The sequence below is a fragment of the uncultured Caldilinea sp. genome (assembly GCF_937128415.1).
Taxonomy (GTDB): domain Bacteria; phylum Chloroflexota; class Anaerolineae; order Caldilineales; family Caldilineaceae; genus Caldilinea.
Genome location: NZ_CAKZMJ010000054.1, coordinates 57672 through 139598 on the forward strand (window position 1 = coordinate 57672; position 81927 = coordinate 139598).

Consider the following 81927-nt stretch of genomic DNA (forward strand, 5'->3'; position numbering starts at 1 on the left):
CAGCGCTTCGCCACCTATGAAGAGGCGTTCAGCCATCCGTGCGCTGTGATGGCGGAAAGTCTGTGCGCACGGATGGCCGACGTCGAAATGTACGCTTTTTTGATCGAAGACGCGCGCAAGCGCCACACCGTCGACCCGAAAGCCGAAGAGAAGGCGGCGCTGTTGACGCGTTCATTTTGGGTGGGCTATCTCGGCGCCGGCCGGGCGCTGCTGGACGTCGGCGCAGCTATCCTGGCGGGCCTGTATGATCTGGCGCTGCCCGTCGCCGCCATCTCCTTTGGCCACGGCGACTTCTGGCGTCAACTCGTAACTGCGGCGCCGAACGTGCATCGTCGCTATCACCCGCTGCGGCTCTTTCTGACCGAGTTTTTGCGTTGGTGCAACGAGAGCGCGCACCGCATCCCGCCCATCCTGGTTGTGGAAGCGCAGTTCGGCAGGTACGCCCCCCGCGACGACCGCCTGCGTTTTTTCGATGAACCTAACTTCACGCTCGCCGAGATGCATCGCGCCACCGTGCATGCACGCTGGGTCGATCCGCTTGCGCTGCACATTCGGTGGAAGCCGCAGTTTCTGTCGCTCTGCGAAAAACTGACCGTCGATCTCAGCAAGGCTCTTGAGCGTCCCGCCTAGCCTGACGCCGTCTCAGGGGTTCGCCTGCTGCTCATTTTTCGGCGTCCGCAGGGCAAGCTTTTCGGGCGGCTCGGCGTAAATGGTCACCTCGATCGGCCCGCGCATCCCCCAACGTTTGGCCGTCTCGTAGTCGACGTCCACAACCCAGTTGCGCCGCAACAGATCGGGGATGTGATGGCGCGCGGCGACGTCGAGCACCTGGAACGGTCCTTCTATCTTTCCCTTGCCCACCTGAATCCACACCAGTCGCCCCAGGTCGCCGGCGCGCAGCAACGCAACGCGACCGATGCACTCCTCGCAGGCTTCGATTTTGTTCACCCGCTCACGATACCTCTCCACTCTATCCATCACCTGAGGAGCGTAATACATAGCCAGTCCGGTGACCGGCAGCGGCGTCGGTTCGCTGTACGGCGGGGAGAGCTGCAGCCAGTGCGTCGCTGGTTGAGAAGCAACGGACGCCTGGCCGTTTATGGCCTGCGCTTGAGCGCCGGCGAGGTTGGGCGTTGTCACCAAGGATTCCGGCGAATTGGGCTCTTCTGAGTCACCGGCATCTAGGGCCTCGTTTCCGGAGTCGATCGAAGCAGTCGGAGATGGCGCTGCGCTCTCGGTTTCGCTCATGGGGACGGTCGGCTCGACCGTCACGACTTCGGTCACGACCACGGTCTCGGTGACGGGAACAATCTGCTCAATCGTCACCACCTCGGTCACCAGCACGGTTTGGGTGACAGGAACAATCTGCTCAATTGGCACCACTTCGGTCACGAACACGGTCTCGGTGACGGGAACGATCTGTTCAAGCGTCACGACTTCGGTCACGAGCACAGTTTGGGTGACGGGAACAATCTGCTCAATCGTCTCGGTCACAAATACGGTCTCAGTGACGAATACGGTCTCGGTGACGGGGACGATCTGCTCGATCGTCACCACCTCGGTAAGCAGGACTGTCTGTGTAAGGGTGACGACTTCGGTCAAGATATGTGTTTCTGAGAGGGCCTGCGCATTACACGCAGGGCTTATTTCCTGAGATCGGAGGGTTTGCCCCGCCGTTTCCACGGCGGGGTAAGTACAGGCAGGTTCGTCTTCTGTCTCCGCCGCCCCTTGTTGCACTGCGGATGTGGTCGAACTATCGGCGGCGAAAACTGACAGCGGCGCTATCGCCAGCGTAACAATGATGAGCATTCGACAAATTTGAGTAAACATAACGCTTCTCCTTTTGAATTTTATTTTGAATCGGCTGCGTTTTCATCGTTGGGAGGCTGTCTTTGGGCAAAAAGAATGCGTTTTCACGGACAGAAATCCATCCGCAAAAACGCCGACTCTGCTTGCCGTATGAAGCTTACCGGAAGACTCGGCTCAAACCTCGAGCGCAGCCTTCATCCCAACGACAAAACGCGGCGTGACCTGATCGAAATTGCGAGGGCGCGCGCCGCCATCAAGTGGCGGCGCCTCGCTCTGCGCGCTAAAAGAATTCGATCTTGCGGTGACGCATGGCCACGCTTTCCGCCAATCCAATTGCAAACATCATCGATATCAAAGAGCTGCCCCCGTAACTGATAAACGGCAGCGTCAGTCCGGTCACGGGCATGATTTTGAGATTCATGCCCACGTTGACAACGATTTGAAAGAATATCAACGCCGCCACCCCTGTCGCCAGCAGCTTTCCGAATTGATCGGGCGCCCGCTCTGCAATGCGCAGGACGCGCCACACGACAAAGAGCAGCAACAGCAAGATCAACGACGCGCCGATCATTCCGAGTTCCTCAGCAATGACGCTGAAGATAAAATCGGTGTGTCGCACGCGCAGGAAAAGGAGCTGATTTTGCGTTCCCTGCGTCCAACCGAGGCCGGTCAGCCCACCGTTGCCGATGGCGATCAACGCCTGATCGACGTTATAGGAAGCGGCGGTGTTCGCCTCGGGCTGGATGCATTCGGTGGGCAACGTATCGAAAGCCGCGCGCAACAGATTGAGAATGGGGGGAAGGATGTGTCCTTCTTCGTCGGTCGGCAAAAAGATGCAAAGGCGCGCCAACATGTATCCCTGGAGAGTGGCGGCGAACAGAGGAAGCGCCAGCAACGCGCCGCCGCCGAGCAATGCCAGATGACGGTAGCGCACGCCCGCCGCCAGGATCAACACGCCGCCCATAAATGCGTAGGTGATTGTCATCCCAAAGTCGGGTTGCACATAAACCAACGCCAACGGCGCCAACAGAAACAACAGCGCCATAAGTAGATAGGGAAGTCGGTGCAAGCTGTCGCGGAACCAGCTCAGATACCAGGAAAGAAAAATGATGAGCAGGAATTTCCCCGCTTCGGTGGGCTGCACCAGGGTGCCGCCGAGATTGATCCAACTGCGAGACCCACCCTGCGCCTCTCCAAAAAAATAGACGGCCACCAACGAGGCAACGAAGATGAGAAACGCCGGAATCGCCAGCAGCGACAACTGGCGATAGTCGACCATCGCGACGAAAAAGAGCACAACCAGCCCGATGAGGATGAAATTAACCTGGCGTTGCCAGTAGTCGACAAGGTCCGGCGAGTTGCGCGTGGCGCTGTAGATGAGCGCCACGCCGATGCTCGAGAGAAGCAAAACGACCAAAAATAATGGCCAATCAAAATAACGCCAGTTGATTCGTGCAAACATTTATCTTCCAAACAATCTGGCCAGCCAGCCCCAAAAGCCCGGACGATAGTAATCCGTCAAAGGCACATTGGCGCCCATGATGCGCCGGGCGATATTTTCATAGGCGCGCCGCACATACATGCGACGGTCGAAGGCGGCGGGCGTCCCCCGATCTGTGGAGAGCATCAACCGTTCGTCTTCCGGCACAACGCCGAGCAGATCGATGGCGAGGATGTCGAGCACGTCGTCGATGCCGCGCATTTCACCGCTGTTGACCAGCCTGGGATTGTAACGGTTGATCACCAGGCCCGGCTGTCGGCGCCAGTCCCGTTCAAGCAAATAGATCACCTTGTCGGCGTCTCGCAGCGCGCTCACGTCGGAGGTGGTGACGATCAACACGCGATCGGCCGGCGCCACCGCCGTGTGAAATCCGTGTTCGATGCCGGCGGGCGAATCGATCAACACATAGTCGGCCATTGTGACAAGTTGGCGACAAATTGCGCACATCTGCTCGATGGCGACGTCCCGCTTGTCACGCGTTTGAGCGGCCGGCAATAGATAGAGAAATTCGGCGCGCGGATCGCGCACCAACGCCTGCTGCAAGGTGCAGCGTCCTTCGGCGACATCCACCAAATCGAAGACAATGCGGTTTTCCAGCCCCATGACCAGGTCGAGATTGCGCAGTCCCATGTCGGCGTCCACGGCGATCACGCGCTGACCGAGCTGCGTCAACGCTGCGCTGAGATTCGCCGTCGTCGTCGTCTTGCCAACTCCTCCTTTGCCGGAGGTGATCGTGATGACCGTGCCTGTCATATGTAGATCAACCGTCCCCTCGCCGCAAGGTGACCAGGCCCCCGGGTCGGGCTATGTCCCATTCCTCTATCATAATTTCATCTTGCACCACGCGGGCGATTTCCGGCCGTTTGTGTTGAGAGCGCCGCCAGAAAAAACGACCGGGCTGCCCCGGTTTGGGATCCGGCGCGATTTTGATCACATCGGCGATGCGCAGCTGCGTCGGCTCCAGGTCAAGCGCAGCCACCAATGCGCGGCGATTTCCGCCGGCGCCGGCATGGACTACGCCGCGCAGCCTGCCCCAAACCAGCACGTCGCCGTCGCTGATCACCTCTGCGCCCGGGTTGATGTCGCCGATCACCAGGACATGTTCTCGACGATGAAGGCGATGACCAGAGCGCAGATATCCTCTGTAGACGAAGTAGCCCTCTGCGTCCGCCCCTCGTTCCTGGCTGTTGAAGGTCGCCGACATGGCGGTTGCGCTCTGGGCGCCTTCAGCCGCTTCCAACATGACGGCCAGGCCAACCGCCAGCGCCGCCTGAAACGTGCGTTCAGAGCGGGTGCGCACGACGCCCACCGTCATTTCTTGCGCAGCGAGCACCTGCGCAAGCTCCTGCAGTTCTCCTTCCGTGACAGGTCGCGCGCCCAGGTCGAGCGCCACGCTGCTCTTGCGGAAGAACCCGGCGGCGCTCTCCAGCCGCTCCGCCAGCGCCGCCATCACTTGACTCCACGCGCCCACGCCGATCTCAATAGCAACGCCGTCGCTTCGTCCACGAATGTAGACGATCTGCGCGCCCGTAGGGGCGGGCGGCACCTCTTTCGCTTCGGGGGTTTCCATGGCTGGCGGTGCAGACGTCGCCGCCGGAGCCGCAGCCATGGCCGGCCGAGTGTTCTCCGGCGCAAGGGCGCCTGAAGGTTCGGCCTCTCTGGCTGCGCTTGCTTGCGCCAAGAAAGGAGGCAGGCTGTCCACCGCATCGTACGCAGGGCGTGCATGGCTCTTGACCAGCGGCTCTCCTGGCAAGGCGCCCGGTTCCGCCGTTCTCTCCTGTGGCGCCTTAGGCTCACCGGCCCCTCTTTTTGATGCGCCTTGCACCGTTACGTCGTCCAACAGATCGGCGATGCGCAGCTCCAAAGCAAAGACGCCGTTCGGCGATGATGGGCTGCTTGAATCTTCGGGTCTGGCAACGTCGCTCATACGGCTTCCTCAAGGTTGTGCAATGGCGCCCTGGGTGCGTGGCGAAATCTCGGTGAAGTACGCCTCTAAAATTTTCTGGGTGACGGGCGCAGCCACAGCCGACCCTTCACCGCCATCGTAGACGAAGGTGACGATGGCGATCTCCGGATTGTCGTATGGTGCGAACGCACTGAACCAGGCATGGAAAGGCAGGAAGCCCTTCTCGTCGCGGCGACAGTCCCGCTTCTCTGGAATGTATTCGCAGAACTCGGCGGTGCCTGTTTTGCCGGCCACCTCGACGCCCGGCACGCGCGCCACGCGGCCGGTGCCGTAGTCCGTGTTCACCACTTCCCACATGCCGCGACGAACGACTTCCATATCCTCCGCCGAGATCGGCAATGTGCGCTTGATCTCCGGCTCGAAATCTTTCTGAACGCCGCCTTCAGCGTCGGTCATGTGATGCACGATTTTGGGGACGTAGATGGTTCCGCCGTTGGCGATCGCCGCCGTTTCGACCAACACCTGCATCGGTGTAGACAGAACATACCCTTGACCGATCGCCATGTTGTAGCTGTCGCCCGTCGTCCAGGGTTCGGCGAACAACCGCCGTTTCCATTGATCGGTCGGCACAATCGACGTGACCTCGCCGGGAAGGTCTACGCCGGTGATTTCGCCAAAGCCGAAAAGCTCCGTCCATTTGCTGAGCAATTGCGGCCCCAATCCCTGGAATTGGTTGGGGAAGCCGCCGCCCAAAATATAAAAGTAAATGTCATTGGAGAGCGCCAGCGCTCTCACTACGTTCATCGGCCCATGGACGATGCCGTACTTGTGATTCCAGCTCACAAACTCCTGGGCCTGCGACATGTCGTCGGGGAAATAGCGATTGGGCAGGTAGATAGGGCCGGAGTCAACGATGGTCGTGTTCGGCGTAATAATGCCTTCGGCCAGCCCCGCCGCTGCCGTCACCATCTTGAAGACGGAGCCGGGTGGATATAGCCCTCCAATTGCATAGTTGATCAAGGGGCGCCGTTCATCTTGCTCTAACTTGAGGTAATCTTCGCCGATGCGTTCAGCAAAGATATTGTTGTCATATGAAGGTAGGCTGACCATGCCCAATACTGCGCCATTTTGCGGGTTCATCGCCACGGTGACGCCCCAGGGAGCGTCCACTTCGTCCATCATTTCCTGGAGCGCATCGCGCATGACCTGCTGCAGGCGCAAGTCAATGTTCAGGTGGAGATTCCAGCCGGGCACCGGTTCGACCACCGGCCCGATCGTGCGTACGTCGACGCCAAGGATGTTGCGTTCGGAATAGCGAACGCCCGGGGAGCCGCGCAGCTCAGTTTGATAGGTGTATTCGAGGCCGTTCAACCCCACTTTTTCGTTGAGATTGGTGTATCCCGCCTCGCGGTACGTGTCTGCGGCGAGGGCGGGGATCGGTCCCATGAACCCCAACACGTGGCTGAGGAGATCGCCGTAGATATATTCGCGCACCGGCACCTGAATGACCCGCACAGCCGGGATGCGGAAGCTGTCCTCCGAAATCTCAAATGCGCGAATGCGATCGACGCCGTCCAGGATCGGCACCGGGTCGGAGGCGCTGCCCATGCTCTGGATGGCGACAACGCGTTTCACCAGCGCGACCAACCCTTCCAGCGGGAGCGGTTGGTCAAGGTCAGGCAGATAGACCTTGCGCGGCTCCACCATGGCAAGCCGGCCATCTTCGGTCACGGGTGTGACGAACGCCGGCTCACTCAAGAAAGAAATAGGCACGTTGGCGCGCTGCACGGTGCGAATGAAGTCGTCGTAGCCGAGCTTATTGAAGAGAATGGCCGCCATGCGCAGCGCCACTTCCGGATCGCTATCGGCGCGCAGAATGCGCAACACTTTCTCGATCTCGACCGCCTCCTCGTCGACGTCGGGCGTATCAAGGTCGTCGAAGGGAAGGTCTTCGGGCACCAGCGCCACCTCAAAGCTCGGACGATTGCGCACCAAAATGGTCCCGTTGCTGTCGTAAATGATCCCACGCGGGGCGGGCGTCTCGATGCGCAGCAGCCGGTTACGGTTCGCCAGCGCCTGATACCGTTCATTTTCTACGACCTGCAATTGAAACATCCTGACGACCATGATCAGAAACACAATCACGATCCCCGCTCGAAAGAGGGTCATCGTCAGGTTTGCAGTGTCACGGACGGTGCGTTCCTCGAACATGTCTCCCTATAGACGCTCGCCCTGAATATGGACAAGCAAAAACCAGACCTACAGGTCCTGACTTTCCGGCAGCCGGTTCAAGAGCGGCAGCAGCAGCAACATAATTGCGGTGTTGTACAACGTGACCGGCAGCACAATGTCGCGAATTGCGTCGTCGATCGGCACCCGCAGCGTAGGCGCCCCGGCCACTTCCAGCACGGTGAGGATGGTGAGATAGACGCCGGCGTAGGCCAGCGTGCCGAGCGCCGTCGCCGCAAGAGGAACGAATATGTTGAAGCGAGAGAAGGGGCGGTGACCCAATCCTGCCACCAAAGCGCTGGCCATGAGCGCCAGGCTCGACGCTCCGAAGGGGCCGCCGCTGAAAATATCCATGCCGACGCCTGCCACAAACGCCCATACAACGCCGGGTCTTGCTCCGTACACCAGCGCTCCGATGACCACCATCAACAACACCAGCTCCGGTTTGACGCCTGCAATTTTCATGCGCGCCGCCGCAGTCGATTGCAGCAAACAGAGCAGCAGCAGCAACGGAACCATCAGATAATACAGGGCGCCGCGGTTCATGGCGTCGCCTCCGGCGTAGTCTCCTCGGCTTCAGATGCGGGGGTTTCTTCCGCCGGCTGAAGCAGGAATTCCGGCAGCGCCTCGCTGGGTTCAAAGTTTGTGATGACCATCACCAGCTCCAGGCTGCCGAAGTCCACGGCGGGGCGAATGAGGGCGGTCTGAAACACGGCATTGGGCTGGGATTCAATCGACTCAATCACGCCGATGGTCAACCCTTTCGGGAATCTGCCGCCCAGACCGGAGCTGAGCACCGTTTCGCCAAGGTTGAAGGTCGGCCCTTGAGGGATGAAATCCATGATCAGCTTGCCGCCGGTGCCGCCGCGCACAATGCCGTTCAATCGGCTTTCCGCCATCAGCGCGCTGGCGGAGCTGCTCGGGTCGGTCAGCAGCAGCACTTTGGCGTTATTTTCCGTGACTTCGCTGATGCGCCCCACCAGCCCTTGATCGGTCACGACAGGCATGCCCGTACGGATGCCGTGCACAGCGCCCAGATCGATCAAGATTGTGTCGCTGAAGTTTGTGCTCTCTTCGCCGACGACGCGGGCAACAATTTGCGCGCCGCGCAGCTCGAGCCGCGGCCTCGTTTGGGCGAATTTAAGCAAGGAGCGAAGCTGCTCGTTTTCCTTTTCCACCTCGCGCAGCGTCTCAATCTCAGCTTCCAGCTGTTTGGCGCGCGCCTCCAGAGCAAAATACTCCTGCTCCAGGGTGCGGACTCGCCCCAGAAATGCAAAGAAACGATTGACGGTGGAGGTGACGCCTGTGGCGCTCAGTTGGGCGGGCGCGGTGAGCTGAGTGATCAAATTCTGGGCGGGGCGCAGGTTGCCGGAAATTTGCAGCGTGATCAACAGGATTGCAGCCAGCGTCAACAGTGCAATCCGCACACCCAAATCGCTGAAGTTTCGAGCTCGTCGTTCGGTGCTACGCATAGGGAGCGAATCGGTCCGTCAACGAAGAACCACGGGTAGACCTATCGAATCGTCGCCTTGCGCTGCATGCTCGTCAATGTCTCGCGATAGAATTCTGGTTTCTCCAAAATCATCCCGGCGCCCATTGCCACCGCCGTCAACGGATTGTCGGCGACGTAGACATGCATACGCGTCTCGTCTTGCAGGCGCTGCGCCAGCCCTTGCAGCAAAGCGCCGCCGCCGGCCAACACAATTCCATACTCCATCAGATCGGCTACCAGCTCTGGAGGCGTCTCATCCAGCGTCGCCTTGACCGCATCCACGATCACCTGCACCGAACCGGAGAGCGCCTCGCGGATCTCCACCGAGCTGACCTCCACCGCTTCCGGCAGGCCGGTGATCAGGTTGCGCCCACGCAAAATCATCGTGCGCTCGCGCTCCAGAGGATAGGCGGAGCCGATCTCGATTTTGGCGCGTTCGGCCATGCGTTCACCGATCAACAGATTATACTTCTGGCGGGCGTAGTTGATGATGTCTTCGTTCATCTCGTCGCCCGCCACCCGAATGGAGCGCGAGACGACAATGCCGCCCAACGAGATCACGGCGACTTCGGTGGTGCCGCCGCCGATATCGACGATCATGGAGCCAACCGACTCCGTCACCGGCAGGCCGGCGCCGATGGCGGCCGCCATCGGCTCTTCCACCAGACCGGCCTCGCGCGCGCCGGCGCTGATCGCAGCGTCGCGCACCGCGCGTTTCTCCACTTCGGTCACGCCGGAGGGAATGCCGATCACAACGCGAGGACGCGCCGCGCCGAAGCGTCCACCGTGCACCTTGCCGATGAAGTGGTGGATCATCTGCTCCGTCACATCGAAGTCGGAAATCACGCCGTCTTGCAAAGGGCGGACGGCGACGATGTGGGCCGGCGTCCGCCCAACCATTTCCTTGGCCTCGCTGCCAACCGCCTTGACGCGGTTGCGTCGCCGTGAAGAGATGTCGATGGCGACCACCGAAGGCTCGTTGATCACGATGCCCCGGTTTTTCACATGGACGAGCGTGTTCGCCGTGCCCAGATCGATCCCAATATCGAGTGAAAAAAGTCCTAACAGCCAGTCGATCGGGTTATTCACACGCGATCTTTCTCCTGAAACTCACACGACGCGTCCAGGTTCATGATATAACGATCTGCTTCAATCCTTGCAGACCTGCACAGTCCGCGCCTTTCTGTGCACCCTAGGTTCACGCGTTCAATCCTATCACGTCGAATGCATCTGCGCACGCATTTCACAAAACCTGCTCGCATGCACCCTGCTTCGCTCTCATCCCCTTGCAACCGCGACTCGGCGCTGCACAAACCGCGCCTTTCAGGATGAGAAAATTACACTTAAGTATATCACAGGCGAAGACTCGCCAAAAAGCACTGCATGTTGACGTTTGCATTCTTTTGCGAAAATCCTCCATCGCCCGCCCATTCCGCCTTTCGTCATGGCAGAGTATAATAATCGTTGTGGAAATGAAGGTTGAAAACGAACTGTCTTTCAACGATCCTTTGCTCAGCCTGATGGCGCAGACTGAGCGTCGCTACACCCTCTTCCCTCCACCGGCGGACTCCGATCAGCCGGTGATCGTCGGCGTGAGCGGCGGGGTCGACAGCGTCGTTCTCTTGCATGCGCTGGCGCAACTGTCTCCTCTATGGCGCCTCCAATTGCACGTCGTCCACGTCGATCACGCACTGCGAGCTTCCTCTGCGGAAGACGCCGCCTTCGTTCGCGAGCTGGCCCGGCGCATGGGAACGCCGTTTCACACCATTCGCCTCGATGCAGCTGCATTGCGCAATGACGCAAGCGGCCTCGAGGCGGCAGCGAGACGGGCGCGCTACCGTTTCCTGTGCGCCATCGCCCATGACGTCACACCGGACGATATGGTTCCCATCGTTGCAGTGGCGCACCATGCGAACGACCAGGCGGAGACGGTGCTGCTCCGGCTCATCCAGGGGAGTGGAGTCGAGGGATTGGCAGGCATGCGCCCTGTGACGATCCTCGATGACCCAACCCTGACGATGAGGCCGGTTCGCCTGGTGCGTCCGTTGCTGCAGGCTTCTCGCACCCAGATCGTCGAGTACGCCCAACGCCATCTGCTCTCCTGGCGCGAAGATGAAAGCAATCTCGATCTGCGGCGAACGCGCAACTTGATTCGCCATCATGTCCTGCCGGTGCTGGCGCGCCTCAACCCACGCGCGGTCGACGCCATTGCACGCGCAGCGGACCGTGTCGCCGAGGCCTGCGAGCGGTTGCGAGCATACGACGAACAGACCCTGGAGGAGCTTACGCTCGAGCAATGCGCACAGCGCATTGTGCTACGCCTGGACGCCCTGCAAAAGATGGACGCCGCCAGCGTGCGCAGCCTTTTACACCGGTCCATGGCGCGGATGCGCGTCGATCTGCGAACAATCGGGGCGGCGAAACTCGAACGGCTCGCCGACGCCATCCTGCACGCGACGCGTCGTTCTGGCCCCCACCCCCTGGGAAGCGGCCTGGCCTGGAGCGTGGTTGCGCTTGAAAGCGGCGTTCTGGCGCTTTCCCTGCATCGCAGCGACGCGCTGCCTTGTGCGCCCCCAGGCCCCTGGCTGGACGCAGATCGGCGTCGGCGGGGTGAAATTCCTCTTCCGCTGGAAGGGGAGCTCGCACTGGACGGTTGGCGCCTGCAATGCACGCTGCTCGCACCCCAAGACGTCGCAGCGGAGTGGCGCTGCAATCAGGATCGCTGGCGCGCTTTTTTCGACGCCGAAAGCGTTCAGACGCCCGTTCTCACGACGCCGCAAGCGGGGCTGAAAATCGAACCGTTGGGAATGGCAGGAAAGCATCGCGCCCTGGGCGATCTTTTCACCGACGCCAAAATTGCGCCGGCGCTGCGCGCCGGTTGGCCGTTGCTGGTGGATCGCAGCGGCGATCGCGTGCTTTGGGTCTGTGGATTGATGCAAGCGCACGCCGCTCGCGTTACAGACGCAACGCGTCGAGTTTGGATGGTGCGATGGGTGAAAGATTCCGTAGTTGTCTGATCGAAATTGATTGGAGTTCTTCATGGAGTTCGTTTTGCGCACACCGGATGATCTGCAGCGATTTCTCGTCGAACGTGAGATTCGCGCCGAGCTGCTTCGCGATATCGGTCACACGCCGACGGTGCCTGCGGCCGCGCGCACCCTCGGCGTCGAGCCAGAGCAGATCATCAAGACCTTGCTCTTTCTGGTGGAGCGCCCGGGGCAGATGGAGCCGGCGCCTGTGGTGGTGATCAGCCATGGCGAGCGACGCGTCGACAAGGCGAAGCTGGCGGAGCGCTTCGGCGTCGGCAAGAAACGCGTGACGCTGGCGCCCGCCGAAACGGTGGCGATGCTCCTCGGCTATCCGGCCGGCGGCGTGCCGCCCTTCGGCCATGCCAACGCCCTGCCGGTGATCGTGGACGCCAGCATACAAGAGGCGGTGGAGCGCCACGGCGGCGTGATCTTCGGCGGCGGCGGCGATGACCGCACGATGATGCGCTTGACCTTGGCGGAGCTACTACGGGTGACGAACGCTGAAGTGCTTGCGGTGAGTTGAACGTAACAAGCAATAGAGGGGGATTTCTATCCCCGCCCTCTCACGAGTCGATGGGCGGCGTGCGCGCAGGACGATACGGATCGTCTTCAACGTCGTCCTGGAAGGGTGCAGCGGAAGGAGGCGCAGCGCTGCGCCGGAATGGATTGCGCAAAGACGAAGCTACAGAAGCGAGCGGGGTCGGAGACGCTGCGGGTTGCAACTGAGGGGTCGGCTGAACGCCTTGCAGCTGCGGCCTGAGCGCAGCGCGCGGTTGCGGCGCGCCGCAATAGACGCAAATCTCCCACTCGTTTCGCACCAGTTTGCCACAGCCAGGACAGGAATGTTGCAGTTGGCTGTGGCAGTTGGGACAATAGACCCAGCCTTCTTTCACAGGGACGCCGCAGTGGTGGCAGGTCATCGTCTCCTCAAGCTCGCGCAGCAACGCCTCTTCCTCCAGCGCGCGGTCATAAATCTCCGCCAACGTGGCCTTGGGGCGAATCATCAGATAGAGGATGAAGCCGATCAATGGGAAAATCAACACGAGCGCCACGGCCAGCGTAATCACGAGCCAGTCGTGCGTGCGCGAACGAATGTCGTTGAACGTCCAGATGCCCATGGCGATCCAGAAAGCGAACAGAAAGGCGCCCAACGCTGCAACCAGCACACCGACAATGGTGCCGATCGTATTAATCAATTCTGGTGACATTGTTCAGTTCACTCCAAGCCTACGGCTTGCGCCGTGTAAAGTTTTGAAGGATTATAACGCACAGGTTCACGAACCCCAAACGAGGCCGCCCCTTCCGAAGTTCCAGCGCCGGCGACGCATCTTGCAGGCGGCGCAGGCTTGCACCACCCAAATGATTTGACAGAAGATCGGTCGCATGCTATATTCGTCGCACCCGAAGACCGTCCAGAGAAGACAATCATCCGTAGCAAGCGAATGTTTGAACGCCTGCTCGCCGATTCTGCCTAGTTTTCAGCGGACTCAGCGTCGTTTTGCGGACCCTAACCAGATTTCTCTGCTTTCTCTGCCAGATTCATCTTGAATGTTTCAACCACACAAGCAAACAAAAGGAGAACGCCATGAACAAACGACTGACTCTGTTAGGTGTCTCGCTGTTGATCATCGCCGTCATCTATTCGGCGTGCGCGGCGCCGGCGCCGGCGCCCGCCGCAGCGCCCGCCCCGGCGGAGGTTGCAGCGACTGAACCGGCGGCGCAGGCTGGCAGCCTTCTCGATATCGTCAAAGGTCGGGGCCGACTGATCTGCGGCGTCAACAATCAAGTGCCCGGCTTCGGCAACGTCGATGCAAACGGCAACTACAGCGGCTTCGACGTCGACTTCTGCAAGGCTGTGGCTGCAGCAGTCCTGGGCGACGCCAATGCCGTCGAGTATCGCTACGCCAGCGGCACCGATCGCTTCACGCTGGTGAAGTCCGGAGAGGTGGACGTCCTTTTCCGCAACACCACCTGGACGTTGACGCGCGATAGCGCCGAGGTCGGCATGGAGTTCATGCCGGTGAACTTCTATGATGGCCAGGGCATGATGGTGCGCAAGAACAGCGGCATCACCAGCCTGGAAGACATGGACGGCGCCACCGTCTGTGTGCAGAGCGGAACGACCACCGAGCTGAACTTGGCCGACGTTTTCCGGGCCAAAGGGTTGGATTTCACCCCCGTCGTCTTTGAGGACAACGACAAGACGGCCGGCGCCTACGACGAAGGGCGCTGCGACGGCTTCACCACCGATAAATCCGGCCTGGTGGCCACGCTGACCAAGCTCACCAACCCTGATGAACACATGATCCTGGAAGAGACGATGTCCAAAGAGCCGCTGGCAGGCGCAGTCTTCCAGGGCGACCCGGTGTGGGCGGACGCCGTGCGTTGGGTGGTCTTTGGGCTGATCCAGGCGGAGGAGAGCGGCGTCACCAGCCAGAACGTCGACCAAATGATGAGCAGCGACGACCCGACGATCAAGCGCCTCCTTGGCGTCGAGGGCGAGATGGGCGCCAAGCTCGGCCTGCCCAACGATTTCATGGTGCAGGTGATCAAACAGGTCGGCAACTACGGTGAAATCTACGACCGCAATCTCGGTCCGAATACGCCGTTCAATCTGCCGCGCGGCCTCAATGCGCTGTGGACGGAGGGCGGCCTCCTGTACGCCCCGCCGTTCCGGTAAATCGAACGATTGTCGTGGAAACCTTCCAGGGGCGCCCCTGGAAGGTTTCTTCGTAAAAGGACGTACGCCTTCGAGCTATCAGAATCTCAAGCGCTTATGGCAAGCTCGACTTTTCCAACTTCGCGGCCTCCATTCTTTCGAGACACGCGCGTCATCGCCGTTGTCCTTCAGTTGATTTTTCTGATTGCTCTGGCTTTGACCGGCTGGTTTCTCTATAGCAACATGGTGGCGCGTCTCGCCGCCAGCAACACCGCCGCCGGCGGTGCGCTCTCCTGGGCGTTCTTAAATCAGACGGCGGGGTTCGGCATCTCCGAGGGGCCGGCTTTTCGTCCCGACGAGAGCTATGGTCGCGCCTTTCTGGTCGGCGTCGCCAACACTTTGCGCGTCGGCGTCGTGGGCATCGTCCTGGCCACGCTGCTGGGGCTGTTCGCAGGCATTGCGCGCGTCTCCACGAACTGGCTGCTGAGCCGTCTGGCCGCCGTCTACGTCGAGATTTTTCGGAGCACGCCGCTTCTCGTTCAGTTGTTGTTCTGGTACGTCGGCGTGATCGCGGCCCTGCCCGGCATTCAAGAGGCCACCGAGCTGGGGAATTTGGGCTATCTCACCAACCGAGGCATCCACCTGACCTGGATTTTTGTCACAGAAACCGGGCGCATATGGCTGGCCTGGCTTCTGGCGGGTTTTGTCCTCGGCATTGCGGCGAGTTGGTTGCGTCGCAGACATCTGGAGCGGAATGGCCTGACAGGAAGCGCCGCCCTGCCGGGCATTCTCGTCTTTCTCGCATTGGCTGTCATCGGATACTTCGCCGCAGACATGACTGCATCCATGCCTGAGGCCACCGCGTATGAGCTGCGACGCGGAGACCGCGGCACGCTGTTTGAGGACGTGAATCGCAACGGCGTCTATGAGCCGGGCGTCGACCGCACGCTGGCCTACGTTCCGATCAAACTCTTCGATCGCGAAGGTCGCGTCGTCGCCACCGGCCTCACAGAGGGGGATGGAACGTTTCGCTTCATCAACCTGCCGGCCGAGGCGGTGCGCCTCGAGTGGGAGACGCCTGCCCCGCTGGCGGTCAGCGAGCCGCAGCTTCAGGGCTTCAACTTTCGCGGCGGGCTGAGCCTGACGCCGGAGTTCGCTGCGCTGTTGATTGCGCTGGTCGTCTACACCGGCGCCTTTATCGCCGAAATTGTGCGCGCAGGCATCAGCGCCGTCAACAAGGGACAATGGGAGGCGAGTCGGGCGCTCGGGCTCAACACCGGCCAGACGCTGCGCCTGATCGTGTTGCCGCAGGCCCTGCGCGTGATCATCCCGCCTCTCACCAGCCAGTATCTGAATCTGGTCAAAAACTCCAGCCTGGCAATCGCCGTGGGATACCCCGACCTCTTCAACGTCTCGCGCACCATCGTCAACCAGACCGGCGCCGAGGTGCAGGTGATTCTGATGGTGATGGGGACCTACCTTTCTTTCAGCCTGATCACCTCACTCTTTATGAACTGGTACAACAAGCGCATTGCACTGGTGGAGCGGTAGCGGGTCAAAAAGGCAAGGGCAAGGCGGAGGAATGCACCGATGACGACGGAAATTCGCTCAACCACTTGGGTCAACACCAATCACCCTGCGCCGGCGCAAAAGCCGCCCGTCACCGAGGTCGGCCCAATCGGCTGGCTGCGCGCCAATCTGTTCAGCAGCGTCGGCAACACGATTCTGACGCTGGTCACGGCGGTGGCGCTCTATTTTATCGTCACCGGCCTGGTGCGCTGGGTGTCCGGCGCGTTTTGGCAGCCGGTGTGGGAAAATCGCAAGCTCTTCGCCGTCGGCCTCTATCCGGTTGCACAGATGTGGCAGCCGGCGGCGGTGCTGCTGATGGTCAGTGCGCTCTTCGGCTTGAGCGCCGGCCGGTGGGGCAGCATCATGCGCAATTTGGGCGTCGGTCTCGCAGCGTTGCTCCTGCTGTTCGCCATCATTCCGATCGGCGCGCAGGCGCAACTGGTGATGGCGGCCGGCCTCGGGCTGCTGTTGATCGGCTACGGCGTCGGCGCACGCGTCCCCATTCCCAGCCGATGGCTGGCGCTGGGATGGGTCGTCAGCTTGCCGCTCACTTTCATTTTGTTAGGCGGAGGCGTCAACCTGCCGGCGCTGGGCGTTCGCTGGCAGTTTGCGCCGTTCGTCGAAGTCAACCTGTGGGGCGGCCTGATGTTGACGATGTTGCTGGCGGTCGTCGGCATCGCCCTGAGCTTTCCGATCGGCGTGTTGCTTGCGCTGGGAAGGCGCAGCAAATTGCCGGTCATCAAATGGTTCTGCATCGGTTACATCGAGCTGATCCGCGGCGTGCCGCTGATCACGCTGCTGTTCATGGGCATGACCATGCTGCCGCTCTTTTTGCCAAGCGGCTGGGGCAATCCTTCCCTGCTCGTGCGGGCGATGACGGCCATCACGCTCTTCAGCGCCGCCTATCTGGCGGAAAATGTGCGCGGCGGCTTGCAGGCCATTCCCAAAGGCCAGTACGAGGCCGCGGATGCACTCGGCTTGAGCGCGTTCGACAGTCTGCGTTTTATAATCTTGCCACAGGCGTTGACCAAGGTGATTCCGGCCATCGTCGGTCAGTTCATCGGCCTTTTCAAAGACACCTCCCTGGCCTCGCTGGTCGGCTTGCTGGAGCTGGTCGCGGTCGGCAAAGCGGTCATCCAACAGCCGGAATGGTTGGGCACGCCCGGCGGGATCGCAAGAGAAGTGTACGTGTTCATTGCGGTGGTTTTCTTCGTCTTCAGCTATGGCATGAGCTTCGCCAGCCGCAAGCTGGAGAGCAAGCTCGGCTTTGGAAAACGGCAGTAAAAAAGAAAATTTCGAGATGCGTCTCGAGAGCCGCATCTTCTGAACGTAAATTTATTTTAGACTGGGAAACGACGCATATGGCAGGTCATGCAGAAGACACCGATATCATTATCGTCCGAAATGTCAACAAATGGTACGGCGACTTTCATGCGCTGAAGAACGTCAGCCTGACGGTGAAGCGCAAAGAGGTGGTGGTGATCATCGGGCCGTCCGGCTCAGGCAAATCGACCTTTATCCGCACCATCAACCGCCTGGAGGAGCATCAGAGCGGCGAGATCATCGTCGACGGCATCCCGCTGACGCACGACGTGCGCAACATTGAGGCCATCCGCATGGAGACCGGCATGGTCTTTCAACAGTTCAACCTCTTCCCCCACCTGACGGTGTTGCAGAACATCACGCTGGCGCCGATCCATGTGCGCAAGATGAAAAAAAAGGACGCCGAAGAGCGCGCCATGCAACTGTTGGAGCGCGTCGGCATCCCAGAGCAGGCGCATAAATATCCAGGGCAACTCTCCGGCGGCCAGCAGCAGCGCGTGGCGATCGCACGCGCGCTGGCGATGCAGCCCAAGATCATGCTCTTCGACGAGCCGACTTCAGCGCTGGACCCGGAAATGATCCGCGAGGTGCTCGAGGTGATGGAGGAGCTGGCCGAATCGGGCATGACGATGGTCGTGGTGACGCATGAGATGGGTTTCGCCAAGGGCGTCGCCGACCGCATCGTCTTTATGGACGGCGGCGAGATCGTGGAGATCGGAACGCCCGAGCACTTCTTCACCAATCCTCAACACGACCGGACGAAACTCTTCCTCCAGCAAATTCTGAAGTGATGTGGCGTGGTGCGTGTTGCGTCGTGCGCCGCGCATCGCGCACCACGCCACATCACACTCTCCGGGCCGCCTGCCATAGACGGTCATGGGCGCCCTTCCAGCCGGGGCGTTCTTCTGGATGCGCGACCAGTCGCAGCAGGGTGTCGGTCAGCAACGCGTTGACGGGGGTGAACGCGCCCACTTGCCTGCCTTTCTCCACGACGGCGCCGTTGAGCCAGCGCACCTCACTTTTGCCCTTGTTGGCGTGCAGGTCGATGTGTAAACTGGGCATCTTGCCCCCGCGCGCGCGGCCAATCTGTTTGCGCAAGATCGGACGGAGCAGCGCCTTCGGCGCGTAGCGAATCAACGGCGCCAGCTTGCCGAAGGGATAGCCGTCCAGGTCCACCGGCGCGATGTGGGAGGCCGCCATCACCGCCAGCGCCTCTCGCCACGCCGCGATCTCGATGTCCACCATGCGGTTGTCGGCGAAAACGACTTCAGGCGGTTCGTCGAGAATGGCGCAGGTGGCGTTGCCCATCATGTTCATCAGCAGCTTGGTCCATTTCATGGAGGCCGCGCTGCCGTACCGCTGCACGGCGAAGCCGGCCAGCTCCATCAGCGCGCAGACGTCGCCCAAGGCGGCTTCCGCTCCCCGCCATGACGCCAGCCCCAGCCCATAGCGCGGTTTGTCGACGTGGATGGCGCCCGGCCCCACGACGCTCACCGGCGTCGTGATGCTGCCCGCCACCACCGCCGCCCTGTCCGCAATCTGGGCGATGCTCTCTTCATTGCCGACGCCGTTCTGCACGCTCAAAAAGATCGGCGGCGGCGCGCCTGTTTCACTCAACGCCTGCCGATATTCCGCTGCTGCGGCAGCCGTGTCATAGCTCTTGACGGTGAAGATCGCCAGGTCAAAGGCGCTTTCCGAGCGGTCGTAGGCCTCCTGAATGCTGGCGACCGGACGCATGTTGCGCACTGTGTGCGCGCCCTGCTCGTCGGTCAACTTCAGCCCTTGCGCCCGCACCTGCTCCACAAAGGCGCGCCGGCCCACCAGCGTCACGTGCTGGCTCGCCATAGCCAGCTTTCCACCCACCAGACAGCCGATCGCCCCGGCGCCGATGATCAAAACGTTCCAGGCCATGTCAGCGTCTATCTCTTTCCTGCGACGACATCGCGACGCTCCAGATCGTACAGGCCATAGGCGGCGGCGAGAATCTCGATCGGATGTCGGCTCGGCAGCGCGGTTCCATGTTCGAGCTGCCAGCGACAGGTCTCCGAGTCGCACGCAGTGTAGCGCACGTCCTGGCCCTGCGCCTTCACAAACTCAAACAGCTCGGCGCCGACGTCCATTGCGATCTGATACTTCTCGACCTTGTAGCCGTAGGTGCCGGCGATGCCGCAGCAACGGGCGTGCGATTCGGCCAGATCCAGTTCCGGGATCAGCGCCATCAACTCCAACGCCGGTTTGCCGATGCGATGGGCGCGCTGCTGACAGGGCGCATGATAGGGCAACTTGAGCGGAAGCGGCTGAAAGTCGGTGCGCAGCTCGCCCGCTTCGTACAATTCGCGCAGCCACTCGAAGATGTCGTAGGTTCCCAGTTTGAGCGTAGTCGCCGGCTCGTCGTGATAGTCAAGCAGCTCAGGCGCCTCCTCCTTGAGCGTGAGCGTGCAGCTTGTGCTCGTGCCGACGATCGGCAGCCCGGTGCGCGCGTAGCCGGCCAGCCTGCTTACGTTGTTGTGGTGATAGGTGCGCGCAGCGTTGAACTCGCCGTTGGAGAGCAGCGGCAGCCCACAGCAATTTTGTTCGGGCACGATCACCTCATAGCCGTTGTGCTCCAGCACGACGACCGCCGCCTTGCCGATGAACGGCTCGTAGTACATGGTGGCGCAGCCGTGAAAATAGACGACCTTTTTGTCAGATTTCAGCCGCCGGTCGCGCGTGCGCTTCAGCCAGTCGCGAAAGGTGCCGGAGGTGCTCCACGTGGGCAGGGGCGCCTCGCGCGCGATGCCCATCACCTTTTCCGCCATGAAGCGGCTGAATGCGTTGTGAAGGGCGAAGTTGGCCAGCGCCGGCGCAAAGCTGCCCAGCTTGCCGAGCAGCTCATTGCGTCCCAGCAGTCGATTGCGTAGAGGCAGTCCTTTTTCGGCCACGATCTGCGCGCGGGCGCGCGCGTTCAACTCGGCGATTCTGACCCCGGTCGGACAGACTTCGTTGCAAACGCGACAGCCCGAACAGTAATCGACCGAATGGTCGGGCGAGCGGGATTGACCGCCTTCGCGAAAGCGCTGGGCCTGGGGGCCGACGTATTTGGGGCCGGGAAAGAGATCGGTCACCGCCGAAACCGGACAATGGCTGGTGCAGATGTTGCACTTAATGCACTCGTCGAGCGTCAGATCGACCGAGTGCCATGAAACAGGCGCCATACAAATTCTCCGATTTATGGAAACTACGCATGTGCGAAACTGCCAAGTTTGATTGCCTCCACCGCCGCCACGGCGCTGGCGATGGCGACGCCCTCCAGGCTGCGCTCTGCGATCGGGTCGGCGTGCGCCAGCAGGCCGCCGGCAGCCCAGAGGTTAGCATACACGACGTTGCCCGCGGCATCGATGGGCTGGAAGGCGTCGTTGACGGCCACGCCCCCGCGCAGCGCAGGATGCCCTTGCGGGTCAAGAAAGAGGGGGCGGAACCATCGCCGACGATCCTGCGGCGTGGTGAGCGGCAGGTCGAAGACCGTCTCCCAGAAGCGGCCATCGGGGTTGCTGTCGAAGCCGCCGCCGAGCACGCCTCCCGTGGCCAGCAGAAAAGCCTTGGCCCGGTGCTTGAGCGGGCGTGCGCTGGTCGCCGTCTCCACGAATTCAATCACGCCATCCTGGGCGTGGAAATCGATCGCTTCCATTCCGATCTCGACGCGCACGCCTCGCCCCTCCAGGCTGCGACGCAGCGCCGTCGCCAGCCGAATGCCGGGGACGCTGGGCGGCAGCGTGGCGATCTCGAAGACGGCGGCGTTGAGCTCCTGCGTGAGCGCAGTCAACACCCGGGCATGCGCCTCTCGCCCCAAAATGGCGGGCAGCCCGATGCGCTCCCCCGGCTTGACGACCAGCCTGAGCGCGTCGATCAGGCGCTGTTGCGTCGTCGGCTCGTCGAGCGCCTCCGCCAGCTGCACGCTGTTGCGGTCGCGACGCTCGCTGAGCACGCTCCACGGCAAGACGGCTGCCCGCGCAGCCTGCCCTTGCGCCTCGAGGTTGCGGGCGATCAGGTGAGGGTAGAAGTCGCGCATGCCTTGAAAGCCAACGATGACCATCGGTCGACCGTCCTCTGCGTCGCCGGCGCGTTGGCCGGCCGGCAACAGATAGCTGGGGCGCCATGCGCCTACGGGAGAGGGCGTAAGCGCATTGTCGCCGCCCTTGCGTCCGCCGTAGTCGAGTCCAAGTTCGGCGGTGCGAATGCGAAACCACTCGATCGCCTCCTGGGCGCGTTTGACGCCGACGATTCGATAGGGATGGCGCTCCGGCAGCTCGTCGATGCGCTCCCAGGGGCGCTGCACAGCGCGTTCCTCCGCGCCGAGGTAACCCAGGACGTCGATGGTCCCCGGCGTCCAGTAGAGCGCGCCCATGCCCTTGGCGATGACCTTGACGCGCAGACCGGCCTCCGCCGCGCGCAGCGCAGCCGTCAAGCCCGTCAATCCTGCGCCGATCACAAGCAGGTCCAGCATCATTGTCCATCCTCCTTGGCGCCGGCGGCGTCGAACCGCCAGAACTCTGTCAGAGGGCTGGCCTCGCCATCCTCCGGCAGATGGTCGACGTTCATGATGGTGAGATAGATCAATTCGTCCAGCCGCTCCTGTTTGAGCTGTCGCCCCCAAAGCACCGGCGTCAGGCCGCGCCAGCGCTCCTGGAGAAAGTCGCGCAGCAGCAGGTTGGGGTTGTCCAGCGGCGAAACTTTTGGGTTAAACGCTGCGGGCTTTGTCTGCACACTGTGGCGCGGGGACTGCAGATAGGCGACGTTCCAGGGCGGCCCGCCGTTGACGTCGGTTTGCGCCTGAGTCTCCTGCGCATGCAACCGAAGCTCATGGAGGATGCCGGCGGCGCGGAAGGTGCAAAAGCCGCCTTGACAGGGTCCCATGCCCAACCGCACATCGCGGCGCAGGTCGTCCAGCGTCACCGTGGGGTTATTGGCGACCGCCTGCTCGATCATGGCGCGCGTCACCAGCTCGCATTCGCAGATCAGGTCGCCTTGCAGTCGCGCCTCCTCCACCTCGTGCAGACGATGGCCGAGCCAGTAGTGCCCCTGCTCCGCGCCGGGCACGGGCGTGGTCGCCGTCAGGCAGGGGCGCTCGACGCCAAGCTGCTCGCAGACCTTATCCACGGTCTTTTCAGCCATCAGGCGAAAAGTCGTCCACTTGCCGCCGGTGATGGTGAGGAAGCCGGCGACGCCGTCCCGTCGCCGATGGTCGAGCAGCGCCAACGCGCGCGTGGCGTCGCGGCTTTCGCCCGTGTAGCCTTCCTGATAGAGCGGCCGCACGCCCGCCCAGGCGCGCAGAATGCGCGAGCGGCTCAGGCCGGGGACGAGCTTGTCGCCCTCCTGCAACATCAGGTCGACTTCCCACGGCTCGATCGTGAGCATCTCCGGGTCAGAGACGCGCTCATCGGTGGTGCCGATGATGGCGACCGTGTGCACGGGCACCAGGATGTCGCCGTCGGCGGGCATTTTGCAGCGATTGATAACGGTGTTGACCAGGCGGTGGTTTACAGCCACCATCACGCCCTTGCCCGGGATGACGTTGACGGGAACGCCGGCCATCGCGGCGATTTTGCCTGCCCAGGCGCCGCCGGCGTTGACGGTGATGGCGGCGTCGATGCGCACCTCTTCCCCGCGCACGACGTCGCACACCCGCGCGCCGACGACGCGACGGTCGCCGTCGCCGCCTTCGGTGAGCAGATCGATCACTTCGTGGTAAATCAGAATCTGCGCGCCCGCCTGCCGCGCCGCTTGCGCCGTGACGTGGGTCGCCAGAAAGCTGTCCGCCGACCCATCCGGCACCTCGAAAACGCGGCTGATGCGTGGGTTGAGCAGCGGCTCGCGACGGAACGCCTCTCGGAGCGGAATCTCCTCACAAGGAATGCCGACCTTCGCGCACGCCGCCTTGAAGCGATCCGGGTAATCGCCTTCATCCTCCGGCGTGACCACGAAAAAGCCGCCTGTGTCTTCGATGCAGTGCGCATGGGTGCGGCGCAGGATGCGATTTTCCTCGATGCACTCGATGGCGCTCTGCGGGTCTTTGACTGCGTAGCGGCCGCCGCTGTGCAACAGCCCATGATAGCGACCGGTCGTGCCGTGCGTGAGGTCGCGCTTCTCGACCAGGATCACGCGCAGCCCGCGCAAGGCCGCGTCCCACGCCACGCCGACGCCGGTTGAGCCGCCGCCGATCACCAAAACATCCGTTGACATTCGTTTCATACTACGTCGATCCCTTCCATGGTTTTGCGCACGAGGTTGCGCACGCTGTCTCCATCGTTCATTTGCAGCGCCTTTTGCGCCAGCCGCCGCGCCGTCGGCATGGTCAGCCGACCGATGATCTGCTTGGCGACGGGAATGCTTGCAGGGGCCATGCTGAACTCATCCAGCCCCAACCCCAGCAAGAGGGGGATCGCCAGCGGATCGGCGGCCATCTCGCCGCAGAGCCCCACCCATCGCTTCTGGAGGTGGGCGGCGCGCAGCACACGGTCGATCTGACGCAGCACCGCCGGATGAAGCGGGTCATACAGGTTGGCCACGCGCTCATTGGTGCGATCGGCGGCGAAGGTGTATTGCACCAGATCGTTGGTGCCGATGCTGAAAAAATCAACCAGAGCCGCCAGGCGGTCGGCCATTTCAACAGCCGCCGGCGTTTCGATCATGACGCCGACCGGGACGTCGGCCCGAAACGATGCGCCGGCGGCTTGCAATTCGTTGGCGGCGGCGGCCAGCAGCGCCTGCACATGCAGCACCTCATTCATCGTACTGACCATCGGCAGCAGAATATGGATGTTTCCTTCCACGGCGGCGCGCATCAGTGCGCGCAATTGCGCCTTGAAAAATTCCGGCATGGTCAGTGAAATGCGAATGGCGCGCCAGCCAAGAAAAGGGTTGGCCTCGGCCGGCAGGGAAAGATAGGGCGCGGGCTTGTCGCCGCCGATGTCGAACGTGCGCACCACGGTGCGGCGCTCCCCCATCGTGCGCGCCAGCCTGGCGTAAATTTCCGCCTGCTCCATCTCGTCCGGCGGCGTCCGACGATCTTGAAAAAGAAATTCGGTGCGCAACAGGCCAACCGCCTCGGCGCCGGCCTCCAGCGCGCGCTCCACATCATCGACGGTCCCCAGATTGGCCGCCACCTCCACGTGGATTCCATCGGCGGTGCGCGTGAAGCGCTGCGCCTGCGCCCAGGCGACGGCGCGCGCTGCGTTCGCCTCCAGCTGCGCCGCCGCATACATCGCCTGCGTAGGTTCGTCCGGCTCGACGACGATCAGCCCGCGCGCGCCGTCGATTGCCAGCCGCACGCCTGACTTGACAGATTCCAGAAGCAAGGGCCCAACGTTGACGATGGCGGGGATGCCCATGCTTCTCGCCAGAATGATAGCGTGCGCCATGGCTCCGCCGCCGGCGGTGCAAATTCCGCTCACGCGCCGTTGGTCAAGCATGGCGGCCTGCGAAGGGAGAAGCGTTTCGGCCACGACGATCGCTCTCTCCGGCAGCTCAACGGCTTGCGGCTCATAGACTCCCAACGCTTGCAGCAAACGGCTTCCTACGTCTTCGATGTCCACGCTGCGTTGCTGGAAGATGGCGCCGCTCATCTGCCGAAAGCGTTGCGCCCATTGCGAAACCACAAGCCGCGTCGCCTCTTCTGCGCTGGCGCCGCCGCGAATCGCCGTGCGCATCTCATCCAGGAAATCTGGGTCTTCGAGCAACAACAGATGCGCGTGAAAAATGAGCGCCTGCTCTTCGCCCAGCGTCGTGCGCACTTTGGCAATCAATGTTTCGAGTTGGGAGCGAGCGCTGTGCACCGCCGCCTCGAGACGCTCCCACTCCCGTTGCAGATCGAAGGGGGCTGCGCTGCGTCGTTCCAAGGGAGCCGCCAGCAGAGGATGAGGATCCGCCAGAACAACGGCGTCTCCAACGGCCATGCCGGGCGAGGCGGGTTGCCCCCACAGCAAAGCGACGCCGTTTTCTTCTGCATCAACGGCTGCAGGCGAAGTAAGGGCGGGGGTCTCTGCATATCCATAACGGGCGACGTCATGCGCCACCTGTCGGGCTAGCAGGTCAACAGCCGCTTCGGCGTCTTGTCCGGTCGCCTCGATGCGGATCAGATGGCCCTTTTCGATCCCGAGGGCAAGCAAACGATTGAGGCGACTCGCCAACGCCGGACCTGCGCCCGTGCTCAGATTGGTGACGCAAATCTCGGCCTGAAACTGCGCCGCAAGTTGGACAAAGCGCGCGGCCGGGCCAAAATGCAATCCCGCCGGATTGACCACCAGCACGTCGGCGCTGGCTCTGTCCGTCGTTGCAACCTCTCCGACGCCGGCGACATCGGGTGGAAGTGACGGCGAGGGCGTCGGTTCTTCTGCGGGGCGCAACACGGCGATTTTGGCCTGCATGGCTTCCTCCGCCTCCCGCGCCACCGCCTCCAGATCCATGCCGATGGAAGCCTGAACCGCAGCCGCCATGGCGCCTTCCACGAACGGCCCGCTGCAGATGCGCACGCGGGCGCGCAGCTCCGGCGGCAACAGCTCAAGCGCCACCTGTCCGCCGATCACAGCGCTGCCGAGGTCCATCAGCACGAGCACGCCGTCGTCGTTGTAGACGGCTTCAATGGCCTCGGCGATTGCGACGGGGTCGGTGCCGAAAGGCTGGTAGGGGTTTTCGCTGCCGCCCACGGCCGCGATCACGGCCCGCCCCTGCACCTGTTGCTCCGCCAGCGCCTTGACGGCCATGGACAGCTCTAGGCTGTGAGAGACCAAAACGATGCTGACCAATGGTTCATCCTTCGACCCAGTCGAACGTGCGCGTGACCGCCTTTTTCCACTGTGCATAGAGTTTTGTGCGCGCCGTATCGTCCTCTGCGGGTTTCCAGATTTTGTCGACGCCCCAGTTGGCGCGCATCTCGTCGGTGTTTTTCCAGAAGCCGACGGCAAGGCCGGCGGCGTAGGCTGCGCCGAGGGCGGTCGTCTCGCTGACGCGAGGCCGAATCACCGGCACGCCTAACACATCGGCCTGGAACTGCATCAGCAGCTCGTTCCGCACCATGCCGCCATCCGCTTTGAGCGCCTGCAACTCGACGCCGGAATCCTGGTGCATGGCGTCGAGCACCTCGCGCGTCTGGAATGCAGTCGCCTCCAGGGCGGCGCGCGCAAAGTGTCCGCGGTGAATGAAGCGCGTCAACCCCACGATCACCCCGCGCGCGTCGCTGCGCCAGTAAGGGGCGTAGAGGCCGGAGAAGGCCGGCACGAAGTAGATGCCGCCGTTGTCTTCGACCGTGCGCGCCAGGTTTTCAATTTCCGAGGCCGCGTTGATCATTCGCAGGTTGTCGCGCAACCATTGGACGAGTGCGCCGGCGATGGCGATCGAGCCTTCCAGGGCGTAGACGGCCGGCTCGTCGCCGAATTGGTAGCAGACGGTGGTGAGCAGCCCGTGTTTGGAAGGCACGATCTCGGTTCCTGTGTTCAGCAGCATGAAACAGCCTGTGCCATAGGTGTTCTTGGCCTCGCCCACGTCGAAGCAGGTCTGCCCGACGGTGGCCGCCTGCTGGTCGCCCAGGTCGCCGCAGATCGGGATGCGCGCGCCGAACGGGCCGTCGTGGAGCGTGTATCCGTAGATGTCCGGATCGCTCGAGGGCCGGATCGTCGGCAACATGGCGCGCGGGATTTCCATCGCCGCCAAAATGTCGTCGTCCCATTCCAGGCGATCGAGCGCCATCAGCATCGTGCGCGAGGCGTTGGTCACGTCGGTGACGTGCGCGCCGCCGGTGACGCCGCCGGTGAGGTTCCAGATCAGCCATGTATCGATGGTGCCGAAAAGAGCATCCCCGCGACGCGCCGCCTCGCGCAGCCCTGGGACATTGTCGAGCAGCCAGCGAATCTTAGGGCCGGAAAAGTAGGTGGAAAGCGGCAACCCGACTTTGGCGCGAAAACGGTCTGGCCCTTCTGCGCCTGCAAGCTCCGCGCAAAGGCGGTCGGTGCGCGTGTCCTGCCAGACGATGGCGTTGTAATAAGGCTGGCCGGTGCGGCGATTCCACACCACCGTCGTCTCGCGCTGGTTGGTGACGCCGACGGCGGCGATGTCGCCCGGGGCTGCGCCGAGCTTCTCCAGCGCGCCGCTCACCGCGCGCTGCGTCTGGTTCCAGATTTCGATAGGGTCATGCTCGACCCATCCCGGCTGCGGATATATCTGTCGATGCTCGAGCTGATGGACGCTGACCGGCTCGCCACGATGGTTGAAGATCATGCAGCGCGTGCTGGTCGTTCCAGAATCGATAGCGGCGACAAATCTACTCATCGGAGCGCTCCCTTGCTGTGATGGGTTGGTTGAGATTCAGCGGCGATTTGCCGTTGTCATCCGCCGCTGCTGGCTTCGGCAATTGCATCCGGCTGCGCAGCCTGACAAATGGCTTCGGCGGCGCTCAAAATCAACAAATAGGCCGATGTGGCGCCGGGGTCCTGGTGGCCGATGCTGCGCGGCCCTAGATAGCTGGCGCGGCCTTTGCTGGCCTGCATTGGGATCGTGGCTTTCATGCCCTCTTCCGCCGCCTGCATCGCCGCCTGCATCGCCTCGCACAAAGAGGCGTGCTCCTCCAATGCCCGCTGAAGCGCCACCATAGCCGGCAGCAGCGCGTCCACCATCGTCTTATCCCCGATGCGGGCGCTGCCGCGCTGACGCACGCCGTCGACGCCGGCTGCGAACGCAGCGGCGAACTCTCCGTTCGTCAATTCGCTTTTTCCAGAGGAGGCCACGCCCATGCGCAGAAACAGCGTGCCGTAGAGTGGACCGCTGGCGCCTCCAACTTTGGAAAGCAGGGTCATGCCGATCGTTTTAAAGAGGGCGCCGAGGTCTTCATCGGCGTATGCAGCCAGTCGCCTCCGCACTTCTTCCATGCCGCGCGCCATGTTGATGCCATGGTCGGCGTCGCCGATGGCGGCGTCGAGCGCCGTCAGCATCTCCTTGTTCTCCAGGATTTTGTCGGCGAAACGGAGCATCCAATCAACCAGAACTGCGCTTTCCACCCTGACGTTCGAGATCATGATATTTTTCATTTTGAACGGACGTCTTCAGAACAAGAACGCAAATCGAAACGATTCACCAGCGCAACGCCGGCGTGCGCACGGGCGCATCCCACCAACGTAGAAGGGCGTCGTCCACCTCCATCATCGTGATCGAGCAGCCCGCCATCTCCAGCGACGTGATGTAGTTGCCGACCAGATTGCGGCGGATGGCGATGCCCCGCGCGTCGCAAAGCTCGGCAAGATGGCGGAAGACGATGTAAAGCTCCATCAAAGGCGTGCCGCCCATGCCGTTGACCATGACAATCGCCTCGCTGCCGCGCCGAAAGGGCAGATCGTCGAAAATGGTGGTGGCCAGAATGTCGGTGATCTCGTCGGCGCGCAAAAGCCTGCTGCGTTGACGTCCAGGCTCGCCGTGGATGCCGACGCCGATCTCCATTTCGTCCTCCCGGAGGGTGAAGGTCGGTTGGCCGACGGCCGGCACAATGCAAGGGGTCAACGCCATGCCCATGCTGCGCCCGCGCTCGCTCACCTCCCGCCCAATCGCCGCCACTTCGGCAAGCGAAAGGCCGGCCTCCGCCGCTGCGCCGCAAATTTTTTCGGCGAAGATGGTGAGGCCGACGCCTCGTCGACCGGCGGTGTAGAGGCTATCCTCCACCGCGACATCATCGTGGATCAGCACGCTTTCGACCTCGATGCCTTCATTGCGACATAGCTCTGCGGCGATGTCGAAGTTCAAAATGTCGCCGGTGTAATTCTTGACGATGAACAGGACGCCTGCGCCGCCGTTGACGGCGTGCGCTGCGGCGACAATCTGATCCGGCGTGGGTGAGGTGAAGATCGGGCCAGGGCAGGCGGCGTCGAGCATCCCATAGCCGACGAAGCCGCTGTGCATCGGCTCATGTCCGCTTCCCCCGCCGGAGATGACGCCCACCTTGCCGGCGCGCGGAGCGTCGATGCGCACGACGTAGTTCGGATCGAAATGGACGCGCAGCAGATCGGCGTGGGCGCGCGCCAGCCCTTTCATGCTTTCTTCGACGACGTTCGATGGATCGTTGATGAGTTTCTTCATGGTTGTGCGTTATCGCCGAGCACTTGCTCCACGATTTTACGCGCCTGCGCCGCTGCAAGCGCCCGATGACTGACCCGATTTTTAACCTCGATAGGAAGCTCCGCCAGCGTGGCGTTGAGGGAGGGCGCCCAAAAGATCGGATCGTATCCAAAACCGCCGTTCCCGCGCGGGGCGGTCAAAATGACGCCTTCAATCACCCCCTCGGCGGTCCAGGCTTCGCCGTTGGGGCGGGCGATGGCGACGACGCAGCGAAAGCGAGCGGTGCGCCTCTCCATGGGCGTCCCCTCCAGCTCGCGCAGCAACAACAGGTAGCGTTCCCGGTCGCTCAGACCTTCTCCGCCATAGTGCGCCGAGTGAACGCCGGGCCGGCCGCCTAGAGCGTCGACTTCCAGGCCGCTGTCATCCGCCCAAGTCAGCAGATTCGTGCGCGCGGCGTAGAACCGCGCCTTCAGCAGCGCGTTCTCGGCAAATGTGGCGCCCGTCTCCGGGGCGACCTCCTTCACGCCGACCTGATCGAGCCGGACGACCTCCACCGGCAGGTCGCTGAGGAGATGGGCGTACTCACGCGCTTTTCCTGGATTATGGGTGGCGACCAACAACGTGAGTTTGTGCATTCATTCACCAACCGGCTTTTTAAAATTGTTCACCCTCTGAATGCTATCATATAATTGCAGTTGGTGGTAGCTACGCATGGACACGTTTCCCAGGCGCATAGCTGCACGATGAGGGTGTTGGGCTAGAAAACCATCATAGTTAAGAGGCGTTTCATGGTCGAGTCTTACCACCCCCTGCGCATCTTCACCGGCTCCGCCCATCCGGCATTGGCGCGCGAGATTGCCGATATTCTGCACGTCAACCTGGGCCGTGCAACGACGACGCGCATGCCCGACAGCGAAATCCATGTCATGATCGACGAAGTCGTGCGCGACCAGGACATCTTTTTCATCCAACCGTGCTGCGAGCCGGTCAACGATCATCTGATCGAGTTGATCCTCTATCTGGACGCCTTCCGCCGCGCCAGCGCCCATAGCGTCAGCGTCGTCATGCCGTACTTTCCTTATGCGCGCCAGGAGCGGATGGCCAGAGGGCGCGAGGCGATCAGTGCGCGCGTGGTGGCCAATATGCTGGAGATGGCGGGCGCCCGTCGCGTCATCTACGTAGATATCCACAATCGGGCGATTCAGGGCTTCTTCAACATCCCGGTTGATCCGCTCAGCGCCGTCAGCATCCTGGCGGACTATTTCCGCAAACCCGAATTCTGCGACGCCGCCATCGTCAGCCCCGACGTCGGCCGCGCCAGCATGGCAGGAAAATATGCGGAGCTGCTCAATCTGCCGTTGGTCGTCATGCACAAGCGCCGACTCAATTTTTCCACCACGGAAACGACGCACGTCGTCGGCGACATCGAAGGTCGGCGTCCGATCATCATCGACGATGTGATGGCCGGCGGAAGCGTGCTGCGCCAGATCGACGCCTTGTATGAGGCGGGAGCGAAGGGCCGCGCCTGCTTCGCCGTCACGCATCCGGTGCTTTTGCCCAGCGCCCTCAAACGCTTGGACGAGGACGACCGCATCGAGCGCCTGGTGGTGATGAACACCATCCCCGTGCCCGAATCGAAGCGCCACCCGAAGTTAGTTGTGCTTTCTGTCGCCAATCTGCTGGCCGAGATCATCAACCGCATCTATCATGGAGAAAGCATCTCGTCGAAGCTGATCCTGTCTTGAGTGCATAAGGAGGCGACCATCTTGTTCACGCGCAATGTGCGACCCGAGCCTGACGCCATTGAAGTGATCATCGGCCCACGCGCTCGTTTCAGCGGGCAACTGCAGTGCGAAGCCAGCATCCGCATCGATGGCGTCGTCGACCAGGGGCGCATCGAGACTCCTTCCAACGTCATTATCACCGAAACAGCGACCGTGCAGTGTGACATCAACGCCCGCGTGGTCAGCATCCGCGGCAAGTTCAAGGGCGTCATCCAGGCCGAACGCGTGGAGTTGCTCGACGGCAGTCAGGTGGCGGGCGTGCTCAACGTGAACAGTTTTTACATGGACGAGACGGTGGTGATGCGCGCGGCGGTGAATATTCGCGCCGACGTCGCCGCCGAAATCAAACCGCCGTCGCCGCCCGCCAACCCCACCGTTCCGGTGATCCAGGCGGCAGAATCCTCAAAAACTCCCACCGAACCATCGTAAAAGACCAAGACATCGCAAGAAGGATGCCAGATGAGCGAACGAACCGTTGCATTTCGCGACAAAGCCCTGAGCGTCATCGGCCCCGAGTTAAAGCCAGGCGATCGGGCGCCGGAAGTGGAATTATCAACCGGCTTTCTGGCCAAATCAAAGCTGCTCGCCGACACCGCCGGCAAAATCCGCCTGGTCAGCGTCGTGCCAAGCATCGACACCAGCGTCTGCGACGCACAGACGCGGCGCATGAACGAAGAGGCCGCCCGGCTGGGCGAGGATGTAGTCGTGATCACCGTGAGCGCCGACCTGCCGATGGCGCAGAAGCGATGGTGCGGCGCCGCTGGCGTCGATCGCGTGGTGATGCTCTCCGACTACATGGGGCTGGAGTTCGGCAAGACATATGGCGTCGCCGTGCCGGAGCTTGGCGTCGATCAGCGCGCCATCTTTGTGATCGACGCCAACGACGTCATCCGCTACGTGGAATACGTGCCGGCCATCGGCCAACATCCCAACTATGAGGCGGCGCTGGAGGCGGTGCGCTCCTTGTTGAATTCCCGGTGAGAAATGCTGGGACAGAGTTTGGTGGGGCGTGGCAGCCTTCCATGTTGACGCCGCGTTCAAAAGAACGACGCGACCGGGCGCCTTCCAGGAAGCTTGATGGTTTTTAACAGGATCATCAGACCATCTTCGTCGCTGTGGCTCGCAGCCGCAGGTCCTGGCACCCCGTTACGTCACGCCGGAGGCGACGACCTACGTGAACACACAACTGCTGCTCGCAGCTGCGCATTGTATCATTCGATCCAGCGCTCCTCTTCGCCGACCAGCTTGAAGCGCCGTTGTGTGGGCGTTTGGGGCCAGGGGGAGACTGCGTAGCCCCGCGAGTCGAGAGATCCTCCCCCTGCCGGCGCAGGCGAATGCCCCGTCAACACGATCACCGGCGGCTGATAGACAGGCTGCACCGGCTCCGTCCTGACGCGCTCAATGTGTTCATCCTCGTCGTCACGGCGACGTCCGCTCGCCACCAGGATCAATGAGACCGGAATGCTGGCGAGCACGCCCAGCACGATCCCGATCGCCATCCCCAGCGCATCGGCGCTGAGCCGCTCGCCCAGCCGCCACACCGCCATGCTCGCAACAAGCAACAGCAACAACAGGAAAACTCGCCGCATCGTTTTGACCCTCCTTGTCAGCGTGCGTCCTCAGTCCCTTGACGTCTGATGACCTTTTACGTTTGACGCCGGCCTGCGCCGCCCTTCTCTCCTCGCCGACGGGGCGCATTCAAGGCTCGACATTCGGATTCGCCGATCCAGGCCGCCTGAAAACGCGTCGTCTCCCCCTTCGCCACCAACAGAAAGTCGCCTCGCCCACCCAGCTTTTCGGCGCCGCTGTCCGGGACGCCGCTGGCATAACGCGCTTCGTCGCGAGTCGCCACTGCGCCCACCAACCGCACCGGAAAATTCGCCTTCATAGCGCCGCCGATCAGTTGCGCGGTGGGCTTCTGTGTGCACGCCACGAGGTGAATGCCCGCCTCCCTTCCCCGCTGCGCCAGTCGCGTGATCGTCGCCTCCGCCGTTTTGCCGCCTGTCTGCAACAGATCGGCCAGCTCGTCGATCGCCACCAACAACAGCGGCGCAGAGACTCCTTCTTCGTCGCGACGCTCCATCTCGCGCACCACGACGCGCAGTCGATTGACCGCCGCCTGAGCGTCGGCGATGACCCCGCCCTCGACATGAGGCAGGTGGTCCAACGGCGCAAAACCTCGCCCTTTGGGGTCGATCAACACGATCCGTAGACTCTCCGGCGCATTGCACAACGCCAGCGAGGCGAGAATTGTGCGGGCCAAGGCGCTCTTGCCGCTGCCGGTCATGCCTGCAATCAAGAGATGAACCACATCCGGCGCGGGCAGGCGCAGAAGCAGCGGCCGGCCTGTCTCTTCTACGCCGAGCACAGCCGTGTGCGGCGGAATCTCGCGGCCCAGCGTTTCCACCAGCCGTAGAAGGCGCACAGGCGCCTCAAGCGACCTGGGCATTTCGATATGCACGACGCCGCCGCTGCGCGCAATGCGCACCGATGCGCAGCCCAGCGCCAGCGCGATCTCTTCGGCCAGGGCGATGATCCGCTGGATGCGCACCGAAGGATGAGGCCGCACATGGAACTGAACGAAACGCGGGGCCACCACGCCCCCCAGCACGACGCCATCCGCTTTGTGTCTTGAGAGCACCGCCTCGATCTGGTCGGCGCTGCGTTCCAGCCAGTCGCGTTCCACCGTCATGGTTCACCTCATGTGTAGTCGATTGTATAGAACATATGTTCTAATGTCAAGAACATAGCGCATGCTTTTTTGCCTGTTGGCCGTTTGACAAAGCCGCCTTCCCCTGAGGACAATACAGCGAATTGGCGACAGACTCATTGAAATCTGAGGCGAGGATGCGCATTGTACGTTTCTTTGGCTACGTTGCGCTGGTGATTGTGGCCTTGCTGGCCGGGGCGTATACAGGCATTTATTTAGGGTCGCTGGCCATGCCGGAGATCAAGCCGGTCGCGCTGCATTCGTCGCCCAATCCGGCGCGCAACTATGAGGAGGCGATAGCGCGCTTTGAGGCGTTGCAAGCTGAGGAGATGGCGCGCGGGGACATCGATGAGATTTGTCTTCCATTTGTGTTGACGCACGGGAGGAAAACGGAGCGCGCCATCGTGCTCTTTCACGGATTGACCGCCTGTCCCTTCCAGTACCATGCGCTGGCGCAGCTTTTCTATGAAAAAGGTTACAACGTGTTTGTCCCGCGGCTGCCTCGCCACGGGCTGAAAGATCGCACCTCGAATGCCCTGGCCGAACTCACCGCCGAAGAGTTGGCCGCCGTGATGGACCCGACGGCGGATCTGGCCGCCGGCCTGGGTGAGGAAGTGACCATGGCCGGGCTGTCGCTGGGCGGCAACGTTGCAGCGTTGGGAGGGCAACTGCGCAGCGACCTGCGTCTGGCGGCGCCGATGTCGCCGGCGTTTGGCTTTCGCTTTGTTCCGAATCTCCTGACGCCTGCGCTCACGCGCTTGCTGCTCGGCCTTTCGCCCGACATTTACATCTGGTGGGATCCGATCAACCGTGAAAACTTTCAGGCGGAGAGCGGCTATCCCGGCTTCTCGTTGCGGGCGCTCGCCGAAATTTACCGGCTCGGGCTGGCGATCCAGGCGCTGGCCGAAGGGAACGCGCCCGCCTCCCAGGCGCAGATGGTGATCGGCAACTGGGGCGATCCTGCGGTCAACATGGGCGCCATCAACGCGCTGGCGGAGGCGTGGCGCAGCCGCAGCCGCGAAGTTTCCGTCTACTTCTTCCCACCGCTTCCCTGGCTTCCGCACGACATCATCTCGACCGACGCCGTCGGCGCCAACACCGAACTCACCTACCCCCGGCTGCTCGAGCTGCTCACGACCTATCCGTAGGCGATTCCCTATGAAGCCTGGCCCTCATACGCCGTCAAAAAACGGCCGGCCAGAGGCTGAACCTGCGCCGCCTCCACAGGTCATTCCCTCCGGCGCAACAGGACACCGTAGCCCCGTATAAAAAGAGGGGACTGCCCCATTGGGTTGAGGCAGTCCAGAAGGGGAAAATATAGAGGGGCGTGGATGATCCAATGGGTCAGGGCTCGATCATCAACACGCCTAAGAGGCTTCGCGGACGAGCATTCGACAAACAGCTCTTGTTGAAGATGGGAAATATCCCGGTTTCTTTACAGTGCCAGCGATAGAGGCCTGTCTCGCCCGGCGCCAGCATCTGTTGTCCGCCCCCTTGCTGAATGTCATAGTCATCATCGAGCAGGGCGATCTCCAACGGCTGTGACGTGTGATTGGTGATGTGAAGCTCAATCCACTCTCCACGCACGGCGCGCACCACAAAAGGGCGCAACCAACTGTGCGGTTGACGCACATCGGCCGGCAACATGCGTCGCACCTGGCTGAGTGAAAGACCGTAGCGTTGCGAAAGACGGGCGGCGTCTTCGTCCAACTGAGCTGGCGACCGCATGGAGCGCGTTGGGTCCTTCATGCGTTGGGCAATGTAGTCGATCAGCGGTTGGTAGCGTTGCAACGTCAGCACCGGTCGATCCTCGAGGGCGTCGCCTGCCGGCATCATAACTGCCGCAAGGCGGTAGATGCGCACTGGGCGATCGGCGATGGGATGTTTGACCACCGGTTGCACCGGATTGCGATGTTGCCATGCATTGCTCATAGAGGGATGCATGCGAGTTGCTGTCATAGGGCCGCCTTTCCTTCCATTGCCCGCCTTTACTCTAAAAGCGGTTGAACTACGCCTGACATTGAATACGCCTGACATTGAAAATGGACCGCTTGTCTTCGTTGATCGGCAGTATAGAGGCCAGCGCGTTGATCCGGCGTTGATCAGGAGGCAACGGCGGCTTAGACAAAAGTCGGGCGGCTGCGTGAAAAATCGAACGTGAAGGACGCTCTGTCGTTGGACAGAGCGCTGCATTGACCGTATACTGATGTTGCCAAGCGACGCCTCATCGAACCAGGCGCATCCATGCATTTCGGAGCAAACGTTTGATGCTGGATTTCAAATTGTTGGGCGCGCCGCACATCCTGCTCGATGGTCAACCCCTGACCCTGCGCCGCAACAGCGTGAAAGCGCGCGCCTTGCTCTTTTATCTTGCCGCCACCGGCGCCATGGAGCCGCGCGACCGGTTGGCCGGCCTCCTCTGGTCGGACTGGCCGGAGACCAAAGCGCGCGCCTATCTGCGCGGGGAACTTCACCTTCTAAGCGATCTAAAAAACCGGTATTTGCTTGAGGCGGAAGGACGCATCGGGCTGGCTGCAGAGCGAGTCCACGTCGATCTGCAAGCGCTGCGCCGCGTGATCGCCTCTCCGTCGCCCACGCTCGAGGAACTCTACGCCGCCAGCCGACTCTACACCGGCCCTTTTCTCGATGGCCTCGACGCGCAGCTCGAGGAAAGCTCTCCGCTCTTCGTCGAATGGATGCAAGTTGAACGCGAACAGATCGAACGCCAGTGGCTCCAGTTGCTCTATCGCTTCGCCGCCGCGTGCGCCGGCGAGGGACGCATGTTGACCGCGGGCATCGACGCCTGCACCCATCTACTGGAGCTTGAACCAGAGCGCGAAGAGGTGCATCGGCTCAAGATGCGTCTGCTGGCGATGGACGGTCAGCGCGCAGCTGCGCTCAAACAATATGACCTGTGCGCCTCCGCACTGATGGATGAGCTTGGCGTGCCGGTCTCCGCAGAAACAGACGCTTTATACGACCGCATCCTGGCCGGCGAATTCGATCGCTTCGAACGCGCGCCCATCGAAACAGCCGGCCCAACAGGGCGGCGCTCGCCATTTCAAGCCATCGCCGCTCCTGCGCAATTCTCCGGCCGCGATCAGGAATTAGACCAGCTCATCGCCTGGCTGACGCGCCCCGGACGTCCCCCGGTCGTCGCCATCGTGGGCATGGGCGGCGTCGGCAAGACCGCCCTGGCCGCCGCCGTGGCGGAGCGGCTGCGCCCCCACTTCGCCGACGGCGTGCTGTGGGGCAGGGTCGCCACCGATGCGCCTCTGGACATCTTGCAGAGCTGGGCGCTGGCCTACGACCGCGACCTCAGCAAGATCACCGGTCTCGAAGCGCGCGCGGCGGCCATGCGCGCCATTCTGGCCGACAAACAGGCGCTGATCGTGCTCGACGACGTGATCGCCGGCAAGCCGATCGACGCCCTGCTGCCCGGGGCCGCTCCCTGCGCCGTGTTGCTCACCTCGCGCGATCGCGCCGAAATAGCGCCGCACGCCGCCGAAATCCTGGAGCTGCGCGAGCTTTCACCGGAGAGCAGCCTTGAAATGCTCACCCATCTGCTCGGCGAGGCGACCATCACCGCCGAACGCGCCAGCGCGGAGGAGCTTTGCCGCCTGCTGGAGGGGCTGCCGCTGGCCGTCGAAATCGCCGCGCAGCGGATCGTCTCTTCCCCTCGACGCGACCTGGCGCGCATGGTGCGCAACCTGCGTTCGGCTTCGGCGCGACTGGCGCACGGCATCAGCAACCGCTCGGTGCGCACCAGCTTCGAGGTGAGCTGGGCCAGCCTGGGAGCGCCGCTTCGCCGCACTTTCACGCTGCTGGGGCTTTTCGATGGTCGCCCCTTCACGGCGGAGGCTGTCGCCGCCGTCGGCGAGCTCTCCCTCGACGACGCCATCGAACAGCTCGACCATCTGACGGCGCTTTCCATGCTCAAATTCGCCGGAGAAGAGCGCTACGTCCAGCATCGCCTGCTCGCCGATTTTGCGGCGGAGAAGCTGGCCGAGCTTCCCGACCGCGCCCTGTTGCATCAGCGCTTTGTCGCATACTACCGACGGCTTGTCCAGGCCGCCGCAGGCCACTTTGACCGTCTGCACCACGAATGGCACCATCTGCTGAATGCCATCGAAACCGCACAGCAGTTGCAGGAGTGGAATGAATTATTGGCGCTAGTCGATGCAGCGGCGGCGCCATGGTTTGCGCGTGGACGCTTCCACGACGCCCGCAAGGGCTTTATGGCCGGCCTCGAAGCCGCTCGAGCGCTGAACGACGCCCAACATAGCACCCGTTTCGCCTTCTTTCTCGGCAGGGTGGCGCTGCGTCAGGATGACTATCCCGCCGCTTGCGCGCTGCTCCAAAGCGCCATCGCCGGCTACGAGGAGAGCGGCAACACCTTGCGCATGGCCGACGCCCTGATCGACCTCGCCGACGTTGAAATCGAGTTGGGCGATCACGCAGCGGCTCAAGAACACCTCCGCCGCGCCGAGGCGAGCTACGCTGCGCATGCGCAGTCGGTTGGCCTCGCGGCAGTGCGTTGCCGCCAGGCCTCGATCGCCTACGACCAGGAAGCGTTCGATCGTGCGGCCGCGCTGTGCGAGGACGGTCTGCGCCTTTTGCCACCCGAGGGCGGCGAGCTGGTGCGCTCGCGCATCCTGCGCCTGCTCGCCGACATCGCCGTGCGCAAGCAAGCGTTGGAGCTTGCGCAACACTACACGCGACAGGCGCAAGAGGTCAGCGCCGTTCTCAACGACCAGACGGAAAATGCGGCTATCCTCTTTGCGCAGGCCAAGCTAGCGCACTATTTCGGCAACGAAATAGAGGCGTTGGAAAGTGCACAACAGAGTCTCGCGCTCTACACGGCGATGGGGGATCGCAAGGCCGCCGCCGTCATCCATCTGCTGCTCTGCCGCATCTATCGGGCATTGGGAGACGAGATGAGGCTGGGCGAAGCTGTTGCACGCGGCAAAGCGCTGGCGCTCGAAGTGCAGGACGCCTATATCGCCGCGCTTTTTGAATCGTTTACACTCAGCGCGCCGCTGGCGCCCTCCTCCTGAGGGCGCCCAATGTCAGAGTTTGAAGCCATGGACGACCTCACACGTTGCACCGCCGGCGAACTTGCCCGTCGCATTCGTGCGCGCGAAGTCAGCGCCGAGGCTGTCGTCGAAGCCTTCCTGGAACGCATCGCCGCCGTCAATCCCGCCATCAACGCCGTTGTGCAGCTTGCGCCGGATGCGCTCGACCGGGCGCGTCAGGCCGACCACGATCTGGCGCGAGGGATCATTCACGGACCGCTGCATGGAGCGCCTTTCACAGTCAAAGACGTCTTCGACGTGGCCGGCCTGCCCACCGCCGTCGGCCTGGAGGCGCGGCGATGGGAACGCGCCAAGGAGGACGCCGTGGCCGTGCAACGCTGGCGACAGGCCGGCGCCATTTTGCTCGGCAAGACCAACTGCCCGCCCGGCGGCTCCGGCGGCGACGCAGAAAACCTGCTCTACGGCCGCACGCTCAACCCGCATGACCCGACGCGCACGCCCGGCGGCAGCAGCGGCGGCGAGGCGGCCATCCTCGCCGCGCACGGCTCGCCGCTGGGCCTGGGCAGCGACAGCAGCGGCGGGCTGCGCGTGCCTGCGCACTTCTGCGGCGTGGCGGCGCTCAAGCCGACCGTCGGTCGCGTGCCCAACACCGGCGCGTACAACCATCGCGGAGGATTGACCGACGTGCGCACGCAGATCGGCCCACTGGCGCGCTCGGTGGCGGATCTGGCGTTGACCTGGCCGCTCTTATGCGGCCCGGATTTCATCGACTCCGGCGTGGTTCCCATGCCGATCGGCGATCCGGCGAGCGTCTGTCTCGGCGAGCTGTGCGTGGCCTACTTCACCGGCGACCCGGCGTCGCCCGCCTCCGCCGAGACCGTCGACGTCGTGGGGGCGGCGGCGCAGGCTTTGGCGCGCGCTGGCGTACACGTGGAGCCGGCGCGCCCGCACGACTTCGTGCGCAACGGACGCGCCATCAGCGACGCCTATTCGGACGTCGCCAGCCTGCGCGGGCAGGACGTCGTCGAACTGTACGACGCCTGGGACGGCTACCGCAGCTTCTGCCTGCAGTTCATGCGCGCCTACGACGCCATCCTCTGTCCGGTTTCGCACCAGCCGGCGCCCCCCTTCCGCGAGATGGATCGCAGGCGCTTCGACTACACGCTGCCCTTCAGCTTGCTAGGCTGGCCGGTGGTCGTCGTCCCCGCCGGACGCAGCAAAGAGGGGCTGCCCATCGGCGTGCAAATTGCGGCCCGCCCCTGGCGCGAGGAGGTTGCGCTGGCGCTGGGTGCGGCGATCGAGCGAGAACTGGGCGACTTTCATCAGCGCAGCGCAACGGCGTAAGCAATCCAATGATGCAGCCGAAAATCGCACGTTCTCGGCAACCCGCAACATTTTGGACGACTCGAGAAAACGCAGGTTATAAGCAGCGTCTACGGGTTCCCAACGCCATTTTCAGAGGGCAACCATTCGCCAAGCCAGCGGACATCGATCTCGCTGCCTGTCAATTTGCGCAACAACGCTTGATCTGCAGTGATCAAAGGCGCCGATATGCGACGCGCCAACGCAGCATATGCGGCGTCATAGGTGGTAATGTCATAGTCGACCGCCAAAGCAAATGCATCCGCCATCAAGAGAGCGGTGGGCGTGCTGCGCAGCAATAATTTGCCCAGTTGATCGACAGCGATCTCGGCGTCGGCGCGACTTAACCCGAAACGGCGATGATGCTTCCAGAGCACGTTGGTGCACTCGATGTAAAAAAGATCGGGCACAAATATGAAGGCCGAATCGCCGGTGAGCAGGGTGAGGAACAGCGCATGGGCTGCATCCGACAAGGTCTCGTCAAGAAAAAGCTTGACGCCGACGCTTGCATCCACGACGCAGGCTTCTATTGCAGTCGAGGTCGATGCAGCCGCGAGGGCAGTCATCGTTCGCGATCCTCGCGCAGCAACAGGGTGCTATCCGGCGCACCTGCCGGCGGTGTAAACCGCCGCCGCCGAATCGCATCGAGCAGATTGACCTGCGCCTGTTGCTGGGTCTCTTCTGCCAACGCACGCTCTAAAAGCGCAATCACCTGCGCGCTCAGCGACCGCTGCCGCGCGCGCGCCAACGCGCGCAACCGGTCAACCATCTCGTCCGGCACGCTACGAATATGAAGCGTAGCCATTGTCAACCTCCTGAACCCCAAATAGGCTTTCCTGCGCCTAAGTGTAGCACACCTGGTTGCATAATGCAACCCAAAGCACGTAGCTCCTCCTCAGAGTTGCGGGAAAAAGGCAGCGCACTGACTTTATGTTATATTGATGTTGATTTACATGCGGAGACGCCGATGAGTCATCTTCAGCCTGGCGCGTGCGCCGCACAATGCATTCAACGCCGCTAATTCGTTACTGCAGCTCCACAGAGGCGAACTATGATGTCCACCTTCCGCACCATCGACCTCGCCCTGATCGGGCTAGGCGCCGTCCATCGCAATGTTCTGCGCATCCTGGAAGAGAGGGCGCCCGTCCTGGCGCAACGCCATGGGCTGGCTTTCCGCGTCGTCTGCGCGGCGGACAGCAGCGGCGTGGCCATCAACCCTTCCGGCTTCGAGCCGGCGGCGCTGCGGCGTTTCAAGGAAGAGGGCGGCCGCATCTGTGAACTAGAGGGCTTCCTTCCCTCCACAACGCCGGCGGCCGCCCTCTCCACGTTGGCGTGCGACCTCGTGCTGGAAGCGTCGCCGGTGAACCTGGCCACCGGCGAGCCGGGGTTAAGCGTGGTGCGCGCAGCCCTGCGGCGCGGCGTCTCCGTCGTGCTGGCGAACAAAGGGCCGCTTGCGCTCGCCTATCGCGAGCTGCATGCGCTCGCCGCCGCCTCCGGCGCAAAACTGGCCTTCAGCGCCACGGTCTGCGGCGCGCTGCCGGTGATCAACATTGGCCGCCGCGATTTGATCGCGGCGGAAATCTTTTCGCTGCGCGGGGTGTTCAACGCCACCACCAACTTCATCCTCGCCGAGGTGGCGAGCGGCCGCAGCTACGCCGACGCGCTGGCGGAGGCGCAGCGTCGCGGGATCGCCGAACGCGATCCCAGGCTCGACGTGGAAGGATGGGATACGGCCTGCAAACTGGTGATTCTCGCCAACAGCGTGCTGCGCATCGACGCTGCGCTGGCGGACGTCTCGGTGCAGGGCATCGTCGACGTCACGCCCAAGGCGCTGGCGCAGGCGGCGCAGCGCGGAGAGACGATCAAGCTGCTGGCGAGCGCCGAGCGCACACAGAATGGCTACGCGCTCTCGGTGCGGCCTACGGCCATCGACGCTCACAGCTTTTTGGGGCAATGCAGCGGCTGGGAGATGGGGGTCGAGATTGAAAGCGACCTCTACGGCCGCATGCACTACAAAATCTGGGAGCGAGAGCCGCTGCCCACTGCGGCTGCGATGGTGCGCGATGCGGTGAATTTGATGGAAAAGGATGAGTAATGCGTGTTGCGTGTTCCGTAACGCAACACGTTTCACCGCGGTTCTTCGACGAGCGTCACCTGCACTTCAAACTGGCGTCCGTCGCGAAGGATCGTGAGCGTGATAACGTCATCAACGCGATAGTTGTTCTCCAGCAGGTTGTCCAGGTCGGAGACGGAGACGACCGGCTCCCCGTCCACGGCGGTCAGAATATCGCCGCCGGTGAAGACGCGCTGGCCGCCGATAATCTGCTGGCGCTGCGCCCCGCGCACGCCCGCCAGGGCAAGGGGCGACCCTTCGTACAGTTGCACCAACAACAGCCCCTGCTGCGTCGGCAGGCGCAACGCCTCGGCGAGGGCCGGCGTGATGTTGTAGGCGTAGCGAACGCCGAGCCAGGGACGGCGATAGTAGCCAAACGCGAGCAGGTCGGGCAGGATGCGTTTGAGCGTATCGACGGGCACGGCGAAGCCAACGCCGGCGCTTGTCCCCGTGGGGCTGAAGATGGCGGAGGTGATGCCGATCACGCGGCCGCTGCTGTCGAGCAAGGGGCCGCCGGAGTTGCCTTTGTTGATGGCGGCGTCGGTCTGGATGACGCCGGTGATGGTGCGGTTGTCCGGCCCTTCGATCGTGCGATCCAGCGCGCTGATGACGCCTGTCGTCAGGGTGCGGCCAAACTGTCCGAAGGGGTTGCCGATGGCGATCGCCCACTGTCCCACGCGCAGGTCGTGCGAAGAGCCGAGGGTGACCGGATGCAGTAGCTCCGGATCGACGTTCACTTTAAGCACGGCGACGTCGTTGCGCGGGTCGGCGCCGACCACGACCGCCGGAGCGACGACCTGCTCACCGAAGTTCACCTCGATGAATTCCACGCCCTGGATCACATGGTAATTGGTCAGGATATGACCTTCGCGGTCGATCACGAAGCCGGAGCCGGCGCCTTCCTGAGGAATGACGTTGAAGAAAAAGTCGCGGCGCAGGGTGCGCGTGGTGATGCTGACCACCGCCGGCGCAACTTCCTCATAGACGCGCACGATGCGGCGCTCAAAGAAATCGAGGCCGGCGGCGTCGATCAAGGGCGTTTCCGCCAGGTCTCTCGACGCAGATTGGGGAGAGCGCGTTGGTTCGGCCGACGCCGCTGCCGTGTTTGGCGCGGCGCGCAACGCTTCGGTGGCCAGACGGAACGGCGTCTGCTCGGTGCAGCCGGCGACAAACCCTGCTGCAATCAGTCCAAACGTCAATGCAAGCAGGCGCACAGCGAACGCCTTGCCACTGAAGGCGCGCAAGTCTTCTCTCCACAACGAACGAATGAACCTCAAGCCATTCAGCGTCACAATGTTTTCGCCGCCTCGTCGAGGGTCGTCAACCCTTCCTTCAACGCGTAGAGCGCCGCCTGTGTGCGGTTGGCGAGGTGCAGCTTGCTCAGAATATTGCTGACGTGCGTGCGCACCGTTCGTTCGCTGATGACAAGCGCATCGGCGATCTCCTGGTTGGAGTAGCCGCGCGCCACGAAGACCAGCACTTCCACCTCGCGTTCGGTCAGCGGCTCATCCGTCTGGGGCATATTGGTGGCCGGACGATTCAACTCGCGGATCAGCTTGCGTGCGATCGCCGGGTGTAGGGAAGATTCGCCGGCGTACACATCGCGGATGGCCTGGATCAGCTCATAGGGCGAGGAGTCTTTGAGCAGATAGCCCAACGCCCCGGCTTTGATGGCGGCGAAGACTTTCTCATCGTCCGAGAAACTGGTGAGCACCAGGATGCGCGCTTCGGGATGTTCGCGCTTGATCTCCTGAATGGCTTCGATGCCGCTCTGCCGCGGCATCACCAGGTCCAACAAAATTACATCGGGATTGAGCGAACGTGTCTTCAGCACGGCTTCAACGCCATCCGCCGCTTCTCCCACCACATGGATGTCCGGCTCTGTCTCCAGCAATGCGCGCAGCCCTCCACGCACCACATGATGATCGTCTGCAATTAAGACCCGGATCGGTTTTTTGTCGCTCAATGTGCACCTCCGCAAATCACTAGGCGTAATGGTGGACTTCTATGATGGATTCACTTCATCCGTCAACGGCAGCACAATGCGCACGCAGGCGCCTTGTTGGGGAGCAGATTCAACGATAAGACTGGCGTTGAGCTGCTGTGCGCGCTCTCGCATGGTTGTCAGCCCTTCTCCATAGACGAATTTGGGGTCGTTCACTGCAAATCCGACGCCGTTGTCGCGAATTTCAAGCTGGAGTTCCTTTGCTTTAACGCTCAGTCGCACGGTCACTTCGGATGCGGACGAGTGTTTGAGCGCATTGTTGAGCGCCTCCTGACAAATTCGATAGAGGCCATCTTCAATGTGGGTGGGGAAGGTTGCGCTTCCCTCCACTTCGAGGCGAGTCGTGATGCCGTTGCGCCGCTCCACTGCATCGAGACGCTGGCGCAGGGCTTCCACCAACCCCACTTGCTCGAGCACAGCCGGCTGCAACTCATAAAGCAGAAGGCGAAGCTCCTTCAACGCTTGTTTGGCGGTTTCGCTCAGCTGTTGCAGATACTCTTGCACCCGATCAATTTGGCCCGAAGAGGCGAAGCGTTTGCCGGCCTCTGCAAAAAGCGAAAGGCTGTAGATGGATTGCATCACGGCGTCGTGCATTTCGCGCGCCAGACGCTCCCGCTCTTGCAGTGCAGCGGCCTTTTGAGCTTTTTGTTGCAGGCGATCGGCTCCTTGCGCCACGATGACCTGGTCCGCCAGCCATTCGGCAACCTGATGGGCATTGGGAGAGAGATGCGGCGCCTTCAAATCCAGCACGAGGGCGCCCCGGATTTGATTCTCGATAAGGAGGGGAACCGCCAGCCGAACGCTGACCTCCTCACCATCTCGCAGCGGCATCGGGAAGAAGATCAGCTTATGCTCTGCATTCAGGAGGGATGTCAGCGGCGACTGAAGCAGCGCTGCGGCGTCGGTGATGCTGCCGGTGGCGTAGAGAACTTCCACATTTTCAGGCGCCCCCCACGCCTGCGCATGCTCCGACAACCAGAGCACCATCATTCCAACAGCGTTCAAAAGGCGCTGCGCCTGCTCGTACACATAGTCCAACATCTCGGCCAGCGTGTAATTGGAGATGCTCATGAACAGCAAGTTGCGCAGCCCGTTTGCAGCCTCTCGACTGCGATCCATCTCTTGCTGACCTTCAAGCAGGCTGCGCTCCAATGTGGCCGCATAGGTTCGCAACTGTTCTGGGGGAAGCGTGGGTGCAAGAGGCGTCGCCACGAGAATGTATCCTCCTCCCCGCGAGGAGCCATGTCCTCGCGAAGAAGAGAGCACGAGCCGCGGTCCTTGCTCTGGGCCTACGATAAAGCTCACGACAGGGGCGGCGACGTCCAGGGCAGACAGCGGCGGCAGTTGTCCCAGCGCACGACCAAACCAGGTGTCGGTGAATCCACCCAACGGTTGCCCCAACACATGATGCTGCATCCGGTTGAGCAAGATGCAAAACGCATCATTCGCCATGACAATAATGGAGCGCGCATCAACAACAGCAACGGCTGGGTCGCCGCCGGGTGAGGATTGCTGTTCGAAGAGCGTTCCGCCGGTCGTTTGCTCAAACATTCTGGTGTGTCGAACCAGCTCCTAAAAAGCTATTAAACTCAATTTTACACCAATTCGTTGTGGAAGGAATACGCTTTCATGCAGAGATTCCTGCGTCGAATGGTGCGAGATCGTTGATGCAAATTTGCGGATAAGCTGTGGACAACAAATCTATTGTTTTTCAAAGTTCTCCACAGTTGCGGAAAACTTTTTCGATTCTTTTCCACACATTCGTCGTCGCCAACAAGACAACCACAATATATGCTCACAACGCCTCTATGAAATTTTTTGGAGATCAACGCACGGAGATAACTTTTCGCAGCGTACGAACAATTATGCACACATTATACACAGGGAAGATGCAACCAAAAATCCCCTTTTTAGGGTTGTTTTCAATTCTCCATCCCACATTTAGGGGAGCTTTATTTCCTGATGAGGAATAACCAAGTGAGTTATCCCTGGCGCTACCAATACCTTTATACCTTTATTGAAATTCATAGAAAATGCTTCTTTTAATTTCAGAAGGCTTTGATAGCGCCGGAAAGAGTGAAGGCGATGCTTGCTTGTTTCAATGGACAATTTGCTTTAAGGACGTCTGGCGCCCGGTTTTTCAATCGTCATCGGAGCAAAACTTCCCTCTGGAAAGTTCGCTTGATTGTCCTCTGCCTCGGGCAGGAGCGTCAATTCGGTGACATAAAGATAAGGAGTGGGATCACTGAAACCACCCCATCCGTCGAAACGATGATAGGGAAAGATGCGAATGGCGAAGTGGAGATGGATGACGCCTTTTTGAGGCGGCAAAGACGCCGCAGCGATTCGCTCCCCGCGCTCGACGCTCTTGCCGCTTTCCACCAAAACCTGTCCAAGCTGGGCGTAAAGGGATTCGCCCCAGCGATGTTCAATTTTGACATAGAGACCAAGACCAAATGCGTCGCGGCCGATCTCGCTCACGCGACCTTGATCGACTGCAAGAATGGGGGCGCCTGGCGGAGCGGCGAGGTCTAGCCCGGGATGCCCCTTGAGCGGCACACCGTTGTAGGTGAACTTGCCATAATAGGCTGGATGGGCGCCCCATCCTTGCAGCACGATTGCCTCATCTGTTTCCACAGGATAAATCAGAAAAACGCCTTCTGGCTCGTGTTGACTTACAAAGTGAAGATGACGAAGCGGTCGAGTGGACATAGCATTCAATCTTTCGCGTCCCGGTCAGATTAGACAGGCGATCGGCAGTTGCATATACTCACGTTTAAGTCGAAAAATGGCGACATCCATTCGCAGTATACGCTCTTGAGAATGAATGAATCAAATGCCTGAGAAGACGAAGGATTTGTGCACGGTTCGGTTGCACAGAAGAGGAGGTGCATATGCCGATCTATGAATTCGTCTGTCATGATTGCGGTTATGAATTCGAAATAATCCAATCGTTTTCCGACAGCAGCACGCCCGCATGCCCCAACTGTCAGGGGGTGCACGTCCGACGGCGCATCGGCCAGCCGGCTATCCACTTTAAGGGCAGCGGCTGGTATATTACGGATAGCAAAAATTCTTCCAGAGCGTCGGCCAATGGGAAAAAAGGAGAAGGCGCTTCTTCTGCAGAAGCCGGTTCTACGGAGAAAGAGAGCGCCAAGGCCACTACAGAATAAAGCTGCATAAAAAGTTGTAAACCGGTTGTCGAACACAGACGCGCTCACCTCACTTTTCGAGGTGGGCGTTTTTTTCATGCTGGCGCTCCCTTTCGTCTGCTATTGGCTTCACAGCATGGCTTGTTTTCGTGTACAATGTGCTGGCTTGAGATTGCGCAATTCGCTTTGCGCCGGTCTGAATGCACGGTCTCGGAACAACGGTTTGATGCCAAACGCATGGAGGAAACGCAATGACTGTTCCCAAACGATTTGATGTGCTGCGTTTTTTGGGCGGCTTGCTGAAGGTGTTGGCTTGGATCAGCCTGATCCTCTCAATTCTGTCTGCTATCGGCGTCGTGTTGTTGCCACAACTGATGAACCTCGATGCGTTGATAGGGGACAACCCGCAGTTCGCTGCGGCGACGGGGGCTGGCGCAATTTTCACCGGACTTTTTATCTTGATTGGAGGGCTTCTGAATTTCATCACCCTGTACGCCCTAGGTGAATTTATTCTGCTGCAACTGGCGATTGAGGAAAATACGCGGCTGACCGCAGCGCTACTGCTCAAAATGCATCAGGACACTCTGCCTGAGTCGCAGCCAACTGCGTATCCAGGTGGATTTGCCAGCGAGCCTGCACCTTACCGGTGAGCTGGGTGAGCGGACACATGCCCGAAGCCGTCGATATTCTGTTGCTTCATGCGCATACGTTCACGATGGAGGGCGAAGGCGTCGGCTACCTCGCCGACGGCGCTGTGGCCATCCGCAAGGATCGCATCGTCGACGTCGGGCCTACGGCTACGCTGCAAGAGCGCTACGTCGCCGGTGAGACAATCGACGCTTCGCATCACGCGCTGCTGCCCGGCCTGATCGATGCGCACATGCACACGCCGTTGGCCGTTCTGCGCGGCGTGGCGCAGGACATTGCGCACTGGATGCAGAAGGGGTTGGCGCCCTACACGCGCCATCTGCATCGAGAAGCTGCCCTGGCCGGCGTCTGGTTAAACGTGCTGGAGGCGCTCAAGGCGGGCTCCACTACGATGGGCGACTACGCCGCTCCCATCGAGGGATGGGCGGAGATATTTGCTGCGGTCGGCGTGCGCGCAGTGTTGACGCCCACCATCAACGCCCTGCCATCTCGAGGAATGGCAAGTTGGCGCATCGGCGACCTCTATCCCCTCGATGAGGCGATCGGCGAGCAGAACATCCGCGCCGCCATGGAATTCGCCAACCAGTGGCATGGCGCCGAAAACGGTCGCATTACGGTGATGTACGGCCCTCAGGCCGCCGATATGCTCACGCGGGATCAGCTGCTGCACATCAAGCGGCTGGCCGCCGCCGACGGCTTGATGATCCACATGCATGTGGCGCAGGGCGAGCGCGAGATCGATCAAATGCTCAAGCGCTACGGCAAACGCACGCCGGCGTTTCTGGAACAGATCGGCTATCTTGACGACCAGTTGTTGGCCGTTCACCTGACCGAAGCCACCGACGAAGAGGCGATCCAGATCGCTGCCAGCGGCGCGCGCATGGTGCTCTGTTCGGGCAGCATCGGCCTCATCGATGGGATCGTGCCGCCGGCGGTGGTCTTTCGTTCGGCGGGCGGGCCGGTGGCGCTAGGCTCCGACCAGGCGGCGGGCAACAACTGCAACAACATCTTCAACGAGATGAAGTTGACGGCCCTCTTCAACAAGATCAAATATCGCGACCCGACCGTGATGCCTGCATGGGAGGCGCTGCGCATGGCCACCATCGAGGGCGCGCAGGCGCTCGGCATGGCGGATGAGATCGGGTCGCTCCGTCCAGGCAAAAAGGCTGATTTGATCCTGGTCGACCTCAACGCGCTGAACCTGACGCCTGTGCTTACGGAGCCGATCCGCAACATCGTCCCCAATCTGGTTTACGCCGCCAGCGGCCGTGAGGTGGACCTGGTGATGGTCGATGGACGCATCCTGGTGCGAAACGGCAGGGTGCTCGGCGTGGATGAAGAGGCTGTGCGCGAAGAGGCGCAACTTCGCGCACAGGAAGTGGCGGAGGCCGTCGAGCGCGATCCGGTTCATCTGGATATGGCGCTGTTGCAGGCGATGGAGGAAGGCAAGCTGTAATCACTCTTCTCCCAGAATTGCGCTCAGCGCGGTGGCGATGACGCCCATAATGATGCTCGCCAGCAACGCCCACCAGAAAGTGTCGATGCGCAAGGATTCGGGGAAAATCCAGGCCGTGATGTAGAGCATCAGCGTGTTGATGACGAAGATAAACAGTCCAAAGGTCAGGATCACAAAGGGGCAGGTCAACAACACCAGGATGGGGCGCAGAACCGCCATCAACAGGCCCAACACCGCCGACACCAGAAAGAGCGTCATCCAATCGCCCTCAAAATGAATGCCTGGCACCAACCACGTCGTCACGCCAAAAGCGATCGCCAGCACAATCCAACGAATTAAGATCGATCTCATCCTGAAAAACTCCTTTCTGAAATATCCAAAAGTTAATCTTCAGCCGAATGACCGCGCTGAGAATTGCGCCAGAGCCATAGATTGCCCAGGCCATCGACGAGCGCAGACCACGCAGGCGTGACCAGGGTGGTGGCGTCGTATTGCAGCACGACGGCCGGACCGTGAAAACGATGACCGGGCCGGAGTTGTTCCCTGCGATAGAAAGGGGTCGGCGTCGGACCGGAGGCGTTGAACCAGACCGGTTTGATCCATGCCACCGCTTCATCCGCCTCGCTCCATCGTTCAATCGGCTTCACCACAGGCGCAGGTTTGGCACTGCCGAGAGTGGCGTGCAATCGAACGGTCACGACTTCGATGCGTTCTTCCGGCATGGCATAGCCGTAGCGCTGCGCGTGCGCCCCGTGAAACGCCTCGAGCGTTGTGGAGAGGGCGTCGGCGCTCAGAGGCAGGGAAAGCGCCGTCGTCAGCTCATAGCTTTGCCCTTTGTACCGCATATCGAGCGCTGCGGTGAACCGCGGCTCAGCGCTCCGTTGTTGCGGCAAGAGCGCTGCCAGGCGTTCTTCCATTGCAGCGAGCGCATGCTGCAACGGCGTCAGGTCGGCGGCCAGCGCATCTGCATCGAGCAACAGCGCCTGCGAGGTTTCGCTGACGATGTCCGCCATCAACATGCCGTAGGCGCTCAGCACGCCGGGATGAGGAGGACAGAGGATGGTGGAGACGCCCAGGCTCTCCGCCAGCTCGCAGGCGTGCAGCGGGCCGGCGCCCCCGAAGGGCAGGAGAATGAAGTCGCGCGGATCGTAGCCGCGCTCCACAGAAACGCGGCGCAGGGCGCGTTCCATCGTGGCGTTGGCGACGCGCACGACGCCCAGCGCCGTCTCCTCGACGCTGAACCGGAGCGTCTCGGCCAGGCGCTGCAACACGCGGCGCGCTGCGGCCACATCCAGCTTCACGTCGCCCGCTCCCCCCAGAAACCCCTCTGCGTCGAGGCGACCCAGCACAAGGTTGGCGTCGGTGACCGTGGGCAGATCGCCGCCGCGGCCATAACAGGCAGGCCCGGGCATGGCGCCGGCGCTGCGCGGCCCGACATGCAGCGCGCCGCCGACGTCGATGAACGCAATGCTGCCGCCGCCGGCGCCGACCGTGTGAATGTCGATGACGGGGAGGCGCAGTGGCAGATCGGTGATCGTGCTCTCGGCGGTTGTGAGGATGCGGCCCGGACAGAGCGAGACGTCGGTGCTGGTGCCTCCCATGTCGAAGGTGATCAGGTTGATCGCCTTCTTTCCTCCTGGAGGCGAAAAGGGGAGCTCATCCGGCAACGCGCGGATGGCCTGTTCGGCGACGGCGAAAGCGCCGACGACGCCGCCCGCAGGCCCGCTCAGCACGACGCGGGCCGCCTGCTGCGCCGCCTGTTCCAGCGCAATCACGCCGCCGTTCGACTGCATGATGTGGATTGAAGGCGCTGCGCCGTTCGTATGCGCCTCAAGGCGCTGCGCCAATTTTTTGAGATAGCGGGCGACCAGCGGTTGAACATAGGCGTTGATCACCGTGGTGGCGGTGCGCTCGAATTCGCGATATTCAGGCAAAATCTCGCTGCTCAGCGAGATCGGGAGGTCGGGCCATTGCGCTCGGATGAGCTGCGCCGCCCGCCGTTCGTGGCTTGGGTTGCGAAATGAAAAGAGGAAGACAATGGCCAGGCTTTCGATCTGCTCCTCCTGTAAAAAGCGCACGATAGAAGGGATCGCTGTTTCGTCGAGCGGAGTCAGAACGGCGCCGGTGTGATCCAATCGTTCGGCGATCTCGAGGCGGTGGCGCTCTTGCACGAGCGCGGGAGCGCGCTGCTGGTGCAATCGATACAGATGAGGCCGATTCTGTCTGCCGATCACGAGTGCATCGGCGAATCCGGCCGTCGTCAGCAGAGCTGTGCGCGCCCCGCGACGCTCCAGCAGCGCATTGGTCGCCACCGTCATGCCGTGCACGATGGCGAGCGAATTCGACGCGACGACGGAGCCGTGCAGCAACCCTAGCTCTTGCAATCCTCGCACGATGGCGAGACTTTGATCCTCAGGCGTGGTGGGCGTTTTATGAACGATCAGGGACTGATTGTCCAATACGACAAAGTCGGTGAACGTGCCGCCTACATCGACCCCGATGAACGTCAGGGTGCTCATTTGCGCTCTCTATCATTTCGTGATGGTTTGCTCAAATTCAACCTTCCGTTATAATAACAGGAACGCAGCTTTGCGTCATCTACACTCCAACGGCAGAGATGCGCGCCCAAGGGATGCCTATTTCTGAGCTTCCACGCATCAACCACTCATTCAGATGAGTGCAGATTGACATCGTCTGTTCCACTATCAAACCTTTGTGAATCTGTTGGGAGGAAATACGATCATGTCTAATAAGAGAGTCACCGTATTGCTGTCGATGGCGCTCGTGCTCGCGCTCTTGCTTTCCGCCTGTACAGTGGCGGCTCCCGCAGGCGCTCCCGCTGCGCAAACGCAACCGCCTGCTGCTGAAGCGGCCCGATCCATCAAAATCGGTTTGGTGACCGACGTCGGTCGCGTCAACGACCGCAGCTTCAACCAGTCGGCCTGGGAAGGCGTCGTGCAGGCGGCGCAGCAGTTGGGGTTGAGGGAAGGCGAAGATTACAAGTACATTGAGACGCAGGACTCGAAGGATTACGCCGACAACATTCAGCAGTTCATCGACGCCGGTTTCAATGTGATCGTCACCGTCGGCTTCGCTCTGGGCGAGGCGACGATCGCAGCCGCCAAGGAGAATCCGGACATCTACTTCATCGGCGTCGATCAGTTCCAGGTGGAGGAGCTGCCCAACCTCACCGGGCTGGTCTTCCATGAAGATCAGTCGGGCTTCCTGGCGGGCGCTCTGGCGGCGCAGCTGAGCAAGACGGGCGTCATCGCCGCCGTGTTGGGCACAGACCTGGTGCCGCCGGTGGTCGCCTTCAAGGAGGGCTACGAAGCGGGCGCTCGCTACATCAACCCGGACATCCGCATCATCTCCACCTATCATCCCGGCGAGATCGCCCAGGCCTTCACCGATCCGGAATGGGGCGCGGCGACGGCCAAGCAGGCGCTCGATCAGGGCGCAGATGTGATCTTCGGCGCGGGCGGCATCACGGGCAACGGCGCGCTGCAAGAGGTGGCCTCGGCGCCCGGCGCCGGCACGGACGTCTTCTGCATCGGCGTCGATACGGACCAATGGGAGACGCTGCCGGCGGCGCGGCCTTGCCTGGTCTCCAGCGCTATGAAGATGATCACGCCTTCCGTGACGGAACTGATTCTGAAATACGCCAATGAGGGCGTCATGACCGCCGGCAACTACTTCGGCGGCGCCGCCCTGGCCCCCTTCCACGACTTCGAGGATAAGATTCCGCAGGAAGTGAAGGACAAGCTTGCCGAGATTGCGGCTGCACTGGAGGACGGCAGCCTGAGCACCGGCTATGGGCAGTGAGTGAAGTCGATGCAACTGTTGCGACCGCTTGCGCCACAGGCTGAAGGCTCATTCGCTCAAGAAGAAGTCGTGCGCGATGGGAGCTGAACAGTTGCATGGAAAGGAACAAGAGGCAAGGCCATTCCTTGCCTCTTGTTTTTACCTGTAGCATTGCGTAATTCGTCTTGGAGCGGCTATGCGTCTCTCTATCCTTCGCCGGATTGGATACATGGTTTTAATTCCAATCCTGGCGGTTTTCTCCGCCCTGCTGCTGGGCGCCATCGTCATGTGGATTTTCGGCGACGATCCTCTGGCGGCGTACCGCGGCCTGTGGACAGGCGCTTTCGGCAGCCCGCGCGCCTGGTCCACCACCATTCGCAAAATGACGCCGCTGATCCTCACCGGTCTGTCGGTGGCCGTCGCCTTCAAGGCGGGGCTGTTCAACATCGGCGCCTCCGGTCAGTTTCTGATCGGCTCCGTCTGTTCGGTGGCGGTGGGCGTCAACTTTGAAGGGTTGCCCGCCTTCGTTCATCTGCCGCTGGCGCTGCTGGCCGGCGTCGCCGGCGGCGTGTTGTGGGGCTTCATTCCGGGCGCGCTCAAAGTCTTCACCGGCGCACACGAGGTGATCGTGACGATCATGCTGAACTACGTGGCCAGCCTCTTCGCCGCCTGGACCGTCTACGCTGGCGGCACGCAGGGACAGACGCCCGGCCCCCTCTGGGACCGAACTGCGGGCGCCATTTCGCGCACGCCGGAGGTGTTCATGAGCGCGCGCCTCCCCTGGATCGTTCCCGAACCGTATCGCATTCACTGGGGCGTCGCAATTGCGTTGCTCGTGGCGTTGATCATGTGGTGGATTCTCTTTAAGACCACGCTGGGCTTTTCGACGCGCACGGTCGGCGCCAACAGCAAGGCGGCGCGTTACGCCGGCATCAACGTGCGCTGGATCACGATCCTCACCATGATGATCGCTGGCGGCCTGGCAGGGTTGGCCGGCGCCATCGAGACGTTAGGGCTCAACCACCGCTTTGCCCCTGAATTCACCGGCGGCGTCGGTTTTCAGGGCATCACCGTCGCCCTGCTCGGTCAGACCAACCCGATCGGCGTCGTGCTCGCCGCCTTCTTGCTCGGCGCGCTCGAGGCGGGCGCCGCCCGCATGCAGTTTGACTCCGGCGTGGCCGCCGACATCATTCAGGTGATTCAGGCGCTGGTGCTGGCGTTTGTCGCCGCGCCGTTGATCATCCGCCAGATTTACCGCATCCGCAAGCCGAGCGATCAGGTCGAGACGACGGTCTTCAGCACCGGATGGGGGAGGTGACAATCGATGCAGCGGACGTTGCGTGTGACATCGTACATCGCCATTGCGCTTGTGATCTTTTTTGTCGTGATGGCGTTTTTGGTCAACCTCACACCCCTGGGGGAAAACACCTGGCTGCGCGTCTTTTTCAGCGTCAGCGCTCTGAATTTCACGCTGCGCGCCAGCGTTCCCCTGATCCTGGGCGCCCTGTGCGGCATCCTCTGTGAACGCACGGGGATCATCAATATCGGCATCGAAGGGATGATGCTGGCGGGCGCGTTCGCCGCGTTTGTCGCCAAGACCAGCACAAACCACTGGCCATTGATGCCCAGCCTCCTCTTCGGCGTGGCGATTGCGCTGCTGGTGGGCGGCCTGATGGGGCTTTTGCACGCCATCTTTTCGATCCGGTATCGCATGGACCAGATCATTTCCGGCACGGTGCTCATCATTCTCGCCGGCGGCGTCAGCGCCTATCTCTTCGACCGCAACGCCGTTGCGCAGGGGAAATTCGGCGCCATCGCGATTCCGGGCTTGTCGCAAATTCCGGTGTTGGGCGAGGTGCTCTTCACCAACCCGCCGCTCACGTACACGGCGTTGATTTTGGTGGTCGTCATTCATATCGGTCTGTTTTACACGCGCTGGGGATTGCGTTCGCGCGCCTGCGGCGAACATCCGCGCGCGGCGGACACGGTGGGCGTCAACGTCAACCGCTTCCGTTACATGAACACCGTGCTCGGCGGCATGCTGGCGGGGCTGGCCGGCGGCTTCCTTGTGCTGGAGGCGGTCGGGCAATTTCAGGAAGGCATGACCGCCGGTCGCGGCTTCATTTCCCTGGCCGCCATGATCTTTGGCAACTGGATGCCTTTCGGCGCCATGGGGGCGGCGCTGCTCTTCGGCTATACGCAGGCGTTGCAAAATGAGCTGCTGTTGGCGGGCGTTACCACCGTCCCCCGCCAGTTCGTCAGCATGATTCCCTACGTCGTCACCATCGTCGCCGTCTCCGGCTTCGTCGGCCGCGTGCGTCCGCCGGCGGCGGAAGGCAAGGTGTACGAGACGGAGGGCGAGTCGGAATGAACGGGCGAATCAGCCCATGGGTTTCGATGCAGGAGCGATCACTTGAGCACATTAACCACGCCGCCGGTGCTTGAGGCGCGCAACATCACCAAGATCTTTCCCGGCGTCATCGCCAACGAGGACGTCAACCTCGTGCTGCACAAGGGCGAGATTCTGGCCTTGCTCGGCGAAAACGGCGCCGGCAAATCGACCCTGATGAACATCATCTTCGGCCTCTACCATCCCACCCACGGCGAAATTTTCGTCAACGGCAGGCCCGTCGTGATGAAATCTCCGCGCGACGCCATTGCGCTCGGCATCGGCATGGTGCATCAGCATTTTCAGCTCGTGCCGGTGATGACCGTGACCGACAACATCATGCTGGGCGATGAAAGCGTGAAAAATGGGCTGCTCGACCGGCGAGCCGTGGCGGAGCGCATTCGAGCGCTTTCCCGAAAATATGGTCTGGAGGTGGACCCTGACGCCATCGTCGAGGATTTGCCCGTCGGCGTGCGTCAGCGCGTCGAGATCTTGAAGGCGCTCTATCGCAACGCCAAAATTTTGATCCTCGACGAGCCGACCGCCGTCCTTACGCCCCAGGAGATCGAGGGGTTGTTCGAGGTGATGGAGACGTTGCGCCGCCAGGGGGAGTCGATCATCTTCATCACGCACAAACTCAAGGAAGTGCTGCGCATCGCCGACCGCATTATGGTCTTGCGCAACGGCCGCGTCGTCGGCGTGGCGGATCCCAGGACCGCCACGCAACAGCAGCTCGCTTCGATGATGGTGGGCCGGGAAGTGATTCTGACCGTGGACAAGGGGCCGGCGCATCCCGGCGAGACGGTGTTGGAGGTGGAAGGGTTGTGCGCCACCAGCGACCTCGGCGAACCGGCGCTGCGCAACGTCTCGTTCCAGGTGCGCGCCGGCGAAATTCTCGGCGTGGCCGGCGTGCAGGGCAATGGCCAGACCGAGCTGGTCGAGGTGATCACCGGTCTGCGCCGGGCGGACGCCGGCCATGTGCGCATCAAAGGCGTAGACATGACCAACGCCAGCCCGCGGCGCATCACCCACGAGGGACGCAGCAGCCATGTGCCCGAAGATCGCCACGCCTACGGCATGGTCGATTCCTACACCGTCGCCGACAATCTGGTGCTGAATCAGTACTACCTGCCCCCCTTCGCCAAGGGCGTCACCATCCAGGAAGCCGCCATCGCTGCGCACGCAAGGGAGCTGGTCAAAAAGTTCGACGTGCGCACGCCCAGCATCTATACGCCGGGCGGCAGCCTTTCCGGCGGCAATCAACAGAAAATGGTGGTGGCGCGCGAGTTCAGCCGACCGATCCAGCTGTTGATCGCCGCCCAGCCGACGCGCGGGATCGACGTCGGCTCGATCGAATTCATCCACAACCAGATCGTCGCCAAACGCGATGAAGGCGTCGCCGTGTTGCTGGTCAGCGCCGAGCTGGATGAAATCATGGCGCTTTCCGACCGCATCGCCGTGATGTACAAGGGTGAGATCATCGACGTCGTCGACCGCGCGGACGCCACGCGCGAAGGGTTGGGCCTCCTGATGGCCGGCGTGAAGCACGAAGCTGTGCGATGAGCATCTCTCCTGTTCTCGACCAGCCGCAAAGCATCGATTACCTTGACCTGGCCGGCGGCCCGATCAACCGGCTCGCCAACCACGAGCTGATCTGCTGGTTGGACGCCGACTGCAACCCGCAGGAAGTCTACTGGCCCTGGGCGAACCGCCGGTACGTTCGCTCTATTGTCATGCGCGTGCTCGACTGGCAGGAGGGTGAGCTGGTGCCGCTGGTGACGCGCTTTTTCCCCGGTCATCAGGAGACGATCGCCGGCTCAGAAGGCGTCATTGTCACCAAACGCTTGTGCATCCCCTATCAGACCAACGACGACCGCTCGCTCTTCTGGCTGTTGGAGTGCCAGGCGGAAGGCGACCGCCTGCTGCGCCTGGAGATCGACATCGACTGGGGCGAGCCGCTGACGCAACGCATCGTGGATGGCCTGCTGGTGGCGCAGCGCAATCCAGGGCCTGCGCAGGGACTCTATCGCCAGAGCAACGCCGAGAGCACGCGCGTCTTCGGCAACCCCCACGGGCGCCCCGACGCCGTCGATCTCGATGATCCTGCGCACGCCCGCTTGATTTATCACGTGTTGGTCAACGGCATCGTCGAGGTGCCCTTTGTCTTCACCGTCAGCGACGTCGGCGAGCAGCTGGCGTGGAGCAGTTTTCTGACGCTGCGCGAGGTCGAGGAAATCTTCGACGTCAGCACGCGCAACTGGACGCGTCGTCTGCACATGGGGCGGCTGTGGACGCCGGACCCGGCCTTCAATCAGGCGGTGGAGCAGGCGCGGCTGGAAGCGGTGCGCCATCTGCAACGTCACCGCACCGGCATGGCGCCTTCGGATCGCTGCACGGTTCATGTCCCGCCCCTCGTCGACGTCTGGGACGCGCTCGATCCGGTGCAGAGCCGCAATTTGCTGGCGCATCTGCGTCGCGTGGCGGAGGCGACGGAGGGACGCCTGCCCGCAGTGCTGCCCGCCTTTCCCGGCGAGCCTGCAAACGTTTCTCCTGAAGCGCTCCTGGATGCCAACGGCGCGTATCTGCGCGCTCTGGCTGCGCATCACCGACGTCACCGATTGACGGCGCAATTGTTGCAAGAACACAAGCCGGCGGTTCAGCTTTGCACCGATGCGCTGATCCTGCTGCGTGCGCAGCGTCCCGATCTGGTAGGGAGCGCCGCGCAGATGGCGACGCTGGCGCAAATCCTGGCGGACGCCGTGGAGCTGGCGGTGCAGGCGGGCGACGACGTGAACGCCGCGCGCTGGGAAAGCGAGCTGCACTATCTGCTCCGACGAACGGGGAGCGAGGCGCCGAGGACGACGCGCTTCGACCTGGAGCAATGGCGCAGCGCAGCCGGTTGGCGCCGGTGCAGCGATCGCCCCGACCATTTCGCCGACCCCTGGCGAGGCATGCAGCTCGCCGCCGCCGCCATCTGGGAAGGAGCGGGGCTCGCCGACCGGGGGGACGCCATCGTGGTCGAGCCGGGCTGGCTGCAGCGCTGGCCCTGGTGGGCGCTGCTCGGCTTCACCCTGACGGAAGACCGGCGTTTGAGTTTGCTGTGGGATGGCGCTGTGCTTCACGCCACGCGTCCGGTGCAGAGTTCGCTGCCGGTGCAGGTGCACAGGCAAATTCGTCTCCTACATGTCGATGAATTTGACTTCGACCCGGTTTTTGAGATGATTGGAGGCGAAGCAGAGCGTTCCGCACAAACAGTGCGCTTTAAGCCCGGCTTTCAACAGGAAGCTTGACCTGCACATTTTGCATTTGGCGCGCACGTTTCCCTCGCCGATCGATGTCGTCGAAGGGAGGGGGAACTGCTTCAACGTTCAAAGGAAAAGCTGGTTGAGAAACGCCAAAGGCGGCGGTGAGGCTCCCCACCATGAAGCGAACAGCGATCGTCTATGATGCATTTAACCTGCGCCATACGTTGGAGGGTCATCCAGAAAATTTTCGTCGGCTCAAAACGACGATGGAGCTGCTGGCGGAAGAAGGCCTGCTCGACAGGCTGGTGACGGTTCCAAGCACGCCGGCCCCCCTGGAAGCGATCCTCGCCGTTCACACGCCGCAATACGTCGAACGATTGCAGAGGATCACCCGCAACGGCGGCGGTTATCTGGACCCCGACACCTACGTCAACTCAGATAGCTATGAGGCTGCGCTGCGAGCGGCCGGCGGCGTGCTCAATCTGGTCGACGCCGTTCTCTGGCGCCAGGCGGACAACGGCTTTGCGTTGGTGCGCCCGCCCGGTCACCACGCGCTGTCGCATCAGGGCATGGGCTTCTGTCTCTTCGCCAATGCCGCTATCGCCGCTCGCTGGGCGCAGCGCCATCACGGCGTCGAACGCGTTCTCATCATCGATTTCGATGTTCATCACGGCAACGGCACGCAGGACATTTTCTTCAAAGACCCCAGCGTCCTCTTTTTCAGCGCGCATCAATATCCGTATTACCCCGGCACGGGCGGCGCCACCGAAATCGGCGTCGACAAGGCGTATGGCGCAACGGTGAATGCGCCCTTGCCGCCCCATGTCGGAGACAAGGGCTATCTGGACATCTTTCAGCGCGTCCTTGCCCCGGTGGCGCGACGCTTTCGCCCCCAGCTGATCATCCTCTCGGCCGGCTTCGACGCTCACTGGCTGGACCCTCTCGCCAGCATGGGGCTGAGCATCACAGGCTATGCGGCGCTGGTGAATGAAGTGATGGCGCTGGCGGACGAGCTATGCGATGGGCGGTTCGTCTGCGTGCTGGAAGGCGGCTATCACCTGCAGGTGTTGGCGCATTCCGTTCTCACCACCTTCCGCATCTTGCGAGGCGAGCCTTCTCCGGTGAGCGACCCCTTCGGCCCCGCGCCCGGCGATGAGCGACCGATTCATCAGCTTGTCGGACAGTTGAGGGCGCTTCACAACATCCGAGACGGCGCTTATTATTCGTTTTCATCCCGCTGGATAGAATGGGGCAATGATTTCGGCGTCTGAAGGGGCGCTTGGGCGCAGTGAAGCCGGCGAAACGGTCGTCGATCTGGCGATGGTGAGCAAGGCGATGCAGGCGCGCCTGGAAGCCGGCGCGCCGGAAGCCGCCGCTGCGCTGGCGCAAATCGTCCTGCTGCGCCACCCTCGTCATCTTGCCACCTATGAGCGGTTGATTCAGGCGGCCTGGATGCTCAAACGCTGGCAAGAAGGCGAAGATTGGGCGCGACGGCTCTTGCAGGCCGACCCGGGGAACGCCGTCGCCTGGCGGTCGCTGGCCTTTGCCGTGGAACAAAAAGGAATGCTGCCCACGGCTCGCTCGATCTGGCGTCGAGCCTTTCAGTGCCATCCCTACGATCCCGACATCCGCAGCGGCCTGGCGCGCACCAGACCGAACCCAGGCGAACCGTTGCGCCTGGACGACGCAGCGCTGGCCAGCCTTTATCTGCGCGCCGGTCGCTGGAGCCACGCCGCCAACGCCTATCGCAAACTGGTCAAAGCAGAGCCAAAGCGTCTGGACTTTCAGGTCAACTGGATGGTCGCCGCCTGGCAGCAGGGCGAGCGTAGGGAGGCGTATCAGCTCGCCCGTCGGCTGACGCAACAGAGCCGATACACGCTGATGGCCTGGGTGGTGCTCGCTGCGACCGGTGACGTCGATGACCGGGCGCTGGCGCGCAACCCAATTCAGAGCATGGACCCAGACGGCGAGTTTGTCCAGATGTGGCTGCGCATTCCCTGGGAGCGACCACGGACGCCGCTGCGCATCACCTTGCAGGAAGCCGCGCTATTGGTTGAACCTGGACCCTCCGAAGATTCGTCCTTTTTCTGACTTTGCAGTACACTTACCCGTTGTTTTGCGCATCAAAACAAACCAACCAAAAACTAAACCGATAAAAATCGTCAAAGGAGCGGATAAACGTGGAACGCACATTTGTGATGATCAAGCCGGATGGCGTGCAACGCGGATTGATCGGTGAAATTATCAGTCGTCTGGAGCGGCGAGGGCTTAAGTTCGTCGCCATGAAAATGGTGCAAGTCGATGAAAGCCTGGCGAGGCGGCATTACGCTGTGCATGAGGGCAAACCCTTTTTTGAGGGATTGATTCGATACATCACCAGCGCGCCGGTGGTGGCGATGGTGGTCGAAGGCGCCAACGCCATCGCCGCCGTGCGGCAGACGGTCGGCGCCACCAAGCCCTTCGAGGCGGCGCCGGGCAGCATTCGCGCCGATTTTGCGCTGGAGATCGGGCGCAACCTTGTCCATGCCAGCGACGCGCCGGAAACCGCCGCAGCGGAAATTGCGCTGTGGTTCGGCGATGCGTTGATCGAGTGGCAGCGTTCCGTGGACGCCTGGATTTTTGAATAACAGAGGGCTGCATTGCCGGGTTCAGGACATGGCCCGTCCAGCGGAACGCGCTGATGGCGCCCGGCGAAAGAAAGGGCGGCGACAGGCCGCCCTAGACATTCGGTTTTAACTCACCGACGATTTTTCACATAGCGGTCGAAGAAGGCGAGCGACCGCGCCATGGCCTCGTTGAAGCCCTGCGAAATGTTATGGTCATCGCGCGCGTAGGTGTAGAACTCATAAGTCTGTCCGGCGGCTTTGAGTTGTTCCGCCAGCGTCGCCGAAAATTCATAGGGCACCGAGGCGTCCGCTGTGCCGTGGTGCAACTGCAAGGGGCCAGAGAGGTCGGCGAGATAGCTGTTCGCCGAGATCGACGCGTAAAATGCAGGGTTCTCCTCCGGCGTCCCATATTTTTCCTGGAGCAGGACGCGCCAGCGACGCGCCTGTGACAGCGCAGGCGCAGGGAGGTTGTTTGGCCGGCGCCATTTGGTCAACAGGTCCGGATAATCGGCCACCACGCCCGCCCAGATGACGCCGGCGCGAATGTCCGGATCGACGACCATGGCGCGCAGCGTGATGTATCCACCCATCGAATGGCCCCACATCCCGATGCGATTGGGGTCGGCGTCGGGATAGTTCTTCATCGCCGCCACGGCGTTGAGCACGTCGATCGTGTAGTCGGGATAGCCATAGGCGCCGCGCGCTTCGCCCTCCGAGTCGGCGTGGCCTCGATAGTCGGGTCGGAAGACGATGTAGCCGTTGCGCGCAAAGGCGTCGACGTAAGCGACGTAGCGCTCCGTCGGTCGATAGACCGCCGGCGGGATGTAGCCATGATTGAAAATGATCACCGGCCAGCCCGTTGCAGGTTTGGCTCCTTGCGGTACGGTCAGCAGCCCATCGATGCGCAACCCCTCTGAAATGTAGGAGGCGATATAACGATTGTAGTTGGAGCCGGGCGTCAAGGTCTCTTTGATCACCAGCGACTGCGCAGGATAATTCTGACGGCGCAAATACTCGATCGTCAGCGCCTCGCCGTCGAAGGACTCGACCTCCCCGACGCCGCCTTCATCTTCCGGCGTCGGCGTCGCCAGAGGGGGAGGCTGAACCCTTGTGGGCGCAGCCGTGGGGGTGGACGTGGGCTGAGACGAATTGGAAGGAATGCATAGCTTCCATCCGATGCCCACGCGATTCGGGTTTTGGATTGTGGAGAAGCTCGGATCGACTCTTGCTGCCGCGTTGGTGGCGTCCACGATGCGATTGTAAAAGGCGGCGTCGCCCAGCGTGCGCTGAGCAATGGCGGTGAGCGTGTCGCCTTCCTGCACCGTCACCGTGCGGGCGCACGCAGGCGTTTGCGCCAGCGCAGGGACCGCCACCGTCAGGGCGACGATCAGCCCGACGATCAGCCCGATCCAGCGCTTGATATTCATATCGGCCTTTATTTTCGCGCGTTTCATCATGTCTCTCGGCAAGGTCTGAACGTTCGCAAGATTCCCCGGCGACTCATATAGGCACAATTGGCTGCGCTTAACAATCTGGCAGTTTACGTAGGTGCGGCTCCCAGCCGCACGTCCTCGCAGATCGCAAGATTTTGGATGATCCGATGAAGCAGCCTTGCAACTTACATATCACAATGCCTGACATCAGGCTATGTCGTCTGTAATGAAAACGCAATCTTTAGGGCATTTGTTCGCGCCGAGGCGCACACAGAGGAAAACAAAAAGGGGGCGAGCATTCATGCTCGCCCCCTTTTGCATGCAAAAGACTACGGTCACCGCATCGCCACGAGGTTGAGCGCGCCGCTCTGCACCAGATTCGTCCACAGCGAGGGCAAGACGCCCAGCGCCACGGTGAAGACGGCGGAGACGCCCAGCGCGAACGCCAGCGGAATGCTCGCCTGCTGCGGCTCGATGCGCGTCTCTTCCGTCGGCTCGGCGAAGTACATGTTGACGACGATGCGCAGGTAGTAGTAAGCGCCGATGGCGCTGTTGAGCATGGCGACCGCCGCCAGCCACGAGTAGCCGCCCGACACCGCCGCCGCAAAGACGAAGAACTTGCCGAAGAAGCCTGCAAAGGGCGGCACGCCCGCCAGGCTGAACATGAAGATGCTCATCAACATCGCCACCTGCGGATGGCGCCGTGCAAGGCCATTCAACCGGTTGCCCAGGGCGTCCATCTCTCCCTGGCGTTCGAGCAGGATGATGACCGCAAACGCGCCCATGTTCATGAAAGCGTAGCTGATCAAATAGAAGAGCGCACCGTCGATGCCCGCCGAAGTGGCCGTCGCCAGGCCCACCAAAATGTAACCGGCGTGTGCAATGCTCGAGTAGGCGAGCAGTCGCTTGAGGCTGCTTTGTCGCAGCGCGGCCAGGTTGCCGAGCGTCATGGTCAGGATGGCGAGCGCGCCCAACACCGGACCCCACGTGGCCTGCTCACTCGGCAGCGCAAAGGCGAAGAGCCGATAGAAGGCGGCGAAAGCTGCAGCCTTGGTGCCGACGCTCATAAACGCCGTCACCGGCGTCGGCGAACCCTGGTAGACGTCAGGCGTCCACATGTGGAAGGGAACGAGGCTGACTTTGAAGCCAAAACCGGCGATCAGCAGCGTCACGCCGATGGCGAGCAACGACGGGTCGGCCTGGCCGTCGAAGAGCGCATTGGCGATGAGGTCGAAGCGCGTGCTGCCCGTTGCACCGTAGACGTAGGCGGCGCCGTAGACGAAGAACGCGCTGGCGAACGCGCCGAGCAGGAAGTACTTCATCGCCGCCTCGTTGCTGCGGCGATCGGTGCGGTTCAGGCCGGCCAGAATGTACAACCCGAGCGAGAAGGTTTCCAGCGCCAGGAACAGCGCCATCAAGTCGGTGGCGGAGCCCATCGCCATCATCCCGGTGCTGACCAGCAGAATGAGGGCGTAATATTCGCCGGTCTGTCGATTGACGTTCGGGATATAGCGGATGCTCAGCAGGACGGTCAGCGCGGCGCCGGCGAGCACCACCAGGTTGAGCGCCTGCGCGCGCGCGTCGTTGATCGCCATCCCCTGGAACGAGGAGACCGGCTGGCCGATCAGCCAGATGGAAGCCGCCGCCGTGACCAGGACGCCGACCAGCGCAACCCAGGGCAGCAGCGCCCTTGTCGGCGCCTTGCCTTTGCGATTGAACATATCCAGGATCATCACCACCGCCGCCGTCGCCACCATCAGCAGCTCCGGCAGCACGGGATGGAGGTTGAGTTGCAAATCTGCGCTGTTCATTGGGCCTCCGTCGCCATGATTTCGGCAAGCTCAAAAGCTGGCGTCTGTTCGGCCGTCGCCTGTTGCAGAATGGCGGCGCGCGTCTCCAGCATCGCTTCGACCGATGGGTTGATCTTGTCGAAGAAGAGGTTCGGGAAGAGTCCGATCACGAAGAACAGGATGACCAGCGGGATGACCATCGCCAGCTCTTTCCCGTTGAGGTCTTTCAGGTGCGCTCGATCGTTGGCCGGGTTGGTGATCTCACCCTGCGCCATCTTGCGGAAGGCGGTGAGCAGATACCATGCGGCCAGAATTACGCCCGCAGCGGCCAGCACGGCGAAGATCGGCATATAGTTGTACGCGCCGAGCATAATCGTGAACTCGCCGACGAAGCCGTTGAGGCCGGGCAGTCCGGCGCTGCTCATCGCCACAACCAGGAAGAGGCCGGTGTAGACCGGCACGCTCGCCCACAACCCGCCGAACTCATCCAGCATGCGCGTGTGGCGTCGTTCGTAGAGCAGGCCAACCATGAGGAAGAGGGCGCCTGTGCTCAGGCCGTGGTTCACCATCTGGAGGATGGAGCCGCTGACGCCCTGCGCGTTCATCGCCACGATGCCCAGCATGACGTAGCCTAAATGCGCCACCGAGCTGTAGGCGACGAGCGACTTGATGTCCTTCTGCATGAGCGCCACCAGCGCGCCGTAGAGAATGCCGATCACGGCCAGCGTCGCCAGCAGCGGACCGAACTGCTCCGCCGCCTGCGGGAAGACCGGCATGGCCAGGCGCAGGAAGCCGTAGGTGCCCATCTTCAGCAGCACGCCGGCCAGGATGATCGAGCCAGCGGTCGGCGCTTGCACGTGGGCGTCGGGCAACCAGGTGTGGAAGGGGAAGAGCGGCGTCTTGACCGCAAAGGCCAGGCTGAAGGCCAGGAAAGCCCACGTCTGCACCGCCAGCGGCATCTGCGCCTTTTGCAAGGCCAGGATGTCGAAGGTGCCGGTCGAGAAGTAGACGATCAGGATGGCGACGACCATCAACGCCGAGCCTGCAAAGGTGTAGAGGAAGAACTTCACGGCTGCGTAGACTCGGTTTTTGCCGCCCCATTCGCCGATCAGGAAGTACATCGGGATCAGGCTCGCCTCGAAGAAGACGAAGAAGAGCACGAGGTCGAGCGCCACGAAGACGCCGATCATGGCCGTCTCCAGCAGCAACATCAGCGCCATGTAGGCGCCGACGCGATGTTCGACGTAGAGCACGCTGTAGAAGACGGCGATGGGCATCAGGAAGGTCGTCAACAACACCAGAAAGAGACTGACGCCGTCCACGCCGAGCGCATAGCGGATGCCCAACGGCGCGAACCAGACGACGTCCTCGACGAACTGCATGCCGGCGTAGCCATCCTGCCAGTTCGTCCAGAGGAGCAGGCTGACGAGAAAGGTGACCAGCGTCGTCGCCAGCGCCAGCCACTTCTTTGCGCCGTCGCCTGGGACGAGCGTCACGATCGCCGCCCCTGCTAAGGGCAGGAAGGTGATAATGGTGAGCAGATATGGAATCGACAAGGCCATAAGGCGAATTCCTTAAAATTCAATCTTTATCCCACGAAGAATAAGAAATAGAAGAGCACGGCGACGACGCCGACCAGAATGCTCAAGGCGTAGGCCGGGATGGCGCCGTTCTGCAGCTTGCGCACCGCCTCGCCGGCGTCGTTGAGCGCAGCGCCTACGCCGTTCACTGCGCCGTCGATCACTTTGGGATCGAAGAAGGCGGCGAACCAGTCTGCGAGGCCTTTGAGCGGCCTCACAATGAGCACGTCGTAGATTTCATCGACCCACCATTTGTTCTCAGCCGGTCGTCGCAGAATGGCGAAACTCTGCGCCAGTTGCTTCGCCCAGCCCTCTTGCGTCAGGTAGAGCGCCCGCGCCGTCAACACGCCGAGCACCGCAACCACGATGCTGATCGTGATGCCGAGCAGCTCCAGCACCAGCGGAATCTTCTCGTGCTCGCCGATCACCGGCTCCAGCCAGTGCTCCAACGTCAGCACGAACGGCAGGTTGATGACGCCGCCGACGATGCTGAGCGCAGCCAGAATCCAGAGCGGAACGGTCATGATCGGCCCGCTCTCATGCACATGGTCGTAGAGATGTGGGTCGCGTGGCTGGCCGTGGAAGGTCACAAACACGGCGCGGAAGCTGTAAATGGCCGTGAGCAGCGCAGTGACAATGCCGACCAGGTAGAGCGCAAGGTTCTTCTGCAGCTCAACGACAAGGATGGCGTCCTTCGAGAAAAAGCCGGACAGAAGCGGAATGCCCGCCAGCGCTGCAGCGCCGACCAGGAAGGTGCGATAGGTCGTAGGCATCTTTTCGCGCAGGCCGCCCAGTCGGTTGATGTCGAGCACGCCATGGGTGGCGTGCATCACGCTGCCGGCGGCCAGGAAGAGCAGCGCTTTGAAGAAAGCGTGCGTCACCAGATGGAAGAGTGCTGCGCCGTAAGCCGCCAGCCCCGCCGCTGCGATCATGAAGCCGAGCTGCGAAACCGTTGAATAGGCCAGAATCTTCTTGAGGTCGGTCTGCACGATGGCGATCGACGCCGCCAGCAGTGCGGTCAACATGCCGATCCAGGCCGTGACCAACCCTGCGTCCACGGTCAGATGCCAGAGCGCGTTGGTGCGAATGATCATGTAAACGCCGGCGGTGACCATCGTAGCGGCGTGGATGAGGGCCGAGACGGGCGTAGGGCCAGCCATGGCGTCGGGCAACCAGACGTAGAGCGGAATTTGCGCGCTTTTCCCTGTTGCGCCAAGCAACAGCAACAGGCAGATCAGCGTCGCCGTGGCCGGCGCCAGATGGTGCGCCGCCTCGTTCAGCTCGGTGAAGACCACCGTGCCCAACGTCGACCAGACGATGATCATCGCCAGGATCATGCCGAAGTCGCCGACGCGGTTGACGATGAACGCTTTCTTGCCGCAGTCGGCGTACCAGCCGTACAGGTCGTCGCGTTTGTCGAACCAAAAGCCGATGAGCAAGAACGAAGCGAGGCCGACGCCTTCCCAGCCGACGAACATGCCGAGGAAGTTGTTGCTCATCACCAGCGTGAGCATCGCCAGGATGAAGAAGTTCAGGTAGAAAAAGTAGCGTTGGTAGCGCGGCTCGTGATCCATGTAGCCGATGGAGTAAATATGGATCAACGCGCCGACGCCTGTCACCACCATCGCCATGACGACGCTCAGCGGGTCGATCAGCACGGCGGCGGGCGCGTGAAAGTCGGCGATTGTGATCCAGTCCCACCAGTGCACGGTGACGCTGCGCTCCTCGGCGGGCAGCGCCAGCAAGCCCAGCCACAACAGCACCGAGATCACAAATGAGCCGACCACCGCCAGCGAGGCAATCCATCCGACGACCTTCTGGGACATCCAGCGCCCGGCGAACAGAATGATCAGCGCGCCCAGCGCCGGAAATGCAAATAACAACCAGACCGAGTCAAACATAGCTGTTCACCATTTCATCAGATTCACGTCGTCGATGTTGGTCGATTTAGAGAGGTGGAAGTGAGCGATCAAAATCGCCAGCCCGACGGCGACTTCGGCGGCGGCTACGGCCATCACCATGAAGACGAAAATTTGACCGACGAGATTGTTCCATTGTCCTGCGAAGGCGATGAGCGTGAGGTTGACGCTGTTGAGCATCATTTCCACGCACATGATGATGATCAGCGCGTTGCGTCGGCTCAGCACCCCAATTGCACCGATGGTGAAGATGATGGCGCTCAGGATGAGATAGTAGTTGATGGGAACCACGCGTTCTTCCTCCAGAATGCTTGGTCTTCAATCTCAAGAGCGGAGATTGGAGGTTGGAGATTCTTCGGGTTTCGGTCGTCTTGCCAGCAGCAGCGCGCCGATCAGGGCGACCAACAACAGGATGGCCGCCAGCTGCACGAGCAAAATGTTCTGTGAGTAAAGCGTCAGGCCGATCACGATCGGCACGCCGCCTTGGTTGGCCTCCGGGTCAATCGGCGTCGCTGGCGCCTGCAGCAGGGTCAAGGAGACGCCGGCCAGCATCAATATGCCCAATGCCAGGCCGGCGTAGGGAACCCACGAGCGGTAGGCGGCGCGCGTCTCCATCGGTCCCGAGCCGATCAACATGATCACGAAGAGAATCAGGATCACGATGCCGCCGGCGTAAATGATCACCTGCGCCGCCGCCAGAAACTGTGCGTTCAGCGTGACGTAAAGGATCGCCAGCGTGGCGAAGTGCACGAGCAGGAAGAGCGCACTGTGCACTGCGATTTTGCTGGTGACGACGCCCACTGCGGCGCCGACGCTCAACGCGCCGACGAGGATGAAGAAGATCATTGCGAAGTCCATAGGCCACTCACTTCATGAATTCAACGCGGATGACGCGAATGTGACGGACGATTGCGGACTCAATCGATGAAAATGCGCTGCATCCGCAGGATCCGCATTCCACTGAATTTTTATTCTGGGCGAATCACGACATACGGATCGCCTGGATTGAGCAACTGTTCTTTGGTCAGAATGAAATCGCGGCGGTCGTAGCTTGCCATGGCGAAATCGTGGCCGAGCACGATCGCCTCGGTCGGGCATGCCTCTTCACAGTCGCCGCAGAAGATGCAGCGCAACAGGTTGATCTCGTAAACTTTGGCGTAGCGTTCGCCGGGAGAGATCGGATGCTCTGGATCGTTTTCCGCCGCCTCGACGTAAATGGCGCCGGTTGGGCAGGCCGCCTCGCACAACATGCAGCCGATGCAGCGCTCCAGGCCGTTCTCGTACCGGCGCAGCTCATGCTTGCCGCGGAAGCGAGGATAGAGCGGCACGGGATCGCGTGGGTACTCCACCGTCACCGGTTTTTCCATGAGCGCCTTGAGCGTCACGCCCATCGCCTTGCCGATCTCGGCTGCGCCTTTCAGTAAATCTCGCAGTGCCATGCCGTTTCCTTCCTTACTTGAAAAAGACCACCAACAACGCCGTAACGATCATGTAGCCCAGGCTGATCGGCAGCAACGTCTTCCAGGAGAAGCGCATCAACTGATCGTAGCGCGGGCGCCCCAGGCTGGCGCGCACCCAAATGAAGAGGAAGAGCAGCACGACGACCTTGCCGGCCAGGATGAAGGGCCCTAGCCAGGGCATGATCTCGCCGCCGATGCCGAAGGGCAGGCGATAGCCGCCGAAGAAGAGCGTAGCCATGATCGCGCTCGTCGTGATCATGTTGATGTATTCGGCCATGAAGAAGAGAGCGAACTTGATGCCGCCGTATTCGGTCTGGAAGCCGGCGACCAGCTCATTTTCGGTCTCCGGCAGGTCGAAGGGGCTGCGGTTGGTCTCCGCCAGGATGCAGATGAAGAAGAGCGGGAACATGATCCACAGCCAGATCCATTCCCACCAGGCGCGCGGGGCTTCGACCAGGTTGACCAGGCTGAAGTCGCCCGCCAACAACAGGATGCTGATCAGGAACAGCCCCAGCGGCAGTTCGTAGGAGATCATCTGCGCCGACGAGCGCAACGCACCGAGCAGCGAATAGTTGTTGTTGCTGCTCCAGCCCGCCAGGATCACGCCGTAGCTCTCGATGCCCGCTACGGCCAAAATCCAGAGAAAGCCGATCGGCACATCGGCCACCGCCGGGAAGCCTTTGCCGATCGGGATGACCGCCCAGATGATCAGGGCCGGAATCAGCGCCAGCGCCGGCGCCAGCACATAGACCGCCTTATCGACGTGGTTGGGAATGACCTCTTCCTTGAAGACGGCTTTCACGGCGTCGGCCACGGGTTGCAGCAGGCCAAAGGGGCCGGCGCGGTTGGGGCCGTAGCGCACATGAAAGCGCGCCAGCAACTTGCGTTCGTACCAGGTCAGGTACGCAAAGCCGGTTAACAGCACGACGATCAGCACCAGCGACCGAATGGTGGGGATGACGATTAGTTCAAACCAGTCCATAAATGCACCTGGAGTTTTGACAGCAATGAGAGATCAGGGGGATGAATAACGGGATTGAGAGGGTGGTTGACTTCGTGCGCTTCAAGGGCTGTTTGATGCACAAAGCCTGAATCACCCACTTGACTCAATTCCCGTTCATCCTGTCGCCTGATCTCAAATCTCTATTTTTCGATGAGCACGTTGACAATTGCGCTGCCGTTCAACAAAGCCCCGACCGGCGCCCCGGGCAGGCTCTCCGGAATCCACGCCACGCCCAGCTTGACGGTGGCGTCGAATTTAACCGTCAGCTCGAGCGCGCCGTAAGTATTGCGCACGGTCACGCTCTCGCCCTCCGTTACACCGAGCTTCTCGCCATCCGCCGGGTTCAGCCGCACTTCGGCGCCGAAGGCCATGTTTTTCATCTGTTTGGTCAAGCGGAAGAGGTCGCCGCCATCGTAAAGCACTGTTCCGGTGACCAGCCTCAAGCCGCTTTCCGATTCGGACAGCTCGGGTTGGACGGCGGGCGCATAGCGCATGTCGGGTCGCACGTAGCTGTGCTCTGCTGGATTCCATTGCAGGCCCTGGTCGCCGAGCGCCTCCCAGGTCAACCCGTTGTAGATCGGCGCGGCCTGTGTGATCTCCGCCGTCACCGCCTGAGCGTTGGCGTGCCCCCATTGTGCGTCGAAATAGGTGGCCAGGTGATCGAGGATCATCCAATCCGGCGCAGCCTTGCTGTGCGGATTGCCCAACGCCTTGGGCGCGCGCTGCACGCGGCGCTCCAGGTTGGTGAAGGTGCCGTCCTGCTCCGCCCAGCTCACCCCCGGTAACACCACGTCGGCCTTGGCCGCCGTCTCGGTCAGGAAGAGCTCCTGCACGACCAGGAACTCCAGTTTGTCCAGCTGTTCGGCCCATGTCGGCCGTTCGCTGGCCGGGTTGGCGCCCATGATGTAAAGCGCCTTGATGTCGCCTCCCGCCGCATCGAGCATCTGTTTGTAGGTTTTACCGGCGCGGGTGGGCAGCGTGCAGCCCCACAGCCTGCTCAGTAACTCGTTCGCCGTCGGGTCGTCGAGCGCGGCATGGCCGGGAAGCCGGTCAGGCAACAGGCCGACGTCGCGGCAACCCTGGCTGTTCGCCTCCAGCCCCACGTAGGCCAGATTTTCCGGCTTACCCAAATAGAGCGCCAGGTTGATCAACGCCTGACGCACTTGCACGCCCGCTTCTCCGCGCGCCACCATCGGCCCGTAGAGAATGAGCGGATTTTGCGCCCCGGCCAATGTTGCGGCCGCCTTATTGATTTCTTCCGCCGCCACGCCGCAGACTTTCTCCGCTTCCTGCAGCTTGATGTTTGCGACCAGTTGGTGCGCGTCGGAGCTTGTGTCTTCCTTCGCCTCGGTGAGGGCGCGCAGCAGGCCATTCAGCAGGGCGACCTCCGTCCCCGGGTTCGCTTGCAAGAAGGGGCCGTTGTAGCGCGTCAGCTCGATGCGGCGCGGATGCACGATGACGAGCGTCGCCTTGCCGCGTCGCACCGCCCGCTTCAGATGCAGGTCGAGCACCGGCATTTCCTCGCTGGGATCGATGCCGACGAGCAGGATCACATCGTGTTTCGGATCCGGCCCGTATTGCGGCTTCATCACGTCGGCCAGGGCGGGCACGCCGGTGGGCAGCGCCGCCACGTCACCGCCGTCGCGATGGTCGATGTTGTTCGTGCCGATGAGCTGGCGCATGAAGCGCTGCAACAGATAGTTGCTTTCGTTGGAGAGCTTGGCGCTGCCGATGGCGCCGATGGCGTCGGCGCCGTGGCGCTGCTTGATGGCTTGCAGGCGATCCGCCACCAGGCCGAGCGCTTCACTCCAGGAAGCGGGCTGCAGCTCGCCGTTCTTGCGCACGAGCGGCGTGGTCAGTCGCTCTTCGTGGTTGACCCAGGCATTGGCGAAGCGCCCCTTGTCGCAGATCCACTGGTCGTTGACCTGCATGTTTTCGCGGCCGATGACGCGGCGCAGCTTGTGGGTGCGCGTGTCGATGCGGAGGTTGCAGCCCATCGAGCACTGGGTGCAGATGCTCGGCGTGCGCTCGATCTCCCAGGGACGGAAGGCGAAGCGCGCCACGCGATTGGTCAGGGCGCCGACCGGGCAGATGTCGATGATGTTGCCGCTGGTTTTGGCGTCGACCGGCTTGCCGTCCTGAATATCGATGAGCGTTTCCCCACCCCGTTGGAAAAGCGCAAGCTGCGGTTTGTCTTCCCATTCCTCCAGATAGCGGATGCAGCGCCAACAGAGGATGCAGCGCTCTTGATCGAGCACAATCGTGTCAGAGATCAGGTAGTTTTTATTCTTTGTCCGCTTTGGCTCCACCAATTGGCTCAAGCCGGGGCCAAAGCGCATCGTCTGATCTTGCAGCGGACATTCGCCGCCTTTGTCGCAGATCGGACAATCCAACGGGTGATTGAGCAGGATGAAGGCGAGGTTGGCCTCCTGCACTTCCTTCACCTGAGGTGTATTTGTGCGCACCACCATGTCCTGCGCCACCGGCACCGAACAGGCGGTCTGCAACGTCATGCCGCGCGGCCCGGAGATTTCGACCAGACACATGCGACAGCAGGCCACCGGGTCGAGCTTGGGATGGCTGCAGAAGATCGGTATCTCGATGCCGACCTTGGCGGCGGCGTCCACGACCAGCGTTCCCTTGGGCACCGTGACCTGACGGTCGTCGATCGTGAGCGTTACAAGTTCAGTCATGGGTCAGTCCGCTTTCCCTTCAGGAAAAAGTTCACTCAACGAATTACACGTTTCCTCGCTGCAATCCATCATGTCAATGTGGCGCTTGAATTATTCAGTCGCCGGTCACGAGGATCGGCGTGTCTCGGTTCAAGGGGGATTCGCCCTCGATCTCCAGCGCGCTGTCATGCGCGACGCTCGGAGCGCCCACATCGGGACGATAGATCGGTCGAATCGGGATGACGGGCGGCTCCTCTTCCGGATTGGTCATGGCGATGTACTGCTCGAACTCGGCGCGATATTTGGCAAGGTTGCTCTGCAAGCCCCACACCGCCGCATCGCCGAAGGGGCAGAAGCTCTTGCCGGTGATGAACTTCGGGATGCGCTCGAGCAAGTCGAGGTCCTTCATGCGGCCGCCGCCGTTTTCGATGCGCAGCAAAATGTCTTCCAGCCAACCGGTGCCTTCGCGACAGGGCGTGCACTTGCCGCAACTTTCCTCGCGGTAGAAGCTGAGCGTGCGCCGCGCCACCTTGACCATCGACTGGCTGTCGTCGATGGCGATGACGCCGGCCGAGCCGAGCATCGAGCCGGCCGCCTGCACCGATTCGTAGTCGAGCGGCGTATCGAGCTGGTCGGCGCTGAGGATCTTCATCGAAAGGCCGCCGGGCACCACCGCTTTGAAGGGATGTTCGTCAAACTGAGGTCCGCCGCCGTATTTGTAGAGCAGCTCGCGGAGCGGGACGGCGTGCGGCAGCTCATACAGCCCCGGATATTTCACGTTGCCGCTCAGGCAGAAGATGCGCATGCCGGGCGATTTTTCGGTGCCAAAGCTGCGATACCACTCGACGCCGTGGCGCATGACGTGGGTGACGTTGGCGATCGACTCCACGTTGTTGACGATGGTCGGTTTGCCGTAAAGCCCCTCGACGGCCGGGAAGGGCGGCTTCATGCGCGGATGGCCGCGGTAGCCTTCCAGGCTGGTGAGCAGCGCTGTCTCTTCGCCGCATTCGTAAGCGCCTGCTCCTCGATGCACGACGATGCGCAGGTTGACATCCGTGCCGAAGATCTTTTCGCCCAGGAAGCCCTTCTTTTGCGCCTCTTTGATTGCATCGACCAGGCGCGTGTAAGCGAAGTAATATTCGCCGCGGATGTAGATGAAGGCCAGCTCCGCCTTGATGGCGTAGGCGCTGAGGATAATGCCTTCGATCAGCTGATGCGGGTCGTACTCCATGATGATGCGATCTTTGAAGGTGCCGGGCTCCGACTCGTCGGCGTTGACGACGAGGTAATGCGGCATGGCCGGCGCCAGAAAGCTCCACTTCATGCCGGTGGGGAAGCCAGCGCCTCCGCGACCGCGAATGCCGCTGGCTTTGACCTGCTCGACGACCTCTTCAGGCTTCATTGTGGTGAGGACGCGCCTGGCCGTTTCATAGCCGCCGTCGGCGATGTAAGTCTCGATCTTGTGGCTGTCCTTCTTGCCTACGCGCGCAGTCAGGAAGCGCGGCTCCATCCCGCCGACGCGATAGGGCCCGGCCGCCTTGCCGGTGAGCTTGGGATCGCCTTCGGGCGTCCAGCGCTCGAGCGTGGTGAAGGCCTTGCCGCTGTTGACCAGATCGATCACCTTCTGCACATCTTCGGCGGAGTCCAGCTCTTCAAAGTAGCGAATTCGGCCGGTCTTGCGTTCGGTGATGGAGACCATCGGCGCGGTGCCGCAGGAGCCAAGGCATTCCATGTGATCGAGGCTGAAGCGGTCGTCGGGCGTGGTCTCGCCGTGGTGGATGCCCAGCTTTTCTTCAAAGTGTCGCATGCACTGACCGGCCCCGCGCAGCATGCAAGGGACGTTGGTGCAGACCTCGACGTGATATTCTCCCTTCGGCTCCGTGTGGAGCATGTGATAGAAGTCGACGACGGCGCCCACCTCTGCGGGTTCAAGCTCCAGCATTTCCGCCAGCTCATTCTGCGCCTCCACCGGGCAGTAGCCGAACTCGCGCTGAATCACATAGAGGGCCGGCAGGATCGCCGAGCGCTGCCTTCCGGCGGGATAAAGGTCCATCCACTTCTTGATTTCGTTGCGAACAGATTCGGATAGCATCATGGCGTTCAACCTTGAGAAATAAGGAGGGGCCTAGCGGTCCACCTCTCCCAACACGATATCGATCGAGCCGATATTGGTAATCACATCCGAGAGCATGTGGCCTTTGCTCATCTTGCTGATGGCGTACAGGTTGTTAAAGCTCGGCCCGCGCACGTGTAGACGGTAGGGTCTGGCGGTGCCGTCGCTGTAGATGAAAAAGCCCAGCTCGCCCTTGCTCGATTCAATGCCCTGGTAAGCCATGCCAGGCGGAACGTGGAAGCCTTCGGTCATCAGCTTGAAGTGATGGATGAGCGCCTCCATGCTGATGTCGAGCTCGGCGCGAGGCGGCGGCGTAATTTTGCGATCTTCGGCGCGGTAGGGACCGTCGGGCAGATTGTCGACCGCCTGACGGATGATGCGCAGGCTTTGCCGCATCTCTTCCATGCGCACGAGATAGCGCGCATAGCAATCGCCCTCGTTGGCCACCGGCACCTTGAAGTCATAGTTCTCATAGCCGCTGTAAGGCGCATCGCGACGAAGGTCCCAGTCCACGCCGCTGCCGCGCAACATAGGGCCGGTGAGACCCATGTCGAGCGCTTCCTCGCGCGTGATTTTGCCGATGCCGATCAAACGTTCCGACCAGAGCGGGCCGTGCGTGAGCATCCGTTCGTAGTCGTCGATCTGCTCCGGCATGATCTTCAAGAACTCTTCCAAATGAGGAAGGAAGGCGGGCGGGATGTCGCGCGAGACGCCGCCGATGCGCATGTAACCGACGGTCAGGCGGGCGCCGCACACCATCTCGAAGAGATCGAGGATGCGCTCGCGCTCGCGCGTGGCGTACATCAGCAGCGACATGCCGGTGCCGGAGACGTCCAGCACGTGGGTCGAAAGCCAGAACAGGTGGGACGCAATGCGCTGCAGCTCCGCCATGATCACGCGCAGCGCCTGCGCGCGCGGCGGGATTTCAACGCCGAGCAGCTTTTCCACGGCGAGACAATAGCCCAGGTTATTGCTCATCGCCGTGAGATAGTCCATGCGGTCGGTGTAATAGACGAAATCTTTATAGCGTTTGTTTTCACCTGTCTTCTCAAAACCGCTGTGCAGATAGCCCAGATCGGCGTCCACATTGACGACGGTCTCGCCGTCTAGCTCCACCACCAGACGGAGCACGCCGTGGGTGCTGGGGTGATGGGGACCCAGGTTGATGACCATGTGCTCGAGGCTCATGCCGGGTGGCAGCTTCGGCGGGGCGCTTTTGGCCTCCAGGATTTGCTTGCCCAACGACTCGAACTCCGGGTCTTCCCACGTGAGGGTGAAGGGCACTTCTTCGCCGCCGAGCGGAACCTGCTTTTGCAGGGGATGGTTGGGCCAGTTCTCCGGCATAAGGATGCGGCGAGGATCGGGGTGACCGGCGAAACGAATGCCCATCAGGTCCCACACCTCGCGCTCCGGCCAGGTGGCGCCGCTGTAGACGCCGGTTAGACTGGGCGCCGTCGGCTCGTCGCCGTCGTCGAGCGGACAGACGATCATCAGATGCTGTTTGCGCGAGTAGGAGCGCAACTGATAGACCGTATGAAAACGGTGGTCACTCACAGGAAGCTCAGAGCGGTCGACGGCGGAAACGTCGATCAGCGTCTCATAGCGAAGGTGCGGATCGGTTTTGGCGAATTCCGCCAGTGCAACCAGTTGCTCTGGCTTGATGTAGACGACTTGTTGACCATGGTGAAGGCCGGCGGCGAGAACGGCGTCGCCGAAGCGTTCGGCGATGCGTCGGGTGTCTTCACTCTCGCCGGTGGGCAACGGCGCAACCGCCGGAATTCCCGGCGGTTGGAGGCTGGGCAATATCTCATATTGGCGCACGCGTGGAGCGACGTCGAGCATAGTGTTCTCCTCGAATCAGGCTGGCTGCAGTTGGCGCAGCGCCTCCAGGGATTCAATCTCACCTCGTTGCGTGGACGATGGCGTTGCTTGCCGGGCGGCGTAGGTGCGGAAGGTGTCCTTCGCCTGTTTGGCGCGCAGCTTGTCGAGCGCATAGAGCAGCGCCTCCGGTCGCGGCGGACAGCCCGGCACGTACACATCGACCGGAATGATCTTGTCCACCCCCTGGATAATGGCGTAATTGTTGAAGGGGCCGCCGGCGCTGGCGCAGATGCCCATGGCGATCACCCACTTGGGGTCGGACATCTGATCGTAGAGACGTTTGATGACCGGCGCCATCTTGTTGCTGACGCGACCGGAGACGATCATCAAGTCCGCCTGCCGCGGGCTGGCTCGGAATAGCTCGGAGCCGTAGCGAGAGATGTCATGCCGGGCAGTGCCGGTGGCAATCATCTCGATGGCGCAGCAGGCCAGACCAAAGAGCAACGGCCATGTGCTGTTTTCACGGCTCCAGTTGACCAGCGCTTCTAGCTGCGTGGTGATAATGCCTTCGGGCAGTTTTTCTTCAAGACCCATAGTAGCTCCTTATTCCCAATCCAACGCGCCCTTAGACCATTCATAAACCAGGCCGAGGATCAAAATCAGTAAGAAAAAGCCGATCGGCGCCAGGGCCACGAACAATCCGTAAGTATCTCGCAACGGGATAAGGGCGCCTGCCCAGGGAAAAAGAAAGATGACTTCGATGTCGAACAGGATGAACAGCATCGCCACCAGGTAATATTTCACCGGAAAAGGGCGTCTGGCGTCATGGAAGGGGATGATGCCGGATTCATAGGGTTCGAGCTTTTGCTCGTTTTTGCGCTTTGGGCCCAGGAGGCTGGGAAGACCGATGGCGATGAAGGCGAAAATTGTCGCAATGACTACAAAAATCAGCAAAGGGAGATACTCTTGCGCCATTGGATGAAATCCTTAATCGATGCAGTGATCTGGCTTGACGAACAACTTGCTGAATGTGCGCTGTCGCGCTATGCAGATTTTGCACAATGCAGACAGCGCCTCATGCAACAATCCTGATTTGCAGCACATGCGTCGAACGTCTGGGTGCGCCTGATTAGAATTGCATCCGACGCAGAGATGCAGGCAGGTCATGAACATACTGAAGTTAAACAACGCGTTGAAGCCAAACGATACATTGAAGTTAAACACGGTAAATCGTAAATGCGTGAAAAGTCTAACATGGCGCATTGGTTGGTGTCAACTATACACGTATCTTCTTGTGAAACGTTGCACGAACGATGTTGTGGGAGAGAAAGGTGGACGCAACTTGCCGGCGAAATTCGACGTCAAGCGGCGTCTTGTTGATGCAGAGAGGGTTATGTTACAATCAGAGCGTTCACCTCATACATCCGTTCGCCACATCCATAGGGGTTGGAACGCAGCGTCTGAATCGCCTGACGAACAAGACGAGCAATCAATAAAGTGTGCTCAAAATACGCATTCAACGCGCTGAAATTTTCCTGATCGTTTCAGGTCTGTGCTAACATTCGTGCGATTTGTTATTTTCTACACAATCCTGTCGTAAACACGCAGTAGGGCAACACGCAGGAGGAGCGTCTTCATGCTCAGTCAATGGGGATTCGTCCTGATTCTCAGCGCAATCGCCGTGGTCATTCCAGTGGCCGCCATTGTGCTGGGGCATTTTCTGGGGCCTCGACGCCCGGATCCGATCAAGACGGATGTGTACGAGTCTGGCGTTGAGACGATCGGGGACACCTGGGTTCAGTTTCGGGCGCAATACTACCTCATCGGTTTGATCTTCTTGATCTTCGATGTGGAGGTGATTTTCCTGTTCCCGATCGCGGTGGCGTACGCCGACCTTTCTTTCTTTTCGGTCATTGCGGCGGTCACCTTTGTGATCATTTTGTTGTTGGGCCTTTTTCTGGAGTGGCGCAAAGGCGCGCTGGAATGGACGTAATCGCCTGAGCCGACGCTCGACGTGGAGGATCTCGTATGAATTGGAGCGATGCGCTGATTCAGCTTCAGTATGATTTGGGTGCGCCCCAAGAGTTAAGCTGGCTGGTTGAAGGCGTCACCTACTTTATTGGTGCGTTCATTCTGGCGAACGCAGCCCTGATTCTCGCCTTGTTGCTGATCTGGATTACCCGCAAGGTGATCAGCCGCATTCAAGATCGCATCGGGCCGAATCGCATCGGCCCCTATGGACTGTTCCAGACGGTTGCGGATGCGCTTAAGTTGCTCTCCAAAGAAGACATTACGCCGGCCTCCGCAGATAAGATTTCTTATTTGCTGGCGCCGGTGTTGTCCGTGGTGGGTGTGTTGATGGCGCTGGCGGTGATTCCGTTCGGCCCCGCCTTGATCGGCGCCGATTTGAATGTGGCGGTGCTCTATCTTGTGGCCCTGGGTTCGCTCGGCATCATGGCGGCGCTGATGGCGGGATGGGGCAGCAACAACAAGTATGCGTTGTTGGCCGGTTTTCGCGTGGTGGCGCAGCTGCTCAGCTACGAGATTCCGATGGTGCTCGCCATGTTGGCGCCCGTGTTGTTGGTGGGTTCGATGAGCATGCAGCGCATTTCCGAGGCGCAGTCTTTGTATTTAGGGCCGATCAATTTGGGGATTGGATGGTTTATCTTCCTGTTGCCCGGCGCTTTTCTGATCTATTTGATCGCTGCGTTGGCCGAAGCCGAGCAGACGCCGTTTGACCTGCTCGAGGCGGAGTCTGAACTGATCGCCGGTTTCCATATTGAGTACTCGGGCATGAAATTCGCCATGTTCTTCCTGGCGCAGTTCCTGAACAGCTTCTTCCTCGGCGCAATCGCCGTTGTGCTCTTCCTGGGAGGTTGGCAAGGGCCCTTCGCAGCGCAGATTCCTCTGTTGGGGCCAATTTACTTTTTGGCGAAGACGTTCCTGGTCTACATTGTGATTCAATGGATCAAGGGGACATTCCCTCGCGTGCGTATTGACCAAATGATGCAGTTCGCCTGGAAGGTGTTGGTGCCTTTGGCGCTGGCGCTGATCACTGCGCAGATGATCATTATGAAGTTGCCTTTGCCGATCTGGATCAACTACGCGCTTCTGCTGGCGGCCAATATTGCCGTCGTGGTGGCCGTGCTCAATATCCTTGGCTCCTACTTCGAACGCGAGCAGGTGCGCTCGAAGCGGGCGTTTGCGCCCAGGTCTCTGATCGGCACGATGCAGCCTGTTCAATCGTCATCGGGTGACTAAGGGGAGAGATCTGAAGATGCCGGAATTGCCTTTTCCATTGCCGACTGTGCAACAGGTGATCTTTTCCATGATCGCCGTCCTCACCGTTTTGGGCGCGCTGGTCGTCGTGCTTGCCCCCAACCTTTTCCACAGCGCGCTCGGGTTGGTGGCGGCCTTTTTCGGAGCGGCCGGCGTGTACATCATCGCCGAGGCTGAATTTATCGGCGTCAGCCAGGTGCTGATCTACGTCGGCGCCATCTCGACCTTGATCACGTTCGCCATCATGTTGACGCGCGGCATGATGTTCGGCGCAACCTCGCCGCGCAATCGCCAGTGGGGCACGGCGGCGATCATCACCAGCCTCACCTTCTTGGTGTTGGTGGGCATCGTCTCCAGCGTTCCGTGGCCTGCGGTGGGGGAGCCTATTTCGCAAGGTCACGAAATTATTGCGGGGTTGGGCCGCGCCTTTGTCAACGAGTACGTCGTCCCATTCCTGTTGCTGGCGATGCTGTTGTTGGTGGCTTTGGCCGGCGCCATTGTGCTCGCCCGCGATTACAAGTAAGCGACGCAGAGAAACGATCATTGCATTGAGGCGAAACTCCTACATTTGCGAGCAATCGACAAGAGGCGGCGAACATGGTTCCTCTAACCTGGTATCTGATTCTGGCGGCGTTTGTGTTCAGCTGTGGTTTGTTTGCGGCGTTGGGGCGGCGCAACGCCATCGCGGTGTTGATGGGCATTGAGCTGATGTTGAATGCCGCCAACATCAATTTGATCGCCTTCTGGCGCTATGGCGCAGCTCCCGCCCAGAATCTGGACGGGCAAATTTTTGCATTGTTTGTCATCGCCGTGGCGGCCGCCGAGGTCGCCGTGGGGCTGGCCCTGGTGATTTCGGTCTATCGAAATCGCCGCACGGTCAATCTGGATGATTTGGATCTGCTGAAAGGGTGAAGCTGGCGACGCCGCCCTGCGCAGGAGGGGAAAGAGCTTCCTGAAAGCG

71 protein-coding genes and 1 pseudogene (1 of these 72 cut by a window edge) are annotated in these 81927 nt (G+C 61.5%); 29 read left to right on the forward strand and 43 right to left on the reverse strand.

Going from position 1 to position 81927, the window contains the following annotated elements:
• Nucleotides 1–630, forward strand: partial view of a hypothetical protein gene (locus Q0367_RS08015; protein ID WP_297630532.1) — the 3' portion only. Its footprint begins 90 nt before the window's first position; the window shows 630 of its 720 coding nt (coding positions 91–720); its start codon lies beyond the left edge, outside the window; it ends in the stop codon at nt 628–630.
• 12 nt (nt 631–642) lie between these two features.
• Here the strand turns inward: Q0367_RS08015 and Q0367_RS08020 are convergent, their stop codons facing one another.
• The 8 genes from Q0367_RS08020 to Q0367_RS08055 form a co-directional block, all read right to left on the reverse strand.
• On the reverse strand, nt 643–1830 hold the full coding sequence (locus Q0367_RS08020) for a hypothetical protein (protein ID WP_298981469.1): 1188 nt from the start codon (nt 1828–1830) through the stop codon (nt 643–645).
• Between the two features lie 259 nt (nt 1831–2089).
• Nucleotides 2090–3271, reverse strand: a complete 1182-nt coding sequence (locus tag Q0367_RS08025; protein ID WP_297630526.1) for an FtsW/RodA/SpoVE family cell cycle protein — start codon at nt 3269–3271, stop codon at nt 2090–2092.
• A complete protein-coding gene (minD, locus tag Q0367_RS08030) occupies nt 3272–4063 on the reverse strand; it encodes a septum site-determining protein MinD (RefSeq protein WP_297630523.1) in 792 nt (263 codons plus the stop codon). It lies immediately after the preceding gene.
• 7 nt (nt 4064–4070) lie between these two features.
• Nucleotides 4071–5237 (reverse strand): septum site-determining protein MinC, encoded by a 1167-nt coding sequence (gene minC / locus Q0367_RS08035; RefSeq protein ID WP_298981470.1) that lies wholly within the window; start codon nt 5235–5237, stop codon nt 4071–4073.
• A 9-nt stretch (nt 5238–5246) separates the two neighbouring features.
• Entirely contained in the window at nt 5247–7427 is a 2181-nt protein-coding gene (locus Q0367_RS08040) for a penicillin-binding protein 2 (protein WP_298981471.1), read from the reverse strand.
• Nucleotides 7428–7475: 48 nt separating this feature from the next.
• The gene (gene mreD / locus Q0367_RS08045) at nt 7476–7991 is read right to left on the reverse strand and encodes a rod shape-determining protein MreD (protein WP_298981472.1); all 516 of its coding nucleotides are present in this window, start codon (nt 7989–7991) and stop codon (nt 7476–7478) included.
• The gene (mreC, locus tag Q0367_RS08050) at nt 7988–8872 is read right to left on the reverse strand and encodes a rod shape-determining protein MreC (protein WP_297630510.1); all 885 of its coding nucleotides are present in this window, start codon (nt 8870–8872) and stop codon (nt 7988–7990) included. Before mreC ends, mreD begins: the two co-directional genes overlap by 4 nt.
• Nucleotides 8873–8958: 86 nt before the next feature.
• Complete coding sequence (locus Q0367_RS08055) at nt 8959–10026, reverse strand: rod shape-determining protein (protein WP_297630507.1); 1068 nt, start codon at nt 10024–10026, stop codon at nt 8959–8961.
• Between the two features lie 383 nt (nt 10027–10409).
• On the opposite strand from Q0367_RS08055, the gene tilS reads away from it, so the two are divergent.
• Nucleotides 10410–11954, forward strand: coding sequence for a tRNA lysidine(34) synthetase TilS (gene tilS / locus Q0367_RS08060; RefSeq protein ID WP_298981473.1), 1545 nt, complete (start codon nt 10410–10412; stop codon nt 11952–11954).
• A gap of 22 nt (nt 11955–11976) precedes the next feature.
• Nucleotides 11977–12489, forward strand: a complete 513-nt coding sequence (locus Q0367_RS08065) for an aminoacyl-tRNA deacylase (protein ID WP_298981474.1) — start codon at nt 11977–11979, stop codon at nt 12487–12489.
• A gap of 40 nt (nt 12490–12529) precedes the next feature.
• On the opposite strand, the gene Q0367_RS08070 is transcribed toward Q0367_RS08065, so the two are convergent.
• Nucleotides 12530–13174: a double zinc ribbon domain-containing protein gene (locus Q0367_RS08070; protein WP_297630498.1), complete on the reverse strand. Its 645-nt coding sequence runs from the start codon at nt 13172–13174 to the stop codon at nt 12530–12532.
• A gap of 377 nt (nt 13175–13551) precedes the next feature.
• Between Q0367_RS08070 and Q0367_RS08075 the strand changes: the two genes are divergently transcribed.
• The 4 genes from Q0367_RS08075 (at nt 13552) to Q0367_RS08090 (ending at nt 18308) form a co-directional block, all read left to right on the forward strand.
• On the forward strand, nt 13552–14646 hold the full coding sequence (locus Q0367_RS08075) for an amino acid ABC transporter substrate-binding protein (protein WP_297630495.1): 1095 nt from the start codon (nt 13552–13554) through the stop codon (nt 14644–14646).
• Between the two features lie 96 nt (nt 14647–14742).
• Nucleotides 14743–16176 carry an ABC transporter permease subunit gene (locus Q0367_RS08080; RefSeq protein WP_298981475.1) on the forward strand — a complete coding sequence of 478 codons (1434 nt, stop codon included), beginning with the start codon at nt 14743–14745 and terminating at the stop codon, nt 16174–16176.
• A gap of 39 nt (nt 16177–16215) precedes the next feature.
• Nucleotides 16216–17478: an amino acid ABC transporter permease gene (locus Q0367_RS08085; protein ID WP_297630487.1), complete on the forward strand. Its 1263-nt coding sequence runs from the start codon at nt 16216–16218 to the stop codon at nt 17476–17478.
• A gap of 77 nt (nt 17479–17555) precedes the next feature.
• Nucleotides 17556–18308, forward strand: a complete 753-nt coding sequence (locus tag Q0367_RS08090) for an amino acid ABC transporter ATP-binding protein (protein ID WP_297630484.1) — start codon at nt 17556–17558, stop codon at nt 18306–18308.
• Between the two features lie 52 nt (nt 18309–18360).
• On the opposite strand, the gene Q0367_RS08095 is transcribed toward Q0367_RS08090, so the two are convergent.
• The 9 genes from Q0367_RS08095 to rdgB are packed head-to-tail and all read right to left on the reverse strand — an operon-like array spanning nt 18361 to nt 30224.
• Nucleotides 18361–19428 (reverse strand): ketopantoate reductase family protein, encoded by a 1068-nt coding sequence (locus Q0367_RS08095; RefSeq protein ID WP_297630473.1) that lies wholly within the window; start codon nt 19426–19428, stop codon nt 18361–18363.
• Nucleotides 19429–19436: 8 nt separating this feature from the next.
• Nucleotides 19437–20711 (reverse strand): anaerobic glycerol-3-phosphate dehydrogenase subunit C, encoded by a 1275-nt coding sequence (locus tag Q0367_RS08100; protein WP_298981476.1) that lies wholly within the window; start codon nt 20709–20711, stop codon nt 19437–19439.
• 23 nt (nt 20712–20734) lie between these two features.
• Entirely contained in the window at nt 20735–22003 is a 1269-nt protein-coding gene (gene glpB / locus Q0367_RS08105; RefSeq protein ID WP_298981477.1) for a glycerol-3-phosphate dehydrogenase subunit GlpB, read from the reverse strand.
• On the reverse strand, nt 22000–23745 hold the full coding sequence (gene glpA, locus Q0367_RS08110) for an anaerobic glycerol-3-phosphate dehydrogenase subunit GlpA (protein WP_298981478.1): 1746 nt from the start codon (nt 23743–23745) through the stop codon (nt 22000–22002). Before glpA ends, glpB begins: the two co-directional genes overlap by 4 nt.
• Complete coding sequence (gene ptsP, locus Q0367_RS08115; RefSeq protein WP_298981479.1) at nt 23742–26297, reverse strand: phosphoenolpyruvate--protein phosphotransferase; 2556 nt, start codon at nt 26295–26297, stop codon at nt 23742–23744. Before ptsP ends, glpA begins: the two co-directional genes overlap by 4 nt.
• 4 nt (nt 26298–26301) lie before the next feature.
• Complete coding sequence (gene glpK / locus Q0367_RS08120) at nt 26302–27816, reverse strand: glycerol kinase GlpK (protein ID WP_298981480.1); 1515 nt, start codon at nt 27814–27816, stop codon at nt 26302–26304.
• Nucleotides 27817–27872: 56 nt separating this feature from the next.
• The gene (gene dhaL, locus Q0367_RS08125; RefSeq protein WP_298981481.1) at nt 27873–28559 is read right to left on the reverse strand and encodes a dihydroxyacetone kinase subunit DhaL; all 687 of its coding nucleotides are present in this window, start codon (nt 28557–28559) and stop codon (nt 27873–27875) included.
• Between the two features lie 55 nt (nt 28560–28614).
• Nucleotides 28615–29610 (reverse strand): dihydroxyacetone kinase subunit DhaK, encoded by a 996-nt coding sequence (dhaK, locus tag Q0367_RS08130; RefSeq protein WP_297630453.1) that lies wholly within the window; start codon nt 29608–29610, stop codon nt 28615–28617.
• Nucleotides 29607–30224: an RdgB/HAM1 family non-canonical purine NTP pyrophosphatase gene (gene rdgB / locus Q0367_RS08135; RefSeq protein WP_298981482.1), complete on the reverse strand. Its 618-nt coding sequence runs from the start codon at nt 30222–30224 to the stop codon at nt 29607–29609. Before rdgB ends, dhaK begins: the two co-directional genes overlap by 4 nt.
• A gap of 153 nt (nt 30225–30377) precedes the next feature.
• Here rdgB and Q0367_RS08140 point away from each other — a divergent pair, with 153 nt between their 5' ends.
• The 3 genes from Q0367_RS08140 to tpx are packed head-to-tail and all read left to right on the forward strand — an operon-like array spanning nt 30378 to nt 32354.
• Complete coding sequence (locus Q0367_RS08140; protein WP_297630448.1) at nt 30378–31334, forward strand: ribose-phosphate pyrophosphokinase; 957 nt, start codon at nt 30378–30380, stop codon at nt 31332–31334.
• 21 nt (nt 31335–31355) lie between these two features.
• Nucleotides 31356–31802, forward strand: a complete 447-nt coding sequence (locus tag Q0367_RS08145) for a polymer-forming cytoskeletal protein (protein ID WP_297630445.1) — start codon at nt 31356–31358, stop codon at nt 31800–31802.
• Nucleotides 31803–31832: 30 nt separating this feature from the next.
• Nucleotides 31833–32354: a thiol peroxidase gene (gene tpx, locus Q0367_RS08150; protein ID WP_297630442.1), complete on the forward strand. Its 522-nt coding sequence runs from the start codon at nt 31833–31835 to the stop codon at nt 32352–32354.
• A 230-nt stretch (nt 32355–32584) separates the two neighbouring features.
• On the opposite strand, the gene Q0367_RS08155 is transcribed toward tpx, so the two are convergent.
• Both Q0367_RS08155 and Q0367_RS08160 read right to left on the reverse strand, forming a co-directional pair.
• The gene (locus Q0367_RS08155; RefSeq protein WP_297630439.1) at nt 32585–32962 is read right to left on the reverse strand and encodes a hypothetical protein; all 378 of its coding nucleotides are present in this window, start codon (nt 32960–32962) and stop codon (nt 32585–32587) included.
• A 56-nt stretch (nt 32963–33018) separates the two neighbouring features.
• Complete coding sequence (locus Q0367_RS08160; protein WP_298981483.1) at nt 33019–34065, reverse strand: DNA translocase FtsK; 1047 nt, start codon at nt 34063–34065, stop codon at nt 33019–33021.
• Between the two features lie 155 nt (nt 34066–34220).
• Between Q0367_RS08160 and Q0367_RS08165 the strand changes: the two genes are divergently transcribed.
• Nucleotides 34221–35231 carry a carboxylesterase gene (locus tag Q0367_RS08165; protein ID WP_298981484.1) on the forward strand — a complete coding sequence of 337 codons (1011 nt, stop codon included), beginning with the start codon at nt 34221–34223 and terminating at the stop codon, nt 35229–35231.
• Between the two features lie 196 nt (nt 35232–35427).
• Here Q0367_RS08165 and Q0367_RS08170 read toward each other — a convergent pair whose 3' ends face one another.
• On the reverse strand, nt 35428–36042 hold the full coding sequence (locus Q0367_RS08170; RefSeq protein WP_297630430.1) for a hypothetical protein: 615 nt from the start codon (nt 36040–36042) through the stop codon (nt 35428–35430).
• 308 nt (nt 36043–36350) lie between these two features.
• Here Q0367_RS08170 and Q0367_RS08175 point away from each other — a divergent pair, with 308 nt between their 5' ends.
• Nucleotides 36351–39140, forward strand: coding sequence for an NB-ARC domain-containing protein (locus tag Q0367_RS08175; RefSeq protein WP_298981485.1), 2790 nt, complete (start codon nt 36351–36353; stop codon nt 39138–39140).
• A gap of 9 nt (nt 39141–39149) precedes the next feature.
• On the forward strand, nt 39150–40463 hold the full coding sequence (locus tag Q0367_RS08180) for an amidase (RefSeq protein WP_298981486.1): 1314 nt from the start codon (nt 39150–39152) through the stop codon (nt 40461–40463).
• An 89-nt stretch (nt 40464–40552) separates the two neighbouring features.
• Here Q0367_RS08180 and Q0367_RS08185 read toward each other — a convergent pair whose 3' ends face one another.
• On the reverse strand, nt 40553–41047 hold the full coding sequence (locus Q0367_RS08185; RefSeq protein ID WP_298981508.1) for a type II toxin-antitoxin system VapC family toxin: 495 nt from the start codon (nt 41045–41047) through the stop codon (nt 40553–40555).
• Entirely contained in the window at nt 41044–41286 is a 243-nt protein-coding gene (locus Q0367_RS08190) for a FitA-like ribbon-helix-helix domain-containing protein (protein ID WP_297630421.1), read from the reverse strand. Before Q0367_RS08190 ends, Q0367_RS08185 begins: the two co-directional genes overlap by 4 nt.
• Before the next feature lie 246 nt (nt 41287–41532).
• Here Q0367_RS08190 and Q0367_RS08195 point away from each other — a divergent pair, with 246 nt between their 5' ends.
• A complete protein-coding gene (locus tag Q0367_RS08195; protein ID WP_297630418.1) occupies nt 41533–42576 on the forward strand; it encodes a homoserine dehydrogenase in 1044 nt (347 codons plus the stop codon).
• A gap of 32 nt (nt 42577–42608) precedes the next feature.
• On the opposite strand, the gene Q0367_RS08200 is transcribed toward Q0367_RS08195, so the two are convergent.
• The 4 genes from Q0367_RS08200 to Q0367_RS08215 all read right to left on the reverse strand — a co-directional run bounded on the left by Q0367_RS08200 (nt 42609) and on the right by Q0367_RS08215 (nt 47311).
• A complete protein-coding gene (locus Q0367_RS08200; protein ID WP_297630415.1) occupies nt 42609–43838 on the reverse strand; it encodes a S1C family serine protease in 1230 nt (409 codons plus the stop codon).
• A 44-nt stretch (nt 43839–43882) separates the two neighbouring features.
• On the reverse strand, nt 43883–44560 hold the full coding sequence (locus tag Q0367_RS08205) for a response regulator transcription factor (RefSeq protein WP_297630412.1): 678 nt from the start codon (nt 44558–44560) through the stop codon (nt 43883–43885).
• A 39-nt stretch (nt 44561–44599) separates the two neighbouring features.
• Complete coding sequence (locus Q0367_RS08210; RefSeq protein ID WP_297630409.1) at nt 44600–46150, reverse strand: sensor histidine kinase; 1551 nt, start codon at nt 46148–46150, stop codon at nt 44600–44602.
• 564 nt (nt 46151–46714) lie between these two features.
• Nucleotides 46715–47311 (reverse strand): murein hydrolase activator EnvC, encoded by a 597-nt coding sequence (locus Q0367_RS08215; RefSeq protein ID WP_297630405.1) that lies wholly within the window; start codon nt 47309–47311, stop codon nt 46715–46717.
• 182 nt (nt 47312–47493) lie between these two features.
• On the opposite strand from Q0367_RS08215, the gene Q0367_RS08220 reads away from it, so the two are divergent.
• From Q0367_RS08220 to Q0367_RS08230, 3 genes are all read left to right on the forward strand, one after another.
• On the forward strand, nt 47494–47772 hold the full coding sequence (locus Q0367_RS08220) for a zinc ribbon domain-containing protein (RefSeq protein ID WP_297630402.1): 279 nt from the start codon (nt 47494–47496) through the stop codon (nt 47770–47772).
• 230 nt (nt 47773–48002) lie between these two features.
• The gene (locus Q0367_RS08225; RefSeq protein WP_297630399.1) at nt 48003–48401 is read left to right on the forward strand and encodes a hypothetical protein; all 399 of its coding nucleotides are present in this window, start codon (nt 48003–48005) and stop codon (nt 48399–48401) included.
• Nucleotides 48402–48418: 17 nt separating this feature from the next.
• The gene (locus Q0367_RS08230; RefSeq protein WP_298981512.1) at nt 48419–49855 is read left to right on the forward strand and encodes an amidohydrolase family protein; all 1437 of its coding nucleotides are present in this window, start codon (nt 48419–48421) and stop codon (nt 49853–49855) included.
• Here the strand turns inward: Q0367_RS08230 and Q0367_RS08235 are convergent, their stop codons facing one another.
• Both Q0367_RS08235 and Q0367_RS08240 read right to left on the reverse strand, forming a co-directional pair.
• On the reverse strand, nt 49856–50206 hold the full coding sequence (locus tag Q0367_RS08235) for a phage holin family protein (RefSeq protein WP_297630393.1): 351 nt from the start codon (nt 50204–50206) through the stop codon (nt 49856–49858).
• A gap of 32 nt (nt 50207–50238) precedes the next feature.
• Entirely contained in the window at nt 50239–52374 is a 2136-nt protein-coding gene (locus Q0367_RS08240) for a hydantoinase/oxoprolinase family protein (RefSeq protein WP_297630390.1), read from the reverse strand.
• Between the two features lie 223 nt (nt 52375–52597).
• Between Q0367_RS08240 and Q0367_RS08245 the strand changes: the two genes are divergently transcribed.
• The 8 genes from Q0367_RS08245 to ndk all read left to right on the forward strand — a co-directional run bounded on the left by Q0367_RS08245 (nt 52598) and on the right by ndk (nt 61917).
• Nucleotides 52598–53677, forward strand: a complete 1080-nt coding sequence (locus Q0367_RS08245) for a BMP family ABC transporter substrate-binding protein (protein WP_297630387.1) — start codon at nt 52598–52600, stop codon at nt 53675–53677.
• Between the two features lie 208 nt (nt 53678–53885).
• The gene (locus Q0367_RS08250; RefSeq protein WP_297630384.1) at nt 53886–54974 is read left to right on the forward strand and encodes an ABC transporter permease; all 1089 of its coding nucleotides are present in this window, start codon (nt 53886–53888) and stop codon (nt 54972–54974) included.
• 6 nt (nt 54975–54980) lie between these two features.
• Nucleotides 54981–56027, forward strand: coding sequence for an ABC transporter permease (locus Q0367_RS08255; protein ID WP_297630381.1), 1047 nt, complete (start codon nt 54981–54983; stop codon nt 56025–56027).
• Nucleotides 56028–56069: 42 nt separating this feature from the next.
• Nucleotides 56070–57608: an ABC transporter ATP-binding protein gene (locus tag Q0367_RS08260; protein WP_297630378.1), complete on the forward strand. Its 1539-nt coding sequence runs from the start codon at nt 56070–56072 to the stop codon at nt 57606–57608.
• Entirely contained in the window at nt 57605–59335 is a 1731-nt protein-coding gene (locus Q0367_RS08265; protein ID WP_298981515.1) for a hypothetical protein, read from the forward strand. The genes Q0367_RS08260 and Q0367_RS08265 overlap by 4 nt, the downstream gene beginning before the upstream one ends.
• Nucleotides 59336–59466: 131 nt before the next feature.
• Nucleotides 59467–60561 (forward strand): histone deacetylase, encoded by a 1095-nt coding sequence (locus Q0367_RS08270; protein WP_298981517.1) that lies wholly within the window; start codon nt 59467–59469, stop codon nt 60559–60561.
• Nucleotides 60545–61381: a lipopolysaccharide assembly protein LapB gene (locus tag Q0367_RS08275; protein ID WP_297630368.1), complete on the forward strand. Its 837-nt coding sequence runs from the start codon at nt 60545–60547 to the stop codon at nt 61379–61381. Before Q0367_RS08270 ends, Q0367_RS08275 begins: the two co-directional genes overlap by 17 nt.
• A gap of 89 nt (nt 61382–61470) precedes the next feature.
• Nucleotides 61471–61917 carry a nucleoside-diphosphate kinase gene (gene ndk, locus Q0367_RS08280; RefSeq protein ID WP_298981520.1) on the forward strand — a complete coding sequence of 149 codons (447 nt, stop codon included), beginning with the start codon at nt 61471–61473 and terminating at the stop codon, nt 61915–61917.
• 110 nt (nt 61918–62027) lie between these two features.
• On the opposite strand, the gene Q0367_RS08285 is transcribed toward ndk, so the two are convergent.
• The 14 genes and pseudogenes from Q0367_RS08285 to ndhC form a co-directional block, all read right to left on the reverse strand.
• Entirely contained in the window at nt 62028–63323 is a 1296-nt protein-coding gene (locus Q0367_RS08285) for an alpha/beta fold hydrolase (RefSeq protein WP_298981522.1), read from the reverse strand.
• Nucleotides 63324–63664: 341 nt separating this feature from the next.
• Complete coding sequence (locus Q0367_RS08290) at nt 63665–65140, reverse strand: NADH-quinone oxidoreductase subunit N (protein ID WP_297630358.1); 1476 nt, start codon at nt 65138–65140, stop codon at nt 63665–63667.
• Nucleotides 65137–66681, reverse strand: a complete 1545-nt coding sequence (locus Q0367_RS08295; RefSeq protein ID WP_298981524.1) for an NADH-quinone oxidoreductase subunit M — start codon at nt 66679–66681, stop codon at nt 65137–65139. The genes Q0367_RS08290 and Q0367_RS08295 overlap by 4 nt, the downstream gene beginning before the upstream one ends.
• A gap of 26 nt (nt 66682–66707) precedes the next feature.
• Nucleotides 66708–68600 carry an NADH-quinone oxidoreductase subunit L gene (gene nuoL, locus Q0367_RS08300; protein WP_298981527.1) on the reverse strand — a complete coding sequence of 631 codons (1893 nt, stop codon included), beginning with the start codon at nt 68598–68600 and terminating at the stop codon, nt 66708–66710.
• Between the two features lie 6 nt (nt 68601–68606).
• Nucleotides 68607–68909 (reverse strand): NADH-quinone oxidoreductase subunit NuoK, encoded by a 303-nt coding sequence (gene nuoK / locus Q0367_RS08305; protein WP_297630348.1) that lies wholly within the window; start codon nt 68907–68909, stop codon nt 68607–68609.
• Between the two features lie 33 nt (nt 68910–68942).
• The gene (locus Q0367_RS08310) at nt 68943–69476 is read right to left on the reverse strand and encodes an NADH-quinone oxidoreductase subunit J (protein WP_297630345.1); all 534 of its coding nucleotides are present in this window, start codon (nt 69474–69476) and stop codon (nt 68943–68945) included.
• A 110-nt stretch (nt 69477–69586) separates the two neighbouring features.
• Nucleotides 69587–70057, reverse strand: coding sequence for an NADH-quinone oxidoreductase subunit NuoI (nuoI, locus tag Q0367_RS08315; RefSeq protein ID WP_297630342.1), 471 nt, complete (start codon nt 70055–70057; stop codon nt 69587–69589).
• Between the two features lie 13 nt (nt 70058–70070).
• Nucleotides 70071–71060, reverse strand: a complete 990-nt coding sequence (nuoH, locus tag Q0367_RS08320; protein ID WP_297630339.1) for an NADH-quinone oxidoreductase subunit NuoH — start codon at nt 71058–71060, stop codon at nt 70071–70073.
• Between the two features lie 161 nt (nt 71061–71221).
• Complete coding sequence (gene nuoG, locus Q0367_RS08325; protein WP_297630336.1) at nt 71222–73774, reverse strand: NADH-quinone oxidoreductase subunit NuoG; 2553 nt, start codon at nt 73772–73774, stop codon at nt 71222–71224.
• A gap of 94 nt (nt 73775–73868) precedes the next feature.
• The gene (gene nuoF, locus Q0367_RS08330; RefSeq protein ID WP_297630334.1) at nt 73869–75848 is read right to left on the reverse strand and encodes an NADH-quinone oxidoreductase subunit NuoF; all 1980 of its coding nucleotides are present in this window, start codon (nt 75846–75848) and stop codon (nt 73869–73871) included.
• A gap of 30 nt (nt 75849–75878) precedes the next feature.
• On the reverse strand, nt 75879–77054 hold the full coding sequence (gene nuoD / locus Q0367_RS21055; RefSeq protein ID WP_363325845.1) for an NADH dehydrogenase (quinone) subunit D: 1176 nt from the start codon (nt 77052–77054) through the stop codon (nt 75879–75881).
• Between the two features lie 111 nt (nt 77055–77165).
• Nucleotides 77166–77708: pseudogene (locus tag Q0367_RS21060) on the reverse strand (NADH-quinone oxidoreductase subunit C); the annotation flags it as partial.
• A gap of 15 nt (nt 77709–77723) precedes the next feature.
• Nucleotides 77724–78281, reverse strand: a complete 558-nt coding sequence (locus Q0367_RS08340; protein ID WP_297630329.1) for an NADH-quinone oxidoreductase subunit B — start codon at nt 78279–78281, stop codon at nt 77724–77726.
• A gap of 9 nt (nt 78282–78290) precedes the next feature.
• Entirely contained in the window at nt 78291–78662 is a 372-nt protein-coding gene (gene ndhC, locus Q0367_RS08345; protein WP_297630327.1) for an NADH-quinone oxidoreductase subunit A, read from the reverse strand.
• A 661-nt stretch (nt 78663–79323) separates the two neighbouring features.
• Here ndhC and Q0367_RS08350 point away from each other — a divergent pair.
• The 4 genes from Q0367_RS08350 (at nt 79324) to nuoK (Q0367_RS08365) (ending at nt 81878) form a co-directional block, all read left to right on the forward strand.
• On the forward strand, nt 79324–79680 hold the full coding sequence (locus tag Q0367_RS08350) for an NADH-quinone oxidoreductase subunit A (protein WP_297630324.1): 357 nt from the start codon (nt 79324–79326) through the stop codon (nt 79678–79680).
• A gap of 35 nt (nt 79681–79715) precedes the next feature.
• Nucleotides 79716–80948 carry an NADH-quinone oxidoreductase subunit NuoH gene (gene nuoH, locus Q0367_RS08355; RefSeq protein ID WP_297630321.1) on the forward strand — a complete coding sequence of 411 codons (1233 nt, stop codon included), beginning with the start codon at nt 79716–79718 and terminating at the stop codon, nt 80946–80948.
• 16 nt (nt 80949–80964) lie between these two features.
• On the forward strand, nt 80965–81489 hold the full coding sequence (locus Q0367_RS08360) for an NADH-quinone oxidoreductase subunit J (protein ID WP_297630318.1): 525 nt from the start codon (nt 80965–80967) through the stop codon (nt 81487–81489).
• A 74-nt stretch (nt 81490–81563) separates the two neighbouring features.
• Entirely contained in the window at nt 81564–81878 is a 315-nt protein-coding gene (nuoK, locus tag Q0367_RS08365; protein WP_297630314.1) for an NADH-quinone oxidoreductase subunit NuoK, read from the forward strand.
• Nucleotides 81879–81927 lie beyond the last annotated feature (49 nt).

Coding starts and splice junctions, on each gene's coding strand:
- Q0367_RS08020 (WP_298981469.1), bottom strand. CDS start 1,830: ATGTTTACTCAAATTTGTCGAATGCTCATCATTGTTACGCTGGCGATA.
- Q0367_RS08025 (WP_297630526.1), bottom strand. CDS start 3,271: ATGTTTGCACGAATCAACTGGCGTTATTTTGATTGGCCATTATTTTTG.
- minD (WP_297630523.1), bottom strand. CDS start 4,063: ATGACAGGCACGGTCATCACGATCACCTCCGGCAAAGGAGGAGTTGGC.
- minC (WP_298981470.1), bottom strand. CDS start 5,237: ATGAGCGACGTTGCCAGACCCGAAGATTCAAGCAGCCCATCATCGCCG.
- Q0367_RS08040 (WP_298981471.1), bottom strand. CDS start 7,427: ATGTTCGAGGAACGCACCGTCCGTGACACTGCAAACCTGACGATGACC.
- mreD (WP_298981472.1), bottom strand. CDS start 7,991: ATGAACCGCGGCGCCCTGTATTATCTGATGGTTCCGTTGCTGCTGCTG.
- tilS (WP_298981473.1), top strand. CDS start 10,410: ATGAAGGTTGAAAACGAACTGTCTTTCAACGATCCTTTGCTCAGCCTG.
- Q0367_RS08065 (WP_298981474.1), top strand. CDS start 11,977: ATGGAGTTCGTTTTGCGCACACCGGATGATCTGCAGCGATTTCTCGTC.
- Q0367_RS08070 (WP_297630498.1), bottom strand. CDS start 13,174: ATGTCACCAGAATTGATTAATACGATCGGCACCATTGTCGGTGTGCTG.
- Q0367_RS08075 (WP_297630495.1), top strand. CDS start 13,552: ATGAACAAACGACTGACTCTGTTAGGTGTCTCGCTGTTGATCATCGCC.
- Q0367_RS08080 (WP_298981475.1), top strand. CDS start 14,743: ATGGCAAGCTCGACTTTTCCAACTTCGCGGCCTCCATTCTTTCGAGAC.
- Q0367_RS08085 (WP_297630487.1), top strand. CDS start 16,216: ATGACGACGGAAATTCGCTCAACCACTTGGGTCAACACCAATCACCCT.
- Q0367_RS08090 (WP_297630484.1), top strand. CDS start 17,556: ATGGCAGGTCATGCAGAAGACACCGATATCATTATCGTCCGAAATGTC.
- Q0367_RS08095 (WP_297630473.1), bottom strand. CDS start 19,428: ATGGCCTGGAACGTTTTGATCATCGGCGCCGGGGCGATCGGCTGTCTG.
- Q0367_RS08100 (WP_298981476.1), bottom strand. CDS start 20,711: ATGGCGCCTGTTTCATGGCACTCGGTCGATCTGACGCTCGACGAGTGC.
- glpB (WP_298981477.1), bottom strand. CDS start 22,003: ATGATGCTGGACCTGCTTGTGATCGGCGCAGGATTGACGGGCTTGACG.
- glpA (WP_298981478.1), bottom strand. CDS start 23,745: ATGAAACGAATGTCAACGGATGTTTTGGTGATCGGCGGCGGCTCAACC.
- glpK (WP_298981480.1), bottom strand. CDS start 27,816: ATGAGTAGATTTGTCGCCGCTATCGATTCTGGAACGACCAGCACGCGC.
- dhaL (WP_298981481.1), bottom strand. CDS start 28,559: ATGATCTCGAACGTCAGGGTGGAAAGCGCAGTTCTGGTTGATTGGATG.
- dhaK (WP_297630453.1), bottom strand. CDS start 29,610: ATGAAGAAACTCATCAACGATCCATCGAACGTCGTCGAAGAAAGCATG.
- rdgB (WP_298981482.1), bottom strand. CDS start 30,224: ATGCACAAACTCACGTTGTTGGTCGCCACCCATAATCCAGGAAAAGCG.
- Q0367_RS08140 (WP_297630448.1), top strand. CDS start 30,378: ATGGTCGAGTCTTACCACCCCCTGCGCATCTTCACCGGCTCCGCCCAT.
- tpx (WP_297630442.1), top strand. CDS start 31,833: ATGAGCGAACGAACCGTTGCATTTCGCGACAAAGCCCTGAGCGTCATC.
- Q0367_RS08155 (WP_297630439.1), bottom strand. CDS start 32,962: ATGCGGCGAGTTTTCCTGTTGTTGCTGTTGCTTGTTGCGAGCATGGCG.
- Q0367_RS08160 (WP_298981483.1), bottom strand. CDS start 34,065: ATGACGGTGGAACGCGACTGGCTGGAACGCAGCGCCGACCAGATCGAG.
- Q0367_RS08165 (WP_298981484.1), top strand. CDS start 34,221: ATGCGCATTGTACGTTTCTTTGGCTACGTTGCGCTGGTGATTGTGGCC.
- Q0367_RS08170 (WP_297630430.1), bottom strand. CDS start 36,042: ATGACAGCAACTCGCATGCATCCCTCTATGAGCAATGCATGGCAACAT.
- Q0367_RS08175 (WP_298981485.1), top strand. CDS start 36,351: ATGCTGGATTTCAAATTGTTGGGCGCGCCGCACATCCTGCTCGATGGT.
- Q0367_RS08180 (WP_298981486.1), top strand. CDS start 39,150: ATGTCAGAGTTTGAAGCCATGGACGACCTCACACGTTGCACCGCCGGC.
- Q0367_RS08185 (WP_298981508.1), bottom strand. CDS start 41,047: ATGACTGCCCTCGCGGCTGCATCGACCTCGACTGCAATAGAAGCCTGC.
- Q0367_RS08190 (WP_297630421.1), bottom strand. CDS start 41,286: ATGGCTACGCTTCATATTCGTAGCGTGCCGGACGAGATGGTTGACCGG.
- Q0367_RS08195 (WP_297630418.1), top strand. CDS start 41,533: ATGATGTCCACCTTCCGCACCATCGACCTCGCCCTGATCGGGCTAGGC.
- Q0367_RS08210 (WP_297630409.1), bottom strand. CDS start 46,150: ATGTTTGAGCAAACGACCGGCGGAACGCTCTTCGAACAGCAATCCTCA.
- Q0367_RS08215 (WP_297630405.1), bottom strand. CDS start 47,311: ATGTCCACTCGACCGCTTCGTCATCTTCACTTTGTAAGTCAACACGAG.
- Q0367_RS08220 (WP_297630402.1), top strand. CDS start 47,494: ATGCCGATCTATGAATTCGTCTGTCATGATTGCGGTTATGAATTCGAA.
- Q0367_RS08225 (WP_297630399.1), top strand. CDS start 48,003: ATGACTGTTCCCAAACGATTTGATGTGCTGCGTTTTTTGGGCGGCTTG.
- Q0367_RS08230 (WP_298981512.1), top strand. CDS start 48,419: ATGCCCGAAGCCGTCGATATTCTGTTGCTTCATGCGCATACGTTCACG.
- Q0367_RS08235 (WP_297630393.1), bottom strand. CDS start 50,206: ATGAGATCGATCTTAATTCGTTGGATTGTGCTGGCGATCGCTTTTGGC.
- Q0367_RS08240 (WP_297630390.1), bottom strand. CDS start 52,374: ATGAGCACCCTGACGTTCATCGGGGTCGATGTAGGCGGCACGTTCACC.
- Q0367_RS08245 (WP_297630387.1), top strand. CDS start 52,598: ATGTCTAATAAGAGAGTCACCGTATTGCTGTCGATGGCGCTCGTGCTC.
- Q0367_RS08250 (WP_297630384.1), top strand. CDS start 53,886: ATGGTTTTAATTCCAATCCTGGCGGTTTTCTCCGCCCTGCTGCTGGGC.
- Q0367_RS08255 (WP_297630381.1), top strand. CDS start 54,981: ATGCAGCGGACGTTGCGTGTGACATCGTACATCGCCATTGCGCTTGTG.
- Q0367_RS08265 (WP_298981515.1), top strand. CDS start 57,605: ATGAGCATCTCTCCTGTTCTCGACCAGCCGCAAAGCATCGATTACCTT.
- Q0367_RS08270 (WP_298981517.1), top strand. CDS start 59,467: ATGAAGCGAACAGCGATCGTCTATGATGCATTTAACCTGCGCCATACG.
- Q0367_RS08275 (WP_297630368.1), top strand. CDS start 60,545: ATGATTTCGGCGTCTGAAGGGGCGCTTGGGCGCAGTGAAGCCGGCGAA.
- Q0367_RS08285 (WP_298981522.1), bottom strand. CDS start 63,323: ATGAATATCAAGCGCTGGATCGGGCTGATCGTCGGGCTGATCGTCGCC.
- Q0367_RS08290 (WP_297630358.1), bottom strand. CDS start 65,140: ATGAACAGCGCAGATTTGCAACTCAACCTCCATCCCGTGCTGCCGGAG.
- Q0367_RS08295 (WP_298981524.1), bottom strand. CDS start 66,681: ATGGCCTTGTCGATTCCATATCTGCTCACCATTATCACCTTCCTGCCC.
- nuoL (WP_298981527.1), bottom strand. CDS start 68,600: ATGTTTGACTCGGTCTGGTTGTTATTTGCATTTCCGGCGCTGGGCGCG.
- Q0367_RS08310 (WP_297630345.1), bottom strand. CDS start 69,476: ATGGACTTCGCAATGATCTTCTTCATCCTCGTCGGCGCGTTGAGCGTC.
- nuoI (WP_297630342.1), bottom strand. CDS start 70,057: ATGGCACTGCGAGATTTACTGAAAGGCGCAGCCGAGATCGGCAAGGCG.
- nuoH (WP_297630339.1), bottom strand. CDS start 71,060: ATGGACTGGTTTGAACTAATCGTCATCCCCACCATTCGGTCGCTGGTG.
- nuoG (WP_297630336.1), bottom strand. CDS start 73,774: ATGACTGAACTTGTAACGCTCACGATCGACGACCGTCAGGTCACGGTG.
- nuoF (WP_297630334.1), bottom strand. CDS start 75,848: ATGATGCTATCCGAATCTGTTCGCAACGAAATCAAGAAGTGGATGGAC.
- nuoD (WP_363325845.1), bottom strand. CDS start 77,054: ATGAGCCTCGAGCACATGGTCATCAACCTGGGTCCCCATCACCCCAGC.
- Q0367_RS08340 (WP_297630329.1), bottom strand. CDS start 78,281: ATGGGTCTTGAAGAAAAACTGCCCGAAGGCATTATCACCACGCAGCTA.
- ndhC (WP_297630327.1), bottom strand. CDS start 78,662: ATGGCGCAAGAGTATCTCCCTTTGCTGATTTTTGTAGTCATTGCGACA.
- Q0367_RS08350 (WP_297630324.1), top strand. CDS start 79,324: ATGCTCAGTCAATGGGGATTCGTCCTGATTCTCAGCGCAATCGCCGTG.
- nuoH (WP_297630321.1), top strand. CDS start 79,716: ATGAATTGGAGCGATGCGCTGATTCAGCTTCAGTATGATTTGGGTGCG.
- Q0367_RS08360 (WP_297630318.1), top strand. CDS start 80,965: ATGCCGGAATTGCCTTTTCCATTGCCGACTGTGCAACAGGTGATCTTT.
- nuoK (WP_297630314.1), top strand. CDS start 81,564: ATGGTTCCTCTAACCTGGTATCTGATTCTGGCGGCGTTTGTGTTCAGC.